The sequence below is a fragment of the Gemmatimonadales bacterium genome, from assembly GCA_036265815.1.
In the GTDB taxonomy this organism is placed as follows: Bacteria; Gemmatimonadota; Gemmatimonadetes; order Gemmatimonadales; family GWC2-71-9; genus CAVVWJ01.
This window is the reverse complement of the sequence record DATAOI010000011.1, coordinates 1-98864: the sequence shown is the minus strand read 5'-3', so window position 1 is coordinate 98864 and position 98864 is coordinate 1. Positions and strand designations below refer to the sequence as shown.

Annotated in this window: 139 protein-coding genes and 1 tRNA gene; 13 read left to right on the top strand and 127 right to left on the bottom strand. The window is 69.2% G+C overall.

The features are described from left to right. Positions 1-408 precede the first annotated feature (408 nt). Genes cmk through VHR41_02080 form a run of 3 tightly spaced genes read right to left on the bottom strand, consistent with a single transcriptional unit; the run spans position 409 to position 3232 of the window. Positions 409-1119, bottom strand: a complete 711-nt coding sequence (gene cmk / locus VHR41_02090; GenBank protein ID HEX3232958.1) for a (d)CMP kinase — start codon at positions 1117-1119, stop codon at positions 409-411. Continuing rightward, positions 1116-2363, bottom strand: a complete 1248-nt coding sequence (aroA, locus tag VHR41_02085; protein HEX3232957.1) for a 3-phosphoshikimate 1-carboxyvinyltransferase — start codon at positions 2361-2363, stop codon at positions 1116-1118. Before aroA ends, cmk begins: the two co-directional genes overlap by 4 nt. Before the next feature lie 20 nt (positions 2364-2383). After that, a complete protein-coding gene (locus VHR41_02080; GenBank protein HEX3232956.1) occupies positions 2384-3232 on the bottom strand; it encodes a prephenate dehydrogenase/arogenate dehydrogenase family protein in 849 nt (282 codons plus the stop codon). A gap of 99 nt (positions 3233-3331) precedes the next feature. Here VHR41_02080 and VHR41_02075 point away from each other — a divergent pair, with 99 nt between their 5' ends. From VHR41_02075 to VHR41_02060, 4 genes are all read left to right on the top strand, one after another. Beyond that, a complete protein-coding gene (locus VHR41_02075) occupies positions 3332-3505 on the top strand; it encodes a hypothetical protein (protein ID HEX3232955.1) in 174 nt (57 codons plus the stop codon). A 98-nt stretch (positions 3506-3603) separates the two neighbouring features. Further along, complete coding sequence (locus VHR41_02070; GenBank protein ID HEX3232954.1) at positions 3604-3981, top strand: response regulator; 378 nt, start codon at positions 3604-3606, stop codon at positions 3979-3981. A gap of 22 nt (positions 3982-4003) precedes the next feature. Continuing rightward, positions 4004-4531 carry a hypothetical protein gene (locus tag VHR41_02065; protein ID HEX3232953.1) on the top strand — a complete coding sequence of 176 codons (528 nt, stop codon included), beginning with the start codon at positions 4004-4006 and terminating at the stop codon, positions 4529-4531. Next, on the top strand, positions 4528-4995 hold the full coding sequence (locus tag VHR41_02060) for a prepilin-type N-terminal cleavage/methylation domain-containing protein (protein HEX3232952.1): 468 nt from the start codon (positions 4528-4530) through the stop codon (positions 4993-4995). The genes VHR41_02065 and VHR41_02060 overlap by 4 nt, the downstream gene beginning before the upstream one ends. A gap of 2 nt (positions 4996-4997) precedes the next feature. On the opposite strand, the gene VHR41_02055 is transcribed toward VHR41_02060, so the two are convergent. From VHR41_02055 to VHR41_02010, 10 genes are all read right to left on the bottom strand, one after another. Beyond that, the gene (locus tag VHR41_02055; GenBank protein ID HEX3232951.1) at positions 4998-5819 is read right to left on the bottom strand and encodes a PPK2 family polyphosphate kinase; all 822 of its coding nucleotides are present in this window, start codon (positions 5817-5819) and stop codon (positions 4998-5000) included. After that, the gene (gene glgX / locus VHR41_02050) at positions 5816-7915 is read right to left on the bottom strand and encodes a glycogen debranching protein GlgX (GenBank protein ID HEX3232950.1); all 2100 of its coding nucleotides are present in this window, start codon (positions 7913-7915) and stop codon (positions 5816-5818) included. The genes VHR41_02055 and glgX overlap by 4 nt, the downstream gene beginning before the upstream one ends. Before the next feature lie 341 nt (positions 7916-8256). Further along, the gene (locus VHR41_02045) at positions 8257-9360 is read right to left on the bottom strand and encodes an ABC transporter permease (protein ID HEX3232949.1); all 1104 of its coding nucleotides are present in this window, start codon (positions 9358-9360) and stop codon (positions 8257-8259) included. Beyond that, entirely contained in the window at positions 9357-10115 is a 759-nt protein-coding gene (locus tag VHR41_02040) for an ABC transporter ATP-binding protein (GenBank protein HEX3232948.1), read from the bottom strand. The genes VHR41_02045 and VHR41_02040 overlap by 4 nt, the downstream gene beginning before the upstream one ends. Then, the gene (locus VHR41_02035; GenBank protein ID HEX3232947.1) at positions 10112-11074 is read right to left on the bottom strand and encodes an efflux RND transporter periplasmic adaptor subunit; all 963 of its coding nucleotides are present in this window, start codon (positions 11072-11074) and stop codon (positions 10112-10114) included. Before VHR41_02035 ends, VHR41_02040 begins: the two co-directional genes overlap by 4 nt. After that, positions 11071-11733: a CerR family C-terminal domain-containing protein gene (locus VHR41_02030; GenBank protein HEX3232946.1), complete on the bottom strand. Its 663-nt coding sequence runs from the start codon at positions 11731-11733 to the stop codon at positions 11071-11073. The genes VHR41_02035 and VHR41_02030 overlap by 4 nt, the downstream gene beginning before the upstream one ends. A gap of 92 nt (positions 11734-11825) precedes the next feature. Next, complete coding sequence (locus tag VHR41_02025; GenBank protein ID HEX3232945.1) at positions 11826-12026, bottom strand: hypothetical protein; 201 nt, start codon at positions 12024-12026, stop codon at positions 11826-11828. 8 nt (positions 12027-12034) lie between these two features. Next, the gene (locus VHR41_02020) at positions 12035-12433 is read right to left on the bottom strand and encodes a hypothetical protein (GenBank protein ID HEX3232944.1); all 399 of its coding nucleotides are present in this window, start codon (positions 12431-12433) and stop codon (positions 12035-12037) included. A gap of 8 nt (positions 12434-12441) precedes the next feature. Then, positions 12442-12648: a hypothetical protein gene (locus VHR41_02015; protein ID HEX3232943.1), complete on the bottom strand. Its 207-nt coding sequence runs from the start codon at positions 12646-12648 to the stop codon at positions 12442-12444. 29 nt (positions 12649-12677) lie between these two features. Next, on the bottom strand, positions 12678-12953 hold the full coding sequence (locus VHR41_02010) for a hypothetical protein (GenBank protein ID HEX3232942.1): 276 nt from the start codon (positions 12951-12953) through the stop codon (positions 12678-12680). A gap of 159 nt (positions 12954-13112) precedes the next feature. Here VHR41_02010 and VHR41_02005 point away from each other — a divergent pair, with 159 nt between their 5' ends. Then, positions 13113-14120, top strand: a complete 1008-nt coding sequence (locus VHR41_02005) for a hypothetical protein (protein ID HEX3232941.1) — start codon at positions 13113-13115, stop codon at positions 14118-14120. Between the two features lie 4 nt (positions 14121-14124). On the opposite strand, the gene VHR41_02000 is transcribed toward VHR41_02005, so the two are convergent. The 4 genes from VHR41_02000 to VHR41_01985 all read right to left on the bottom strand — a co-directional run bounded on the left by VHR41_02000 (position 14125) and on the right by VHR41_01985 (position 16155). Continuing rightward, positions 14125-14634, bottom strand: a complete 510-nt coding sequence (locus VHR41_02000; protein HEX3232940.1) for a DinB family protein — start codon at positions 14632-14634, stop codon at positions 14125-14127. A gap of 24 nt (positions 14635-14658) precedes the next feature. Then, positions 14659-14979, bottom strand: a complete 321-nt coding sequence (locus VHR41_01995; GenBank protein ID HEX3232939.1) for a 3-keto-5-aminohexanoate cleavage protein — start codon at positions 14977-14979, stop codon at positions 14659-14661. Positions 14980-15420: 441 nt separating this feature from the next. After that, complete coding sequence (locus tag VHR41_01990) at positions 15421-15705, bottom strand: hypothetical protein (GenBank protein ID HEX3232938.1); 285 nt, start codon at positions 15703-15705, stop codon at positions 15421-15423. Positions 15706-15708: 3 nt separating this feature from the next. Further along, on the bottom strand, positions 15709-16155 hold the full coding sequence (locus VHR41_01985) for a GNAT family N-acetyltransferase (protein ID HEX3232937.1): 447 nt from the start codon (positions 16153-16155) through the stop codon (positions 15709-15711). Between the two features lie 54 nt (positions 16156-16209). Between VHR41_01985 and VHR41_01980 the strand changes: the two genes are divergently transcribed. Further along, complete coding sequence (locus VHR41_01980; protein HEX3232936.1) at positions 16210-16746, top strand: OsmC family protein; 537 nt, start codon at positions 16210-16212, stop codon at positions 16744-16746. On the opposite strand, the gene VHR41_01975 is transcribed toward VHR41_01980, so the two are convergent. The 3 genes from VHR41_01975 to VHR41_01965 form a co-directional block, all read right to left on the bottom strand. After that, positions 16700-17209: a DinB family protein gene (locus VHR41_01975; GenBank protein HEX3232935.1), complete on the bottom strand. Its 510-nt coding sequence runs from the start codon at positions 17207-17209 to the stop codon at positions 16700-16702. The two genes, VHR41_01980 and VHR41_01975, sit on opposite strands and share 47 nt — an antisense overlap. 11 nt (positions 17210-17220) lie before the next feature. Beyond that, positions 17221-17757, bottom strand: coding sequence for a GNAT family N-acetyltransferase (locus VHR41_01970; GenBank protein ID HEX3232934.1), 537 nt, complete (start codon positions 17755-17757; stop codon positions 17221-17223). Positions 17758-17832: 75 nt separating this feature from the next. Next, positions 17833-18792, bottom strand: a complete 960-nt coding sequence (locus VHR41_01965; protein HEX3232933.1) for an MBL fold metallo-hydrolase — start codon at positions 18790-18792, stop codon at positions 17833-17835. 51 nt (positions 18793-18843) lie between these two features. Here VHR41_01965 and VHR41_01960 point away from each other — a divergent pair, with 51 nt between their 5' ends. Then, complete coding sequence (locus VHR41_01960) at positions 18844-19062, top strand: hypothetical protein (protein ID HEX3232932.1); 219 nt, start codon at positions 18844-18846, stop codon at positions 19060-19062. 7 nt (positions 19063-19069) lie between these two features. Here the strand turns inward: VHR41_01960 and VHR41_01955 are convergent, their stop codons facing one another. Then, a complete protein-coding gene (locus VHR41_01955; protein HEX3232931.1) occupies positions 19070-19600 on the bottom strand; it encodes a DinB family protein in 531 nt (176 codons plus the stop codon). A gap of 322 nt (positions 19601-19922) precedes the next feature. Here VHR41_01955 and VHR41_01950 point away from each other — a divergent pair, with 322 nt between their 5' ends. Continuing rightward, entirely contained in the window at positions 19923-20138 is a 216-nt protein-coding gene (locus tag VHR41_01950) for a cold shock domain-containing protein (protein HEX3232930.1), read from the top strand. 83 nt (positions 20139-20221) lie between these two features. Here VHR41_01950 and VHR41_01945 read toward each other — a convergent pair whose 3' ends face one another. The 32 genes from VHR41_01945 to VHR41_01790 form a co-directional block, all read right to left on the bottom strand. Then, complete coding sequence (locus VHR41_01945; GenBank protein HEX3232929.1) at positions 20222-20383, bottom strand: hypothetical protein; 162 nt, start codon at positions 20381-20383, stop codon at positions 20222-20224. A gap of 46 nt (positions 20384-20429) precedes the next feature. Next, entirely contained in the window at positions 20430-20945 is a 516-nt protein-coding gene (locus tag VHR41_01940) for a GNAT family N-acetyltransferase (GenBank protein ID HEX3232928.1), read from the bottom strand. Positions 20946-20971: 26 nt separating this feature from the next. Continuing rightward, positions 20972-21268 (bottom strand): hypothetical protein, encoded by a 297-nt coding sequence (locus VHR41_01935; GenBank protein HEX3232927.1) that lies wholly within the window; start codon positions 21266-21268, stop codon positions 20972-20974. Continuing rightward, a complete protein-coding gene (locus tag VHR41_01930) occupies positions 21258-21527 on the bottom strand; it encodes a hypothetical protein (protein HEX3232926.1) in 270 nt (89 codons plus the stop codon). The genes VHR41_01935 and VHR41_01930 overlap by 11 nt, the downstream gene beginning before the upstream one ends. 263 nt (positions 21528-21790) lie before the next feature. After that, a complete protein-coding gene (locus VHR41_01925) occupies positions 21791-22132 on the bottom strand; it encodes a YbjQ family protein (GenBank protein ID HEX3232925.1) in 342 nt (113 codons plus the stop codon). Between the two features lie 104 nt (positions 22133-22236). Continuing rightward, positions 22237-22671 carry a hypothetical protein gene (locus VHR41_01920; protein HEX3232924.1) on the bottom strand — a complete coding sequence of 145 codons (435 nt, stop codon included), beginning with the start codon at positions 22669-22671 and terminating at the stop codon, positions 22237-22239. Positions 22672-22720: 49 nt separating this feature from the next. Further along, positions 22721-23173 (bottom strand): hypothetical protein, encoded by a 453-nt coding sequence (locus VHR41_01915; protein ID HEX3232923.1) that lies wholly within the window; start codon positions 23171-23173, stop codon positions 22721-22723. Between the two features lie 6 nt (positions 23174-23179). After that, positions 23180-23476 (bottom strand): antibiotic biosynthesis monooxygenase, encoded by a 297-nt coding sequence (locus VHR41_01910; protein ID HEX3232922.1) that lies wholly within the window; start codon positions 23474-23476, stop codon positions 23180-23182. A gap of 35 nt (positions 23477-23511) precedes the next feature. Further along, positions 23512-23769 (bottom strand): hypothetical protein, encoded by a 258-nt coding sequence (locus VHR41_01905; protein ID HEX3232921.1) that lies wholly within the window; start codon positions 23767-23769, stop codon positions 23512-23514. Positions 23770-23778: 9 nt separating this feature from the next. Further along, on the bottom strand, positions 23779-24213 hold the full coding sequence (locus VHR41_01900; protein ID HEX3232920.1) for a CBS domain-containing protein: 435 nt from the start codon (positions 24211-24213) through the stop codon (positions 23779-23781). 62 nt (positions 24214-24275) lie between these two features. Next, positions 24276-24728 (bottom strand): RidA family protein, encoded by a 453-nt coding sequence (locus VHR41_01895; GenBank protein ID HEX3232919.1) that lies wholly within the window; start codon positions 24726-24728, stop codon positions 24276-24278. A 26-nt stretch (positions 24729-24754) separates the two neighbouring features. After that, positions 24755-25384: a LysE family translocator gene (locus VHR41_01890; GenBank protein HEX3232918.1), complete on the bottom strand. Its 630-nt coding sequence runs from the start codon at positions 25382-25384 to the stop codon at positions 24755-24757. Between the two features lie 5 nt (positions 25385-25389). Continuing rightward, on the bottom strand, positions 25390-25734 hold the full coding sequence (locus VHR41_01885) for a hypothetical protein (GenBank protein ID HEX3232917.1): 345 nt from the start codon (positions 25732-25734) through the stop codon (positions 25390-25392). Between the two features lie 42 nt (positions 25735-25776). After that, a complete protein-coding gene (locus VHR41_01880; GenBank protein HEX3232916.1) occupies positions 25777-26214 on the bottom strand; it encodes a DMT family transporter in 438 nt (145 codons plus the stop codon). 20 nt (positions 26215-26234) lie between these two features. Continuing rightward, positions 26235-26507 (bottom strand): DUF4404 family protein, encoded by a 273-nt coding sequence (locus tag VHR41_01875; protein HEX3232915.1) that lies wholly within the window; start codon positions 26505-26507, stop codon positions 26235-26237. A gap of 60 nt (positions 26508-26567) precedes the next feature. Then, the gene (locus VHR41_01870; GenBank protein ID HEX3232914.1) at positions 26568-27155 is read right to left on the bottom strand and encodes a hypothetical protein; all 588 of its coding nucleotides are present in this window, start codon (positions 27153-27155) and stop codon (positions 26568-26570) included. A gap of 3 nt (positions 27156-27158) precedes the next feature. Continuing rightward, positions 27159-27644, bottom strand: a complete 486-nt coding sequence (locus tag VHR41_01865; GenBank protein HEX3232913.1) for a hypothetical protein — start codon at positions 27642-27644, stop codon at positions 27159-27161. After that, positions 27641-28123, bottom strand: coding sequence for a DinB family protein (locus VHR41_01860; protein ID HEX3232912.1), 483 nt, complete (start codon positions 28121-28123; stop codon positions 27641-27643). Before VHR41_01860 ends, VHR41_01865 begins: the two co-directional genes overlap by 4 nt. Positions 28124-28136: 13 nt before the next feature. After that, complete coding sequence (locus tag VHR41_01855) at positions 28137-28625, bottom strand: hypothetical protein (protein ID HEX3232911.1); 489 nt, start codon at positions 28623-28625, stop codon at positions 28137-28139. A gap of 68 nt (positions 28626-28693) precedes the next feature. Then, a complete protein-coding gene (locus VHR41_01850) occupies positions 28694-29242 on the bottom strand; it encodes a GNAT family N-acetyltransferase (protein HEX3232910.1) in 549 nt (182 codons plus the stop codon). A gap of 297 nt (positions 29243-29539) precedes the next feature. Continuing rightward, complete coding sequence (gene mug, locus VHR41_01845) at positions 29540-30106, bottom strand: G/U mismatch-specific DNA glycosylase (protein ID HEX3232909.1); 567 nt, start codon at positions 30104-30106, stop codon at positions 29540-29542. A 24-nt stretch (positions 30107-30130) separates the two neighbouring features. Continuing rightward, positions 30131-30517 carry a hypothetical protein gene (locus VHR41_01840; GenBank protein HEX3232908.1) on the bottom strand — a complete coding sequence of 129 codons (387 nt, stop codon included), beginning with the start codon at positions 30515-30517 and terminating at the stop codon, positions 30131-30133. After that, positions 30517-31014, bottom strand: coding sequence for a flavin reductase family protein (locus VHR41_01835; GenBank protein HEX3232907.1), 498 nt, complete (start codon positions 31012-31014; stop codon positions 30517-30519). Before VHR41_01835 ends, VHR41_01840 begins: the two co-directional genes overlap by 1 nt. Before the next feature lie 42 nt (positions 31015-31056). Continuing rightward, positions 31057-31362 carry a hypothetical protein gene (locus VHR41_01830; protein ID HEX3232906.1) on the bottom strand — a complete coding sequence of 102 codons (306 nt, stop codon included), beginning with the start codon at positions 31360-31362 and terminating at the stop codon, positions 31057-31059. A 227-nt stretch (positions 31363-31589) separates the two neighbouring features. Then, a complete protein-coding gene (locus VHR41_01825; protein ID HEX3232905.1) occupies positions 31590-32030 on the bottom strand; it encodes an SMI1/KNR4 family protein in 441 nt (146 codons plus the stop codon). A gap of 186 nt (positions 32031-32216) precedes the next feature. Then, positions 32217-32678 carry a hypothetical protein gene (locus VHR41_01820; protein HEX3232904.1) on the bottom strand — a complete coding sequence of 154 codons (462 nt, stop codon included), beginning with the start codon at positions 32676-32678 and terminating at the stop codon, positions 32217-32219. Between the two features lie 44 nt (positions 32679-32722). After that, on the bottom strand, positions 32723-33142 hold the full coding sequence (locus VHR41_01815) for a hypothetical protein (GenBank protein HEX3232903.1): 420 nt from the start codon (positions 33140-33142) through the stop codon (positions 32723-32725). A gap of 22 nt (positions 33143-33164) precedes the next feature. Further along, positions 33165-33617 (bottom strand): DUF3574 domain-containing protein, encoded by a 453-nt coding sequence (locus VHR41_01810; GenBank protein HEX3232902.1) that lies wholly within the window; start codon positions 33615-33617, stop codon positions 33165-33167. Then, a complete protein-coding gene (locus VHR41_01805) occupies positions 33602-34099 on the bottom strand; it encodes a DUF3291 domain-containing protein (protein ID HEX3232901.1) in 498 nt (165 codons plus the stop codon). Before VHR41_01805 ends, VHR41_01810 begins: the two co-directional genes overlap by 16 nt. Positions 34100-34137: 38 nt before the next feature. Further along, entirely contained in the window at positions 34138-34458 is a 321-nt protein-coding gene (locus VHR41_01800; GenBank protein HEX3232900.1) for a hypothetical protein, read from the bottom strand. Further along, complete coding sequence (locus tag VHR41_01795) at positions 34455-34796, bottom strand: antibiotic biosynthesis monooxygenase (GenBank protein HEX3232899.1); 342 nt, start codon at positions 34794-34796, stop codon at positions 34455-34457. Before VHR41_01795 ends, VHR41_01800 begins: the two co-directional genes overlap by 4 nt. Before the next feature lie 124 nt (positions 34797-34920). Further along, positions 34921-35844, bottom strand: coding sequence for an arginase family protein (locus tag VHR41_01790; GenBank protein ID HEX3232898.1), 924 nt, complete (start codon positions 35842-35844; stop codon positions 34921-34923). Between the two features lie 151 nt (positions 35845-35995). Here VHR41_01790 and VHR41_01785 point away from each other — a divergent pair, with 151 nt between their 5' ends. Further along, positions 35996-36241: a hypothetical protein gene (locus VHR41_01785; protein HEX3232897.1), complete on the top strand. Its 246-nt coding sequence runs from the start codon at positions 35996-35998 to the stop codon at positions 36239-36241. A 23-nt stretch (positions 36242-36264) separates the two neighbouring features. On the opposite strand, the gene VHR41_01780 is transcribed toward VHR41_01785, so the two are convergent. From VHR41_01780 to VHR41_01735, 10 genes are all read right to left on the bottom strand, one after another. Next, complete coding sequence (locus VHR41_01780) at positions 36265-37038, bottom strand: MBL fold metallo-hydrolase (GenBank protein HEX3232896.1); 774 nt, start codon at positions 37036-37038, stop codon at positions 36265-36267. Positions 37039-37051: 13 nt separating this feature from the next. After that, positions 37052-37678, bottom strand: coding sequence for a class I SAM-dependent methyltransferase (locus VHR41_01775; protein ID HEX3232895.1), 627 nt, complete (start codon positions 37676-37678; stop codon positions 37052-37054). A 29-nt stretch (positions 37679-37707) separates the two neighbouring features. Then, on the bottom strand, positions 37708-38697 hold the full coding sequence (locus tag VHR41_01770) for a proline iminopeptidase-family hydrolase (protein ID HEX3232894.1): 990 nt from the start codon (positions 38695-38697) through the stop codon (positions 37708-37710). 4 nt (positions 38698-38701) lie between these two features. Beyond that, positions 38702-39082: a cupin domain-containing protein gene (locus tag VHR41_01765; protein HEX3232893.1), complete on the bottom strand. Its 381-nt coding sequence runs from the start codon at positions 39080-39082 to the stop codon at positions 38702-38704. Positions 39083-39201: 119 nt separating this feature from the next. Beyond that, on the bottom strand, positions 39202-39429 hold the full coding sequence (locus tag VHR41_01760; protein HEX3232892.1) for a hypothetical protein: 228 nt from the start codon (positions 39427-39429) through the stop codon (positions 39202-39204). 93 nt (positions 39430-39522) lie between these two features. Further along, complete coding sequence (locus tag VHR41_01755; protein ID HEX3232891.1) at positions 39523-39960, bottom strand: nucleoside deaminase; 438 nt, start codon at positions 39958-39960, stop codon at positions 39523-39525. Between the two features lie 8 nt (positions 39961-39968). Further along, a complete protein-coding gene (locus VHR41_01750) occupies positions 39969-40391 on the bottom strand; it encodes a low affinity iron permease family protein (GenBank protein ID HEX3232890.1) in 423 nt (140 codons plus the stop codon). Positions 40392-40404: 13 nt separating this feature from the next. Continuing rightward, entirely contained in the window at positions 40405-40566 is a 162-nt protein-coding gene (locus VHR41_01745; GenBank protein ID HEX3232889.1) for a hypothetical protein, read from the bottom strand. Positions 40567-40645: 79 nt separating this feature from the next. Then, entirely contained in the window at positions 40646-41143 is a 498-nt protein-coding gene (locus tag VHR41_01740; protein ID HEX3232888.1) for a DinB family protein, read from the bottom strand. A gap of 38 nt (positions 41144-41181) precedes the next feature. Then, positions 41182-41601, bottom strand: coding sequence for a hypothetical protein (locus tag VHR41_01735; GenBank protein ID HEX3232887.1), 420 nt, complete (start codon positions 41599-41601; stop codon positions 41182-41184). Between the two features lie 104 nt (positions 41602-41705). Here VHR41_01735 and VHR41_01730 point away from each other — a divergent pair, with 104 nt between their 5' ends. Further along, entirely contained in the window at positions 41706-42098 is a 393-nt protein-coding gene (locus VHR41_01730) for a nuclear transport factor 2 family protein (GenBank protein ID HEX3232886.1), read from the top strand. Positions 42099-42118: 20 nt separating this feature from the next. Here VHR41_01730 and VHR41_01725 read toward each other — a convergent pair whose 3' ends face one another. The 4 genes from VHR41_01725 to VHR41_01710 all read right to left on the bottom strand — a co-directional run bounded on the left by VHR41_01725 (position 42119) and on the right by VHR41_01710 (position 43731). Beyond that, positions 42119-42373, bottom strand: a complete 255-nt coding sequence (locus tag VHR41_01725) for a hypothetical protein (GenBank protein ID HEX3232885.1) — start codon at positions 42371-42373, stop codon at positions 42119-42121. Continuing rightward, a complete protein-coding gene (locus tag VHR41_01720) occupies positions 42370-42678 on the bottom strand; it encodes a UBP-type zinc finger domain-containing protein (GenBank protein ID HEX3232884.1) in 309 nt (102 codons plus the stop codon). The genes VHR41_01725 and VHR41_01720 overlap by 4 nt, the downstream gene beginning before the upstream one ends. Before the next feature lie 54 nt (positions 42679-42732). Then, positions 42733-42987 carry a DUF6496 domain-containing protein gene (locus VHR41_01715; protein ID HEX3232883.1) on the bottom strand — a complete coding sequence of 85 codons (255 nt, stop codon included), beginning with the start codon at positions 42985-42987 and terminating at the stop codon, positions 42733-42735. Positions 42988-43152: 165 nt separating this feature from the next. Continuing rightward, positions 43153-43731 (bottom strand): hypothetical protein, encoded by a 579-nt coding sequence (locus tag VHR41_01710; protein HEX3232882.1) that lies wholly within the window; start codon positions 43729-43731, stop codon positions 43153-43155. Between the two features lie 121 nt (positions 43732-43852). On the opposite strand from VHR41_01710, the gene VHR41_01705 reads away from it, so the two are divergent. Then, positions 43853-44146: a GNAT family N-acetyltransferase gene (locus tag VHR41_01705; GenBank protein HEX3232881.1), complete on the top strand. Its 294-nt coding sequence runs from the start codon at positions 43853-43855 to the stop codon at positions 44144-44146. Between the two features lie 10 nt (positions 44147-44156). Here the strand turns inward: VHR41_01705 and VHR41_01700 are convergent, their stop codons facing one another. From VHR41_01700 to VHR41_01660, 9 genes are all read right to left on the bottom strand, one after another. Next, positions 44157-44375, bottom strand: coding sequence for a hypothetical protein (locus VHR41_01700; GenBank protein ID HEX3232880.1), 219 nt, complete (start codon positions 44373-44375; stop codon positions 44157-44159). Between the two features lie 81 nt (positions 44376-44456). After that, entirely contained in the window at positions 44457-44849 is a 393-nt protein-coding gene (locus VHR41_01695; protein ID HEX3232879.1) for a hypothetical protein, read from the bottom strand. Continuing rightward, positions 44846-45664 (bottom strand): ACT domain-containing protein, encoded by an 819-nt coding sequence (locus VHR41_01690; protein ID HEX3232878.1) that lies wholly within the window; start codon positions 45662-45664, stop codon positions 44846-44848. The genes VHR41_01695 and VHR41_01690 overlap by 4 nt, the downstream gene beginning before the upstream one ends. Before the next feature lie 9 nt (positions 45665-45673). Then, positions 45674-45853 (bottom strand): hypothetical protein, encoded by a 180-nt coding sequence (locus VHR41_01685; protein HEX3232877.1) that lies wholly within the window; start codon positions 45851-45853, stop codon positions 45674-45676. Positions 45854-45968: 115 nt separating this feature from the next. After that, the gene (locus VHR41_01680) at positions 45969-46346 is read right to left on the bottom strand and encodes a TfoX/Sxy family protein (GenBank protein HEX3232876.1); all 378 of its coding nucleotides are present in this window, start codon (positions 46344-46346) and stop codon (positions 45969-45971) included. A gap of 22 nt (positions 46347-46368) precedes the next feature. Beyond that, a complete protein-coding gene (locus VHR41_01675; GenBank protein ID HEX3232875.1) occupies positions 46369-46863 on the bottom strand; it encodes an MOSC domain-containing protein in 495 nt (164 codons plus the stop codon). A gap of 81 nt (positions 46864-46944) precedes the next feature. Continuing rightward, a complete protein-coding gene (locus VHR41_01670; protein HEX3232874.1) occupies positions 46945-47226 on the bottom strand; it encodes a hypothetical protein in 282 nt (93 codons plus the stop codon). A 36-nt stretch (positions 47227-47262) separates the two neighbouring features. Beyond that, on the bottom strand, positions 47263-47712 hold the full coding sequence (locus tag VHR41_01665) for a GNAT family N-acetyltransferase (GenBank protein HEX3232873.1): 450 nt from the start codon (positions 47710-47712) through the stop codon (positions 47263-47265). 4 nt (positions 47713-47716) lie between these two features. Continuing rightward, entirely contained in the window at positions 47717-48364 is a 648-nt protein-coding gene (locus tag VHR41_01660) for a class I SAM-dependent methyltransferase (GenBank protein HEX3232872.1), read from the bottom strand. A gap of 67 nt (positions 48365-48431) precedes the next feature. On the opposite strand from VHR41_01660, the gene VHR41_01655 reads away from it, so the two are divergent. Continuing rightward, the gene (locus VHR41_01655; GenBank protein ID HEX3232871.1) at positions 48432-48731 is read left to right on the top strand and encodes a GNAT family N-acetyltransferase; all 300 of its coding nucleotides are present in this window, start codon (positions 48432-48434) and stop codon (positions 48729-48731) included. Positions 48732-48741: 10 nt separating this feature from the next. Here VHR41_01655 and VHR41_01650 read toward each other — a convergent pair whose 3' ends face one another. From VHR41_01650 to VHR41_01585, 14 genes are all read right to left on the bottom strand, one after another. Continuing rightward, the gene (locus tag VHR41_01650; GenBank protein ID HEX3232870.1) at positions 48742-49131 is read right to left on the bottom strand and encodes a YciI family protein; all 390 of its coding nucleotides are present in this window, start codon (positions 49129-49131) and stop codon (positions 48742-48744) included. Between the two features lie 82 nt (positions 49132-49213). Beyond that, positions 49214-50800 (bottom strand): FAD-dependent oxidoreductase, encoded by a 1587-nt coding sequence (locus tag VHR41_01645; protein ID HEX3232869.1) that lies wholly within the window; start codon positions 50798-50800, stop codon positions 49214-49216. 13 nt (positions 50801-50813) lie between these two features. Next, a complete protein-coding gene (locus VHR41_01640) occupies positions 50814-52700 on the bottom strand; it encodes a hypothetical protein (protein ID HEX3232868.1) in 1887 nt (628 codons plus the stop codon). Next, a complete protein-coding gene (locus VHR41_01635) occupies positions 52697-53080 on the bottom strand; it encodes a hypothetical protein (GenBank protein ID HEX3232867.1) in 384 nt (127 codons plus the stop codon). Before VHR41_01635 ends, VHR41_01640 begins: the two co-directional genes overlap by 4 nt. Positions 53081-53095: 15 nt before the next feature. Then, entirely contained in the window at positions 53096-54646 is a 1551-nt protein-coding gene (locus VHR41_01630) for a patatin-like phospholipase family protein (GenBank protein ID HEX3232866.1), read from the bottom strand. Beyond that, positions 54643-55023 (bottom strand): hypothetical protein, encoded by a 381-nt coding sequence (locus tag VHR41_01625; protein ID HEX3232865.1) that lies wholly within the window; start codon positions 55021-55023, stop codon positions 54643-54645. Before VHR41_01625 ends, VHR41_01630 begins: the two co-directional genes overlap by 4 nt. Continuing rightward, positions 55020-55523: a hypothetical protein gene (locus VHR41_01620; protein HEX3232864.1), complete on the bottom strand. Its 504-nt coding sequence runs from the start codon at positions 55521-55523 to the stop codon at positions 55020-55022. The genes VHR41_01625 and VHR41_01620 overlap by 4 nt, the downstream gene beginning before the upstream one ends. Further along, positions 55520-56386 (bottom strand): acetoacetate decarboxylase family protein, encoded by an 867-nt coding sequence (locus VHR41_01615; protein ID HEX3232863.1) that lies wholly within the window; start codon positions 56384-56386, stop codon positions 55520-55522. The genes VHR41_01620 and VHR41_01615 overlap by 4 nt, the downstream gene beginning before the upstream one ends. 11 nt (positions 56387-56397) lie before the next feature. Next, entirely contained in the window at positions 56398-57450 is a 1053-nt protein-coding gene (locus tag VHR41_01610; GenBank protein HEX3232862.1) for a hypothetical protein, read from the bottom strand. A 74-nt stretch (positions 57451-57524) separates the two neighbouring features. After that, positions 57525-58163, bottom strand: a complete 639-nt coding sequence (locus VHR41_01605) for a hypothetical protein (protein ID HEX3232861.1) — start codon at positions 58161-58163, stop codon at positions 57525-57527. Positions 58164-58222: 59 nt separating this feature from the next. Next, positions 58223-59185: a hypothetical protein gene (locus VHR41_01600; GenBank protein ID HEX3232860.1), complete on the bottom strand. Its 963-nt coding sequence runs from the start codon at positions 59183-59185 to the stop codon at positions 58223-58225. A 484-nt stretch (positions 59186-59669) separates the two neighbouring features. After that, the gene (locus VHR41_01595; protein ID HEX3232859.1) at positions 59670-60263 is read right to left on the bottom strand and encodes a cupin domain-containing protein; all 594 of its coding nucleotides are present in this window, start codon (positions 60261-60263) and stop codon (positions 59670-59672) included. A gap of 31 nt (positions 60264-60294) precedes the next feature. Further along, a tRNA-Leu gene (locus VHR41_01590) sits at positions 60295-60378 on the bottom strand. A gap of 15 nt (positions 60379-60393) precedes the next feature. Further along, positions 60394-61539, bottom strand: a complete 1146-nt coding sequence (locus tag VHR41_01585; GenBank protein HEX3232858.1) for a galactokinase family protein — start codon at positions 61537-61539, stop codon at positions 60394-60396. Positions 61540-61596: 57 nt separating this feature from the next. On the opposite strand from VHR41_01585, the gene VHR41_01580 reads away from it, so the two are divergent. Next, on the top strand, positions 61597-63117 hold the full coding sequence (locus VHR41_01580) for a hypothetical protein (GenBank protein HEX3232857.1): 1521 nt from the start codon (positions 61597-61599) through the stop codon (positions 63115-63117). A gap of 4 nt (positions 63118-63121) precedes the next feature. Here VHR41_01580 and recN read toward each other — a convergent pair whose 3' ends face one another. The 37 genes from recN to VHR41_01395 all read right to left on the bottom strand — a co-directional run. Then, the gene (recN, locus tag VHR41_01575) at positions 63122-64792 is read right to left on the bottom strand and encodes a DNA repair protein RecN (protein HEX3232856.1); all 1671 of its coding nucleotides are present in this window, start codon (positions 64790-64792) and stop codon (positions 63122-63124) included. A gap of 63 nt (positions 64793-64855) precedes the next feature. Beyond that, positions 64856-65725 carry an NAD(+)/NADH kinase gene (locus tag VHR41_01570; protein HEX3232855.1) on the bottom strand — a complete coding sequence of 290 codons (870 nt, stop codon included), beginning with the start codon at positions 65723-65725 and terminating at the stop codon, positions 64856-64858. Beyond that, positions 65722-67620 carry a 1-deoxy-D-xylulose-5-phosphate synthase gene (dxs, locus tag VHR41_01565; GenBank protein HEX3232854.1) on the bottom strand — a complete coding sequence of 633 codons (1899 nt, stop codon included), beginning with the start codon at positions 67618-67620 and terminating at the stop codon, positions 65722-65724. Before dxs ends, VHR41_01570 begins: the two co-directional genes overlap by 4 nt. Positions 67621-67693: 73 nt before the next feature. After that, a complete protein-coding gene (locus VHR41_01560; GenBank protein HEX3232853.1) occupies positions 67694-68605 on the bottom strand; it encodes a farnesyl diphosphate synthase in 912 nt (303 codons plus the stop codon). Further along, on the bottom strand, positions 68598-68813 hold the full coding sequence (xseB, locus tag VHR41_01555; GenBank protein HEX3232852.1) for an exodeoxyribonuclease VII small subunit: 216 nt from the start codon (positions 68811-68813) through the stop codon (positions 68598-68600). The genes VHR41_01560 and xseB overlap by 8 nt, the downstream gene beginning before the upstream one ends. Continuing rightward, positions 68810-69910 (bottom strand): exodeoxyribonuclease VII large subunit, encoded by a 1101-nt coding sequence (xseA, locus tag VHR41_01550; GenBank protein HEX3232851.1) that lies wholly within the window; start codon positions 69908-69910, stop codon positions 68810-68812. Before xseA ends, xseB begins: the two co-directional genes overlap by 4 nt. Positions 69911-69974: 64 nt before the next feature. Then, on the bottom strand, positions 69975-70862 hold the full coding sequence (folD, locus tag VHR41_01545) for a bifunctional methylenetetrahydrofolate dehydrogenase/methenyltetrahydrofolate cyclohydrolase FolD (protein ID HEX3232850.1): 888 nt from the start codon (positions 70860-70862) through the stop codon (positions 69975-69977). Then, positions 70859-72439 (bottom strand): ribonuclease Y, encoded by a 1581-nt coding sequence (gene rny / locus VHR41_01540; GenBank protein ID HEX3232849.1) that lies wholly within the window; start codon positions 72437-72439, stop codon positions 70859-70861. The genes folD and rny overlap by 4 nt, the downstream gene beginning before the upstream one ends. A 12-nt stretch (positions 72440-72451) precedes the next feature. Further along, entirely contained in the window at positions 72452-72763 is a 312-nt protein-coding gene (locus VHR41_01535; GenBank protein ID HEX3232848.1) for a cell division protein ZapA, read from the bottom strand. Further along, a complete protein-coding gene (locus tag VHR41_01530; GenBank protein HEX3232847.1) occupies positions 72760-73071 on the bottom strand; it encodes a hypothetical protein in 312 nt (103 codons plus the stop codon). Before VHR41_01530 ends, VHR41_01535 begins: the two co-directional genes overlap by 4 nt. A gap of 2 nt (positions 73072-73073) precedes the next feature. Beyond that, positions 73074-75485 carry a phenylalanine--tRNA ligase subunit beta gene (gene pheT / locus VHR41_01525; GenBank protein ID HEX3232846.1) on the bottom strand — a complete coding sequence of 804 codons (2412 nt, stop codon included), beginning with the start codon at positions 75483-75485 and terminating at the stop codon, positions 73074-73076. After that, on the bottom strand, positions 75482-76549 hold the full coding sequence (pheS, locus tag VHR41_01520; protein ID HEX3232845.1) for a phenylalanine--tRNA ligase subunit alpha: 1068 nt from the start codon (positions 76547-76549) through the stop codon (positions 75482-75484). Before pheS ends, pheT begins: the two co-directional genes overlap by 4 nt. Before the next feature lie 119 nt (positions 76550-76668). Further along, positions 76669-77022, bottom strand: coding sequence for a 50S ribosomal protein L20 (gene rplT / locus VHR41_01515; protein ID HEX3232844.1), 354 nt, complete (start codon positions 77020-77022; stop codon positions 76669-76671). A gap of 10 nt (positions 77023-77032) precedes the next feature. Further along, on the bottom strand, positions 77033-77227 hold the full coding sequence (gene rpmI / locus VHR41_01510; GenBank protein ID HEX3232843.1) for a 50S ribosomal protein L35: 195 nt from the start codon (positions 77225-77227) through the stop codon (positions 77033-77035). A gap of 141 nt (positions 77228-77368) precedes the next feature. Continuing rightward, positions 77369-78103 carry a translation initiation factor IF-3 gene (gene infC / locus VHR41_01505; protein HEX3232842.1) on the bottom strand — a complete coding sequence of 245 codons (735 nt, stop codon included), beginning with the start codon at positions 78101-78103 and terminating at the stop codon, positions 77369-77371. 1 nt (position 78104) lies between these two features. Further along, positions 78105-79043, bottom strand: coding sequence for an MBL fold metallo-hydrolase (locus VHR41_01500; protein ID HEX3232841.1), 939 nt, complete (start codon positions 79041-79043; stop codon positions 78105-78107). 11 nt (positions 79044-79054) lie between these two features. Further along, positions 79055-79891, bottom strand: a complete 837-nt coding sequence (locus VHR41_01495; GenBank protein HEX3232840.1) for a hypothetical protein — start codon at positions 79889-79891, stop codon at positions 79055-79057. 29 nt (positions 79892-79920) lie between these two features. After that, a complete protein-coding gene (locus tag VHR41_01490; protein ID HEX3232839.1) occupies positions 79921-80772 on the bottom strand; it encodes a 3'-5' exonuclease in 852 nt (283 codons plus the stop codon). Further along, the gene (locus tag VHR41_01485; protein HEX3232838.1) at positions 80769-81998 is read right to left on the bottom strand and encodes an arginine deiminase family protein; all 1230 of its coding nucleotides are present in this window, start codon (positions 81996-81998) and stop codon (positions 80769-80771) included. The genes VHR41_01490 and VHR41_01485 overlap by 4 nt, the downstream gene beginning before the upstream one ends. A 78-nt stretch (positions 81999-82076) precedes the next feature. Then, positions 82077-83756, bottom strand: a complete 1680-nt coding sequence (locus VHR41_01480; GenBank protein ID HEX3232837.1) for a D-aminoacylase — start codon at positions 83754-83756, stop codon at positions 82077-82079. 127 nt (positions 83757-83883) lie between these two features. After that, entirely contained in the window at positions 83884-84504 is a 621-nt protein-coding gene (locus tag VHR41_01475) for a redox-sensing transcriptional repressor Rex (GenBank protein HEX3232836.1), read from the bottom strand. A 31-nt stretch (positions 84505-84535) separates the two neighbouring features. Continuing rightward, positions 84536-85330, bottom strand: coding sequence for a 16S rRNA (adenine(1518)-N(6)/adenine(1519)-N(6))-dimethyltransferase RsmA (gene rsmA / locus VHR41_01470; protein HEX3232835.1), 795 nt, complete (start codon positions 85328-85330; stop codon positions 84536-84538). Between the two features lie 2 nt (positions 85331-85332). After that, complete coding sequence (locus tag VHR41_01465) at positions 85333-86787, bottom strand: GAF domain-containing SpoIIE family protein phosphatase (GenBank protein HEX3232834.1); 1455 nt, start codon at positions 86785-86787, stop codon at positions 85333-85335. A 122-nt stretch (positions 86788-86909) separates the two neighbouring features. Further along, positions 86910-87374: an ATP-binding protein gene (locus VHR41_01460; GenBank protein ID HEX3232833.1), complete on the bottom strand. Its 465-nt coding sequence runs from the start codon at positions 87372-87374 to the stop codon at positions 86910-86912. Positions 87375-87385: 11 nt separating this feature from the next. Next, complete coding sequence (locus VHR41_01455) at positions 87386-87721, bottom strand: STAS domain-containing protein (protein ID HEX3232832.1); 336 nt, start codon at positions 87719-87721, stop codon at positions 87386-87388. An 11-nt stretch (positions 87722-87732) separates the two neighbouring features. Then, entirely contained in the window at positions 87733-88665 is a 933-nt protein-coding gene (locus VHR41_01450; protein ID HEX3232831.1) for a phosphate acyltransferase, read from the bottom strand. Continuing rightward, positions 88662-89144, bottom strand: a complete 483-nt coding sequence (gene coaD / locus VHR41_01445; GenBank protein HEX3232830.1) for a pantetheine-phosphate adenylyltransferase — start codon at positions 89142-89144, stop codon at positions 88662-88664. The genes VHR41_01450 and coaD overlap by 4 nt, the downstream gene beginning before the upstream one ends. Next, positions 89141-89656: an RsmD family RNA methyltransferase gene (locus VHR41_01440; protein HEX3232829.1), complete on the bottom strand. Its 516-nt coding sequence runs from the start codon at positions 89654-89656 to the stop codon at positions 89141-89143. Before VHR41_01440 ends, coaD begins: the two co-directional genes overlap by 4 nt. 16 nt (positions 89657-89672) lie before the next feature. Next, positions 89673-91394 (bottom strand): single-stranded-DNA-specific exonuclease RecJ, encoded by a 1722-nt coding sequence (gene recJ, locus VHR41_01435; GenBank protein ID HEX3232828.1) that lies wholly within the window; start codon positions 91392-91394, stop codon positions 89673-89675. 25 nt (positions 91395-91419) lie between these two features. Next, on the bottom strand, positions 91420-92139 hold the full coding sequence (locus VHR41_01430) for a hypothetical protein (GenBank protein HEX3232827.1): 720 nt from the start codon (positions 92137-92139) through the stop codon (positions 91420-91422). Further along, positions 92129-93949 carry a DNA primase gene (dnaG, locus tag VHR41_01425; protein ID HEX3232826.1) on the bottom strand — a complete coding sequence of 607 codons (1821 nt, stop codon included), beginning with the start codon at positions 93947-93949 and terminating at the stop codon, positions 92129-92131. Before dnaG ends, VHR41_01430 begins: the two co-directional genes overlap by 11 nt. Before the next feature lie 2 nt (positions 93950-93951). Then, positions 93952-96408 carry a Smr/MutS family protein gene (locus tag VHR41_01420; protein ID HEX3232825.1) on the bottom strand — a complete coding sequence of 819 codons (2457 nt, stop codon included), beginning with the start codon at positions 96406-96408 and terminating at the stop codon, positions 93952-93954. Further along, positions 96408-96857 (bottom strand): GatB/YqeY domain-containing protein, encoded by a 450-nt coding sequence (locus tag VHR41_01415; protein HEX3232824.1) that lies wholly within the window; start codon positions 96855-96857, stop codon positions 96408-96410. Before VHR41_01415 ends, VHR41_01420 begins: the two co-directional genes overlap by 1 nt. After that, a complete protein-coding gene (gene rpsU, locus VHR41_01410; GenBank protein ID HEX3232823.1) occupies positions 96841-97038 on the bottom strand; it encodes a 30S ribosomal protein S21 in 198 nt (65 codons plus the stop codon). The genes VHR41_01415 and rpsU overlap by 17 nt, the downstream gene beginning before the upstream one ends. Before the next feature lie 101 nt (positions 97039-97139). Then, positions 97140-98066: a hypothetical protein gene (locus VHR41_01405; protein HEX3232822.1), complete on the bottom strand. Its 927-nt coding sequence runs from the start codon at positions 98064-98066 to the stop codon at positions 97140-97142. 37 nt (positions 98067-98103) lie between these two features. Continuing rightward, positions 98104-98451, bottom strand: coding sequence for a histidine triad nucleotide-binding protein (locus tag VHR41_01400; protein ID HEX3232821.1), 348 nt, complete (start codon positions 98449-98451; stop codon positions 98104-98106). Continuing rightward, positions 98444-98864: RsmE family RNA methyltransferase (locus VHR41_01395; protein HEX3232820.1), on the bottom strand; the 421-nt coding region annotated here is incomplete at its 5' end. The genes VHR41_01395 and VHR41_01400, both read right to left, overlap by 8 nt.

Here is a 98864-nt window from a genome sequence, read left to right as displayed (position 1 = left end):
TTGATCGACAGATGGTTGAAGTTGATCGAGCATGCTTGGGTGGGATCCTTTGTCCACCGCGCCCGGGGGGCCGCGGGTGAAAATGTGGAGTGCCTGGCTGGCGGAGTGCCAGCGCAGGTAGCCGTGGAGATTAATACGGAGCTGATGGTAATGCAAGGCGGGACAACCGCTTGGTGGTCTCACTTGGAATTTTCTTGGTCCTAATCGGCCTCTGTCCTGAATCGGTCTGAACGCGCGGCGCAACTACCGTATCAGCGACGTAAACAGTTCCGGCCTGATCGCAATGAACAACGCTATCAGAAGCCCGACTACCACTCCCACGAGTGTGTCGGCAGCTACTCCGCGCCAAAGCACCTTCTGTTCGCTGGGCGTCATTTCACCCCCCAAAGGGCATGGGAAACGCTTGGATCAATCACCCCCGAAGATCGGCCGAGCCAGCGCGACGATCGCCTCGACCTGCTCGGTGAACCGCATCGTCGTGGTGTCGAGCAGGACGGCGTCCTCAGCCGGCCGGAGTGGCGCCACCTGCCGGGTCGAGTCCGCCTGGTCCCGCACAGCCAGCGCCTCCACCTCGGCCTCCAGGCGGGCGGGATCCTCGTTCAGACCTCGCTGCGTCACTCGCCGTCCGGCCCGGGTCTCAGCCGTAGCGGTGAGGAAGATCTTGAGCTCCGCGTCGGGGAACACCACGGTGCCGATGTCCCGCCCGTCCACCACCACCTGCCGGCCCGCCCGCACCATCGCGCGAAGCCGGGTATTCACCCATTCGCGAATCACCGGCACGGCGGAGACGGCGGAGACCCTCGCGGTCACGTCGGGCGCGCGGATCGCGGCGTCGACCGGCTCGCCTTGCAGGTAGGCGGCGAACCCCGCCCCGTCCGGCTGCAGCATGAGTCCGCGATCCTCGGCCGTGCGGAGGATGGTCTCCGGGTTCAGCAGGGACAGCGGATCCTCTCCCGGCCGCCCGCGCCGCGCGGCCTCCCGGAGCGCCACCAGCGTCACCCCGCGATAGAGCGCCCCCGAGTCCAGATGAGCGAAGCCCAGCGCTTCCGCCACCGCCCGCGCCGTGCTCGACTTTCCCGACGCGCTGGGCCCGTCGATGGCGATAACGCCCGCCTTCACCGCTTCCCTCGCCGGCGGATGCTGCGAAGCGTCTGGGGGAAATCGGGAAAGCTGACCGCCGCACAGGCGAGATCGTCGATCGTGACCCGGGCGCCCGGCACGGTGCCGAGTACCGCGAACGCCATCGCGAGCCGATGGTCGGCGGCGGTCCGGACCCGGCCACGCGGCGCGGCCTGGCTTCCCTCCACGTAGAGATCGTCGCCGGAGACCTCCGCCTGCGATCCCACCGAGCGCAGGTTCTCCGCGATGAGGCTTAGCCGGTCGCTTTCCTTGACCCGCAGCTCGCCTACCTGGCGAAAGATCGTGGTGCCCGCCGCGCGCGCGGCCAGCACGGCGAGCAGCGGAATCTCGTCGATGAGACCCGGGATCTCCCGCGCAGTCACCTCCGTGGCCCGAAGCTCCGCCGGCCGGATCAGCAGATCGGCCACCGGTTCACCGAAGTGCTCGGTGGCTTCCGCCAGATCGACCGCGGCACCCATCCGCGCGAGCACGCCGAGAAAGCCGGTCCGAGTGGGATTGACTCCGACGCCCACCACCCGGAGCTCACCGGCCTCCGCGAGCGCGGCGGCACCGACCAGGAACGCGGCCGACGATGGGTCCCCGGGGACCTGGATATCGAACGGCTCCAGCCGGCCGGTGGGCCGGAAGTGGATCCAGCCCTCTCGCTCCACCACGTCGTACCCGAACGCGCGGAGCAGGCGCTCGCTGTGGTCGCGCGAGCGGCCGTGCCGCTCCAGCAGCTCGATCTCGACCCCGCCGGTGAGTCCGGCCAGGAGGAGGGCGCTCTTGATCTGCGCGCTCGAGACCGGCAGCTCGTAGCGGAGCGGCGTGAGCGGCCCGCCCCGCACGGTGAGCGGCAGTCCGTCACCGCGGTGCTCGACGAATCGCGCGCCCATCTTTGCCAGCGGCAGGGTGACCCGGCGCATCGGCCGGCGGCGAAGGGAGCCGTCGCCGGTGAGCGTGGCGCTGAACCGGTGGCCGGCGAGGACCCCGAGGAGGAGGCGCGTGGTCGTTCCGGAGTTTCCGCAGTCGAGCGGCGTCAGCGGCCGGGTGAGGCGCCGGCGGCCCCGGATGGCAACCACCCGCCCCAGTCGGAGCGGCGAGATCTCCGCGCCAAGCTGCCGAAGCACCCGCGCGCTGGACCGTGCGTCCAGCGAGGTGAGCGCGCCGCCCACGTGACTCGTCCCCCCGGCCAGCGCGCCCAGCAGCAGCGTCCGGTGGGTGATGCTCTTGTCGCCGGGCACCCGTACGCTCCCGCCCACCCTCACCGCTCCAACCCCTCCCGGAAGCGCTGGGCGGTCGTGAGGTACTGGCGGAGGCCGGCGGCGTCGCCCGTGGCGATCAGCCGCCGGAGATCCGCCAGGCCGGTCTCGGCGGCGGCGAGGGCATCGGCCACCGCTTCACGGTTGTGCAGCAGGATATCGATCCACATGTCGGGCTGACTGGCCGCCAGCCGGGTCGTATCCCGGGCACCGGGCCCGAAGGACACGCCCGAGAGGCCCCGATCGGCCAGGATCTTGGCGAGCGCGGACGCGACAGCCTGAGGCAGGTGACTGGTCCAGGCGAGCTGGCGATCGTGGGCGGTGGCGTCGATCAGCACCGGCGACGCTTCGAGCACCCGGCGCCAGAAGCTCATCACGTTGCGCGCGGCCTGGTCGCCACCCGGCGCGCCGGTCTCGCAGACGTACACGACGCATCCCCGGAGCCGGTCGGGCCGCGCGGCCGCGAAGCCCGATGCGTGGGTTCCGGCGAGTGGGTGGCCGCCGGCGAAGCGATCGCCCAGGCCCTCGGCCGCGGCCCGTGCCACGATCGGCGCCTTCACGCTGCAGACGTCGGTCATGAGTGCCGCGGCCTCAAGTTCCGAGGCCAGGCGACCGATAAGATCGAGCGTCGCGTTGGGCGGCACCGCCAGCACCACCAGCTCCGCGCCCCGAGTGGCCCGAACCGCCGAGTCGGCCAGGTCGGTGATGGCGGAGGCCCGGAGCGCCTCGATGCCGTCGCTTCGCGAGGGGGAGAATCCCACCACTTTCGGAATGCCGGCCATCCGCGCCTGCCAGGCGAGCGATCCACCGATCGCTCCCAGGCCGATGACCGCCATCGACGACGGACGCACCGATCAATATCCGTTGAAAGACGTCACGGAGCCCATCCACCGCCCGGGGGAGGCGGCAGCGGCCGCCGTGAGTGCCTGAGGAGCCAGCATTGTAAGGATATGGCGATCGAATCTCAACGCGACCTCCCGGTGCTCGCGTGGACCGCACACCACGATGCTACCGAGGAAAAAGCCCTGCACCTCGGCGCGCACGACTACCGCACGACGCTGGTGCCGACCCGCCCGCTCATCGCCAGGGTCCGGCCCGTCCTCAAGCGCGCAAGCATGTACTGAGCAAGCGATTGCCGACGCATCGCTGGCAGATGCGTCGGCCGGCGGCACGGGTTCTGACCCCTCCAATGGCGTAGATTTTGCCTTCCGGCGAGGTGCTCATGGCCAAGATTCTCATCGTCGAAGACAGCTCGGACAACATGAAGCTCTTCCGGACCCTCCTGGTGCTCAAAGGCCATGATGTGACGGGGCTCGCCGGGGGCGACGGATTGCTGGAAACCATCGGCCGGACCGGCCCCGATCTGGTCCTCATGGACATTCAGCTCCCGGGCAAGGATGGCTACGCGCTGCTGGAGGAGATCCGCCATTCCCCGCACCAGGGCCTCCGGGTCCTGGCACTGACCGCGCACGCCATGAGCGGCGATCAAGAACGGGCCCTGAGCGCGGGCTTCGACGGATACATCACCAAGCCGATCGACATCCGACGCTTCCCCGAGCTGGTGGCCGACGCACTGGCCGGTGAGCGTCTGGAGACCTGAATCCGCCGGAGGACATGCCCCGATGAGCCAGGAAGCCGTCCGTCCCAAGCCTCCGACTACGCCCATCTCGGCGAAGAAGGCGCTGCTCGATGCTTACGATACCGTGCTCAAGACCCAGGCGGATGAGCGCGAGGCCGAGCTGCGTGCCATCGAGGCCCGGCGCCAGGCCCGCAGGTGGTCACGTCCGCTGGTGTTGATCTGCGCGGCGATCGTGCTCTTCACCGGCGCCTACCTGTGGATCGAGCGCCCCGACTGGGTCTTTCCCAGGCCGCCCGCCCCGGAGTCGGCGGCCGTGGCGGAGGCCGGCTTGCGGATCACCATCGCGAACGCGGCCCAGCACGTGGAGCGATTCCGCCAGCGGACCGGACGTCTGCCCGAATCACTGGAGGCGGCGGGCGCGCACCCGTTGGGTCTGCGGTACAGCGTGAGCGGGGCGGGCTACCGGCTGGAGGGCGAGCGGGACGGCCGGGTGGTGACCTTCGCCTCCGATGAGCCCTTGCTGGCATTCCTCGGCAACAGCTTCCAGGTGATCTCCCGGAGAGATCAATGAGCCGGGTCCGCCGCGGCTTCACCATGATCGAGCTGCTCACGGTCTTGATCGTATTGGCGCTGCTGAGCGGACTCGCCATTCTCCGCTACATCGATCTGCGAAACCGGGCGCTCGCCGTCCAGGCGAGCGCGGATCTGGAGACTGTGCGGCTCGCCGCCTACAGCGCCTGGTACGAGACCGGGAACTGGCCGGCCGACGCCGGACCCGGCGTCATGCCGCCGGAGCTGGCCAGCTACCTCCCCGGTGGCTTCAGCTTTCAGCGCAACGAGTACTCCCTCGACTGGGAGAACTTCGCTCCGCCCGGCGGTGGCCCGTCCGGCGGGATGCAGATCGGCGTGGTCCTGAGCGCCTCCACCACCCGGATGAGCAACACCCTGGTGCAGGTCCTGGGAAACAAGACGCCGTTCGTGGTCAATGGCGACGAGATCACCTACGTGATCGTGGGCCCCGACGGAAGGAGCTGATTTCAGCCGAGCGCCCGGCGCAGGGCCGCGAGGTCGGCCGGGGGCCCGGGATACTGCGGATTCATCCGTTCCAACGTTTGCAGCACCGTCGCGGCCACCAGGACATCGCGCACATGCTGCTTGTCCGCGGGCACCAGAAACCACGGCGCCTCCGCGGTGCTGGTCCGCTGCAGCATCTCCTCGAACGCTTCGTTGAACTGGTCCCACCGATTCCGGTCGTCCAGGTCACCAGCCGAGAACTTCCAGTGCTTCGCGGGATCATCCAGCCGGGCGAGCAGCCGATCGCGCTGCTCCTCCCGCGAGATGTGGAGCAAGAACTTGAGGATGGTGACCCCGTTCTGGGTCAGGATCCGCTCGAACTGATTGATCTGCTCGTATCGCGGACGCCAGACTGATTCGGGCACCAGCTGCCGGACCCGCACCACGAGCACGTCCTCGTAGTGCGAGCGGTTGAAGACCCCGATGGCGCCCTTGGCCGGTACGGCGAGGTGGGCTCGCCAGAGAAAGTCGTGTGCCAGCTCGAGTGGTGTGGGGGCCTTGAAGGAGCTGATCGAGAAGCCCTGCGGATTCAACACCCCGAACACCCGCCGGATGGTGCCGTCCTTCCCCGATGCGTCCCTGCCCTGCAGAACCACCAGCAGCGCGCGACTCGCCTCGGCGTAGAGCGCGGTCTGCAGCGCGTCGAGCCGCTGGCCGGCATCGGCCAGGTAGCGGTCCAGCTCCCCGCGTCCGGGCATACCCTTGGGCGGCGACGCGGCCGCGTCGGTGAGCGCGATCGGGGTGCCGGATCCGATCGGGGCGAGTGGCTCGGGCTTCCAGCTCACCGCGCCTCCCAGAGGAGCAGCACCAGGGCGTGCGGCGCGACCCGGACGCCGTCTCCGCAGGCCTGAGGGCGGTTGACCGCATCCTGCTCGGTGTCGATGACGCAGCTCCAGGTTCCCGAGTGCGTGGGGGCCGGCACGGTGCACCGGGCGGTCCGGCCTCCCCCGTTGAGCCACAGCAGCAGGACCGGATCCCGCGCCTGGTTCCGGATCAGCATGCCGAGCACGTGTCTCGCCGCGTCGTGCCAGTCATCCGCCGTCATCTCGGTGCCGTCGGTCCGGAGCCAGGAGAGCTGCCGGGTTTCCCAGGAGCCGGCCTGCTCGTGAGGAAAGAACTCACGCCGGTTGAGCTCCGGCATGCGGCGCCGCAGCGCGAAGACGCTCTGGGTGAACTCGAGGAGGTGCCGCTGGGCGGGGGTGAGCCGCCAGTCGACCCAGCTGAGCGGGCTGTCGTGGCAGTAGGCGTTGTTGTTCCCGGCCTGGGTGCGGCCGATCTCGTCGCCGTGGGAGATCATCGGTACTCCGAGTGATAACGCCAGGGTGGCGAGAAAGTCCCGCTTGACCCGCTCTCGCCGCCGCACGGTCTGGGTCGCGTCGGCGGGACCTTCCACTCCCCAGTTCCGGCTCAGGTTGTGATCGGAGCCGTCGCGGTTGTTCTCCCCGTTGGCCTCGTTGTGCTTGTGCTCGTAGCTGACCAGATCGTGCAGGGTGAAGCCGTCGTGGCAGGTGACGAAGTTGACGCTGGCCAGCGGACCTCGGGCCGCTGCCTCGTACAGGTCGCTGCTCCCGGTGAGCCGGGAGGCCATCTCGCCCGCCGCGCCGGTGTCGCCCCGCCAGAACCGGCGGGCCGCGTCCCGGTACTTCCCGTTCCACTCGGCCCAGCCCGCCGGGAAGCGGCCGACCTGATATCCATCGGGACCGAGGTCCCAGGGCTCCGCGATCAGCTTGACCCCCGACAGGATCGGGTCCCGCCGCACCAGCTCGAAGAAGGGAGCGGTTGGGTCCATCGCGCTGTCCACCCGGCCCAGCACCGGTGCGATATCGAAGCGGAACCCGTCCACGTGCATCTCCGCCACCCAGTAGCGGAGGCTCTCCAGTACCAGCTCGAGGGTGCGACGTCGTCGGATGTCGAGCGTGTTCCCGCAGCCGCTATAGTCGACGTACCGGCTGGGATCGAGCGATTCCAACCGATAGTACGCCGCGTTGTCGATCCCGCGGAAGCAGAGAGTCTCGCCCCGATGATTGCCTTCGGCCGTATGGTTGTAGACCACGTCGAGGATGACTTCGAGCCCCGCCCGGTGCAGCCGCGCCACCATGGTCTTGAACTCGGCGACCTGGATCCCGCGGTCGCCGCTGGCGAACCGGGAGTCCGGCGCGAAGTAGCCGATGGGGTTGTAGCCCCAGTAGTTCACCAGTCCCAGCGCCGCGAGGCGCGCCTCGGTCACCGCGTGGTGCACCGGGAGCAGCTCGACCGCGGTGACGCCGAGCCGCTGCAGGTGATCGATGATCGGCCCGCTGGCGAGTCCGAGATAGGTGCCACGCAGCGCCTCCGGCACCTCCGGGTGCAGCATCGTCATCCCTTTGACGTGGCACTCGTAGACGACGGTACGTTCCCATGGGGTCCGTGGTGCCCGGTCCCCGGCCCAATCGAAGCCGGAATCGACCACCACCGACTTGGGCATCGTGCCGGCGGTATCCGCGGGGTCCGGCGCGGGCACGCCCGACGGCACGCCCGATGGCTCGGTGGCGGACGCGAGCCCACCGGCGCGCTCCCGGCGGACCTGGCCGGCCACGGCCCGGGCATAGGGGTCCAGCAGCAGCTTGGCGGGGTTGAACCGGTGGCCCTGCTCCGGTGCGTAGGGGCCGTGCACCCGGAAGCCGTAGAGCTGCCCTGGTCCGGCGCCCGGCAGGTACGCCTGCCACACGCCTCCTTCGCCGCGGGTCATCTCCACCCGATCCGACGTCATGGCGTCGGCGGTCGCCGCGAAGAGACAGAGCTCGACGGCGGTGGCATGGTCGGAAGCGAGCGCGAAGCTGGTGCCCTTCCCGTCCCAGGCAGCGCCCAGCGAAGACGTCGACCCAGCAGCGACGTGCGTCATGGGGCAGAAGTATAGGGGAGGGTGGGGCAGGGTGAGGCAAGGTGAGGCAGGGTGGGGCAAGGTGAGGCAAGGTGAGGCAGGGTGAGGCAAGGGGTGGGCGATGCGGGAGCGCGGGGGCCTGTGATCTCGAGCGCCGCGCTGTCGAGCCGAGCCGGAAGCTGTCATGTGGCATCCCGAGTCCAATCGCTGCGTTCAGGGCGAGGGAGCTGCTCCTCGGGATGACAGCGCGGGCCCGCTACTCGGTTCCTCACGCGGCGCTCGGACCGCAGTCCCCTGCATGCTCCCCGTTTTTCACGCGTGGCCTGCCCCACCTTGCCCCACCCTGCCCCACCCTGCCGTCCCTACTCAATTGTCTTCTGGAACCGCGCCACGCTGAGCGCCACCAGCGCGACCGCAAATCCGACCAGGATGAGACCCTCGCGCCAGAGATGCTCCAGCCCCACGTCCTTCAACAACACACCGCGCAGAATTTTGAGGAAGTAGGTGAGCGGCAGCGCCGCGCCGATCCACTGGGCGGGCGCTGGCATGGCCTCACGGGGGAACATGAAGCCTGAGAGCAGGATGTTGGGCAGCAGGAAGAGGAAGCTCAGCTGCATCGCCTGGACCTGGCTCCGCACCAGGGTGGACATGAGCAGCCCCAGCGCGAGGCTGGCCACGATGAAGGCGAAGCTCAGCAGGTAGAGCAGCGGAAGGCTACCCAGCATGGGCACCTGGAAGAGCAGCCGGCCCAGGAGCAGGATGACGGTGATCTGGATGTAGCCAATCAGCAGGAACGGCAGGATCTTGCCCAGCATGAGACTGGTCTTGTCGATCGGCGTCACGATGAGCTGCTCCAGAGTGCCGCGCTCTCGCTCCCGTACGATGGCCATGCTGGTGATGAGGACCAGGGTGAGCGAGAGCAGGACACCAATGATGCCGGGCACGATGAAGACCGCGCTCCGAAGGCCCGGGTTGTACAGCGGCCGGACCCGCACCTCGAGTCGGGCCGGCCGGGCCACACCGCCTCCCGCGAGCTCGGCGGCCCGGGCAGACCCGGCCTGCACGGCGCCGGAGAGGGCGGCCGTCGAGGCCAGCGGGTCGGCCGCGTCGACGATGATCTGGGCCCGCCCCGTGGCACCGCGCTCGATGTCCCGCATAAAGCGCGGCGGGATGACCAGGCCGGCGCTGGCCTGGCCGTCTTCGATCCGATTCGCCAGTTCGCCCCGGCTCTGGACCTGCTCCACCACATCGAAGTCGCCGGTGTTCCGCAGCACCTCGATCAGCCGGCGGCTCTCCGGAGTCCGCGACTCGTCCAGCACCACGGTGGGGAGGTGGCGCACCTCGGTCTGGATGGCGTAGCCAAAGAGGACCAGCTGGATCGCCGGGATGCCGAGCATCATGGCGAGGGTGAAGCGGTCGCGCCGGAGCTGCACCATCTCCTTCCACAGCATCGGCCAGAGTCTCATACCACCGCCCCCTCGTCCCGCCGCTGCAGCTCGATGAACACATCCTCGATCGAGGGCTGGCCGAACTGCGCCAGCACCTCGGCGACGGTGCCCACGGCGATGAGGCGCCCGCGGGAGAGAAACGCCAGCCGCTGGCAGCGCTCCGCTTCGTCCATGTAGTGGGTGGTCACCAGAATAGTCGTGCCCTGCCGGGCCAGCGCGTAGATCCACTCCCAGAAGAGCCGGCGCGACGCCGGATCGACGCCGGCCGTGGGCTCGTCGAGAAAGAGCATCGCCGGCCGGTGCGCAGTGGCGCACGCCAGGGCCAGCCGCTGCTTCCAGCCGCCGCTCAGCTCGCCGGCGAGCTGGCCCGCTCGGGGCTCGAGGCCGAGCTCGGCGAGGAGCTCGGCGGTGCGCTTCCGGCGTTCGGCGCCACTCAGGCCGTAGATGGAGGCGTAGAACCGGATGTTCTCGGCGACGGTCAGATCGTCGTACAGCCCGAAGCGCTGGGACATGTAGCCGATCTTGCGCCGGATCTGCTCCGGTTCCCGATTGACGTCGTGGCCGACCACGGTGGCGGTGCCGGAGGTCGGGGTCATCAGGCCGCAGAGCATGCGGATGGTGGTGGTCTTGCCGGAGCCGTTGGGACCCAGCAGGCCGAACACTTCACCGCGATGGATGGAAAGCTCCAGCCCTTCCACGGCGACGCGGGTGCCGAAGACCTTCCGCAAGCCGTGAATCACCACCGCCTCTTCTGCCGGCGCCGTGGCCGTCATGGCGTCTCCGGAGCGTGAATCTCCACCGTGGCGGGAAGCCCCGGCTTGAGAAAACCGGTGGAATCCTGGAGCGCTACCTTGACGCCGAAGACCAGATCGGCGCGCTCCCGCTCGGTCAGCGCCACGCGGGGAGTGAATTCCGCCTGGGGATTGATGGCGACCACGCGCCCGGCCACCGGTCGTCGGGGAAAGCCATCCAGCACGGCGGTGGCGGTCTGGCCCTGGCGCACCCGCGGTAACTGGCGGGTCGGGATGTATACCCGGACGAACGGATCGGCCGACTCGCCCAGGGTGACGGCTGACTGTCCCACGGCGAGCATCTCGCCCGGCTCAGCGTTGCGGGAGAGGACCACGCCGGAGACCGGCGCCTGAAGCACCAGGTCATGCGCGACCGCGGTGGTGGCCTGGAGGGCCGCCCGGGCGCGCGCGGCCTCCGCCCTGGCTGCCTGGATCCGCTCCGGCCGGGTGCCTTCACGCAGCAGATCGAGCGCATGGCGGGCCGCATCCCGGCGCGCGGCGGTGGATGCGGCGGCGGCCTCCGCCTCGTCGAGCGACTGGCGGCTCACCGTGCCATTGGAGGCGAGCGGGCGGACTCGAACGAGGTCCCGCGCGGCGCGGTCGGCCTCCGCCTCCGCCATCCGCAGCTCGGCTTCGGCGCGCCGGAGCTCCTCGGGCCGGGTGCCCGCCAGTGCTTCGCGCAACGCCGCATCGGCCGCGCGAACCCGCGCCGCGGCCTCCGCCAGATCGGCCCGGGTGGTCGACTGGGTGAGCGCGATCAGGGTGTCCCCCGCGCGCACCGCCTCTCCCTCGTCATGCCAGACGCGCACCACCCGGGCGGGCACCTGGGGCGCCACGTTCACCTCCCGCACCTCGATGGTACCGGTGCCGACGATCGCCTCGGGCCCGGAGCGACGGCAGCCGAGGGCGAGCAGCAGGAGGCACCACCTTCCCCGTCTCATCCCACCCTCCGGGCGCGTCGCGGGCGAGCCGCGGCGGGTGCCGCAGGCGCAGTGGTGAGCGCGGCGAGCGCGAACTCCGCCGCGTGCCGCGCGAAGCGGCGGAGCGTCTCGCGCGATGGGCCGGTCGGGCCGGTCGCCAGCAGGATGCGGATCGCCGGTCGGGCGATGGCGAAGTAGGCGACCTGAGACACGATCGAGATGGCGGCGAAGCGGGGATCCAGGCCCCGCCGGAACACGCCGGCCGCCTGGCCCTCGCGCACCAGATCGCAGAGCCGGCGGAAGGTGGTGGCGGCGATGACGTGGAGCTGGCCCACGGCGTGGGCCGCGTCCGACTCCGCCAGCTCCCGCACCAGCAGGCGGGGGAACCGGGGGTTGGAGGCGATCGTCTCCGCCTGGGCCTCGACCATCGCGCGTAGCTGGACCGCCGGAGGCCCCGGCCGGTCGAGGCCGCCGCTGGTCCGGCGGACGAGCTCCCCGATCAGGCGCCGCAGCACCTGCTGGTACAGCTCTTCCTTGTCGGCGAAGTAGTAGTACAACAGTGCGCTGTTCACGCCGGCCGCCCGGCCGATCTGTTTGACGGTGGTGCGGGCGTAGCCCTGCTCGGCGAAGAGCCGCTCGGCGGCATCGAGGATCTGGTCGCGGCTGGGCGTGTCGGCCATGTTGTTTAATTAATCGCTCAGTTAAATCGGGGTCAAGTGCGGCGGGCCACGCGTGACGGAGGCTTGGCGGCCGTCTGGCTGTCCCTGCCCCGCTACCCCCTCCGCCCTGTCCCCTGCTGCCGGATCGCCCGGATCCGGCTCAGCCCCCGGATCACGGCGAAGAGCGTCACGCCGGTCCAGAGCGCGGTGTAGGCCAACTTGATGGCAGGCGTGGCGGAGCGGAGCGGGGTGAGGAGGGCGAGCGCGATGAACCCGGCGTCGATCAGAAGCACCACACCGACCAGGCGGAGCACCTCCCGTTTCACACGGACGGTGCCGGAGACTTCTCGAGCAGGGTGGCGCACCAGGCCACCTCGATCGCCAGCCGGTCGATCTCCTCGCGGGTCTCCGCGAGGCACTCCTGAAGATCGCGGCCGCCCGCGCTGGAATCGAGAACGGTCACCACCTCGCGCAGCCCCTGCAGCTCGTAGGTGAGCAGCTCGTGGTAGCGCTGGGCGGCCGCGGCGTGGGTCGGGGCCAGGCGGCGCAGCTCGGCTTTCCGATCCAGGGTGTGCTCGATCGAATGCCGGGCCGCATAATCCTCGGCGGCGATGCGGGGGCGGCGGCGCTCCAGCGGCAAGGTGACGAACGGCAGGCGGCGCCGGTGGTGCGAGCGCAAGTCGCCCAGCGCGTCCAGCAGACTGCGCAGGATCGGCATCATCGGTGTGGCTAGTCCTTGCCCCGCCATACCGACCGCAGATACAGACTGCCGGCAATCAACATCAGCCCGGCCAGGATCGGTCCGGGGCCGCCGGCGGTCTCGAAGCGAAACGGCAACGGCCCCGCCTGGCCGGGCACGTTGTGGGCGATGAGCGCGATGCCGAACGCCACCCCTGCGACGCCGAGCAGCGCGAGTAACGCGAACAGATGGCGCATGCGGATCCCCGGGGCTGAAAGGAAGCGATCTACTTGGCGGTGGCGTCGGCGGCCAGCTCGCCCAGGAACTGGACCGCAGCGCCCACTCCGCCCTGGGGTGATGCCGCGATCTGGAAGGCGCGCAGCAGCACCGGCGAGAGCGCCTCGGCCTGGAGCTCCCCCAGTTGCAGCGGCGAGGACAAGCCGCGGGCCAGCGGCGGCAGCACGCCGGTGAGCTTGTGCATCAACGCCTCCTCGGTGACCGCATTCCACATGGCCACGAACTCCTGGGTGTTCTCCGGGCGCCTCGGCCCCTCGTTGCCCATAGCGTTTCTCCGTGATCGGGTGTCCAAGAACTTAGGGCCGGACGGGATCGGTGCCAACCTCTCTACCGGCGCCCACAGCATGGAACTTGCTCATTCCCGACATGCCACCGAGACCATTCTTGCACCCCGCAGGTACCCCGTTCTGGGGCGGAGACTTCCATGCGGCTCCGTCGGCTCCTTCTCTGTCTGCTCCTTGCAGGGTGCGGTGCCTCGGCGGGTCCTGCCGACCCGGGTCCGGCCGGCGGCGACCCGCCGATCGGCGGCGGCGACCCGCCTGGAGAGAGTGGAGCCCTCGCGAGCATCGGCGGGTGCCAGGTCTTTCCGGCCAGCAACGCCTGGAATCGCGAGGTGAGCGGCGATCCGGTCGCGACCAACTCGGCTGCGCTCCTCGCGGTCATGTCGCCCGCCAGCGCCCTACATCTCGATCTCGGGACCAGCGAGACGTACTACGGCATCCCTTACACCGTCGTGCCGGCGGACCAGCCGTTGGTCCCGATTACCTTCGGAACCGACGGCGCCGACTACTCCGATGAGAGCGATCTGGGGCCGATGCCGATTCCGCTGAACGCGCCGATCGAAGGCGGCAGCACCAGCGATCCGGATCCGGGCTCGGGCGATCGGCACGTCCTGGTGGTTCGGCAGGGCGAGTGCGTGCTGTATGAGCTCTACAACGCGGTCCGTACGGGCAGCGGGTTCCAGGTGAGCTCCTCCGCCAGGTGGGATCTCACCACCAATGCCACTCGTCCCGCCGGCTGGACCTCGGCGGACGCGGCGGGCCTGCCGATTCTCCCCGGGCTGCTCAAGCACGCGGAAGTGGCCGAGGACCGATTGACCCACGCGATCCGCTTCACCGTCCCGCACGTGCGGCGGGCGTATGTGGCGCCGGCCGGCCACTGCGGGCAGTACAGCGACACCAGTCTCCCGCCCTATGGCACCCGGGTACGGCTCAAGTCGGATTTCCCGCTCGACGCGTACACCGGCGACGCCCTCATCCTGCTCACCGCCCTCAAGCGGTACGGCCTCATGCTGGCCGATCAAGGAAGTCCCTGGTATCTCACCGGCACCTCCGACCCGGCCTGGTCGGACGCACTGGACCAGCTCCGTGCCCATCCGGTGCACGGGAGCGACTTCGAGGTGCTGCAGAGCGGACCGATGACGAGCTGCTGATGCGCTAGCCAGCCGGCGGTCGAGCCGTTCCCAGCTCGGCAGGGCGAACCGCGCCGACCCCCGCGACGTTCCCCGTCACGACGCGACGGTGCGAATCGAGCTGCCCCAGGTGGTAGGCGAGGTGGACCAGCAGGTGCACGAGATACTCCTCGGTATCCACCCGCATCTCAGCGATGATCTCGGGAAATTCGGCCGGAAGATCCTCATCCGTCAGCCGTGCCAGCACGGACGTCACTACGGAGCGCGCCGTCTCCAGCTCGGCAACGAGCTCCGCGCGGGGAACGTCGCGTCGGGCGAACTCGGCCGACCGGTCTCGCAGGTAACTCGTGCCGCCCAGCCGCGCACCGATGTAGTGCTGGAGATTGCCCGCCAGATGCAGCGCGAGCGTTCCGCCGGTGTTCGCCATGCCGGGTGCCGCTTGCCAGATCTGTCGCTCGTCGGGATAGGCGTCGAGCTCCCGCTGGGCCGCCTTGAGGTCACGGTCGACGATCGCCGCCACGGTGGACACCAACATCGCGTATCTCCGGTCGAGAGTGGTTCACACCATCCGAGCGAGGCGGCGCCGCGCCGCCGCGACGAGCGTGCCGTTTCCCGCGGCGAGGCTACCATCGGGTAAGGTGAGCGTGTCTTCCAGTCCGATCCGGGCATCGTAGCCGCGTCGGGCGGCTTCGTCGAGGAGGGGCCAGGCGGTAGCATCGGTGCCGTGGAGCAGCCGGGGACAACTGACAGCCCAACGCTCCAGCACCGCCTCGATGCGTTCGACCTGACGAAGGGCGGCACTGACCTCCTGCTGGGCCGGCTCGAAGCACTCGCACACACTCGGCCGCCAGTCCACTCTCCGCGAAGCAGTGGGCGGCATGCTCGTCCTGGAGTCCGGCCTCCACACCGACGCCTCGTTGCCGGAGCAGCCTGGCCAGCCATGTGGCGCCCGCCTCGTCGAAGTTCACCGAGGCAAAATCGGGGAGCTCAGTCCAGCGCGCTACCGCGCGCTCGCGCTCGGTGCCGCTTCCCACGATCCAGGCGCCGGTGCTCACACCGAGCGGAGCTGCCGGGAGCGCCAGACGTATCGATCGCACCAGGCGTCCGACATCGGCGGCGGCGAGACTCTCCTTGCCCCGAGCATCACGGGCGTGAGCGTGGATCGCGCCGGCCCCGGCCGCCACCGACTCGGCGGCCTGGGCCACCTGATCCGCCGGCGTGCGCGCCAGCGAACGATGGGCGCCGGGAGCCCGAGCGCCGTCGATGGCCGCTTGCAGCAGCATGGCAGGCTAGCGCTCGGTGGCGGAGCCGACGATCTCGATCACGCCTGCTTCCCCGCGCGGGCAATGCTGCCCAGCCGGGCCAGCAGGGGCAGCTCGCCCTCGGGAATCCACTCGGCGACCCAGCGCACCACCCGTCCCGCCCATTCCGGATCCAGTGCCTGGCCACCGGCCACCGCGGCTCGTTGGGTGGTCAGCTCGGCCAGCAGCTCGGCGAGCTGCGCCTGGGCAGACGCGCCATCGACGGTGCGAAGGCCGACGGCCTCCATTCGCCGCACCACGGCGATGGTCTGGTCCAACGCCGTCAGGAGCCTGCCCGTCGCCATGGGTTAGAGCTCGAGCGAATAGTGGAGGAACTGCTCATCCCGACGATAGCCCAGCGACTCATACAGCGCCTGCGCCGTCGCGTTGGTGCGGGCCGTCGCGAGCTCGATGGCCGCCGCGCTGGTCTCCTTCGCGAGTTGGCGCGCGCGATCCATCAGGCGCCGACCCACCCCGCGGCCTCGCGCCGCCGGAGCGACATACAGATCGTTCAGCAGCCAGATCCGGCCCGGACGCGGCGCGGTGGAGGAGAAGAGCGGATAAAGCTGGACGAACCCCAGCGCCGTCTCCGCGTCCTCCGCCAGGTAGACGAGCGATTCGCCCGCGGACAGTCGCGCGTACAGGAATGCGCGCGCCAGCGGAAGATCGGGCGGCTGCAGGTAAAATTGCCGGTAGGCATCGAACAGGGGAGCGACCGATTCCAGGTCGTCCAGCGTGGCTTGGCGGATTTGCATGGTAGTATCCATGATGGCTGCCGATGACCTTCACCCTCGACCACGCCGAATCCGATGAACACCGACGAACTTCGCGCCCTGCAGTCACCCCTCAAAGAGCGCTACCGGGAGGAGCCGGCCAGCGCGCTCATCACCCTCACCGCCAGCGGCGCACTCGACCCTGAGGGGGTCGCCTGCCGGATCGAGACCGGACGCGCGCTGGTGGAAGCCGGGCTGCACCCCGCCACCGGCGGCACCGGGCTGCAGGCCTGCTCCGGGGACATGCTGCTCGAGGCGCTGGTAGCGTGCGCCGGGGTCACCCTCAGGGCGGTGGCCACGGCGCTCGGCATCGAAGTCCGGGCCGGCACGGTCCGGGCCGAAGGCGATCTCGACTTTCGCGGCACGCTCGGCGTCTCCAAGGAAGCCCCGGTCGGATTTCAGGAGATCCGCCTGGGCTTCGAGCTCGACAGCGATGCCTCGACCGAACAGCTGGCGACGCTGTTCCGGCTGACCGAGCGCTATTGCGTGGTGCTGCAGACCCTGCGCCGGCCGCCCGAGGTGCGGCTCACCTCTGCCGGCCCAGGCGAGCACGCTCCTGCCACAAGCGCTTGAGCAACTGGATCTGACCGGTGTGATACGCATCGTGCGCCGCGATGCCAAGGAGCAGCTCGCCGTAGGTCCACCGCCGCCCCTCCGGCGGCGTGCGGTCGAGCGGCCAGTGGCGCACCCGTCGAAGCGCGTCGAGGAGCTGCTGGTGCTCCGCCTTGAGCAGCGCCACGTCCGCCGCCCAGGCCGCGGCGTCGGCCCCCGGCGCCACGGCCGGCCAGTTGGCTGGCTTCCGCGGGAAGCGCGGGACCCGTCCGTCGTCGAGGTGGCGCCGCACCGCGTACTTCCAGTAGGCGATGTGCAGCGTGAGCTGCCAGATGGTCTTTCGCTTTGGCGTGGGCGACCAGCGTGCCTGTTCGGCGCTCACCCCACGCAGCGCTCGGACCGGTGTCGGGCCCCCATGCCAGCTCCGCCGGCCGATCTGGGGCTGCAGGTTCCACTCCAGCAGGTCGCGGTCCATGCGTGCCATCGGCGGCTCCTTCAGACCAGGGCCAGTGCCATCACCCGATCGTCCTGCCGGTCGGTGCCGAGCAGGAACGTCTGGGCGCCGACGTCCGCGAACCCGCACTTGCGATAGAAGGCGATGCCGCGCGGATTCCGCTCCCATACACCCAGCCAGAGCGTCCGCGCACCTCGCCGCGCCGCCTCGGCCACGGTGGCGCGTATGAGTGCCTGCGCCACGCCGCGTCCATGCCACGGCCGGTCGACATAGAATCGCGAGACCTCGAGCCGGTCGGTGCCGGGCACACACGCCGGCGGGTTCCCCGCGCGAAGCTGCGCGTAGCCGATGAGCCGGCTTCCCTCTTCCGCCACGACGGTCGCCATCGCCGGATCGGCGAGCTCCTCGCCCTGGTGCTCTGGGCTGAAATGCTCCGCCAGGTAGCGAACCATGTTCTCGGGCCGATTCTGCTCGGCGTAGGTGTCGCGGAACGTCCGAACGGCCAGCTCGGAGAGCTGCCCGGCATCTGCCGGCCCGGCGAGACGGACGGTGAACTCCTGCGCGACGCTTTGACTCACGAGCCGCCCCTCCCCGGGCTTAGACCCTCGAGGACTCGGTGCCACCCCAATACTGGGAACATATCGTCGTCGGCCTCAGTTCGGCCGCGATGCCGGCGGGACCGGTTGGCTCAGGTCGACCGTCGTGCCGAGTCCGGCATAGATGTACCGCTCCCCGAAGACCCGCCGCAGCACATCGAACGCCGGCTCCCCGGTGCAGTGCCCCGGAGCGAGCAGGTCGATCTTCCACCGGTCGTGCAGCGCCGCGGCGATGCGCTCGATCTCCGGATCAGCCGTGGCGACCAGGTGCAGTCCGCCGAGCACCAGGTGCACGTGGTTGCCGAACGGCTGAGCGGCCGCCACGATCGTCTCGATGCCCGGATGCGAACAGCCCACGACGAGCACCAAGCCGTCCGGGGTACGGACGGCCAGCGACAGCTCCCGCAACTCCAGCGTCCCCGGGGTCTGCGACACGGTGGAGACGATCGCCACGTCGGGGGCCACTTCCGTCAGGCTGTCGATCCAGACGAAATGCGCCCCGGGCCACGGCGAGCCGGACGTAATCGCCTTGGGCGACGCACCGCGATAATATCGCATGCGGGGCGGCAGCGTACTGTCCCGCCGGAGGAAGCTGGCTGGCAGGGACGCTCCGAAAACTCCGAACGCCTCCCGGGGCGCATAAATCGTCACGCCTGGGTTCTGCCGGAGCAGATAGGCGAGCCCGCCAGTATGGTCCCCATGGCGGTGGGAAATGACCACGAAGTCCAGATGCCTGAGGTCGACCCCGAGCGCCCGCACGTTGTGCTCGAACACGCGTCCGTCATTCCCGGTGTCGAAGAGGATGCGTTTTCCGCCGTACTCGACCAGGGCGGCGAATCCCCAATCGGCCAGCAGCTCCGGACGGTCGCCGAAGGCGTCGTGCAGGATGGTGATCCGGGCAGCAGGATGGATCGGACTCGCCTGGCCAGTGGAGGGCGTTCCGATCAGGAGAACGACGACGACCCCGAGCCACGTGGTGCCGGACACTCGGCTGCACCGACGAAAGGGATTCGACATGTTGCACCTCCATGCCTACTTTTTGGGGGAACTCACCTGGGTCGTTCGAGTATGAGCAGTGCCCGCGAAGCCCGGCTCAAGTCTGAGTACGCCCACCTGTATCCCGGCCTGGAGCCGGGCGTCTGGTATCGCGCCGCGTGGCTTTCCGCCCGGCAGTTCGCCCGGGTGCCATGCGACGGGGAAGCGGAGTCGATTGCCCGCATGCTCGACGAGCACCACTTCGACTTCCGCGGAGGACGGCCCCGGCAGCCGCGGCGCGACCCCGCCTGAGCCGAGCTCAGTCCCAGAGCCGGTAGCGGGTCTGCAGCACCTCCAGATGATGGTGCGCGTGGCCGGCTACGACGTAGATGAGGGCGCGGACGGTGATGGGGTTGCCGTCCACCGTGCCGCGCCGGCTCCAGCTCGCGGGAGGCAAACTCCGGACGAACGCCAGCGTGGCCTGCCGGACCGCCACCCACTCGTCGATCATGTCTCCCAGCGCTCGGGCGTCCGCCCCAGCCTCCGGCACATAGGTGTTTTGATCGAATCCCGCGAGTGGGGTGGTATCACCGCGGGCCAGGCGGAGCGCGCGATACACCATGATGCGCTCGGTGTCGCTCACGTGTCCCACCACGTCCTTGACGCTCCATTTGCCCGGGGAATACCGAAACCCGCCACGGCTCTCCGGAAGCTCGGCCAGCCGGCTCGAGGTGTCACTCAGCTGTCCGGCCAGCAGCTCGGTGACGTCGGCGTGGGAGGGTATTCGTCCCACGTAATCGGCAAAGGCGGCGGGGTACTCGTCCTGCGCGGGTGATTGGATCAATGACACGTCGTCTTCTCCGGATTAGCGAGTGACCACTCTGCCATGCTCGCGAGGACTGGCAGCACCGGCCTGCCACTTGCGTCTGGGGGGTGGAAGTGTTAGTGTTGCACCGCGATTGCTGCGCGCCATTGCGCGGCCAGGGTCCAAGGGTATCACAGGGGGCTGGCGGAAGTCGCGCCGGCTCCCTTTTTCGTGGTTGCTCTTCGAGGCTGCGTCCGTCTGGACGCACCGGAGCAGCCGCCCCGCGTGAGGGTCAAATCACGCGCTTCCGTGATCGGCAGGTGCGGCATCGCCGAACTCCGATTACAACACACGCAAGGAGTAGGAAATGGCACGCACCACCGGCACGGTCAAGTGGTTCAACGATGCGAAGGGCTTCGGCTTCATCACCCCGGAAGACGGTCAGAAGGACTGCTTCGTCCATCATTCGGCGATTCAGGGTCAGGGCTTCAAGAGCCTGGCCGAGGGTGAGCGGGTCGAGTTCGACGTCGTGCAGGGCCAGAAGGGCCCCGCGGCGGAGAACGTGGTGAAGCTCGGGCGCTAAGCTCAGAGCTTGCAGTCGCCCCGAAAGGGGAGTGGCGGCCGATACGGAAGCTTCATATCGGCCGCCACTCGCATTATGCCGCTTCATTCCACCAGCGCGTCCGCCAGCCGGCGACCCAGGTACAATCCGGCCCCGGTGCCAACCACGCTGAGGACGAACGCGGAGAAGAGGCTCACCCGGTCGCCCACCCACCACCCGGCGGCGCCCCCGAGTGTCGCGCCCATCCACCCCAGCAGCTTGATCACCTGCCCTCCGGCTCCCGGCTGATCCCGCACGCGACCGCGGTATCACTCACTCCTGCCGTCCCGCCAGTGGCTTCACGTATCGAAGCGTCTCCGGCACGTAGCCCTGCCGCTCGTAGATCCCGCGGGCCCGGACGTTCTGCTCGAAGACGTTGAGGGTGATGAAGCGGGATCCGCGCTCCCGGGCCCAGCGTTCGGCCTCCTCCAGCAGCACCCGTCCGACACCACGGCCTTCGGCTTCCGCACTGACGGCCAGAACGGACACGTGGGCGTGCGATGCCTGCTCGAAGTAGTCGGTGAGGGATTGGAGATAGACGAACCCCGCGGCCCGGCCTTCGCCGTCCTCGGCCACCAGCAGAGCCGATCCGTCCGGAGGCGCCACCAGGGCGGCCGCCAGTGTCAGCTGCTCGGCGCGAGTGACTTCGGCGGTGGTCCGCCAGGACGGCAGGGGGAAGCCCGATGAGAGTCGAGGCGCGAGCGCGAGAATGAACTGGCGATCCGCCGGCCGCGCCGGCCGGATCCGCCAGCGCTCAGCGAGTGTCTCGGGCTCAACCGGTGCACCCATTTCTCGCCTCCCGAACAGGGATGCTCCTAGCGGAGCATATCGTACTTGCGATAGGCCGCGCAGGCGGGATCGGCGGGCCGCCGTTCTCGCCGGAGGTCGGGATACCAGAGGTCGGCCCGCGCGGTGTCTGCCGCGCTCCGGGCTCCCGCGTAGCGAGCCCGGCACTGGACCAGCACGCTCCGCAGCTCGGCGCGCATGGTCTGGACCCGTTGGGTGCGGCCGACCACGGCGGGTGCGAAGGCTACGACCGCGGAGCCCAGTAGGACGGCCGCGATCACACCGCGCGAGCGAGCGCTGCCGGCAGCGGCATCGTCACTGCCCACGAAGCTTCCCGTTGCCGGCCGGCGATCCGAACACTTCCTTCTCTACCCAGCGGAGGAGCGCCCGATCGGTCTCGGAGGATTCCTGTCCTGTCACGTGGGCCATGACTGGACGCCGCTTCCCCTCGTTCATGAGGAACCACATCGGGGGTAGGGCTGATTCGCCGCGACGCTCGCTCGCAGCGCGCGCCTCGTACGATACGAAGTGAAATTCGCGGCCGCGACAGAGGAGGCGGCGCTGCTCCGGCTTATAGCTCGACACGCAAAGCTCTCAGGGGCGGGATGGGCGCGCTACTCGCGGTGGAGCGCGCGCGACGGAGATCCACCGGGCGCGGTCTTGGTCCGCGCCCCAGTAATCTAATCGGACCGCCCGTCCAACGCACCGATGGTGTGATCCAAATCACCTTGCACCAGCGTGTTACCGCCGACGCCTCGGGTGAAATCTAGCCGATTCGGTTTTCGTTCGGATAGACACTGCGGGAAAAGGCGGGACGAGATCAGGCCGGTGGCCGCGGCGCCACGTGATCACTCCCCCTCGCCCCAGGGCTCGACCACGACGGCGGTGCCGTAGCAGATGACCTCGGTGACGCCGGACATGATCTCGGTGGCGTCGTAACGGATTCCGACGACGCCATTGGCGCCTCGCCGCTGCGCCTGCGCCAGCAGAATCTCGAAGGCGTCCTGCCGGGTGCGCTCGCAGAGCGAGCTCAGCATGCTGATGTGACCGCCGAGCAGGGTCTCCAGCCGGGCGCCGATATTGCCGAAGAGCGATCGTGAGCGCACGGTCACGCCGCGGACGACGCCGAGGGACTGGAGCACCCGGAACCCTTCGAGGGTGAAGGTCGTCGAGGTCATCGCTTCGTCCATTGCAGCGCTCCTTGCCTATGCGCCGGGATCAGCCCTGAAGTGTCTGCGCCCTCTCGACCGCGATCTCCTGGCTGGCCCGCTTATCACCACGGTCCCGCAGGTGGTCAGACATGGGGCGGCCGGACGGCAACTCGCGCGGAGGGCGAGAGCAGCAGCACGATCGCCGCGCCGAGGCACCCGAGCGCGGCGAAGAGAAACATCTGAAACCCGCTCGGCGCGAGCCATTCCAGGTCGTGCCGCTCGAAGACGATCACCGTCAGGAGATCGCCCACCAGCCAGAACGAGCCGAGGATGAGCCCGAGCACCCAGGCCCAGCGTGCGCCACGGAACAGGCCCCAGGCGACCGCCCCTGCCCCGACCACGCGGAAGGCCTCCCGGGCGATCTGACGGGTCATCCACCAGCGGTGATGAAACACGAGCCAGCCGGCGCCGAACTGGGTGACGCTGTTGAACACCACCGCGAGGGCGAAGAGCGCGAAGCAGAGCGCCGCGAGCTTGAGGCTCAGCGGAATTCTGCGGGGTTCGGGGGCGGCGGTCACCGGGGATCACCTCCGGCAGGCATGAAGTTGGCGCGCTGCCCGAGATGACTCAGGGGCACTCGCGCTCGAAGCGCGCCAGAATGTCGAGCCGATTTTCCATTGCGCCGGATTGCGCCGCCAGCCGCCAGGCATACTCCCGGCGGGTGTCCGCCGGATCGGCGCCCTGCTCGACGGCCACGTGCCACTGGGCACAATAGGCGGGCAACTCGACCTCGATGATCTGGCGTGCCGAGCGTAGCGTGGCCAGGAACGCCTGGCAGCCGGGATACGCGTCGGCCTGCATCCGATGCACCCGCTCGTGGGCCTCGACCTGGGCGATCACGGCGGAGTCGGTGAGGTCGGCGCGGAGCCGGCTCACCGCGGTATCGCCGTCGCACTGGGTCACGCCGAGGAAGTCTCCGGCCACCGCCGGACGCTGGGCGAGGAGCACCCGGGGGAGGGCCGCTCCGAGCGTCAGCAGCACCACCACTCTCAGTGCGGACGCCGCGGCGCGCCAGCTCACGCCGGATCACTCACCGAAGGCTCCGAGAAAGTCCTCCTGCACCGTGAGCGCCTCGCAGGCCGCATCGAGCCGGGCGTAGTCCGTCGCGCGCTCGCGCCGGAACTGCTCGTAGGCGAGCCGCGACTCCCAGCGATCGACCGTGAGAAAGCGGGACGGGTCGGCCGCGCTCCGAAACAGCTCCGTGTCACGGTAGCCCGGGCCCTCCCGAAAGAGTCCCACCCAGCCGCCCTCGGGGCCGTAGGCGGTCGCGAAGTCCAGCGAGCGCTCCGGCGCCGCCCGAAAGGCCCACACGATGTGGAACATGGAAAGCTCCGCGTCGACCTGCGCAAGCCGGGCGGCTACCGCTTCGGCGCCTGCTCCGGATGATCCGCCCAGTAGAGTACGTCGCGATAATCGTGTTGCGCGATCGCCAGGTAGTGCCCCAAGAGGTCCAGCCGGCCCCGGCTCAGCGAGAGCAGGGCCGCGCGGACCCGATCCACCTCGCGCTCCTGCGGGCCCACTCCGTACCTGCCGGCGAGCTCGCGCGCAGTCGGCTGCGCTTCCGGCGCGAACTCCCGCGCGAGCGCCTGCTCCGCCGCGGCCGACAGCCGGTCCATCGGGGCGGCCTAGCGGAGATCGAACAGATAGTTGTTCATCTGCTCGATGGTGGTCTGCTGCTCACTCACCTGAAACGCGAGAACATCCCCGATCGTCACCAGGCCGACCAGCGCCCCGCCCTGCCGCACCGGAAGGTGACGGATATGGCGCGCAGTCATCAGCGCCGCGCAGTCGTCGATGCTGTTCTCGGGCCCGCAGGTGACCACCGACGAGGTGTGGACTTCACCGACGGCCGTGCGCGCGGGATCCCGGCCGGCCGCGACCACGCGCCGGAGCACGTCGCGCTCGGTGAAGATCCCGGCGAGGTCGTTGCCATCCATTACCAGCACGCCGCCGATGCCTTCGTCGTTCATGAGGGTGGCGGCGCGGAGAACGGTGTCGGTGGGGCGGACCGAGATGAGCGTGGAACCCTTTCTGGCGAGAATATCTCGGACGGTACTCATGGAGACCTCCTTGGAGGAACCTCCAGTTTATGGCCGCGGACCGCCGAGCGCCACGATTCCGCTCAGGTGCCGCCGCCGATCGTGGCGGTGTACTCGAGCTCGATGCGGGCACCGAACACCAGCCCGCTGGTGGCGAAGGCACTGCGCGCAGGCAGGTGATGGGGAAAGTAGGAGACGTAGGCCTGGTTCATCGCGGCCCAGTCGTGGATATCGGCCAGCATGGCGGTGCACCGCACGACCCGATCGAGCGACGATCCGTTCTGCTGCAGTAACCGTCGAATGTTCTCCAGCGCCTGACGGGTTTCCGGCGAGATGCCGCCGGGAACCAGGTGGCCCGTGCTGTCCGCTCCGATCTGTCCCGAGAGATAGAGCATCGGCCCGACCCGCACGGCCGCCGAGAACGGCAGCGGTCCGGCGCCGGCCATCGGGATGTATCGGACCTCCTCCTCTCGAGCCGCGGGACGGCAGCTCAGGGCCACGCCCAGCAACAGGAGGACGGCAAAGCGGAGCGGCATGGCGATCCTCCTTGGGAGAGCGGTGATCAGCGGCGCTCGAGCAGGGCCAGGCGCACTCCGAGCGCGATGAACACGCCGCCGGTGATGCGCTGGAGCGCTCGGCCCGGCCCCGGGCGCACCCGCAGCCACTCGGTCGCCCGGCTGGCCAGCCATCCGACCGTGGCGTTCACCAGGAGCCCGGTCGTGTTGAAGAGCATACCGAGCACGACGATCTGCGCCGCGGGCGGGCCCCGCCGGGGATCCACGAACTGGGGCACGAAGGCCAGAAAGAAGAGAGCGACCTTGGGATTCAGGATGTTGGTCCCGGCCCCTTGGAGCACGGCATGCCACGGGGTGCGGGCCGGCGCAGATGTAGCCGCCTCCAGCGGCGACCGGCTGAGCAGCGCGCGAGCTCCGAGGAAGACGAGGTAGGCGGCGCCGACCCAGCGCACCGCGTCATAGGCCGCCGGGACGTGCGCGAGGAGCGTGGCGAGTCCGAGGGCCACGGCGCCGATGTGCACCATGCAGCCCAGGAAGATCCCCGCCGCCGCGGCCAGGCCGGTGCGGCGCCCTCCGGCGGTGCCCTGCGCCGCGACGAACAGCATGTCGGGGCCGGGTGTGAGATTGAGGGCCAGCCCAGCGGTCATGAACAAGAGGATGGTGTGTGCGGACGGCACGGCGATCACCGGGCGAGCGAGGCCACCGCCCGCGCCAGGTCCCGTGCCGCCTGCCCCACGAGCGCGAGCTCCTCGTGCCGCAGGCTGATCGATCCGCTGCGCAGGTCGTTCTCCAGGCCGTGACAGATCTCCTTGGCGCGCCGCAGACGGAATCGCTCCTGAAAGCCGCGGTAGTCATTCGCGCTGCCCGCACTCACCAGGCCCCAGAGGCGAAGCCGGAGATCGTCGACCGAGCTCTTGAAATCGGTCAGCGCCTCGACCGGGATCTCGCCGCTGCTGACGCGCTCCTCGATGGCCACGAGCGTGGCGTTGAGGGAAGCGACCTGCTCGCCGAAGCCTGGCTGAGGCATGACCCCTCCTCGGGGTTGGTGCCGCGGCTGGTCACCGCGGAGTTAGCGCTGAATCAATATCACCCCGCCGATGACGAGCGCCATTCCGAGCAGGCGCGCCGCCGTCAGGGGGTGGGGAGCGTAGCCGACCCATCCGTACTGATCGAGCAGCACCGAGGTGAGCATCTGGCCGGCGACGACGGCCGCCACCAGTGTGGCCGCGCCCAGCCGTGGGGCCAGGACCGTAGCGATCGCCACGTACGCTGCGCCGAGCAGCCCGCCGATCCAATGCCAGCCCGGGCTCCGTCCCCAGGCAGAGCCGAGAGGCAGCGGGATCTGGAGCGCGGCCACCAAGGCAACCAGCCCCACGGTCCCTACCACGAACGAGACCAGCGCCGCAGCCAGCGGGTGGCCCAGGGTGCCGCGCAGTTGCGCGTTGACGCCGGCCTGCACCGGCAGGATGACGCCGGCCAGCAGCGCGAATAGGAGAAAGAGGAGCAGTCGACTCTCCGTCCGGATGGCTAGAGACCGAAGAAGGCCAGGGTCTCGATCAGGTTGCCCAGCGTGGTGGAAAGCGCCGGATGGGATGCCTCGAGCTCACGCACCCAATCGTCGAGCCGCCCCCGCATCGACTCCGGTGCCGGCCCGCGGGCGTCGGCGGGACGGGCGAGCAGCGCCCGCAACTCGTCCGCCAGGCGGCGCAAGGAGAGGCGCTGCTCCTCGGGCAGGTCTTGAGCCCGGGCGAGCTCCGCCCGGAGCTGCTCGAGCAACGTCCGAAGTTGCTGGTCAGACATCCGCTCCACCTCCGCTCTTCTGTTGAATGGGTCCGCGCCGCTCATCGCGCGATCAACCCGTCATGGTGGCCAGATCGGCGATCGAGCCACGACCTGCGCCACCAACGGCGCCGGGAGGGCGACCGGCTCCGGCGTGTGAAGACAGAATTCCGGCGCGGGACCGAGCACCATCTGCCGCAACCAGAGCGCGCCATCGGTGCGATCGATCAGCGGCTCCAGCGCGGCGTACAGCTCGGCGTAGCTCATGCCGTCCGGCTTGGCGAACCAGGCGGCGGTCCGCTGGACATCGGCTTCGCTGCCTGCCCTGAGCCGGTACAGGCCCGCGGTCCCACCCTGGGCCGCGGCCGCCGCGGCATCGTGCGGGAGCTGGCGGGAACCGGTCACCGCCGCCTGGTTCAGCGGATCCAGCGCCGCCATGTCCTCGACCAGGTACCAATCTTCGTACGCCTCCTCTCCCGCCGCGGCCCAGGACACGCCGCGAATGGCCACCGACCGGGAGTCGATGAACCCTGGAGGCGGCGCCGCGGCGAGCGCCGCATGGAAGCGGCGCTGCAACTCCACATACGACGGCCCCGCCACGCCCTGGCGCCGCCAGTGCCAGAACACATACGCGAGCGGGCTGGCCTCTTGCCGCGACGAAGCGTGCATGCATCAGGCTCCGCCCAGCGCAGCGCGTGCGGCGGACAGGCGGGCCTGCTCGACCTGATCGTATTGGGTCCGCGCGCGGGCCTCCAGGGAGGAGAACTGAAAGCTCGCGAGCTGCGGATTCTCGGGGGCCACCACCCCGAGCGCGCGCCAGAGCCCTGCCTTGCCCTGGATGCCCAACGCCAGACTCTCGAGCCCCTCCAGGACGTCAAGGTCGGGGTGGCGGTGCCCGGTAACGGCGAGCTTCGCTTCGCCGAGCTTTTCGCTGAGCCAGGCGGCGGCCTGCTTGAGACGACTCTCGTCGCCACCTACCTTGTCCAGCACCGCCCGCAGCACCTCCTGGTCCGCCGCCACCTCCACTCGCACCGTCCGAAGCCGCTGTTCCGTGGGCGTCCCCTGCACCCGTCCGACCAGCGCGTCGATGAGCTCCAGCGCGGCCACCGAGCCGGCGAGGTGATCGTTGAGGTACACGGCGAGGCTGTCGGTGCTCATTGGCTTCCCCAGATGCCGAGACAGCGGCGAACCACGACCAGCTCGCCCAAGTGATAGGCGTTGTGGTCGGCCAGGAGGAGCAGCTCTCGCAGGATGGTCTGACCGGAGCCGTGCGCGATCGGGCCGAAGAGATCCACGCTCGCATCCAGCGCCAGACGCTTCATCGCGTCCCGATCGGCCAGGAAATCTCGTATGCTCTCCCGCCACGCCTTCTCCGTCGGAGGCGCAGCGCTTGCCGGCCAGTAGTCGCGGGGCCATTCCGGCTCGGTGTACCCTGGGTTCCGGCAGAACTCGAGAATGTCGCGTTGGGTGAGCCGCAAATGCTCCAGCAATTGCCACGGGGTGTAGGGCAAGCGATCCGGAGCCATCCCGCGCAGCTTGGCCGGAATCCCCTCGAGCGCCTTCTCGAAGCCGGCATGGGCATCCTCCCAGTCGAGCAGACTGCTCAGCTGCCGGCGAAGCGGATCGGTTTGGCTCACGCGCTGCACCTCTCTATTCCTCGTCCGGACGGGCCGGGCGGTCGGCCCGATCCATCAGATCGGCCACGTCCCCGGGCGTGAGTCCGACCTCCTCCAGAAGCGCCTCGGTGGTCGGCCCGGAGAAATCGTCGCGCCGTGCCTCGAAGATCAGCTCGAACGCGGACTCGGCGTCCAGCTTCTGCTGCTGCCGGAGCAGCCAGCCGCTCTCCTCGAGAAAGAGATGCAGCGCATGCTCCAGTGACTCGAACGCGTTTTCGCTCCACCGCTGGTCTCTCGGATGCCAGAACCTGGTGATCAGCCGGGCGCCGCTGGGCACTCGGTCATCCGGCTGTACCCCTCGCGTTATTACGACCACCAGGTGGGGCCGCCCCGGGCGGCGGGGCCGAGCCGAGGCCGGCCCGGTGGCCGTCTCCGGAGAACCGGACTCGGCCGCTTCATCGTCGAGCTCATACGAGTCCGACTCGCGCTCGGGATATGGGGTCCACTCCTGGCTGCGGCGCACTCAGGTGTCTCCCGGATGGGGGCTCGCCGAAGCGTAACCCGGGGCGGAGCCCCGAGGCCACCCGCTCGTCACCAGTCCGCCGGGCGAGTGGCGCCTCCCTCCGCAACGGCCAGACCGAGATCATCCGGCAGCCGCATCTCGTTGGTGGGCACGAATCCCAGCCGATCGTAGAGGGACCGACCCTCGCTCGACGCATGGAGCACCAGTCGGTCGAGCCGCTCCCTCCGGGCCCATTCGACGATGTGCCGCATCAGCAGCTCGGCCACTCCCTGGCGGCGCCAGGGCGGCTCGGTGAAGACATTGAGGACGATCGCGTGACGCCCGCTCGCCACGACGACCCTGCCGTCGGCGCGCCTGCGCGGATGGGGAAGCACCAGCCGCAGCTGGACGCCGGCGCCTGCGATCACCGCGTCGGGTGACTCCCGGGGGCAGGCCAGCCAGCCGACGTATTCTCCGCTTCCGATGGCCACGGTCAGCCGCTCCCGCGCGCTGGACCGGAGCGGCTCGAAGAGCTCGGGAGGGAGCTGGCCCATGTCGCGGAACATCCGAGCGCGATGTCCCGCGACCACGTCGGCATCGTCAGGCGTGGCGAGACGCACCCGGACGCGGTCCGTCATGGAGCCGAGTCGACCGACGCTTCCCGGGTTCGTCTTGCGGCGCCCGAGTCGGAGGCTTCCAGCGCACGCCGCACGCCCACGGCGCCAGGGATTCGGGAGGCCCCGAGAACGCTGTCTCGTTGCCGTTCGGACCGCTCGGTTCGCGCGTCCGGGCGGGCGGAAGGCGACGCGCAGGCGACGGGAGCGGAGAGCAGGAGAGTTCCCGCGAGAAGCATGCGATGCATCGGATTGTCTCCTTGGGTTCACTCGACCAGGTTCAGAATCTTGCGGCAGCCGCCCTCACGCCGCGTCGTATCCTCACGGCGTCTCCGGCGCAACCCGCAACGCGGCGAAGGCCTCCGCCAACTCGGGCAGCTGGTGGTTGGCATTCAAGCCGCTCGGATTGGGCAGCAGCCACAGGCCGGCCCCAGCCAGGCGCTCCTCCTGTCGACCGACTCGCGGCCGGACCACGCGAAACGCCGAGGCGTAAGCTCCAATCCCCAGAATGGCGACCCACCGAGGAGCGAGCCGCCCCACCTTCCGCTCCAACCTGATGCGCCCCGCGCGGAGCTCGGCTGAGGCGAGCTCGGCTGCGCTGGCGCTCGCGCGTGACACCAGGTTGGTGATCCCGTAGCCCGATGCCAGCAGGCGATCGCCCTCCCACGGTGCCAGCAACCGCTCGGTGAAGCCCGCGGCGTGCAGCGTGCGCCAGAACCGGTTGCCCGGCCGGGCGAAGTGGTATCCGACGGCGCTGGAATACAAACTTGGATTGATGCCGCAGAACAGCACCCCGAGCCCCGGCCCCACGAGATCCGGTACAGTGCCACCGGCGGCGGCGAGCACCTCCGATCGGGTCGGCCGGCGAAAGCTCTCGGCGCGGGGCACGGAGAGATCGATCGGTCTATCGGCTCAGGAGAGCGCCTGCTGTGTGGCGCGCCGGAACACGAAGCCCAGCAGCAAGAGCACCGCGACCAGAAACAGCAGGTGCTGCGCCAGCGCCAGGATGCGGAGCTCCCGACCCGATTTCCCGAGGGCCGGCTCGCCCGCGGATTGCGAACGCAGCAGCCCCGGCATGATCCAGGGCAGCCGGCCGAGCAGCACGGTGGCGCAGAGCGTCGACAGCGCGAACGCCGCCCAGGCCCACAGCAGCCCGCGGCCGAACGGGAAATGCACGGCGGATTGCTGCTTGAGCGGCTCCCAGAGGAGGGCGCACACGGCCGACTCGAGCGCCACCATCCAGCGACTCCACTCAGCCAGCAGCTCCAGCTGCTTCGCTCTCGAGTCCCCGTCCTCCATCAGAGCTCCGTCGGAAAAAGCGCGCTGCTGCCGTCCAGGTTTCCGGTCTCGGCATACCTCAGCGGCACTGCCTTGGGATCCAGCAACCGGGCGTCGAGCACCCGGCCGAGGACCACGTCGTGATCGCCGGCCGCCATGGATCCTTCGAGCCGGCAGTCGAAGTACCCCAGGGCGTCCTCCAGAATCGGCGCGCCACCCCGGCTCGGGCGCCAACGCACGCCGGCCAGCTTGTCGCGGTCGCGGCCCGACTGGGTTCCGAACCTGCTCGCGAGGTCGAGCTGCTCGTGCTTGAGCAGGTTGACGACGAAGCTGCCGCCGGCCTGGAGCAATGGGTAGGAGGCGTGCCCCCGGTTGATGCTGAGGGCGAGCAGCAGGGGATCGAACGAAGCCTGCATGACCCAGGCGGCGGTGAAGCCGTCGGCTTGTCCCTGGGCGGCGACACCGACCACGTAGACGCCGAGGGTGAGCCGCCGGAAGACCGCTTCGACCGGGTTCATGCGCGCGTGTGGGGAAGATTGGGCCCGAGCATGGCCGGCATACTAGTCCGGCGGCGATGTCTGCGGTTGCTCGGACGCCCGGCGCATCTGGCGGATGATCTCCGCCTGCTCCCGCTCGGCCTCATGCGCCAGAGTAGCGGATTTTCTCGCGTCCTCGGCTGCCTGCCGCGCGGTCTCGTGGAACTCCCGAATCTCCTCCTGCTTCCGACGAGCGTCCTCGGCCGAGGCCCGGATCTCCTCCCCCACACGCCGTGCTTCCTCTCGCCCCTGTCGAAGCTCTTCCGCGACCGCCCGCGCGTCTTCGGCGCTCTCCCGGCCGGCCTCCTGAATCTGACGCTGGTCCTCCAAGACAGACTGGACTCGAGACTCGTCGACACGTTGGCGCTCCGCACGGGATCGCTGCCGCTCTGCCGATCGGCGTCCGGCCTCATAATTCCCGCGGGCTTTCTTGCTGCCTTTCTTGACGCTCTTCCGGGCTGACCGGACAGAGTTCGCCCGCTTCTTCTTCATGCTTGGCCTTTTCTTCTTCATGCTTGTCCTTAACCGCCCGCCCGGCGCCCGGCCGGCCGAGCCGACTAATGAGTGTAATGCCGGTGCCAGCGCAGAAACTCCGCCAACGATGCGGCAACCGGCTGGATCTCTTCTCGCCCTTCCCGCAGGCCCAGGAGATATACCGGGCCATCTCCGAACACGCTGGGGTCGGGGACGAAAAAGTAGGGGTCGCCATGCTCGTCGTCCGCGAACGCGACCGCGCCTGAGGGAAGCGGCTTACCGTAAGGATGCAGCGCTTCCTGGTCCAGCGGGAGGAACAGGTCCAACCACACCCGGCGCGCTCCGTCGGGCTGATCGAGATAGAAATGCCCGTGCAGCAGCGCCTCGGGCGCGCCGTAGAGCTCCCGCAGAATGCCGGGTACGGGCCGGCCGAGCGCCCGCTCGATGGTGGCCCATTGCGGGTGCAGGAGCCGGTCGCGGAATGGCGAGGTGGATGTCGGAGGTGGCTCGTAGAATCCGCTCATGGTCTGGCTCGTGGCGGCCTGAGGGGGTGCGGTCGCCGGTGGAGATGCATGGGTCGAATGTAGCGCCTGAGCACGCGTCAGTCGCCTGGCGATCAGTGAAAGCTGCGGAGCGCTGACAAATCACCTCTGACGTTGGTCACCAATGATCGTAATTACAACATCTTATCACCCGCACCTCAAGTAGTTTCACTGCCCATGGCCCGCAGCATGATGCTCCCGCCGCTGGAACGCGAGGAACTGGTGCACCGCGCTCACGGCCGCTGGGTCGGTGGTGGTGATCCGGACCTGACCGCCGCGCGGTACGGTATCGACCGTGTAGGTGATCGCCCCCCGATGCCCGGCCATCACGGCGGTGCCGGGGATCCCTTGCGCGTGCACGAATCCCGGAATGGCAAAGTCGCCGCGCCGGAACCGCCCCGCGATCGTGGACATGTGCGCACGGATCGTGGCGGTGCCCGCCGAGTCATCGGCCTGCCGCTGCAGGACGATCCGTCCGCCGTCAGGAAGAGCTTCGAACACATGGGACGAGGTGTACTGGTCCACGCCCATTGCGGCCGCGCCGCGGCGCTGGAGTGCCGCAAAGTCGTCCCGAGAGCCACAGCCCAGCAGAGACCCGGGGAGCAGCATGACCAAGAGGACGCGAAGCATCGAACCTCCCGAGCGTGAGGAGCCTGGTAGAAGAGAATGCTGCCTCAGTGGCGCCCGATGGTCCAGTCGGTATAGAGTCCCATCCAGACCATCACCCCCGAGACTGCAAGGTACAGGAACGCCGTCGGCCCGTCCCCGATGGCGCTGCGCAGCCATCGCGCCTTGTAATTCTCCCAGAACCACCAGGGCCGAATCAGCGTCATGAGCGCGAGGGAGTTGCCTAAGCCGATCCAGAGCACCCGATCCCGGTTCCAGCCGAGCTCGTGGGCCAGCAACAGAAGACCGCCAATGAGCAGCACCCAGATCCCGAACAGGATGAGATTGCCGCGCCAGTGGCCCCGAGCGGGGGGTCGATCGTCTGGCACGGGCCGGTCCGAGGACCACTGACCCGCGGCGACGGAGAGCAGGGTAAGGCTCAGCAGGCCGAGCCCGATGGCCGAGGCCTTCATCTGTGGAGGCGTCACGCCGTGGCCATCGCGCGAGGCGCTAGAAGAAGCGAGTGCAGACGGCGAGCCGCTCGCGCAACACCGCCTCCTGACCGAAGTGCCGCTTGTACTCCATCGCGATCTCCTCGACGGCGCGCTGAGACACCGAATCCGCGGGATGCAGCACCGTGACGAGCTCGGTGCGCTCGTGCTCCACGATCCCGCTACGGCCCCGCCACCGGCCGTGTGCCTCGACGATGGTCAAGCCATCGGGAAATTTGGGCGTGACGACCTCGTCGAGAAACCCTTCCCATTCGGCGTCGGCCACCTCGCCCCCATTGGGGCGGTTCCGGCCGAAGTAGAGCAGATCCCGCACGAATGAAGCGTCGCGCGCCTCACAGGCCGCGCTGGGCGCCGCGGCGACGGTGGCCTCTGGCCGAGCACAGCCCACGGCGACACCCGCGGCGGCAAGTGCCCAGAGCCATCTTGAGCCCTGGGTCAGAGAGCGGGACACGCATCGTCCCGTGTGGCCCGGACCGGTGCACCCAGCCGGTCGAACGGCTGAGTGAAGCTGAAGGCGTAGGCCGTCGGCCCATGCGTCTCCAGATGCGCCAGGCGCTCGACCGCCTCGACCAGGGAGGGACGGTGCCCCGCGGGAACCCACCAGAGCGCGACATAGACCCCTTCGAAACGCTCGAACCACTCGCGCCGTTGCCGCATGACCCCGGCGTGACCGCTCCGATAGACGTAGTCGCGCAGGGACTCGAGATCGGTCCAGACCGACATGTTGATGAGCACCCGTTCGTCCGCATAGGGCCGCAGTGCCGTGGCGTCACCGTCCTCGGTCTGCAGCCGCCAGACGAACCCCGGACTGCGATCGGCCAGCGCGTTGATCTCGGCCAATCGCGCCACGAACCCACTCATGATCGGCTGGTCCATGGAGCCACGCACCCGGCCGATGTTCACCTGGGCCAACTGCTGGTCGCGCTCCTGCATAGGGAGGCTCCCTCCTTGATCGTGTTCGCTGGGGGCGGTCAGGGCATGGTCCTGGGCTGGCGCACTTCATAGTGGGCCGAGCGCTGGTCGAATCGCTGCAGCAGCGCGCGCGCCTCGGTGGGGACGACGGCGAGCTCGTACTCCGGGCCGGCGAACGCGCGCACGTCCTCCAGCGACTCGAACCACATGAGGGTCACAAACTCGACCGACTCGCGCTCCTCGCGGCGCAGCAGCTCGATCCCCCGGTAGCCGGGAATGCCGCGCTCGGCGATACCCTCGAAGATCTCGGTGCGCAGCAGCCGCTCGTAGGGATCCCCGTTCTCGCGTGTGGTCCAGCCGTGCCAGATGCGGCAGATCATGATGCTGCCTCGCCCGCGCCGAGCCGGTCGCCGGCCGGAGTGCTCAACACCTCGAAGTGGGTGACCGTCGGCTCCAGCTCGAGCAGGTAGCCGGTGTCTTCCGGGTAGTAGCGTGCCCGCTCGACGTCGGCACCGGCGAACGCCTGAATGCTCTCCAGCGAGTCCCAAAGGGTGGTGAGCAGAAAGTGGGTGACATCGCCTTCCTGCCGGCGGAACACGTAGACCCCGCGATTCCCCGGCGTCCGACGGTAGTCCGGTAACCCGGTCCGAAGCAGGTACTCGTAGTAGTCGTCGGCCCGCGTCGCCGGGACGCGTCCGTGCCATTGGCGTGCGATCATGCTTCGCTTCCCTCCACTCGGTGTCACGTACTTTAGCGGGAGACGACTCGTGAGGACACCCGGTCCAGCGCTCGGACATCGCCGCCACAGATGGGCCAGCGGGCCTCCGGCGACGGTCCGTAGGTCACGCGCCCTGCTCCGGTGAGCTCAGGCCGGCTCCGAGACATTCGACCAGTACCGCCGCCCCCGCGCCGCCGGGATCGAGGACCGGGTTATAGATCGACACACTCAGCCCGGCCATCCGCCCGCTGCGTGAGGCGGCGCGCAGCAGCATCACCAGCTCGGCAGGCGCCAGCCCTCCCGGCTGCCGGTAATCGACGGCCGGCATCACGGCGTCGTCGAGCACGTCGGCATCGAGATGGAGCCAGAAACCAGCGTCGAGCTCGGGACCCGCGACCACCGCCAGCGCCTCGCCGGCCACGACGGCCATTCCATCTCGGCGCACGCGCTCCAGCTCGAAGAGGTGAATGCCGGTGGCCCGGACATCCTGACTTCCCGCAGCGTCACGCTCCTCGGCGTCGCGCGCGCCCACCGCCACCACGTCCTCATCGCGGACCAAAGGGCCCGCGGGGTCCAGCTTGGCCAGCAGGTCGGGTCCCCGGCCAGTGGCCAGGGCGAGATCCATGTCGGCCACTTCTCCGGTGGGTGACGCGGCCGGCTGATAGAAGTCCACGTGGCCGTCCACGAACAGCAGGCCCGGGCGGCTTCCCCGGCCCTGGTGCCGCGCCGCGCGGCGGAGACCGAGCAGACCGCCCAGCACGACGCTGCAGTCCCCCGCCAGCACCACCGGGATCTCACCCCGACCGACCACATCGGCTACGGCGTCGGCCAGGGCGTTGGCCGCTTCTCGTAGCCCAGGACCGTTGAGCAGCGTCGTTTCCGGGTCCCGGATGGCGTGGTATGCTGCGGCGGGTTCCAGACGACGGACGACCCGGGCCCCGAGCCGGCGGGGAAGTCCCGCACGCCGCAGCGCCTCCGGCAGCTGCTCCACGCCCGAGGGGCGGAGGCCCAGATTGGACGGGACATCGATGATGACCAGCGTGGACACCTCCGGAACGCGCGCTAGAAGATGTGAAGCGACGCCGGCGCGTAACAGTTTGGTGACGAACGCCTCGCGCCATTGCGAGCCGGCGAGGCGCCCTGCACCTTCGGCGTCTACCGACTATAAACGTCAGTCCCGCGTTCCACCGGAGGCAGTCATGGAGGACCCCGTCCAGCCGATTCAGATCCCCCTCACCGACGAGCAACAGGCGCTGATCAAGCGGCTTTCGGGACAATTCGCCCAGGTGCTCGAGCTGGTGCCCGACCCGGCCGATAGCGCCGCGGGCGCCGGCCGCGGCCTGCAGTTCCGCTGGCGTCTCTCCACGACCAGCGGGATCCCCCGCCAGAACTGGGGGTTCGGCGATCAGCCGAAGCCCGCACCCGACGCCGACCCATCCAGCTGACCGCTGGCCGCCCGCTGTTAAGATCAGCCGAACGTCAGCTCCGTCGGCCGGCCCGGCTCCAGCCACACGAGCCGGTGCTCGAGGCCGGCCGCCCTGAACACCTGCGTGATCCCCTCTCGCGATTCGCTGAAGTGGGCCCACCCTTCGAAGTGCAACGGGACGATCGGTGCGGGGGCAAAGACCCGGGCCGCGTCGATGGCTTCGGTCGCGGTGAAGGTGAGGTGCGCCGGGCCGACCTGGAGCACCCGCGCCGCGCCCATGAATAGAAACGCGACCTGCACGGACATGCGCGTGGCAATCGCGGCCACCTGGTCGAACCACACCGTGTCCCCGGACAGATAGATCGCCCGCGCGGGATCGTCCGCATACGCCAGGGCAAACCCGATCACGGGGCCACGATCGCCCCCCGCGGGTCCATGACGCGCCGGCAACGCGGTAACTCGAATGGGCCGGCCATCCCGAGCAGGCAGGTCGACCGATTCCCATGGGGCCAGCCCCGTGGCGGTGGGTCCCAATCTCCCTGCACCCTCCGGGGTCGTCAGGATCCGCTCGGCCTGACGGAGCACCAGGCGTCCGGCGTGGTCCAGATTGTCGAAGTGATGGTCGTGACTCAGCAACACCGCGTCCAGGGCGCCGAGCGCCGTGGCTGAGATGGCCGGAGCGGTGGTCTTCCGGAGCACGTACGTGGCGGTGCGGTACTCGGTCCCCGCCGGATCGAACGTCGGGTCGGTCAGGAAGCGCACGCCTCCCAGCTCGATCAGCGCTGTCGGCCCGTCGATGTAGGTCACACGGAGCATCAGGGATTCGGCCCTATCCGGCGGGCGCGCGGGCGGCGGCCGTCATGAGCCCCCAGAGCCAACTGATGCGGTACCGCTCCAGGCTGGTCACCTGAAAGCGGGCGCGGGAGAGAAGGGCGCCACATTCGCGCCCGCCGTAGATGGGAGCATGGGACGGATTCACCAGGCGCAGGACCCGATCGCAGAGCCGGCAGGCCAGGTAGTCGTCGCACCAGTCCGTGATGACCAGGTGCCCGCCCGGACGAAGCACGCGGCGGAGCTCGTCCAGCCCGCGTGTCGGCGCAGTCCAGTAGTGGAAGGAGCTCGCGGACACGACGACATCGAAGCTGGCCGCAGCGAAAGGCAACGCCTCCGCATCCCCCACCAGCAGCCGAACGCTGGCCGGCAACCGCCGCCGGGCCTGCGCCACCATGCCGGGCGAGAGATCGACGCCGGTCACCTCCCGGAAGGGTGACCGCCCGACCAGGCGGCCCAGAAGCACGCCGGTGCCACAGCCGACGTCGAGCACGCGCGTCCCGGCGTCCAGCGGAAGCCGGCGCAGGGTGGCGGCCGTGCTCGCCTCGATATACCGGCTCCAGCGCTGTTCGTACACGCCGGCGAGCGCGTCGTACTCGGCGCGGACGCGTTCCTTCAGGGTCATGGTAAGCAAGAGCCGCTCGGTCGCCACTCCTACGGCCCGGTCGAATCCGCCGCGCGCAAGAAGGCCCGCTCGATCCGAACGCTCTCCTCCCGGGCGTCCCAAGGCGTGAGGTGCGCGGCGCCCGGCAGCACGACCACTCGTGCTCCCGGCGTCATCCGCGCGAAGCGCCGGATGGTGGCGGGGTCTGCCTCGTCGAACTGGCCGACCGTGAAGAGGGTCGGCACCCGTACCGTCCGGAGCAGCGCCGTGGCGTTGTAGTGCCTGAGCGTGCCGGTGATGGTGAACTCGCTGGGTCCCTGCATGTAGTTGTAGATATGCTCGTTCACCGTCTTCATGAGACTGTCGAGATCCGCCTCTACGGGGTGGCGCCACACGTATCTGCCGTAGAACTCCCCCAGCGCGGCCTGGTAGTCGGGAGCATCGAACCTCCCCTCGGCCTCGCGGACGCGGATGGCCCGCTGGGCGGAATCGGGAAGCGTGGCCACCAGCCGCCTGGCGTTCCGCTCCCAGGCCGGGATATCGAGTGCCGCGCTCGCCAGGGTGAGGCTGGCCACGTGGTCGGGATGGGCCCGATAGTACTCGATGGCGAGAATGGTGCCCCAGGAGTGGCCCAGCAGGTGGACCTTGGCATAGCCGAGGTGGGCCCGCAGGGAGTCGAGCTCGCGCACGAAGTGGGCGATGGTGAAACGGGTGGTGTCGGTGATCGGATCGGACTTGCCGCCGCCCAGCTGGTCGTAGCGCACTACGGGCCGGTCATCGCCCAGCTCCTCGAACGGCTTGAGGTAGAAGCTCGCGTACCCCGGGCCGCCATGGAGCAGGATCACCGGCGTGCCGGGTCCGGCGCCCGAGACCTTGTACCAGATCCGGCCATCGGGCACCGCGAGGTACGCTTCGCCGGCCGGAAGCGACTTGGGCGCCGGGGCCTTGGACGACGAAGGGACGTCGTGGGCAGGTGTTCCCTGCTCGCCGCAGGCGAGCAAGCCGAGGGAAAGGCTGAGGACCAGGACAGGATGTGACACGCAGTCAGTCCCCGGTCGGAACGATCCCGGCGCCCTCCACCATGAGCACCACGGTGCGCTCCGGCGCCCGCGGTCGATGGAGGACCCCTTTGGGAACCACGAACCCCTGACGGGGACCGAGGTCGACCGTGCGCCCTTCGAGATCGATGAGAAAGCGTCCCTCGACGACGTAGAAGAACTCGTCCTCGTCGTCATGCTTGTGCCAGTGATACTCGCCTTGCACGATGCCCAGCCGGACCACGGACTGGTTCACCTGACAGAGCGTCTGGTTGTACCATCGATCGCTGCACTCGTCCACCAGGGTCTGCACATCGATCCGCTCGAGCGGACCGTGGAGGACATTCAGGTGAGTCACGTAGGGGAATGCGGCAGGTGCATCGGACATGGAGATCGCTCCGCTGTGAGCGGTTCGTCTGCAGGATCAGAAGTAGAGCGGCACGCACACCGGATGAAGGAGCCAGGCCACCAGAGCCGCAGCGAGCGGGATGACGGCGATAGCCCGAGTCATGGTAGACGCGCGCCGACCCGGAGAAGCAGCAACACGAGCGTCCCGACGGCCAGGACGAGGACAAAGGCGGCGAAGCCCAGGATCACCCGCACTCGCCGAAGCCCCGCCTGCTGCAGCCGGATGGACTCCTGCTGGTTGCGCAGTGCCTCGCCGTAGCGCTCGCCGTGCTGCCGCTGCAGGTCGCGGATCTCTTCCAGGAGGCGGATGATGCGATCGTCGTTCATGAGACCTCATACGCGACAAGCTCCGCCACCGCCCGACGAAGGTGCCTTCCGGTGATGGTCTACCGGGTCCGGACAGCCGGTTCAGCCCACGAGTCAGCGCCCGATATCCTCGTTCCAGAGCTCCGGATGGGCGCGGATGAAGCTCGCGAGCAGATCGGTGCAGGTCGGGTCGTCGACCACGTCCAGGGTCACCCCGCGGGAGCGCAGCAGCTCCTCTTCACCGCGAAAGGTGCGATTCTCCCCGATGACGACCCGGGGAATGCCATACAGGACGATGGCGCCACTACACATGGCACAGGGCGAGAGCGTGGTGTAGAGCACCGAGCTCCGATACACCGAAGCGGGTTGTCTTCCTGCCCGCTCCAACGCATCCATCTCGGCGTGGAGGACGGCACTTCCTTTCTGCACCCGCCGATTATGGCCGCGGCCGAGCACGCGTCCGCCCGCGACGAGGACGGAGCCGATCGGGATGCCACCTTCGGTTTGTCCCTGCCGTGCCTCGTCCAACGCCACCTGGAGGAACTGATCCATCCGCGGACTCAATCGACGTCCGGGCTGCCGGTGTCCGGCATCCCCTTGCGCAGGTCGGCGCGCGCCAGCTCGGCGAGCTTGGCATAGCCGGCGCGGACCCGCTGGAGTTCCGCGTCCTCCAGCTCCTCCATGTCGAGCAGGGCGTTGTGCGCCCCCGTGGTGACCCGGAGCAGCTCATCCAGCTTGACCTGGAGGGCTTCGGTGTCGCGATTCTGGGTGTTCTGAATCAGGAACACCATGATGAACGTGACGATGGTGGTCCCGGTATTGATGACCAACTGCCAGGTGTCGCTGAAGTGGAAGAACGGGCCGGTGACCAGCCAGATCACCACCACAGTGGCCGCGAGAATGAAGGCCGCTGGCCTCCCGGCGAGATAGGAGGTGGTCTTGCAGAATCGGGTAAACCAGGAGCGTGACTTGGTCGGCCGCATGGCTCGATTCCTCTTACTCCGTCGACTGCCCCTCGTCGGTGGCGGGTTGCTCCGCAGGGTTCTCCTCAGCCGTGCCCTTGGCGCGCTCCAGCTTGCGCTGGGCCTTCTCCTCCCGCTTGCGCTCCTTGTGCAGCTCCTTCTGGCGCTTCTCGAATCCGTAATTTCGCTTGGGCAACTGAGACTCCACAGTAGAGGGCACCAGCCGGTTTGTGCCGGAAGGTAGTCCGTCCGAGCCCGGGACGCAGGCCGAGCGGTCAGACCGACCGCGCCCTCACCTCCTCCGAAGTCAAGCCGAACAGCGGAGGCGTGGCCACATCCAGCATGCCCAGCATGAGATACAGCTGCCCCCGATGGTGGGCCTCGTGCTCCACCATGGCGCGCATCCACTTCCAGGTCGTGATCGGGGTCCCCGCCGGAGTGCGGCACTTCCGGTCCAGGGCGGCATCGGGCAGCGCAGCGAAGATCGCCCGCGACTCGCCCGCCAGCCGATCGAAGTACCCGACCACGGCTTCGTAGCCGTCCGCCAGCTCCCGGCCGCACCCAGGGTAGGCGCTGGGCCGTCCGGAGACCGTTTCGGCGTACATGTAGCGCTCGATGGTCGCAAGGTGGCGCACCAGATCGCCGAAGGTGAACTTGCCCGGCTGATGGGTCCATTCGATCCGGGCCGGCGGAATGCACGCGATGACCCGGCGGGTGCGGCCACGGAAGCCGTCCCAATACTCGAGAAACCGAGCGACGGAACGAATCTCCACCGGCCCTCCCCGGTCGTCGCGGCTAGCCCACCCGTGAGCTATCTGGGACCGAAACAGGCTGAGCTGGCCCGAACCACTCTCGCCTGTTCCCCGGAACCCACGAAGCGGAGCCAGATCGGATGCCGGCTGCACACGGCGGTGGCCGTGGACAGGAGCACGTCCGCGGTATCGCCCCGACGCTTGCCCGTCCAGGCCTCCGCGTCACGGGCCCAGACCTTCAAGGACTCCGGTTGCGTGCGCGCCGCAGCCAGGGCCCAGACCACCGGCGTGACCGAGCCGGACTGACGGGTCAGTGCGAGCGAGTCTCTCCGTATGGCGGCGCGGAGGAACTGCTGCGCGGGCCTGGTGTAGGCATCCCAGGGCGACCTCACGGTATAGGGCTGAAGGACCCACAGCGCGGCCGCACAGAGTACCGCCGCGAGCAGGGTCAGATACAAGGGCATCCGGCCATTCACCATACGCCCTCCTGGACGAGGTCACCGCCCCGACTCGCGAGCCGCCATGGCGGCCTGGGCGGCATCCTCTAATATTGTCCTCCGGACATCAACTGAGGAGGTACCCCATGACTGCCGCCGCCCCCACCTCGACCGCATCCGTGGCCCAGGAGCTGGTGACCCTGTGCCGGGCCGGACGCAACATCGAGGCGATCAACAAGCTCTACTCGCCGAAGATCGTCAGCATCGAGCCGGTCGGTGACGAGAAGATGCCGGCCGAGATGACCGGCATCGAGGCGGTCCGCGGGAAGAACGAAGGGTGGTACGCCAACAACGAGGTGCACGGCATCGAGGTGAACGGGCCGTTCGTCGGCGAAGGTCAGTTCGCGGTCAGGTACGCCTGGGACGTGACTTCGAAGGGAACCGGGCAGCGTATCCGGATGGAGGAGATGGCTCTCTATACGGTCAAGGATGGGAAGATCGTGCGGGAGCAGTTCTTCTACCACATGCCCGGGGCGTAGGCGGGCGGAAGGCGGCGTGGTCAGCGGCCCAGCTCGCGCGCGCGGGCCTCGACCTTGTCTTTGGCGGCCTTGAGGTCCACCCCGTGCAGGAGCCGGTACATCTTGATCGCCTCGATCTTCCGGCCGGCACGCAGCAACCCGTCGATCTCGGCCGGTGACGGGAGCACCCGGTCGTGCCGGCGGCTCGCAGCGCCGCCGGCGGGCCGCTCCCCGAGCCGGCTCAGGATTCCCAGGAGCGCCACCGCGCCCAGGCCCGCGACCCAGTACCAGGTCACCCGCGCCTTCCAGCGGCTCGCAGTGGGGTGAACGGCCCCAGCTCGCGGTCCTCGAGGTAGCACCAGCCCCAGTTCTCACCCGGCTCGAACGACTGCATCACGGGATGGTGCGAGCTCTGGAAATGCTTGGTGGCGTGCCGGCCCGGTGAGTTGTCGCAGCAGCCGACATGGCCGCAGCTCAGACAGAGCCGCAGATGAACCCAGTGCCCACCGATGGCGAGGCACTCCTCGCACCCCGCCGGGGTGCGTGGCGGGGGAGGTGGTCCCGCCGGGGTGTGCGGGCACGTCACCGGCGACTGGCTCATCGGCTTCTCCGCGGCCAGGCCGCCGACATGGTCATCTGTCTCACCGGTCGGCCCTCAGGACTTGGACTTCGACCGCCTCCTCTTGGCGGAGCTCTTCTTCTTTGGCACCTTCGCGCCCTTCTTGCGAGCCTCCGAGAGGCCGATCGCGATCGCCTGCTTGCGGCTCTTTACCTTACCGCCGTGACCCGATTTTCCCCGCTTGAGCGTGCCGCTTTTGCGACGGCGCATCGCGCTCTTGACGCTCTTGCTCGCGCTCTTGCTGTACTTCCGGCCGCTCGACTTCCGCGAGGACGCTTTCTTCGCCACCATAGGGCCTCCGCCGAGAACAGGGTGGACCTGGGAACCGACGCCAGCTCGATCGCACCGTTCCCGCGAAGATAGAATGTCTTCGACGAGGGGACCATCCCCTCTTCGCCATCTCGGCCCTCCCGGAGTGATGGTAAGGGGACCGGCCGGTATCGCGCCGTGCTTCGCTCATTCGCTGGCATTGCTCAGCAACCGACCGCGCCAGCTGTCGCGCGGGCGGGTGACCCGCACCCGCGGCCAGCTCAGACCCTTCGCCGGCGTCGCGATGAGAAGCGCGAACGTCATCGCATCCGGCCGAGCGGTCTCGAGCCCTGCGATGCCGAGCGCCACGCAGGCGCGTCGCGAGGTCGACCACTGGGGAGCGTCCCGGCGGGCACTGCACTCCGCCCACGGGCCGATGATCGTCTGCCGGCCGGGGACATGGGTGAGCGAGAGCGAGTACGCGCTCAGGGTCGCGGCCACCTCCCGCCGGTCCGGCACGAAGAACGCCGGCGGCTGAGACGGAAGCGCCACGATGCGGGGGTCGAGTACGAGCGTATCGCAGGGAGCCTGGGGTGTACAGAGGATCCCCCACCCACTGGGGTCGGTATCCCAGGGTGCCGCTACCACGGCGGCCATGGCGGCCTCTCCGATGGCTGCCGCGGTGGGTGGCGCCCAGGACTGGGATGCGGGAGCTCGCGCCGGTGCCGGAGCGCGGCACGCGACGGCGAGCAGGCCGAGCCAGAGGTGAGGGTACCTCAGTGTCATCGCGCGGTGTCCTGGGAGAGGGGAGCCGGTCGGATCAATCTATCTTTCCTGACCAATGCTTGCTGGCGAACACCGCCGAACCGCGCGCGGTGGCCCCAGGGACTACTCAGGTCGAGGGCTCATGAACGTTCAACACGATCCTCAGCGCTCCCGCTTCGTGCTTCCGCTGGATGATGGGGAGGCGGAGCTCATTTATGCCATGTCCATGTTCAGCGAGGACGTGATGGATCTCCAGCATACGGAGATCTCGCCCTCGGCACAGGGTCACGGTGTCGGCGACGCCCTGGTGAGGGCAGCCCTGGCGTATGCACGTGAGCACGGCTTCCACGTCATGGCCACCTGTCCCTATGTACAGGCCTGGTTGCAGCGGCACCCGGACGAGCGGCCGAGGCCGGAGGCCAGGCGCTCAGGCTGACTCCTGAATATCACCTGGGATCGGGCAGCACCTCGACGTCGGCGGGGCTCAGGCCTACCTCACCGTGTCCCGGGACGTCGACCGTGACCCGCTCCCGCATCGGCCCGGTAGGTGGACGGCGAACCCGCGAGACCTCCACAATCGTTCCGGTCTTTCCGGCGACCCGTGGCACACCGGTCTGCAGCACCCGGACCCGGCGGCCGGGCACACAGTCATTGATGTCGGTCATGACACTCTCCTTGGCGCATGTGCCGGTAAGTTAGCGCCGCACACTATGAAACCCACCTGCTTAATCGCGCGGGGCCCACCCTCAGGGAGGAGGCATAGCGATGCCGGCGGCACAGGAGTCACAGATCCCGTGCGTGGTCTGGGCGTGATGCTGTCGCTCCAGGAACAGCTCGATCGTCACCCAGTCCCCACCCTCACGTACCCTCCGGCACCAGGCGCACATGACGATCAACGACTCGAGGTACTCGATCCTGCGGAAGGCCCGCCAGGTGACGAGCACGACCCCGATCCCGACGGTCAGTGTGAGCATCGACTCGAGAAAACCTTCCCCCAGCCGCAAGGGCGTCGGGGTCGTTCCGAACAGCAGGTGCGGCAGGTCCAGCAGCTCGTCCAGCCAGATGATGGCGACGATCAGCAGAAACGCGGCGGACTCCAAGAAAAGAATTCGCCGCAGCACGATCCGCCGAGGGGTCACGGCGACCCGACTGCCTGCCGGCTGACCTGGTGTCCGGCGCGCTCGAGGGCCGCGAGCGCCGGCTCCAGATCGCGAGCCTTTACCAGGACATAGTCCGTGTCGAAGGTCGAAATGGCGAAGATGCTCAGTCCTGCCGCAGCCAAGGGATCGGCGATGGCAGCCAACACCCCAATCAGGTCCAGTGGCAGCGGGCTCTTCACCCGCAGGGCTCGGTAGTCACGCTCGCACCGGACACCCGCAGGGACGATCGACTGGATAGCGGTGATCGACAGCTCCTCCCCGGTGCGGCTGACGGTCAGAAATCGACTGGCTCCGTCCGCCCAGTCGGGCAGCGCCGCGTCGACTGGCAGACGGCAGACCGCAAGGGTCTCCTCGAGCAGCTCCAGCGGCAGACGAGACGCGGGAGCGCGGTCAGCAGGCCCCGGCCGCACCTCGCTCATCAGCGCGAGGAGATTCTCCTCCGAGTCCCGGCAAAATGCCATCCACAGCTCATGGTCCGGCAGCCGGGCCACGCAGTGCGGCGCATCCAGGAACCGCACGCCCTTGTCACTCAGCGCTTCGTACGCTGCCACCAGATCGGTCACCAGGTAGTAGATGATCCCGGCGGCGGCCGGAGACCCGTCCCCGGTTACGCCGGTGAGCATCAGCCGCACACCGCCGCAGTCGAAGAACGCCAGGCCCGGGGGCGCGCGGAACATCAGGCGAAGACCGAGCGTGTCGCCATAGAAGCGCACGGCCCGCTCGAGGTCGGTGACCGGGATAGCAATCTGCCCTACCCTGGCGGGAGGAACGAACGCGGGAGGTGCGTCGGCCATCGTCAGCCGTTAGACCGCTGGCGTGGCCAGCTGGTCGAGGAGCCGTTCCGCCAGCTCCAGCCGCTGGACCAGCAGATGCCGAAGCTCGTGCTGCTCGGTGCGCGCCACCTCTCGTCGCAGCCCCGGAAGGTAGGCGCTCAAGAGATCCCGCAGGATGATCGTCTCGTCAGGAGAAAGAATGAGCTGCATTGGGGAGTCTCCCACTGCCAGGGATGCCGGCCCACCACCCAGCCGCGGTTTCGATCGGCCAGCCGACCGGCATCAGAATCCTAGGGACCGACTGTCCCCGGGGGAAGCGCCACCCTCACACATCTCGCCGCCGCGGGCGCCGGCGCTTTGCCCGCCGGGCCACATCGATCGCTGCCGCGACCCAAGGCCGCAACTGCTCCGCGTCCTCCAGGACCTCGGCGGGCACCTGGTAGTATTGCATGAGTTCGCCCTGCTCGCCGAGGGGGCGAAACGGCCCCATCCCGCGGGCCTCGAACTCGCCGCGGGTGGTCTCATCCACCTTGAAGTAGAGGGTGTCGTCGTCCAGCAGCGCGAAGAAGAGATCCGCCGCGTAGATGCCCACGCCGCCGAACATGCTCCGGGCTCGAATGCCGGCCGCGGTGCGCTGGAGCTGGTCGATCACGAAGCTTCGGAAGCTGGGGCTCACGCTCATCGTCACATCCAGAGCTGCCACCAGCGATCGAGGCCCTCAGAGGTCACCGGCTCGGTCCGGTCACCGTAACCGGCCTGCCCGCTCGAATGGTCCCGCCTTGCACGACCCGGGCAAACCACCCTCTCCGACCGGCGAGCGTCCGGAGGAACGCGTGACCCCGCTCGAGCCCGACGTAGGGAAGCGTGTAGAGGACGGTGCAGGGATCGCAGGCCTTGCTCACCTCGAGCACGACGTCATCCACCTGCACCCGGACTCCCGGATGCAGCGCGTCCGGCGGGAGATCGGCCAGCGTGAGGTTTTCGCCCAGCTCCCCGGGCTGAACCGGCCAGCCCTCCGCCCGCAGGTCGGCCAGGATCTCCTCCCGGAGCAGGAGCACGGCCTGGTCGGGATCACCGCTCGCCTTGTCGGTCCGCCACCGGTTGAAGTCGCCCTGGACCCCGGCGGAGGTGATGGTGAGGGTGGGCACCGCGCGCTTGGGAATTCCGCGGGCCCGGCCTTCCTGAGGCTTGAGGCTGAGCTGAACGACACGGCCACGCACACCACCCTCCGCTGTCGGAGTCAGGCGCTCTGTCACGTCCCTCGGTGCCGCATCGGCATCGATCCCGAGTCTCAAACTGGATTATCTCCGGCTCTGGTCTCGCTCGCTGGCATCGCTCTCATCGGGAATGACGTAGGGATCTGATCCGGTTCGCGCGCCACGCAGCACGATCCACCCGAGGGCGAGATTGCCCAGCCCGAGCCAGAGGCCGGGATGAATCCGGCGCGACCAGGGCGGCCATCCGGCGGCAAACACGCCACGCAGGTCGAGCAGCACGAGGAGCGCCCCTGCAGCGAGAAGCAGCGGCCCGACGACCCAGCCGAGGAGCCGGAAGAAAGGGCGGACAGGACCCGGCTTGAGCATCGGTCTAGGCGGCGCCTCGAGAGTGGTCAGAGTGAGTCACAGTGGCTTCCGATACTGCACCGCACGCTCTACTTCGATGAAGCCCAACGCCTGGTGAGCCCGCTGAGACGCTTCGTTCCCCAGCGTCGTATCGGACGCGAGCTCTCGGTAGCCTGCCCGTCGGGCCCAGGCCTCTATCGCCTGCAGCAGGCCGGCACCAACCTGCTGGCCCCGCAGGTCGGGGTCGACATACCATCCCTCGAGATAGGCCACCGGACTGGTGCTGCAGCCCTGCGCGATGCTGCGCTCGCCCACCTCCGCGAATCCACCGAGCCCGCCGCCCGGCCTCTCCGCCACCAGCACCGCCGCGTCCGGCCGCGCGAGCCACTCATCCATATCCGCCGAGGTCTGATCGGGCCACAGCGCCTGGCGCATCCGCTGCCACTCGGCACGATCGCTGGACCGGTACGGCCGAATGTTCATAGACGGTAGGTGGTCCGGACGCATGGCCTCACATCGCGTCGCGGGTGCAGATCACGACTTCCCAGTTGAGATTCCAGCGCGCGCGCCGCACCTGGAAGCCGGCGGCCCGAATGAGCGATCGGATCCGGTGCACCGGGTGCACGAAGAATCGGAATGGATCCCCGGTCCACCGGCGCCGGGCGTTCTGCAGCCGGACGCGTCCGCGGACGTACCAGTAGTCGTGCGGGTAGCTCAGCGCAAAATATCGTTTCGCCTTCCGGGCCGAGACTTCGATCAGGGCCTCGAGGTCCGGGGAGCAGCACAGCACCCGGTCCAAGGTCACCAGGTCGGCGGACGCGAGCTCGGGGGCCAGGCTCGTGATGTCACCCCGGTGAAAGTGCACGCGGTGCTGGTGACCCCTGCGCGCGGTCTCCTCCTGTGCCGCCTCGAGATATGCGCTGGCTACCTCGAGGTGCACCGCTCGCTGCACGCCGCGCTCGAGCAGCTCGTGGTGCAGCACCCCGATCCCGGCGCCGACGTCGAGCACGGTGTCGGCGGCCAGGCTCACGTCCCTCAAGCCCTGCAGGATCAGCCGGGCGGTGCCGGTCGGGCCGCGGCGCTGGTAGGTGACCAGATCCTGCCGAGCCCGCGCGGGAGTGAAGTGGCGGTTCGTGGCCTCACAGTGGCAACGGGGCATCGCGCATCCCTCCTGGCCCTGGGGCGCCTATGCGGCTAGGCTCCGCCCAGAGAGGAGCGGCGCGGCCATGCACGTCGAACACAACCTCGCACACCATCGCTTCGTGACGCGACTGCCCCAGGGCGACGCGGTCCTGACCTATCGGATCACGGCAACGGGCGCGCTGGACATTCGAAGCACGTACGTGCCGCCAGCGGCCCGGGGGCGGGGCATCGGCGGCGCCCTGGTCGAGGCCGCCCTCACCCATGCGCGAACGGAAGGCCGGATGGTGATACCGACCTGCTGGTACGTGGGCACCTGGATCGCGCGGCATCCCGAGTTTCGCGGCCTGCTCACGCCGGACGCCGCAGGTCAGGCCGGAGGGTGACCCGCGACCCCTAGGCCGCGGGGCTGGACGCGCCCACCCGTCTCCGGACCCCGCTGATGTCGCGCACCGGACGAATCTCCACACACCCGGTGCGCGCCCAAGGGAACTCTGCGGCGATCCGGACCGCATCATCCATGTTTTCCGCCTCGATCAGATTGAAGCCGCCCAGCACTTCCTTGGCCTCGCTGAACGGCCCGTCGGTCACGCTGGGACGCCCATGGCGGATGCGGAGTGACTTCGCCCTGTCGGTGTCCTCGAGCATCTGGGAGTCGATCAGACGCCCGTGCTGGCGGAGGTCATCGGCGTGCCCCAGGCACTCGCGCATCATCGCGTCGGCCTGGCCGGCAGGCAGAGAATCGAGCATCGTGGGATCGTTGTAGATCAGGAGCATGAATTTCATGCCGGTCCCCTCTGGTGTCGGTGTGCTGCGCGCAGCAATCTATCTCCCATCTGGCGGAGAGGCGACGCCCGAGGTTCGGGCCTCAGCTCATGAGCGCCGCAATCCGCTCCGCCAGGGCGGCGATGGTGCGGGAGGGATTCAATCCGACCGCCTCGGGGATGATAGCGCCATCCGCGACGTACAGACCAGGATAGCCGAAGACGGCGCCCCGGTGATCGACCACACCGTCAGACTGGGTGATGCCGACGTTGCAGCCGCCCAGCGGATGGGGCGTCACCAGGTTCTTGAGCACGGTCCAGGTCGGCGGCACCCAGGGATGGCCGCCGGTCGCCTGGCTCAGACGGAGGTGCATGGCCACGATCGCCTGGATCATGGTGGCGGAGCGGTCGACGTCCCAGTTGAGCTTGAGGGCCCGCCGCCACGGCGCGTACCACTTGCGACCGAGGTAGAGGCGTCCGTCGGCCGCGTCGACCCCCTGGGCAAACCAGGGCATCATCCGGGCGAGGGCATCGCGCTCGAGCGCCGCCTCACGCAGCCCGTGCAGGAAGGTGCGGGCCTGCAGGCTCCCGCCACGGCCGTTGAGCCGGCCATCGAGGTAGGCCTTGAGCAGGTCCGGAATTCCGCCGTCCTCGATGAGGAACGCCGCGCCCGGTGGGCCGTCGAGAAAATCGATGCCGGCCGTGATGGTCGGCCCGTGGCTGGGCGAGACCGGCGGCTCGCGCTTCGAATAGAACGCCGGCGTCAGGAAGTCGCCGTTCGAGCTCCAGTTCTTCCCCAGGAACGGGCTCAGTCGCGGCAGGGTCCGGTACTGGTCCCGGCAGCGGAGGAGCAGTTCGGTGGAACCCAGCGAGCCGGCGGCGAGAATGACGCGGTCGGCCGTATGCATACCCGGAGTCCGGGTGTGCCGGTCCGGATCGATGACGTCGAACCGTACCCGGTATCCCTGCTCGATCGGCTCGATCGCGCGCGCCAAGTGGAGCGCGCGAATCTCGGCGCCGAGCCGCGCGGCCCGAGCGAGATAGTTGAGGTCCAGCGTGTTCTTCGCCTGCACCGGGCAGCCGATGTCGCAGTACCCCCGGTGCACGCAGGTTCCCTGGGTCTTGCCGTGCTCGTTGGCCCAGGTGACGGAGTGCCGCTCGTCGAACCGGTCCTCCAGACCGTAATTCCAGGTGTCGCTGAAGGTGACCGCCAGGGAGAGCTTCCGGAACCGCTCCCCCGCACCGATCTTCTGCGCCGCCTCACGCATGAGCTTGAAGCGCTCGGTGAGCTGATTGTCCGGCAGCTCCGCCACCTTCAGCATGGCCCCCGCCGCCCGGTAGTAGGGCGCGAGCTCCTGGTAGGTGATCTCGGGCGGCCACCCCCGATTGAACAGGTCCGGCTTGGCCTCGATGGAGACGTTGGCGTAGATCAGCGACCCTCCGCCCACGCCGGCTCCCTGGGCCACCACCATATCGTCCAGGATTCGGAGGTCGAGCCACCCGCTCTCGTGTTCTGGGCAGTCGGGATTGTACGTCCAGTGGCCTGACTTCCACGGGTAGTTGTCGGGATTCCACTCCCGCCCGCGCTCCAGCACCAGGATCCGCTTGAACCCACGCTCCGCCAGGCGGCACGCCGTCACCGCCCCTCCGAAGCCGCTGCCGATGATGATCACGTCGAACTGATTGGCCATCCAGGCATCCTCCTCAACGACAAAGGATCGGACCGTCGATGCGGCGCACGGCGATGGTGTTCTCGGGCGGCGCGAACTGCGACTCGCCGGGGTCCGGTGACACCCGCTCGACCCAGGCGTCTCCGGTCGGAACCTGGGGCACGCCGATCGCGTGGATCGTCAAGAGCCCGTCCGGGCTGATCCGCAGGCGAAGAAAGTTCTTGTACCCGGCGAGGTGCTGCGAGGAGAAGACTTCATTCATGTGGCACGCGTGGTCCTTACTCGCGGCCCAGAGGTACCCGGCGAAGAGCCACGCGCCGGCGATGCCGCCGCCGAGCAGCATCAGCCCTCCGAAGCAGAGGGCCTGCCACAGGCTGTCGACCTCCATATGTCGGACCCGCAGGTCGAGGATCGAGATCCCCCAGATCAGGAGCGCGCAGAGCCCGAGATGCGCGACGCCGTGCAGGGCCCCGAACCAGCGGGTCCACGAGTGATCCTCCGAGGCACGAAACAAATACAGCCCAACGATCACGAACGCGCCGAACACCACGTTCGAGGGGCTGTGCTGCAGGACCTTCCCGAAGGCCAGGAGTACCTCGCCGAGACTGCGGACCCCGAGACTCTGAATGCACTCCATCAGCGAGTCGGTGCCAGGGCCGGCATGGGGGCAGATCGGATGGGCCTTGCTGGCGCTCTGCAGCGTCCAGGCATAGATCAGGTACACCATGCCCAGGAAGAAGGTGAACCAGCGGTTCCGGAACGGCAGCCACCCGACGCCGTGGGCCAGCCGGCGGGACTCGGCTTCATCGGGGAACATCACCTGCCGCTGGTAGCGTACCTTGGAGATGCCCTCGGGCAGCTCGATCACTTTGGGCATATGGTGCGTGGGGTAGAGATAGGCGCCCCCGCCCCCGGATGTGATCCGCTGCGTGGCCTGCTCCGGCGCCGCGGCTCCCGTCGGCTCCTGCGCCTCGGTGTAGCGCATGTAGTGATGCAGGTCCCCCGAGAGCGTCACCGCCAGCCTGATGCCGTTGCGCCGGATGATGCGGTCCTCGAAGAACGCCTCGTTGTCGAACAGGTCCGGCTCAGGGTGGCGGATGCCACGGCCGTCGGGAGGTTCCGGGCCGCACTCCGTCCAGCTCGGCTGGCCGGTACAAAGGATCAGGCGCGGGGCCTCGCCCGCGGGACTCTCCACCAGCATCTGCTTGGCGACCGCGTCGAAGAACTGCATCTGCGGCCGGTCGATGTCCGACTCGAGTTGGATGTCGACGCCCCAGAGCCACCACCGGCTCGGCAGCTTGAGCGCGAAGTAGCTCATGGTCTGATGCGTGGCCCAGCGGCCGATCCCGCGCTCCTGGCAGAAGAGCCGGATGAAGCTGGTCAGGCCGTCGTACCAGTCGTGATTGCCAGGCAGCGCGAAGAGACTCGGGTCCGTGTGGGGATCCGGCTCACCCGGGAACGCCGACTCGTAGGGACCGCGAAATCGGTTCTGGTACTCCAGGCGGCTCGCGGTGGGGTACACCTGGTCGCCGCCGAGGACCAGGAACCTGCCCTGTGGAAGGGGGTGCCTCTCCTCACCGGGCAGGATGACCTCGCTCCGGGCCAGCAGCCACGCGATGGAGTAGGTCGAGTCGAACCCATCTCCCACGTCGGCCACAAAGTCGAACCAGAAATCCTTCCCCGTGTAACTGCTGTAATCGGCGTCGTAGCGGATCTGGCTGCCGGTCCACGGATGCAGGGCTGCCTGCAGCTCGCGCTTGTCGGTGTAGGCGCCGAAGACGCCCGAGAGTGCCGCTTTGACGGCGGTGATCGCCAGCTGCGTCGGATGCAGCCAGTCCACCATTTTCTTCCGGGTGAACGGAAGGCCCGAGCTGGTGACCGCGTCGCTGCCTTCGCGGGCACCCTGGAGTGGAGGGGTCATTGCGCCGGCAGCCGGCGCCGGCGGGTGAGGACGGTGGCCCCGAACAGCAGTGCGGAAAAGGGAGGGAAGTAGAGCCAGGTCAGGGTCACGGCCTCACGCAGCGTGGGCGGCCAGGGCAGCTTGAGGAACAACGCGGCGACGGAGAGATCGATCAGCAGCCACCCCAGGCCGCCGGCCACCAGAATCGACCGCTCCATCCGGGTGAGCCCGGGTCGGAGCCAGCGCCAGGTGGCCAGGTACAGCGGAAGCCCCACGACAGTCCAGTAAAGAATCGAGATGGGAGGCAGGAACACCGACATGGCGGCGAACGGCATCCAGCCCACGCCCGCCACCAGCCAGCCGGCGATGATCAGCGATCCCCACCAGCGTTCCCGGGTCACGGTCGCGCTCCCGCCCTAACGCGGTGGGGCAAGGCTACCGTACCGCTCCCACAGCTGTCCCAGGAAGAACTTGCCGAAGCGGGCCAGCGCGGCGGCGGATTGGGTCAGCGACTCCGCCCCGGTCGCGTGCATCGTCGGGACCAGCCGCATCAGGTCCGGTATGCTCAGCCTGAGGATGCCCGCACCGACGACGGGTCCCTGGTCGTCCCGGCCGCGATGCAGCAGGGTGAACAGGGTGGTGGTATCGGCCCAGAGATCCGGCCCCGGATCGTCCTTGACCCGCTTCTTTCCGGCCAGATAGTAGTCGGTGCCCTGGTGGGTGAAGCCCATCTCGTAGACCATGTATCGCATCCGCGGGTCTTCCGCGGGAGAGAACAGACGAAACACCCCGGTCCGCGCCGGAATCCGATCGCCCATCGGCGGGAAGCTCACCGATCCGGTGAGCCGTCCTCCGTGCCGGGAATCGGCGATGAATGCGTCCAGGTCCTCGATCGTGATCGTGGCGTGCAGCGTGAGCATGGTCTTGGGCTTGACCGCCTCTCCCTGGCGCGCTCCCTCCTCCGCGGTCCCGGCGCCCAGCGCGAAGGGACCCTCCATGGTCTCACGGAAGGTGATGCCGACGGCCGACGGCTTCATGGCAGTGACTCCCGGCTCGAAGGCGACCCCTGTCGGGGCGCGGGTAGCGAGATAGCGGCAGGCATCCTGGTATCCCATCTCGATCAGGGTGGCCGCGTCGATCCGTCCGAGGTAGAAGTCGGGATCGAGCGGCAGCGGGAACTCCGGCCGGATCACGTGCAGCATGATGGGACGGGTCCGTCCGTCGACGTGCTCGCCCGCCGCGATCCGCCGGTTGATCTCGCGGATGCGGTCGAACTCCTCGAACAGCGCCCCGTTGGCGGAGATCTCGATCATGTGCACGTACTGGTAGAACGGCCCGTCGCGATAGTGCGGCGTGTTCCCGATGCACCAGACCAGCCAGAGCTCGTCCGCCCCGCGCCGCACCGCCTCCATGAGGTTGGCGTCCTTGATCCAGACGCTGTCGACGTAGAGGCTGCCCCTCCGGGCCACCGCCGGCATGAAGATCGGCAGCGAGATCCCGGCGACCAGCAGGTCGAGGTCCACCTGGTCGTGGGGAATGGCCTCGTTGGTCTTCCTGGTGTAGTTGCAGACGTTGAAGGTGCCGGCCATCCCGTTGGCGGCGTTGATCCGCCCCGGGTCGATGCCGAGGTGGGGAAAGACCTTTCGGATGATCCCGTCGGCATCTCCCATCGCCTGGACGTCGAATCCCTTGAGGTACTCCCGAAGGGGCAGGAAGGAGACGAAATCCTTCACCTGGAGCGTCCGCCAGCGATCGCACATCTCCTCCGGCGACAGGCCGGAGAAGAGCATGGCGAGGTTGATCGTCCCGCCGGAGGTTCCGTCGGCGTGATGAAAGCAGAGACCCTCTTCCAACAACGCGCGGAGCACGCCGGCCTGGTAGGCCACCCGCATCCCGCCTCCCGCCAGGATCAGCGACCGCTTGGGGCCGCTGTACTCGGCCGGGGGGCTGCCGGCGAGCCGGGTCACTCCGCCACCATCCACCAGTACATCAGCGCCAGAATGCCCGAGAGGAGGTCGAAGCCGGCCACGCCGAGGGCCACTGGGGAGAACACGCCGTGCATCACGCCGAGTCCCACGGCGGCCGAGGCACCGAACTTCTGCAGGGCGGCCCACAACACGGGGATCGGTTGCGCCGAGCCGCTGGTGAGTGCGTGCCAGAGCAGGCCCCCGAACAGGACCATGAACATGCCCACGATCCCGAAGAAGTGACGGCTGGTGGCGGTGGATTCGGCGGAGAGCAGGCTCAGCAGACGGCCCGGCGCAACCGCCTGCACCAGCCCGCTGATCACGGTCAGCACCGCGATGAGCAGCAGCACGCGCCGGAGAGTGGTGCGCTCGATCATGTGGCGCTCTCCGCCTGATAGGCCTTGCGCCCGAACCAGAGCATCATCAGCAGCCATTCGAAGCTCCAGATGGCGACCCGGAGTTCGGTCAGGAGCTTCCAGCGGGCGATCACCTGGTTGAGCATCTCCTGGTCGGTGATCCCGGCCCGGAGCACGGCGTTGACCGGGAAGATCACGAAGTAGGTGAGACAGGTGGCCCCGATGATGGCGGCCAGCAGCATGACCGGGAGCCAGCGCCCCGGCCGCTTCCACTCGACCACGATCATGATCACGCAGGTGGTGACCATGAGCGAGACGAGAAAGGTGAAGAAATTGGTGGCCGCGGCGATCTGAGGGAGGAAGTGCAGCCGGTAATTCTCCGGCGTCATCGAGGGCATCACCGGGAACTGGAAGATCGCGGTGGACCAGCCGGTCCCGAAGTAGATCGAGACGCCCATGAACAGCAGCGCGTTGTTGAGCACGTAGAGTCGGTGCCGCATGCCCCCCCCGCCCCGGCTCATCGCGCCGCCACCGGCGGCGGGAGCCACTCTTCGCCCAGGCCCAGATCCACCACGCTCTCCATTCCCTCGGGCGGCCCGGTGGGCGGCTGGGGGAAGGACAGGAACCAGCTCTCGAAGTGATCGTCCAGCACGCCGATGGCGTCGGGGATGAACGCGGTGAACAGCGGCTTGGGTGCGATCTCCAGCTGCCTGAGCGGCGCCAGCCGCGGGTGATCGCCCAGGGTGAGCCGGGCGCGGGCCTTCCCCAGCAACCCCATCCCCAGATGGCCCCGGAAGTAGATGTAGGACTTCATCAGGAGCCCGCGGAAGGCGCAGTAGTTGGCGGTGCCGACGTTGACCGGCAGCCAGGTCCGGGCGGGGCGGTCGATCTCGATCCGCATCGCCAGCTCGCCGTCGAGATCGTACTGGCTGCTCACCACCCGGTCGCCCACGGTGAAATCCAGGTTGGCCCGGTGCTTCGGCATTCCCCAGATGCCCTTGCCACCCTTGACCGAAATCTCGGTGCTGACCGGCAGATCGATCACGCACTGCCCGGTGCCGTAATGCCTCATCAGCAGCGCCGGCAGCAGGCGAGGCGCGGGCCGCCGGCCGTGGGTGCACGCGATCGCGATGCTGAACTCGATGTAGGTGCCGATGTTGGTGGAGAGGTAGTCGATGACCGTGATCACCAGCAGGCCGCGATTCCACAGGCGGAACGGGTGTACCTCGTTGCCGGCGAGGAGGGCGGCGGCGCGCTCCGGGTTGATGGGGAAGGCGGCCATCAGCGCCGGCGATGGGGTACAGGTGACCGGCAGAGTGAACGGAATTCCATCCACCAACGCGTGACGCCCGGCCTGCTGACGCAACCGTGCGGGACCAGCCATACCGGCTCCTCTCAGTGGGGGCGCTGCAGCTCCGCCAGCATGATGGGGAAGACGTCGCTGGCGGCGTTCTGTCCCATGAACACATCCAGGTGTCCGTAGCCCGCCAGCACGTGGAACGCGTGATAGTCGGGACGATGCCGGTTGAAATGATCGAAGGTGCGGCGCTGGCTCTCGGGCAGAAAACAGCGGTTGCGCTCGCCGGCGAAGAAGGCGACCCGGGCCTCGGTGTGCGGCGGCCGGCTCACCACGTCGTCCGGCAGCTCCCGCCGCCCTTCCACCGGTGAGAGCCGGCCCTGCGCCACGCTGCGCTGGATCTGCCGGAAGAAGCTGAGCGGCACGTGGGCGAATTCCTGCTTTACCCACTCATGGGTTTCGCGGTTGAGGTTCTCGTGCCGCCAGAGCGTGGGAAAGCCGGTGCCATACGTGAAGCTGGCGTAGCGGCACACCAGGTTATCGCACTCGTGGTGGGTCAGCTTCACGAACGCGGTGATCATCTTGGGCAGAAGCCCCGGCGAGTGCAGGTCCCATTGGCAATCGAGAAACGGGGTGAGTCGCGCCACCACCGGGATGGCCAGCTTGAGCTTGAGGGCCGACACCGCCGGCACCACCGGGTGAAGCGACACCGCGTTCGAGACGATGGTGGTGACCTCGGGCATCAGTCCGGCCACCGCGCCCAGCATGAAGCTGGTGGAGCCCTGACAATGCACCACCGCCGAGAGTGTCTTGGCCCCGGTCAGCTCCAGCACCTTCCGCACGGCGACCGGGTGGTCGAAGACCGCCGCCTGGTCCAGGGTCCAGCGGTTCGGCTCGAGATCGATGCTCGCGCGCCAGTTCTCCAGCCAGACGTCGTAGCCGTGCTCGACCAAGTAATCGACCAGCGAGACGCGGACGGGAGCCCGGAAGATGTTGGCCCGCACTCCGGCACCGTGCACCAGGAGCACCGGCCCACGGGTCGGAGGCAGGACGCCGCGCACGTGGATCAGATTGCAGGCGAACCCGTCGCCCGCGGTAAACGGAACGACCTGGTCGCGGTTCGATGAGCGCGCGATCTGGGGTTGAACCATCCGACGCGAACTCCTGCCGGCTCTCGATGAAGGTGGAGGGGTGGGACCAACTTTACGAACGAGCCATTAGGCCGTCAAGCCAGGGCCGCCTTTGCCCGCGCCCAGTAGGCCCGTCGCGCGGGCAATCCGGCCCGTCCCCCATTGATGACGACGCTGATCGCCACGAAGTCCTCGTCGTCGTTGTCGTCGTTGCGGTCGTCCGCCAGCTGATTGAGTCCGCGCGACTGCCAGAACTGCGCTGCCGCGAGCGCCGCCGGCTCGGCGGACTCGAGCAGCTCCGGCTGGGTCTCGAGCGGAAGATTGAGGGCCTGACCACAGCTCCGGTAATTACCGCGACCGGTGATCTGCAGCAGGCCGCGGCCCCGGAAGCGCCACCCGTCTCCGCTGGCCGCGTCCCCGTTCCCCAGGCGATTGGCGTACACGAAGCTGGCCAGCCGCTCCGGCTGCCGCTCGAAGGGCCGGGCCGCGTCGAGGGTGGGAAAGCGCCTGGGCCAGACCGCCATGAGCCGGGTGGCCCGGTAGCTCAGGTTCTCGTGCAGATGCTGGAATTCGGCGGACTCGTGCGCCACCTGCGCGAGGAAGGCCGCGGCGCGCTCGCGGGAGTTGATCTCGAAGCGCGACATGGCGGCGTTGAGGGCCGTGGTCCACATCGGGCCGGTCTTGAGACTGGGCAGAAACCTCTGCAGCTGGACCTCGGTGATGATCTCCGCCATTGCCCCCTCCGTTGCGCACCGCTGCCGATGATCCCCGTGAAAGGAGCGCTCCGGCGCTCCTACTTGCGCGGCAACCTGGCCGTCTTTCCCTTGCCGCCACCGTTTGCCGGCTTGCCACCCGTCCGCACGGGCTGGATTCGAACCTCCAGTCCCTTCTCGGCCAGCGCCAGCAACGGCTTCTGATCCCTGATCGAGGCCATCGCAGGCTTCGGCGCGGGGCGGAACGGCTTGCCGGTGGCACTGACTTCGGCGCGGCGGCGGAGCTCCTCGCGCTCGGCGACCTTCCGGTAGCGGACGGAGCGCCGGGCCTCCTTACCGCGGGCCTTGATCTCGAGGCGTCTGTGGGCCTCGATGTCGCCCTTGAGACTGAAGGTGTCGTGATCCCCCAGCAGGGGGTCGAAGAATCCGATGTAACCGCCGGGATTGATCCCGAAGGAGGTGAGCGTCTGTCCGCCGTGGCCGCGGCCCAGGAAGTCGTTGCGGGCGCCCGGCTCGTCGGTCTCGCGGGTCCCGGTGAAGTACAATGGCAGCACGAAATTGGAGAGCGCCACACCGTCGATCTCGTAGTTCTCGGCCTGAACGGCGTCGCACATCTCGAACCAGTGGAACACGTCGCGCTTCTCGGTCGGGTGCGGCCCGATCACCAGCAGGTTGGTCTCCGGATCGCCCAGCAGCTCCAGGGCTTCGTGGGACAAGGTGACGGACCACGGCTCCCCGATGCTCTCGGAGATCTCGGTGAAGACGAAGCCGAAGGGCACGCCAGAGTTGTTCTTGAAGTGGTAGCCCAAGGCGTTGTCGACATCGGCCTCATTCCAGAGGTAGATCACCGCATCGCCTCGCATGTCCGCGAGCTGCGCCGTCTCCGGCTTGGCTGCGCTTCGGCCTTCCAGCCGGAGCGTCGCGCGCATGCCCCAATACGGCTCGAAGTCCTCATGGATCTGCCGGTTGATGGCGCGGATCGTCTGCTGCAGCTCCTCGTCACTGATGTGACCTTCGGTGTGGTTGATGATGGAGATGTTCATGGCGCGCTCAGGATGATGAGTGGACGTGAGGGACGTGCGGTCTGGCTCGCTGGGGCGTGCGGCGGCGGGTGGCCCGGTGCTCGACCGGGTCAACCAGGCTGAAGACGATCGAGGGCACCGGGCAGACTGGCCTGACTCCGCCGCTTGGGAGAGCGGGAGCCATGGATCTCCTCTGGTGCTGAGACGAGCGGGGTGAGAGGGGAGGGGTTCTACATGTTGGGGCCGCGGCCGGGATTGGGCTAGGCCCCGTTTGCGACATTTGAGGACGATTTTGCGACAGCCGAGCTGGTCGAGCTCGCCCGGGAGCGGAGGCCTGGATCAGCGACCTGGTGCTTGCGCCGCTACGCCGACTCTCCCGAGCGCGCCGACAAACGCTTCCGAATCCGACACCCAGCCGAACACCTGCCCGATGGGCTCGGCCGTACAGTTGACCAGGAGCACACAGGAATAACCCCGGATCCGAGGTCGGCCATCATTGTACCTGTTATTGTATCGGTGCCTTCCGCGGGTCGTCGTCCGCATTCACGTAGGTGATCTCGAACGGCCCCGTGCTCCGGATCTCGACCATGGTCTGACCGTTGGCTTCCACGTAATGCGGGTGACGTGCCGCCAACGAGGCCACCTGACCAGGCTGCAAGGGCCGCATGCTCTTGTCACTCCATGCCCGCCCATCGCCCATGAGCAAGCTCCCCTCCACGACACTGAGCCGCTCAGCGGTCGGATGCCAGTGTGGCTTGATCTGATAACCATCGGGCAGATCGACTCGGATGGTGAAGGGTCCGGCCTTCGATGGATCGCCCCGAACCACGGCCACTCGGGCTCCCGCCGGAAGGCCAGGCGGCTGCGGACCCCACTCGAGTGCCTTCCCCCCGACGCTGTCCCCGGCGCCCGCGATGTGGTTCGTCTTATGAACGGTGTCGACATCAATCGAGGTGTCCGCATGCACGACCGTGGTATCCTTGACGGTCGAGCTCCGGATGATGGTGTCGGTACCTGAGCGGGTCACTTCCTCACCGTGCCGCCGGTTGCATCCCCCCAACACCGCGAGCACGCCGAGTGCTCCGAGCCACGCTTTCATGCCGCACCTCCCATCGCGTGAGTGTGGTCAATGCCCGGGCCGGGATTCGAACCCGGACGGGGTTTCCCCCAAGAGATTTTAAGTCTCGAGCGTCTACCAGTTTCGCCACCCGGGCGGAGGCCAGAGGAATCTATCCCACCATCGCCGGCAACGCCTCCCGCCGCACCCCGGCCGCCGCACGGCTGCTCCACATGTCCGGCACCCGCCCGAACCGGTCCGCGTAGTCCCGGCCCACCTCAGCCATGATCCGCGCGGCCCGCTCCTCGGGGGCCAGGACTGTAACCGCCCCGCCCCACCCTGCCCCGCTGAGCCGAGCGCCGCAGGCCCCGTGCGCCACGGCCGACTGGACGATCAGGTCGGCTTCCGGCACGCTGTACTGGTAGTCCACCCGCAGCGACTCGTGGCCTTGGACCATCAGCCGCCCGATGCCCGGCAGATCGCCCGCCGCGAGTGCCGAGGCCGCCGCCCGGGTCCGTGCGGTCTCGGTCACGACATACCGCACCCGCGGGATCAGCGGCGGCGGCAGCCTGCGTTCCACCTCCTCCAGGTCCCCCGGCGCGAGCTGCGCCAGGTGAGGCAGCCCCAGCCGCCACTCACGGCAGAACGCCAGCGCCTCCTCGCATTCACGGCGCCGCTGGTTGATGAGCTCGTCCCCGGGCGGCGGGTGGGAGACGCCGGTCTCTACGACCCAGAGCCGCCCCGGGAACGGCAATCTGACGACGGTGCCGACGCCGAGCTCGACCAGCAGCGCCGTTCCCCGCATGCCCAGCGCGGCGATGGTCTGGTCCATCCGTCCACGGCGAACCCCCAGCTGGTCGTGCTCCGCCCGGTAAGCGATCTCGAGCAGCTGCGCGGGCGCGAGTCGGCGCCCCGCCAACTGGCTCAGCGCCCGCGCCGCTGCCACGGTGAGCGCGGCCGACGAAGAGAGGCCCGCGCCGACCGGCAACGTGCTGGCTACCGCCACCCGCGCGCCCAGCGGCGCCGCGCCGATCGCCTCCAGCTCCCGCACGACGCCGACCAGGTAGTCGGTCCAGTCGCCCCGCAGCGCCTGGGGGACATCGATCTCGAGGGGGATGCGATCGAGCTGAGATACTACCGCCCAGTCGCGCGCCGGCGCCACCGCCACCGCCGTCCGCCGCTCCAGCGCGATCGGCAGGACCACTCCGCCGTTGTACTCAGTATGCTCCCCCAGCAGATTCAGCCGCCCCGGCGCAGACGCGGCGGCCCCGGGACGGCTTCCAAAGCTCGCGGCATAGAGCGAAGTTGCGAGTCTCACGGACGATAGAGCTGGCACGACGAGCCGCTTCTCCTGGGAGGGACTGTGGGGCATTGTGTGCGGCGGCTGGGGACGATCGCCTGTCTGCTCGTACCGGGAGCCGTTCGCGCTCAACTCGCGCCGGTGGGCGTGCCGGTCGGGGTGGTCCGGGTGGAGCTCGACGGAACCATCGACATCTGGGACTCCCGCTATCGGGACGGCATCCGCGAGCCCCTCGGCACCGATCTCTCGAGCGCCGCGCTCGGCAGCAACCTCCTCGCTCCGCTGAGCGACGCGGACGCGCGGATCGGCCGGATCACCGGTAACACCGACTATCACCTCAATCTAGGGACGCTCACCACCGACGCGCAGGCCGACGAGAGCCGCGGGTTCTTCGGCCTGGGACTCGGGGTGACGCGCTGGCTCACCGTGTTCGGCCGGATCCCGCTGGTCCGGACCCGGGTGCAGAGCGCGATCACCCTCGATGGCAGCAGCGGCGACGCAGGCGTCAATCCCGGCGAGACGTCTGAGGCCGGATTCTTCCAGGAGCTCGACGGCGCGCTCGCCACGCTGAGCAGCCGGATCGCGGCCGGGGATTATGACGCCGATCCCACCACCAAGGCCCTCGCCCAGTCCACCCTCACCTCCGGTACCGCGTTGCGGGAGGATCTCTTCGGCCTGCTCTCCGATCCCGCGACGGCTTCAGCGTTCGTGCCAACCGCCACGAGCACCGCTGGCACCGCCGTCGTCGGCAGAGTGACCGATCTGCAGTCGGTCCTCAGCGGCACCCTCGGCGTGAGCGGGTTCACGGCCGCGCCCGCGCTGCCCACTGCCGCGGTGACGACCACCGACCTGCTCGACTACGTCCACGACCCGATCGGCCTCCGCACAGGCGAGTCGAAGGTCACCTTCCGGGGCGACGCGGAAGGCGGAGCTGCGGTCACCTTGCTGGATCATTGGGACCGAGGCACCCACCGGGGCGGCGCGCGCGTGGCGGTGCAGGGTCTGGTGCGGTTCCCCACCGGCAGGGTCGCCCGCAGTGACCGGCTACTCACGTTGGGTACCGGCGAAGGGCAGACCGACCTGGAAGTACGCATGACGGCGGACCTGGGCACGGGGGGCTGGGGGATGCGGCTCGAGGGCGACTACAATCGACAGCTGGCCGCGGACTATCTCCTGCGAGTGGCGCCTCCATCGCAGCCGTTCCCGTCGAGCGACCTGCTGCGCATCGTGCACCGTGATCCGGGCGATGTAGTGGAGGTCGCCGCCCGGCCTTTCGTCCGGCTGGCACAGACCTTCGCGATCCAGGGAAGCGTGCGCCACTGGTCGCGCGGCGGTGACGCGGTGACCTACGCGACCACCCAGGACTCGATCCCGGGCGTCGCCGCCGCCGTGCTGGCGGAGGAAACCAAGGCGAGCGCGACGGTGCTGGGGATCGGGCTCACCTACTCCAACCTCGGAAGACTGCGGCCGGGAGGGGAGGGGTTGCCGGTGGATGCGGGATGGTCCTACGAGCGGGTGGTGCGGGCGAGCGGCGGCCGAGTGCCCAACCGGCATACCATGCGGGCGTTGTTCCGGGTGTACTTCGGGTTGTTCTGATCTCCTAGCGGCGCACCTTCCCCTCCTTCCGCAGCAGTGCCTGGGCGTGGCGCCGAGCCGCCTCGCCTTCCGTATCACCCAGCATGCGCGCGATCTCGGCGACGCGGTCCTCACCATGGGTCGCCTGCACGTCACTGGTGGCGATGCCACCGCGGGCCTCTTTCGAGACCACCAGGTGCTGGTCCCCCCGCGCGGCGATCTGTGGCAAGTGGGTGATGACCAGCACCTGGTGTCGTTCTGCCACCTCCGCCAGTGCTGCCCCTACCTGAGCCCCGACCTCGCCCCCGATACCCTGGTCGACCTCGTCGAACACCAGCGTCGCGATGGCGTCGTGCCGCACCAGCACCACCTTGAGCGCCAGCATGAGCCGGGAGAGCTCGCCACCCGACGCGACCCGCGCGAGCGGCTTGGCCTCGAGCCCCAGGTTGAGCCGCACGTCGAACACCACGCTCTCCTGGCCAAGCGCGGTCGGCTCGGAAAGCGCGCCAAGCGTCACCGAGAGCTTGCCTCCTGCGAGCCCGAGCTGTGGCAGCAGCCGATTCACCGCGCGCGCGAGCCGGTCGGCTGCATCCCTGCGGCGGGCGCTCAACGATGCGGCCGCCGCGGCGAGTGCGCTCTCCGCCGCGCCGCGTCTGGCGGCGAGCGCCTTGAGATCGACGTCCGCCGTGTCCAGCAGGTCGAGCTCCGCGGCCGATTGCTCGCGGGTGGCCAGCACCGCCTCAACCGTTGCGCCGTACTTCTGACTCAGCCGGAAGATCAGATCGCGCCGCTGTTCCACCTCCGCCAGCCGCCCCGGATCTTCCGCCACCTCCTCGGCGTACGTCGCCGCGAGCCGGGCGAGCTCCGAGAGGTTGGCGTACGCGGCGTCGAGCATCTCGCGCCAGGCGGCGCAGGCGGGATCGACCTTCTCGAGCCCGCCCAGCGCGCGGTCCGCCGCCGCCAGGGCGGCGAGTGCGTTCCCGCCGTCGCCCTCGAGCGCATCAGCGATCCGCTGCGCCTGTTCCGCCAGCGCACCTGCCTGGCTCAGCCGGCGGGCCTCCACCTGCAGCGCCGCGTCCTCGTTCGGCCTGAGCTTCGCCCGATCGATCTCACCGACGACGTGGCGGAGATAGTCGGCCCGGCGGCGCACCTCGTCCCGTCTCGAGGCGAGCGCCGCTTCCTCGGTCCGGAGCGCGGCAACGGCGCGATGCGCCTCGGCCACCGCCGCGCGCTCCGCTTCCGCGTGGGCGAAGCTGTCGAGAATGTCCCGCTGCGCATCGGCGTGGAGTAAGGATTGGGTCTCGTGCTGTCCGTGGAGGTCCACCAGCAGCGCGCCCAGCTGCGCCAGGACGGCGGCGGTTGTGGGGCTGCCGTTCACCCAGGCCCGCGAGCGCCCCTCGGCGGAGACCTCGCGGCGCACGACCACCCGCCCATCCTCCACGTCCAGCCCCAGGGCTTCGATGGCGCGCCGGGTAGGTCCGTCGATCCCCTCGAAGGCGCCCTCGATGATCGCCTTACCTGCCCCTGGGCGGACGCTGCCGCTGGCGGCGCGCTCACCGAGCAGTAAGGCGAGCGCGTCCACCAGCATCGACTTCCCCGCCCCGGTCTCGCCGGTGAGGACGTTGAGGCCGGGACCGAGGTGCAGGGTAACGTCGGCGATGGTCGCGAGGTCGCGGACGCGGAGCTCGGTGAGCATGGGTGTGCAGCGTGGTTCAGGTCGACTGAGATGTCATGCGGAGAAGAGCACCCCGCCGCCGGCTCACGGCCCCTCGCCCCTCCCCGAGAGATCGCCCCAGTGGAGCTTCTGGCGCATCCGCCCGAAAAAGCCGTCCCCACCCAGACGGATGAGACAGACCCGATGATCGGCGCGCCGCACGTCCACGCTCTCGCCCGGCGCGAGCGTGGTTCCGGTCTGCCCGTCGAAGGAGACCAGCAGGTCCTCGGACCAGCCGGCCATCGGTTCGATCACAATGCGATAGGAGGACGGTACCACCAGCGGGCGCACCGCCAGGGTGTGGGCCGCGATGGGAGTCACCACCATCGCCTCCACCCCGGGCACCACGATCGGGCCGCCGGCGCTCAGACTGTACGCGGTCGACCCCGTTGGCGTGGCGACGATGAGGCCATCGGCGCTATAGGGTCCGACGTTTTCGCCCTGGATGAAGACGTTGACCCGGATCACCCTGGCCACGCCGCCCTTGTGCACGGCCACGTCGTTCATGGCCATCTGGAGCGCGCGCCCGTTGCCGGCGCCGTCCTTGATCTCCGCCTGAAGCGCCTGACGCCGCTCGATCACGTAGCGCCCGCCCACCAGCGCATCGAGCGCGGGATCGAGCGTCGGCCGGGTGGCCGTGGTGAGAAAACCGACCCGCCCGAGATTGATGCCGAGGATCGGGGTCTCGCGGGCGCCGAGCAGACGGGCTCCGCGGAGCAGCGTGCCATCCCCGCCGAAGGTGATCAGGGCATCGAGGTCTACTCCCTCGAAGACCGGAACCTCTCGGTTCCAGAATTCGCAGAGCCGCTCCTCGGTGTACAGCATGATCCCGCGCGCGGGCGCCTGGTCGGCGACCTGCTCCAGGACGGCCTTGAGATCGCGGTACCGCGGATTCCCGACGACGCCGACCTTCATCGAGCCTCGAGGCTCTCCTCGTGCTGGAGCGCCGTGATCCGCCGGGCAATGCCCGCCGCGGTGAGGCCGAAGAGCTCGAGCTGCTCCGGCCGGGGAGCCTGCTCGACCAGACGGTCTGGCACGCCGAGGGCGACCACCCGCACCTCCGGATAGGTGGTCTGGAGCGTCTCGGCGAGACAGGCGCCGAAGCCGTTGACGATCGTGCCCTCCTCGACCGTGACGATGGTCCGGTGCTCCTGCAGCAGCGCCTCCAGCATCGCCTGGTCGAGCGGCTTCAGGAAACGGCAGTTGATCACCGCGCAGTCGATCCCGTCGGCCGCGAGCAGCTCCGCCGCGCCCTGCGCAGGCTGCACCATGGTCCCGACCGCGAGGATGGCGACATCCTTGCCGCTCCGGAGCTGCTCCCAGGTGCCGTAGGGCACCGGCCGGATCTCGCCCGCGGCGCGCGGCTCGGCGGGCGCCTTGTCCCGCGGATATCGGGTGCAGAACGGACCGTCGCTGTGCGCCAGTGCCGTGCGCAGCAGTCCGATCAGCTCCTCGCCATCCTTGGGCGCGGTGACCGTCATTCCCGGCACCGCCAGCATGTAGGCGATGTCGTACAGGCCCATGTGGGTCTGGCCGTCTTCGCCCACCAGCCCCGCCCGATCCATGCAGAAAATCACCGGCAGGTGTTGCACGGCGATGTCGTGGATGACGTTGTCGTAGGCCCGTTGGAGAAAGGTGCTGTAGATCGCCACCACCGGTCTGATGCCCTGGGTAGCGAGGCCGCCGGCGAAGGTCACCGCGTGTCCTTCCGCGATCCCCACGTCGAAAAACCGCTCGGGATACTTCTTCTGGAACACATTGGTGCCGGTGCCGGACGGCATCGCCGCCGTGATGGCCACGATCTCGGGATGCTCGCTCGCCAGCGCGGTGAGCCCGTCGCCGAACACCTGCGTCCAGGTGGGAGGGCCGCTCGCCTTCTTGCGGGCCTCGCCGGTGACGGGATCGTACGCCGCGAGCCCGTGCCACTTTTCCTGGTTGGACTCCGCGAAGGCGAACCCTTTGCCCTTCTGGGTCATGACGTGGATCACCCGGGGGCCTTTCATGCCGCGGACGAAGCGCAAGGTGTCGCACAGTTTGCCCAGGTCGTGCCCGTCGATCGGGCCGAAGTAGCGGAAGCCCAGCTCCTCGAACAGCATCCCCGGCGAAAAGAGGTTCTTGACGCTTTCCTCGACGTTCTTGGCGAAGTCCACCACACCCTCGCCGAACACGCCGCCGAGCGCGAAGGTCAGGCCCTTGATCTTCTCCCGCAGCCGATTGATCCGCGGGTCGGCCACGATCCGCCCCAGGGTCTTGCTGATGGCGCCGACGTTGGGCGAGATCGACATCCCGTTGTCGTTCACGATCAGGATGATGTCGCGCTCGGAATGGCCGGCATTGTTCATCCCCTCGTAGGAGAGTCCGCAGGTGAGCGCGCCGTCACCCACCACGGCCACCACCTTGTGGTCCTCGCTCTTGAGGTCCCGGGCCGTAGCCATGCCCAGCGCCGCGGACATCGCGGTACCGGCGTGACCGGCGCCGAACTGGTCGTGCTCGCTCTCGCTCCGTTTGAGGAAGCCGGAGATCCCGTCGCGCTGACGCAGGGTGGGAAACGGGTCGTTGCGTCCGGTGAGCAGCTTCCAGGCGTACGCCTGGTGGCCGACGTCCCACACGATCTTGTCTCGCGGCGAGTCGAACTCGTAGAGCAGCGCCACGCACAGCTCCACCACGCCCAGGCTGGCGCCGATGTGGCCGCCGGTGAGCGAGACGCACTCGATCAGCCGCTCGCGGATCTCCTGGGCGAGCTGGGGAAGCTGCTCGCGCTTGAGGCGCTTGAGGTCGGCAGGGGAGTTGATGGCGGAGAGAAGGGTCATCGGGGGTCTGGGGTCGGTAGTCGGCATCCGGAGCGGGTGGCGATGGTGTGATCGTGAGGCCATTCCGCCAGCACTACGAGCTCCTGCTCACAATATACTCCGCCAAAGCCCCCAGTGCCCCCGAGGTGATGCCCGCCGTACGCAGGTGCTCGACCGCCCGCCCGGCCAGCCGCTCCGCCTCCTGGCGGGCCCCGTCCACCCCGAGGAGCCCAACGTAGGTGGATTTGGCGAGCTCGGCGTCCCGGCCAGCCGTCTTGCCCAGCTCTTCGCTGGTCCCGGTGGCGTCGAGCACGTCGTCGGCCACCTGGAAGGCGAGGCCGATATCGCCGCCGAAGGCGGCGAGCGCGCCGAGCTGCGGGAGGTCCGCCTCCGCCGCCATGCCGCCGAGGATGCAGGAGGCGCGGATCAGCGCCCCCGTCTTCCCCCGATGCACCGTGATGAGCTGACCCAGATCGAGCGACCGCCGCTCGGCCTCCAGGTCCAGCCACTGTCCCCCGACCATCCCCTCGATGCCGCCGGCCTGAAAGAGCTCGGCGGCCATCCGGCCCAGCGCGGTGGCCGGCAGGCGGAGATCCTGTGCCGCAGCGGCGAGTACCTGGGCCGCGACCGGCACCAGCAGGAAACCCACCAGGGTGGCCGTGGCCACGTCGAAGCGACGATGGGTGGTGGCCCGGCCGCGGCGGAGGTCGTCATCATCCATGCAGGGGAGATCGTCATGCACCAGCGAATAGGTGTGCACCGTCTCCACCGCCGCGGCCACCCCTGCGATGTCGGGTGACCGTCCGCCCACCGAGCGGTAGGCCGCCAGCACCAGCGCCGCGCGGACCCGCTTCCCCGGCGTGCGAAGGGCATACGCCAGCGCCTCGCCGCGGCGGCCCCCCAGCGTCTCCTGCAGGCGATCGGCCCACTCCCCCAGCAGTCGGTCGGTACACTCGCGCGCCTCCGCAAGCAGCTCGGCCGACATCAGCGCGGGGGCCTCAGTCATCCAGCTCGGCGGTTCGAAGATCGCCGCCCGCCTCCCCCAGCACGCTCTGCACCTGCAGTTCGGCGGCCACGAGCCGCTCGCGCGCGGCGCGGAGGCGGCGCACCCCTTCCTCGAACAGCGCGAGGGCCGCGTCCAGCTCGACGTCCTCGGATTCGAGCCGGCGCACGATCACCTCCAGCCGCGCGAGCTCTTCGGCGATGGTGGTCATTCGGACTCCACGCGGGAGGGGACGTCGCCGTCCGCCACCCGCAGACGGAAGCGCTCGCCGGGCAGGAACTCGGCCCGGCGCTTGAGCACCCGGCCGTCGGGGCGCAACGCGACGGCATATCCCCGGTCGAGAACCCGGAGCGGACTCAACGCGTCGAGCTGCGCGGCGAGCCGTTCGAGCTGGTGATGGTGCTGCTGAACCAGCGTCGCGATGGCGCCGTGCATCCGGTCACCGGTTCGCTCCAGCCGCTCGGTGGCGAGTCGCGCTCGGCCGCCCAGGCCGGCAGCGAGGCGCGCCGCCAGATCGTCGAGCTGGCGCAGCACCTCGCGCCGGTCGGCGAAGGCGAGCTCGGCCGCGGCGGAGGGCGTGGCCGCGCGGACGTCGGCCACCAGATCGGTGAAGGAGACGTCGACTTCGTGTCCCACGGCGGAGATGGTCGGAACCCGCACCGCGGCCAGGGCACGGCACACCGCCTCGGCGTTGAACGCCGCGAGGTCCTCCTTGTCGCCGCCGCCGCGCCCGATGATGCAGAGGTCGACCTCGAGACGATTCACCAGCCGCAGCGCGCGCACCAGCTCCTCGACCGCCCCCTCGCCCTGCACTCGCGCGCCGAGCACCAGGATACGGGCACAGGGCCAGCGTTTCCGACTCACGGTGATGATGTCCCGCAGCGCCGCGCCCGCCGTGCTGGTCACCACCGCGACGGCGGAGGCATACTCGGGGAGCGGTCGCTTCCGGGCGAGGTCGAAGAGGCCTTCCTTCTGCAACGCCGCCTTCACCCGCTCCAGCTCCTGCTGCTGCCGGCCGATCGCTGCCGTCGGAAGGATGCGTTGGACGTTGAGCTGGAACTCGCCCTTGGCCTCGTAGATCCCTGGGCGGCCGAGCACGAAGACCTCGGTGCCGTCCGCGGGCGGCTTGCCGGCCCGCTCCGCGTTGAGTCTCCACATGCAGCAGCGCACCTGGCTGGTCGCGTCGCGCAGGGTGAAGTACCAATGGCCGCTGGGCCAGGCCTTGAGCCCTACCACCTCGCCCCGCACCCACATCGGCATGAGCTCGCCCTCGACCACGCGCTTGACCGCCGCGTTGAGCCGGCTCACGGACCAGACCTCGGCCGCCGGGGCCATAGGGGGGAACGGAAGTGAGAGTGCCATCGGGAGGAAGCTAGTGGGACTCTGCCTGCTGGAAGGCCTGGAGCGTGTTCTGCAGCAGCATGGCGATGGTCATGCGGCCCACCCCGCCCGGCACCGGAGTGATGGCGGAGGCCACCTCGGAGACCGGGCCGTAGGCCACGTCGCCCACGATCCGATACCCTTTGGGCTGGGTCGGATCGTCCACCCGGTTGATTCCCACGTCGATGACCACGGCACCCGGCCGGACCATGTCAGCGGTGACGAACTCGGGCTTCCCCATGGCGACGACCAGGAGATCGGCGGCGCGGCAGACGGCCGGCAGGTCCTTGGACTTGGAGTGGCAGACGGTCACCGTGGCATCGCCCCCCTTGCCGGGCTGAATCAGCAGGTTGGCCATCGGCTTGCCCACGATGTTGGAGCGACCCACGATGACAGCGTTGGCGCCCTTGGTGTCGATGCCGGAGCGGAGCAGCATCTGCTGCACCCCGAACGGCGTGGCGGGACGGAGCGCCGTCGGGTCGCCGATCACCAGCTTGCCGACGTTCACCGGATGGAAGCCGTCCACGTCCTTGGCGGGGTTTACCCGGTTGAGCACCCGCTCCCCGTTGATGTGCGCCGGTAACGGGAGCTGCACCAGGAACCCGTGGATCCGCGGGTCGGCGTTGAGCCGGTCCACCACGGCCAGCAGCTCCGCCTCGGAGGTCTCCTGCGGGAGCCGCACGGTCTCCGAGTGCATCCCGGCTTCCTCGCACGCCTTGCCCTTGGCCCGGACGTAGACCTGGCTCGCGGGGTTCTCGCCGACAATCACTACCGCCAGTCCGGGCTGCTGTCCGCGCTCCCGGTGCCGCTTCACCTGCGCCGCCACCTCGGCCCGGATCGCGTCGGCGATCGGCGCGCCGTCGAGCACCCGCGCGGTCATCGGGCGTAGTCCACCGATCGCGTCTCCCGGATCACCACGACCTTGATCTGGCCGGGGTACTGCAGCTCGTTCTCGATCTTGCGGGCGATCGACTCGGAGAGCGCGGCCGCCGCATCGTCGTCGATCCGCTCCGGGGTGACCACGACGCGCACCTCGCGGCCGGCCTGGATGACGTTGCTCTTTTCCACCCCTGGGAAGGTGTTGGCGATCTCCTCCAGCCGGGTGAGCCGCTTCACGTACGTCTCGAACGCCTCCCGGCGGGCACCGGGACGGGCTCCACTGATGGCATCGGCCGCCTGCACCAGGACCGATTCCGCGCTCTCGTGGGGGACGTCGTCATGGTGGGCCTGGATGCAGTTGATCACGGCGGCGGTCTCGCCGTATCGCCGCGCCACTTCCACGCCGAGCTCCACGTGGGTGCCCTCGTTGTCGTGGGTCAGCACCTTGCCGACGTCGTGCAGCAGGCCGCCCCGCTTGGCCAGCAGCACGTCGAGGTGCAGCTCCGCCGCCATCATGCCGGCCAGCCAGGCGACTTCCTTGGAGTGATCGTAGATGTTCTGCCCGTAGGAGGTGCGGTACCGCATCCGGCCGATCAGCTTGACCATCTCCGGGTGGAGTCCGTGGATGCCGGTGTCGTAGGCCGCCTGCTCACCCAGCTCCACCAGCTGCCCTTCCAGCTCCTTCTGCGCCTTGGCCACCAGCTCCTCGATCCGTCCCGGATGGATTCTTCCGTCCTGGATCAGGGCCGCGAGCGAGCGCCGCGCCACTTCCCGGCGGATGGGGTCGAAACAGGAGATGATCACGGTATCGGGGGTGTCGTCGATGATGACGTCGACCCCGGTGACGGTCTCGAATGCGCGGATGTTGCGGCCCTCCCGCCCGATGATCCGGCCTTTCATCTCGTCGTTGGGCAGCGTCACCGCCGCGACGGTCGTCTCCGCGGTGTGCTCCGCCGCCAGACGCTGGATGGCGATCGAGATGATCCGGCGGGCCTCCCGGTCGGCGCCCCGCTTGGCCTGCTCCTTGATGTCGCGGGCGAGGGCGGCCGCCTGGCCCCGGGCTTCGTCTTCGACCCGCTGGAGGATCTCGCGCCGGGCGTCCTCCGCCGTGAGCCCGGCGATCCGCTCCAGCTTCTGCCGCTGCTCCAGCGCCAGCCGGTCGGCCTCGCCCTCGCGGGAGCGGAGCGCCTGATCCCGCTGGGCCAGCGTCTCCTCGCGCTTGGTGAGATTGCGCTCCCGAGTGTCGATCTCTTCGACCTTGCGCTCCTGGGCCCTCCCGCGTTCCTCGGCCCGGCGCTCGTGCCGCTCCAGCTCCTCTCGCCGGCGCTGGATCTCGCGGTCGATCTCGTCGCGCAAGGTCAGGGCCTCGATCCGCGCGTCCACCAGCAGCTGAGACTTTCCGGCCTCCGCCTCCCGGCCGGCCTCGTGCCGGATCCGCTCGGCCTCGGCCCGCGCCATGGCGAGCACCCCGGTGGCGGCGCGCCGCTGGCCACGGGCATAGAGCGCCAGCCCGATGAGCCCAAGCAACAGACCGGCAGCCACCCCCGCGAGACCGGACAGGAGGAGGGACGAGGGCATCGAGGAACTCCGCTAGGAGACGGCGGCGCGGCCGCCGCGTTTGGCGGGCGGGAGCAGACGGGCGAACTCGTCCGCCATGGCGGTCAACCGGGTGGCGACTTCACGATCGCCGCGGCGGGCTTGGAAAAGCTCATCGGTGATCGACAGCGCCGCCAGGATGGCGGCCTTGTGGGTCTCCACCGAGGGGAGCGAGTCCCGCACCCGCTTGAGCGCGGCATCGAGATATGCCGCGACCTCCCGGGTGTACTCCGGGGGCAGCTCGGATCGGACCGTATACTCCTCGCCGCCGATGGTGACCCGGACGGCGTTCTTGGCGCTGCTCATGCCGCGTTTCCTCCTCCGTGCTGCTCCAGAAACGAGAGCCGCGCGGCCAGCACCCGGAGGCGCTCCTTGGCGGCATCGATGCGCTGGCGCAGGGCCTGATTCTCCGTCTCCAGCTCGACCACCCGGTGGCGGGCCTCCTTGAGCTCGGCCCCCGCCACCACGCCCCCGCTGGCCTGCGCCTCCTTGAGCTCGGCCTCCGCGCGGAGGCTCCGGCGGCGCCAGCCGGCCAGCTCCTCCGCGATGTTATGGAGGACCTTTTCCAGCTCCGCCAGTGCCGGTATGTCGGGACGGTCGTAGGAGTACGCCACGCTCACCCTCCGCCGCGGGTGGTCCCCGCATCGCGCCGGACCACGCCCAGCTCGCCCGCGAGCGCGGCGAGCAGCCCGGTCTCGACCTCATCCACCTCGGTGTCACGCAGCGTCCGGTCCGGTGCCCGGAACGTGAGCCGGAAGGCGACGCTGCGGGTGCCGGCGGGCAGCTCCGGACCGCGGTAGTCGCTCTCGATGTCCACCCGCTCGAGCAGCGGCCCGCCCGCCTGCCGCAGCAGATCCTCCACCTGGCGCGCGCTGGTGCCCTCCGGCAGCAGCAGGGCGAGCACGCGCTCCGACGAGGGAGTGGTTGGAAGCGACTGGAACGCCGGCGGCCGGCGGGGAGCGGGGTCGATCACCAACTCGAGGCCGAACAGCGGTGCCGCCCAGGGCGGCGCGTCCGCCTCCAGCGGTCCGGCCTGACCCACCACCCGGCCATCCCGGTCCCTGACTACCCAGGCATGATCCTGAACTTGTACCACGGCCCCCGGAACCGCCAGAGCGGCCGCCGCCTCCACACGGCCCTTGAGATCCCAGAGATCGAAGCGCGCCTCCCCGGTGCCGGTCCAGTGCTGCGGCTCGCGCCGGCCGGTGAGGACGGCAGCGAGGCGCCGCTCCTCCCGCGGCCGGCTGCCGGCCGGTGCCGCCACGAATGCCGTGCCGATCTCGAACAGCCGCACGTCCGACACGTGGTTGGCCCAGTTGCCCTCGACCAGCCGCACCAGCCCCGGCAGCAGCCGGCGCCGGAGGTAGGCGTCGTCCGCCGAGAGCGGGTTCAAGAGCCGCACGCTCTCCTCACCGTCGGCCGGGCCCATGGGGAGGGTCACGACCTCGAACAGCCCCTGCTCCACCATTCCGCGGCGCACCTGGTCGACCACCCGCTCCACCCGCGAGTCGGGCAGTCCACCGAGCCGGAAGGGGCGCAGGTCGGAGGGGAAGTTGTCGTACCCATGCAACCGCGCGATCTCTTCGATCAGATCGATTTCCCGCACCAGGTCCGGACGCCACCCCGGTACCTCCACCGCCATCCGCGCGTCCTCCGGCTTGGAAACTACGGTGGCCCCGATGGCGACGAGGTACCGCTCCAGCACCTGCCAGGGCAACTCCACGCCGAGCACTTGGGCCACGCGGGCCGGACGAAGGAAGATCCGCGGCGGGTTGGAGGGCGACGGCCAGAGGTCCAGCGGCGCCTCTGCCAGCTCGCCGCCCGCCGCGGCGAGGATGATCTCCAGGCAGCGCCGCATCGCCTCGACACCGCCCCAGCGATCGATGCCGCGCTCGAAGCGGTAACTCGCCTCGGTGCTCATGCCGAGTGTTCGGCGGGTGGCCCGGGTCCGGGCCGGATTCCAGTACGCACCCTCCAGCAGCACGTCCCGCGTCTGGAGGCCGACCTCGCTCGAGGCCCCGCCCATGAGGCCGGCGAGCCCGATCACTCCCTCCGCGTCGGCGATCGCCACCATGTCCGGCGTCAGAGCACGCCCCTGATCGTCCAGGGTCACCAGGCGCTCGCCCGCGCGCGCCCGCCGGACGATCAGGCTTCCGCCCCGCAGCAGCGCCGCGTCGTAGGCGTGCATCGGCTGGTTCAGCTCGAACATGACGTAGTTGGTGGCGTCCACCACGTTGTTGATCGAGCGCTCTCCCACCGACTCGAGCCGGCGGCGGAGCCACTCGGGCGACGGGCCGACGGTGACGCCGCGGATCAGCGCGGCGTGAAACCGGGGGCAGGAATCGGGATCCTCGATCGTGACCCGGATCTGCCCCACCGAGCCAGTGGCCCCGGCACGCCGGGACGGCGGCACATCGATCGCCTGCGCCCCGGGAATCGGGGGCAGCCGGAACTGGGCCTCGAAGGAGGTCGCGAGCTCCCGCGCCACGCCCTTGTGGCACAGCAGGTCGGGACGGTTGGGGGTCACGTCGACCACCAGGCGGTGGTCGGCGAGGGGGATCGCGTCGAGCAGCGGAGTCCCCGGAGCCGCGTCGGTGGCGAGCTCCCAGATGCCTTCGGCATCATCGGCCAGCCCCAGCTCCGCCAGCGAGCAGAGCATGCCGACGCTGGTGACGCCGCCGATCGCGCGCGCGCCGATCTCCAGCGGTCCCTTCTTGCCCCCGGGCACCGAGGTGCCCACGCGGGCGAACGGATAGAGCTTCCCCGCGGTCACGTTGGAGGCGCCGCAGGCTACCACCTTGGGCTCACCGGTTCCATCGTCGACCCGGGTCAGCCGGACCTTGGTGAACTTGGGGTTGGGATGCGGCGTCACTTCGAGGACGCGCGCGACCACCAGCGACTCGAGCCCCGGGTGTACCGGTTCCACCGCGTCTACGGGCGCGCCGAGCATGGCCAGCCGCTCGCTTACGTCCGTGGGATCGAGGGCGCGCCGAAGGAACGCCTCCAGCCAGCGAAGCGAGAGGTTCATGACGTTTCTCCCCGCCTCGCCACCTGCTGCAGAAATCGCATGTCGCCTTCCAGGAGCAGCCGAATGTCGGGCAGGCGATACCTCAGCATCGCGATGCGATGCGGGCCCATCCCGAACGCCCAGCCGGTGTAGCGCTCCGAGTCGAGGCTGCAGCTCTCCAGCACGGTCGGGTGGACCATCCCGCAGCCGAGGATCTCCATCCAGCCGGTGCCCTTGCACGCCGGGCAGCCGCTGCCGTGGCAGAGCTGGCACTCCACGTCCATCTCAGCCGACGGCTCGGTGAACGGGAAGAAGGACGGGCGGAAGCGCGTCCTGGTGGTGGCCGAGAAGAAGCTCCTGGCGAAATGGATCAGCGTGGCCTTGAGGTCGACGAACGAGATTCCCTCGTCCACGGCGAGTCCCTCGATCTGGGAGAACGCGGGCGAGTGCGACGCGTCGAATGCGTCGTTGCGGTAGACCATGCCGGGAATGACCACCCGTACCGGCGGTGGCGACGCCAGCAGCGTCCGGATTTGCACCGGCGAAGTGTGCGTGCGGAGCAGCAGGCGGCCATCGGGCTCGCCCTCGACCGGCGGCGCGTCGAGATACAGCGTGTCGTGCATGTCCATCGCCGGATGGTCGGGCGGGAAGTTGAGCGCGAGGAAGTTGTACCACTCGGTCTCGACTTCCGGTCCGATGGCCACGGTGAACCCGATCCCCCGGAAGATCTCCACGATCTCGTCCACCACCTGGGTGACCGGGTGGGAGGCGCCGACCCAGCGGGACCGGCCGGGCATGGTGAGATCGAGTCCCGCGGTTTCGCGCCGGTGACGCTCGGCCTCCACGGTCGCCCGCCGCTGGGCGAAGGCGGTCTCGAACCGGACCTTGAGCTGGTTGACCGCCGCACCGAACCGCTTCCTCTCGTCGATGGGGAGCGTGGCCAGGCGCTTGAGCGCGGCCGTCAGGATGCCGCTCTTCCGGCCCAGGACGGCCACCGCCTCGGCTTCAAGCGCTTCGGGGCCGAGCCTGGGGACGGCCTCGAGGCGCGGCAGGAGCGCGTCGAGATCGGCATACCCGGTGGTCATGGATGCGGGACTCACGGACATGGGGACCTGTGCGTGAATGGGGCCGCCCGCCGAGCGCGAACGGCCCCATCCGGGCGACAACGGCGGCGGGCCGGCGGCCGCCCTATGGTCGATGATGCCTACTGGTTGTTCTTCGCCACGTCGGCCAGCCGGCCGAACGCGTCGATGTCTCGCACCGCGAGGTCGGCGAGCACCTTCCGGTTGATCTCCACGCCACCCTTCTTCAATCCGGCCATCAGCCGGCTGTAGCTCAGGCCATGGAGCCGGGCCGCGGCATTGATCCGGGTGATCCAGAGCGCGCGGAATTCGCCCTTCTTCTTGCGCCGGTCGCGGTAGGCGTACCGCATGGCGCGCTCGGCCGTTTCCTTGGCCGCCTTGTAGAGCTTGCTCCGGCCGCCGCGGGCACCCTTCGCGGCCTCCATGATCTTCTTCTTGCGGGCGTGGTGCGCGACGCCGTTCTTGACGCGAGGCATTGGTCGCTCCTTACGCCTGGAGGAGGCGGCTGACGCGGGGGAAGTCGGCCGAGCTCACCAGATCGCCCTTCTTGAGCCGGTTCTTCCGCTTGCGCGTCTTCTTGGTCAGGATGTGGGTGTGGTTCGCGTGCCAGCGCTTGAGCTTGCCCGTACCGGTCTTCTTGAAGCGCTTCATGGCGGCACGCTTGGTTTTTTGCTTTGGCATTGCTGCTCCGTTTGAGAGGGCGTAGGGCGGTAACGGCGGTAAGGGCGGTCAGGCCCACCGGTCCACCATATGAACCCCCGCCGCCTGCCGCTCCTACCTTCCCGTCCTTACCGCCTTACCGCCTTTACCGCCCTTCCCGTCCTACTTCGGCGCGATGACCATCGTCATGTTACGGCCTTCCAGCTTGGCGTCGGACTCGATCTTGCCGACATCGGCCAGGCTTGCCGCCACCCGGTCCAGCACCGCCCGTCCCAGATCGAGATGGGCGATCTGCCGGCCGCGGAACATCATGGTGACCTTGACCTTGTTGCCATCACCCAGAAACTCCCGCGCGTGGCGGGTCTTGAAGTCGAAATCGTGGTCATCGATTCCGGGCCGGTACTTCACTTCCTTGAGCAGGATGATGTGCTGCTTCTTCTTGGCCGCGCGCGCCGCCTTGGCTTCCTCGAACTTGTACTTCCCGTAGTCCATGATCTTGACGACGGGAGGCCGAGCGGTTGGCGCCACCTCCACGAGATCCAACCCGCGCTCCTGGGCGGCGGCCAACGCCTCCTCGATCGGCAGGACTCCCAGCTGTTCGCCCGTGGCCGTGATGACGCGGACCGGGCTGATACGGATCATGCGGTTGACGCGGGTTCGCTTGTCGCGTTCGTTCGTGGACAGTGGGCGTGCCTCCAACCAGTAAAAGAGAACGGGCACCCTCGAAACCTTCCGGGTGCCCGCGATGCCCAGCGCCGCCAGGGCCGCTGCTCGGCCGATCGGCTGGGATTGCCAGGACCCGGTTGCGCTGCGGCACCGGGGCCGGCAGGCTGAGGGTGGGGGAGCTGGAGTCCCCACTTGTACAGGCCGGGCAAAGTACCCGGGAACCAGGGTCATGTCAACCGCGTAAATCGATCCCCGGCACCACGCCAGATGCCACCGTGCCTCCCGGCATGGTCGCGGAAAGCACGACCCCTTTTCCCTCGGCGACCGGGACTCCCGACGCGATGGTGGGGTCGTGCTCGAAGATCAGCCGCCAGCCGCCGGCCACCGCCTCCTGCAGCAGCCGCCGCTTGCTCTCGAGCGTCCGCAGCGGCTCCAGGTCGTAGCCCATGATCCACGGCAGCGGCAGGTGGGCGACGGTCGGGATCAGGTCGGCCAGGAACACGGCCGTCTCCCCGCCGTCTCGCAGCACCACCGATTGGTGGAAGGGGACGTGCCCCGGCGTGAGCCGGACGGAGATTCCGGGCAGCACCTCGCCTTCCCCTTCCAGCAGCTTCCACCGTCCAGCCGCGGCGATCGGCTCGAAGTTGGCCGGGAGATAGCTCGCCCGGGTGCGCTCGTTGGTGTGGCTGGCGAACTCGAGCTCGCCCCGCTGCACCAGGTAGGTGGCGTTGGGAAAGGTTGGACGGACGTGGCGGCGGGGATCGTCCTCCAGGTCAGGATCCATGGTGGTGTTCCCGCCGGCGTGATCGAAGTGCAGGTGGGTATTGATCACCCAGCGGACGTCGGAGGGGAGGAATCCTACCGAGGCGAGGGCGTCTTCCAGCTGGGTGGCGCCCTCCAGACCTTGATTCTCGACGCCGTAAACGTCCAGGAACTTCGCCGGCTCCTTGTTCCCGAGGCCGGTGTCGATCAGCACCAGACCGTCGGCGTGCTCCACCAGCAGGCAGCGTAGGGCCAGGGGGATCCGGTTCCGCTCGTCCGGCGGGACCCGTGTCATCCAGAGGGTGCGCGGCACCACGCCGAACATCGCCCCACCGTCCAGCCGCTGGAGGCCGCCCTCCAGGGTGTGGCAGCGGAGAGCGCCGATCTGAAAGGTCTGCGCGAGGCTCATGGGCGGAGAATCTAATCCGGCCCGGTCTGCTGGCCATGGCGGAAGGAGTGCTCGACCGAGAAGTAGAGCAGCAGGTCGGTGGTGTGCCCGCCGTCCGCGAACACGATCGGAATCCCCACGCCAGGCACGATCTGGGTCCCGCCGAAGTTGAGGGCGAAGCGGATGCCGGGACTCAGCGTGGAGCTCGCCTCATGGGTGACGCCCCCGGCGGGGGCGATCGTGCCGGACCACGCCTGCACGAACTCAAGCATCAGGTTGACCGGCCGGGTGACCGGGCCGATGACGCTGCCACCGACGCTGTAGCTGGTCACTGTGCGGTCGGTCGGCGCGGCGGCCGCCTCGTCCCGCACCCGGGCGAGAAGCTGCATTCCCGCGTTCAGATGCGCCGCCAGCGAGGGGCCGACCCGCAGGCTCACCGGAAGGTTGAACTGCCCGCCGAGGGTGCCGGCGCCCAATCCCTTGGCTTCGCTTCCGGTGGGCAGAATCAGGGAGAGCCGGGGAGCGACCGCCACCCGTTCGCTGCTCCGAAGCTGGAGCCGGTAGTTCAGCAGGAGATCGCCGAACCCATCCGGCGCGTCACCCTGCTGGATCTGGAAGGGTATGGTGTAGCTCAGCTGATGCCGCTGTCCGCGGAACGGCCATTCCTGGGTGAAGCCCGCCACCACATCCCGCCGCCCGGGGCCGGTGAGGGTCACGCTGCTGATGTGCTGGACGACGCCGGCCTCCTGGTTATACGCCTCCTCGATCAGAAATGAGTTATCCTCGATCGCCGCCTCGGGGAGCTGGCTCTGTGCCCGGAGTGATCCGGAGCCAAGCGCCATCAGCGCGAGAGCCAGGGCCGCCCGCATCAGCGCCCGTTGCCTCTGCTCGGCGACATTCAGAATAGGGGAAGTGACGGGGCCGCTTGCGTCGCCCGGCGGCGGCCCATCCGCCGCGCCTGCACGCCCTCCAGGTCCTGCAGCGTACGCACCCCCTCCTCCCGGGCGAGACGAAGCAGCCGGGCCAACACCTCGGCGGTGACCAGGGCGTCGCCCGCGGCGCGGTGGCGCGCCTCGTTCTCCAGCCCGAAGTAGTGGGTGAGGCTGTCCAGGCCGCAGGAGCGCACCATGCCCCTGAGGAGGCGCCGCGCGAGCCGGACCGTGCAGAGCCGGGGGCCGTCCAGCGCGAGATCGCGGGACCGGCGCACTTCGGCGCTCACGAAGCCCCAGTCGAAGGTGGCGTTGTGGGCCACGAAGATGCGGCCGGCGAGCGCCGCGAGCACCTGGTCGGCCACCTGGGCGAAGTCCGGGGCGTCGCGGACCATCTCGTTGCTGATGTTGGTGATGGCGCAGATGGCCGGAGGAATCGGCCGGCCGGGGTTCACCAGCGAATCGAACACCACCTCCCGCCGGTTCCCCTGGACCACGACCACCGCGATCTCGGTGATCCGGTCGCTCGCGCGGGACCGCATCCCGGTGGTCTCGACGTCCACGACGGCAAAGGCGCAGTCGTCGAGCGTCGGGGAGCCCTGCGCCTCGGGTAGCAGACTCCATCGGCCATCCGCGAGCTGGCGCACCCGTGGATCCGCCCCCAGCAGCGCGACCGCGATGCGGTCGCAGACGGCCTCCTGGGCTCCGGCGAGACCCAGCACCCGATGACAGAGCGTGGCCGCCGCTCTGGGCCCTTCCCGCAGCACCAGCAGCACCCGCTCGACCAGCGTGCTCTCCGGGTGAACCGAGAGGCCCGTCACACCGCCCCGCGCGCGAGTGGGAGGGACATGCAGCGGGGCCCACCACCACCCCGGGCCAGCTCGGTGCCCTCGATGGTGATGGCGGTGCGGTGCTTGGCGTCGGTCCAGTCGTCAAAGGCGAGGAAATTGACCGCGGGCACCACTCGGAAGCCGGCCTTCTGCAGCTCGCAGAGGGTGGCGTCGTTTCGGCGGTAGCTCACGACGGTGCCGGGACGTACTGCCAGGAAGTTGCAGGCGGAGCTCCACTGCTCCCGCTCCTGGCTGATCCGGTGCTCTCCGCCCGCGAACACCGGCTCGAGCGGCAGCGCCACCTCGCGCAGAGCGGTGAAGAAGTCGGGCATCTCCCGCACCCCTTCCTGTCCCTTCCTCCGGTGCAGCACCGCCCGCCGCTCCGGGCCGACGAAGAAGGGCGGCGACACTACGCAGAGCTCCCGGTCGACGTGGGTGAAGACCATGTCCAGGTGGATCGCGGTCGGGGCCCGGGGCATGACCACGACGACGATGTCGGTGACTTCACCCTGGCCGAACACGGCCTCGCACAGTTCGTCGAGCGCCGCCGGGGAGGTGCGCTCACTGAAGCCGAGTACCAGGAGGTCGGGACGCAGGTAGTGGACGTCTCCGCCCTCCAAGGTGTAGTTGCTGCGACGCTCCTCGGACCCGTCGTACAGCAGACCGGCGTTGGCCAGCTCGGGGTGGAAGCGGAAGAGGGCCTTGATCAGCAGCTCTTCGGTCCAGCGCACCCCGTGACGCATCGAGCCGACCACGGCGTGCCGGCCGAGCACCATGCCGATGTCGCGGGGGAAGAAGAGGTTGGGCAGTGGAGGAAAGGCGAACCCCTCCTCGTTGAGCGCTCGGGCGAAGGGACCGACTTCCTCCCGGGTGCCTTCGATCAGCATCTCGACGATTTGCGCCGGCGGCAGGATGCCCAGCCGCTGGGCCAGCTCGTCCGAGGGAAACACATCCATCGTCTTGCTGATCAGGAAATCCCGCGCCTCGGGCTCCGCCAGGATCTCGGCCAGCAGGTCCCGCACCTGGAACACCCGCGCGAAGCGGCGCAGCACCGAGACGAACTGGCGGTGCTCCCGCTGGGCGATCTCCAGGTCGATGATGTCGTCGTACAGGTAATCTTCGCGGTTCCCCGGCGTCACCGCCTCCAGCTCCCGGCCGGGCGTGTGCACCAGGACCGTCTGGAGCTGACCGATTTCAGAGGTGACGTTGACGGGCATAGGAGAAAGTATCGGGTCCGCCGCGCGCGGGGCTAGGGGGTTACCCTGTCGGCGACCCCATATCGTCACACCACCCCCTCACTCCTTCCGGTACCCCGCCCCCCGTATCACCCGTCCGGGCAGCGCATCCGTTGGCTTCGCGTCCGCTATCACCGGCACGCCATTCACCAGGACCCAATCCATGCCCTCAGAGAGCTGGTTGGGCCGCGCAAAAGTGGCGAGATCGCGGACCTTGGCGGGATCGAACACCACCACGTCGGCCCACATGCCGGTCTTGAGCACGCCCCGATCACCCAGGCGCATGCGTTGCGCCGGCAGCGAAGTGAACTTCCGGATCGCGTCCTCCAGCGTCAGCCGGTGCTCTTCCCGGACGTATTTCCGCAGAATCCTGGGGAAGGTCCCATAGGCCCGCGGGTGCGGGTGCTCCTGCCCCAGGATGCCGTCCGGCGCGGTGCCCTGCGAGTCGTTGTTGATCGAGACCCAGGGCTGGCGTAGGGCCAGCACGATGTCCGGCTCCGACATGCCGAAGACTGCGACGCTGGTATATGCCTTGTCCTCGATCAGGAGATCGAAGATCGTCTCGATCGGATCGGTCTTCCTCAGGCTGGCCACCTGCGCCAGGGTCTTCCCCTGATAGGAGACCAGCGCCGGGTTCTGCACCGCGCCGATCAACACCGCCTCCGCACCCGGAATCTCCTGCCATTCGTTGTCCCACCCCTTGCCGGGCGCGAGCATCTCCCGATGGATCCGGCGCCGAAGCGCCGGGTCACGCAGCCGCTCGATCATCCGCGCGTCGCCACCGTCGTGGGCCCAGGGCGGCACGAACGCCGACATGGAGTTGAACCACGCCGGATAGGCGTAGGTGTCGGCGGCGATGTCCACGCCCGCGCGCCGGGCGGAGTCGATCTTGGCCACCGCCTCCGGCATGCGTCCCCAATTCCGCCGGCCGGCCACCTTGAGATGCCAGATCTCGACCGGGATATCGGCTTCCCGCCCGATCCGGATCGCCTCGTCCAGCGCCGGCCCGATCTCGTTCTCCTCCGACCGCATGTGGGTGGCGTACATGCCCCCCAGCTTCGAGGCCTCCGCCGCGAGCGCGATCAGCTCCTCCGTCTTGGCGTACGGCGCGGGCGGATACTGCAACGCGGTGGAGACGCCTACGGCACCGTCCCGCATCCCGTCCCGTACCAGCGCCTTCATCCGCTCCAGCTCCTCGGCGGTGGGCGTACGGTCGCCGTCACCCAGCACCACCCGGCGCACCTGGGTGGCCCCGATGTAGCTCGCCAGGTTGATCCCCATGCCCTGCCGCTCGAGCCGGGCAAAGTACTCGCCCAACGTGCGCCAGTTGGGCGTGAGCTTCAGATGATCGTAGTACGCCTGATCGGCGGCGATGACCGAGTCGCTCAGCGGCCCCGCCGAGCCGCCCTCGCCGGTGATCTCGGTGGTGATGCCCTGAAAGATCTTCGAAGGCAGGTGCGGGTTCACCAGAATGGTGAGCTCCGACTGTCCCAGCATGTCGATGAACCCCGGTGCCACGACCCGACCGGCCGCATCGATGATCTGCTTCGCAGTAGCATCGTGCAGCCGCCCGATGACTGCGATCTTCCCGTCCCGAATCCCCACATCGCCCGCGTACCAGGGCGACCCGGTCCCATCGATGATCCGGCCGTGGCGGATCAGCACGTCGTACGACTGCTGCTGCCCCGTCAGAAGTCCCGGAGCGCACAGCAGAGCCAGGCCGATGGCAAGGGATCGCATCGATGCTCCTGTCGAGAGGGGAGACGGTAAGGGCGGTAAGGGCGGAAAGGGCGGAAAGGGCGGCAACGAGGTGGAGAACTCCAAGCCCTGCACTTACGAACCTTCCCGCCCTTACCGCCCTCCCGCCCTACCGATTCGCCAGCGCGTAGCTCAGCGTCTCCAGCTCGAGCGCGAGATTGACCGTCTTCACCAGCACATCATCCGGCACCACCAACTGCACCGGGGCGAAGTTGAGGATCGACTTGAGACCGAGCGCCACCAGCCGGTCGGTGACGGGCTGCGCCGCCTCGGCCGGCGTCACCAGCACGGCCATGTCGAAGGGATGGCGGGCGAACTCCTTCTCCAGCGTTGCCACGTCGAGCACCGTGAGCCCGTTCCACTGCCGTCCGATCTTGGCGGGATCGCTGTCGAAGATGGCGACGATGTCGAAACCCCGCTGCCGGAAGCCACGGTATTGCACCAGCGCGCTGCCGATCTTCCCTGCCCCGATCATGGCGACCTGATAGCGCCGCTTGAGCCCGAGTATCTCCCGCAGGCGGTCGGCCAGCTCGGGCACCGGATACCCCAGTCCTCGCTTGCCGAAGGAGCCGAAGAATGAGAGGTCCTTCCGCACTTGCGCCGACGTGGTGCCGCCCCGCGACGCCAACGCTCCCGAGCTCACCGTGGCGATCCCCTGGCCCTCGAACTCCTCGAGGAACCGCAGGTAGAGCGAGAGTCGGCGGACCGTCGAGTCGGCGACCTTACGCATGTGTCGTATTTTTGTGAAACATTTCACAAACCTACCGCGCCGTCCATCCCGCGTCAACGAGCGCACGCAGCAGCCCGGCGAATTCGCCGGGCGAGAGCACCTCCGGCCGGACATCGCCGCGCAGCCCCGCCGTCGCCAGCACCCCGCTCACCCGCGCGGCCTCCCAGCCGGTGAGCTCCCGCAGTCCACGGAGCAGCTGTTTTCGGCGGAAGCCGAAGATGCCCACCACCAGACGGCGGAAGAGCGCCTGCTCCCGCGGGACGATTAGTGGATCGGGCAGCGGCGTCAGCCGAAGCACCGCGGAGTCGACCTTGGGACGGGGAGCGAAGGCGCCGGCCGGGACGGTGAACAGCCGCTCCGCTCTCGCGACGGCCTGCACCCCGACGCTCAGCGCGCCGTACGCCCCCGTGCCGGCATCAGCCGTCACCCGCTCCGCCACCTCTTTCTGCACCAGGAAGACGATGCGCCCGGGGGGCGGTGGCTCCAGCGCCTTGTCGATGAGGGGCGAGGTGATGTTGTAGGGGATGTTGCCGGCAACCAGAAACCGTGGGCCCGTCAGCTCGTGCCAGTCGGCCTCGAGCGCATCGGCCTCGATGATCTCCACCCGGGGGAAGCGCGCGCGAAGGGACGGGACGAGGCTGGAATCCTTCTCGATCGCCAGCAACCGGCCGGCCCGCTCGGCCAGCATCGCCGTGAGTCCACCCGGGCCGGGCCCGATCTCGAGCACCGTGTCCTCCGGCCCGGGCTGGAGTGCGTCGACGATCCGGGCGAGCAGTCGCGGGTCGGAGAGAAAGTGCTGCCCCAGGCGGCGCTTGGCCCGGGGCACCGTCAGATCCGGAGGACCAGCAGCGTCCGATCGTCCACCGGCCGCGCGCCGAACGCCTCCGCCTCCGCCAGCACGGCGTGCACGATCTCCTCCACCGGCTCGGCTCGGTGGGCGCACACCGCTGTCAGCAGCCGCTCCGAGCCGAACGGCTCGCCCGCCTCATTCCGCGCATCGACCAGGCCGTCGGTCCACAGTACCAGGAGATCGGTCCCGACGCGCCACGGCACCTGTCGGCGCTTGATGCTCCCTGCCGTGGCCAGACCCAACGGTGGCGCCGTTGCCTCCAGGCGTTCCGGCTCGCCGAACCGCGGGATCCGGAACGCGTACGGGTGTCCCGCGCTGGCGTAGTCGAGGCGGCCGGTGAGCGGATCGAGCACGCCGTAGAACACACTGAAGTACATCTCCGTCGTGGCGAGCTCGGTGTCGAGGCTCTCCAGCAATGCCGTGAGCGTCTCGTCCGGCGTGACCGACGCCGCCGCATGAATCCCCGCAGCCGCCATCACCAGTGCCATGATCAATGCCGCCGAGAAGCCGTGGGAGGCCACGTCTCCCAGCATGACACCCACCCGGCCCCGGCCCAGGCGCGCGAAGGTATAAAAATCGCCGCCCACCGAGTCGGCCGGTAAGCAGCGTGCCGCCACCTGCGCGTCCCCCTGCAGCACCGCGGGAGACGGGAGCAGCTTGAGCTGGAGATCATGCGCCAGCTCCAGCTCGCGGTGAAGCCGCTGCTGCCGGACGTCGCTCTCGACCAGCCGGGCGTTCTCCACGGCGGCGCCGATCTGGTTGGCGACCGCCGTCACCAGCTTCCGGTCGCTCAGGGTGAAGCGGTCGCCGCCGATGCGGTCGGTCAGGTTGATCACGCCCACGCAGCGGAGTGGCGCGCCCGGCGCGCCATAACAGATCGGCACGCTCAGAAACGCCTGGCCCCGATAGCCGCGATCTTCGTCGCACTCCCCGGGAGACGGATACGATCTGCTGGAGTCGGCGGCCACCACCCGGCGCTCCCGGTACACCCGGGCGGCCACCGAGCACTCGTCGTCCACCGGGACCGGCTCGAGTCCCGCCACCCCGAACCCCCGGGCCGCCACCGTGCGGAGCACCTCTGCCGAGGGGTCGTACACCATGATCGAGGCGCGTCTCGCGCCGACCACCGTGCTCACCTCCCGCGCGATGATCTGGGTGGCCTCCTCCAGTCGCACCGTCTGGCCGAGGATCTCGCTGATGGCGTAGAGCAGATCGATCTCTTCGTAGCGGCTGGTGAGCTCCTCGGTGAGAAACGCGCGCTGCCGCTCGTTGTCCAGGAGCGCTCCGACGACGGGGAGGATCCGGCCGCTCACGCCGCTCATCTCCTCCTCGGTGCCGCCGGAGACCTCGAGCCAGTAGCCGTCCACTTCCGCCACCGGATCGAGCCACGCCGCTCCGGCCGGCGTGGACACCAGTCCCGGACCCTTGGGCACCGGTGGCGACCACCCGGGGTCGGCCCCTGCGGCGACGCGCAGCGTGCGCCCGTCGAACCGCCACAGGCGTACCTGTCCCGCCGCGAGCGCGCCGAGGCCGTCGAGGATCAGATCGAGCCGCCCTACGGGCGGCGCAGTATCATGCAGATGGAGTTCCCTTGCTCGTTGAACTGGACCGCGTCGACGAGCTTCCGGATGAGATAGAGGCCCCGACCCCCGGCCTCGTCGATCTGCTCGGGACGGATCGGCTCCGGTACGGCGGACGGATCGAAGCCGGGACCCTCATCGGTGACCACGAGTCGGATGCTGTCGGGCAGGAGCTCGGCCCGCACGTCCACCCACTTCCCGCAATCCTCGCAGTTCCCCCGCATGACGGCGTTGCTGAGCGCCTCGGAGAGCACTACCTGCAGTCGGAACCGGGTGCGCTCCCAGGCGTGCTGGCCGGCCAGACAGTGCCGGGTGACCAGGTCCACCGCTTCCTCGATGCAGGTCACGTCGCTGGGGACCCGCAGCGTCACCAGCGTCGCCACGCCGTCGGTGTCCGGGGTCGGCGAGCGACGGACGGTGAGGCGGAGCGGCGACGGCATATCCCGGCGGGCTAAAAGCTGGCGAGGGCTTGTTGCGGTGTCTCGGCGATGGCGAAGAGGGTGTCGAGCTTGGTCAGCTCGAACAGGGAGCGAAGATCCTCGTTGAGCCCCGAGAGCCGAAGCTCCCCGCCCATCTCGCGGATACGCTTGGAGATCGAGACCAGCGCCCCGAGCCCGGAGGAGTCGATGTAGCCGGTGCGCGAGAAGTCGATCAGGATCCGCCGCTCGCCCTTGTCCAGCGTGCTCTGCACCAGCTCCTTGAGCTCCTGTCGGTTGCCGACGATCAGTTGGCCCTCCACCTGCACCACGGCCACACCGCTCGGGTCCTTCGTCTGGTTGAAGCCCATCAGGCTCTCCATCAGTTCGGGGGGTCGCCCTGGAGCGCGACCATTGCCGCCACCTCGACAATATCGTCGGCGCTGGCCCCGCGCGACAGGTCGGCCATCGGACGTGCGAGCCCCTGCAGCATGGGGCCGATCGCGGTGGCGCCCGCCAGCCGCTGCACCAGCTTGTAGGCGATGTTCCCGGCGTCGAGATCGGGAAAGACCAGGACGTTGGCTCGCCCCGCCAGAGGCGACCCCGGCGCCTTCCGCTCTGCCACCTCCGCCACGAGCGCGGCGTCCGCCTGGATCTCGCCGTCTACCGCGACGTTGGGCGCCAGCTCCCGGAACCGCTGCACGGCGGCGCACACGTGGGCCACCCCCCGTCCTTCCGCACTGCCCCGGGTGCTGTACGAGAGGAACGCGACCCTCGGCGCGTCGCCGACCAGCCGGCCTCGGTCGCGGGCCGCCGCGAGGGCGATCATCGCCAGCTCCTCCGGCGTGGGCTCCGGCACCACCGCGCAGTCGGTGAAGGTCAGCACGGTCTGATCCGGCAGGACCATGTAGAAGGAGGAGCTCACCAGCCGCACTCCCGGCGCCGTTCCGATGGCCCAGAGTGCGGCGCGGATGGTGTCGGCGGTGGGACACACCGCGCCGGCCAGCGCCCCGTCCGCCTCACCGAGCGCCACCAGCGAGGCGCCGAAGTTGAGCGGCATGGCGGCCACGTCCAACGCGTGCACCCCGTCGTGAATGCGGTCCGGCCGGCGCTCCCGCAGATGCTGGGCGATCCGTCCCAGCCGCGGGTCGGTGGCCGGATCGATCCCGTCGCCCCCCAGAACGATCGGCTCCACCACTTTGTCCCGGCTCAGCCGCGCCGCCGCTTCGCGCACGCGCGGATCGGCGCCCTCGCAGAGCACGATCCTGCGCCGTCGGGCGGCGGCCCGCTCCAGCAGCTTTGCGTGGAAGCTCATTCCCGCGACCGTCGGACCAGTGCCGCGGCGACGGCCGGGTGCACCAGGGCGCTCACGTCGCCGCCGAACCGGGAAACCTCCCGGACCAGGCTCGAGCTCAGATACGTGAGGTCGACCGAGGGCACCAGGAAGACCGTCTCGAGCGAGGGATGGAGCTGCCGGTTCATCAGCGCCATCTGGAACTCGTACTCGAAGTCGCTGACCGCGCGGAGGCCCCGGATCACCAGCGTGGCGCCCACCCGTCTGGCATACGCGGCCAGCAGGCCATCGAACGCCTCGAAGCTGACCCGTGGGTCGTCGCCGATGGTGGTCCGCAACAAGGCCAGGCGCTCCTCCACCGAGAACAGCGGCTGTTTCGCCACGTTGATTGCCACGGCCACGATCAGCCGGTCCGCCAGTACCAGGCTCCGGCGGATCAGGTCCTCGTGGCCCTTCGTCGGTGGATCGAAGGAGCCGGGGTAGATGGCGATCCGAGTCATGGCGCGTGGCAGAAGGTGAGGGCGGTGTCTCCGTAGCGCCGGGTGTCGTCGCCGCCGAGCGGCTGGTCGGCCCGATGCTCGACGGAAAGAATGCGCGCGAAGGGAGTTCGGCGGAAGACCGCGACCAGCCGGGCGGCGTCGTCCCGGGTGTACGGCGGATCGGCCAGGGCCAGATCGAATGCCGCCGGCGGCAGCCGCTCGGCGTAGCGCAGGGCGTCGGCCCGGTGGACGGTGGCCCGGCCGTTCACGCCCAGGGCGCGGATGTTGGCCTCCAGCGCCCCCAGGGACATGGGGCTCAGCTCCACGAAATCGGCCGAGGCCGCCCCCCGCGAGAGCGCTTCCAGGCCGAGCGCGCCGCTGCCGGCGTAGAGGTCCAGCACCCGGGCCCCGGGTACGGCGCCGCCGAGAATGCTCATCCACGCCTCGCGCACCCGGTCGGCGGTCGGCCGGACCCGCGGATCCTTCGGCACGGCCAGGCGGCGGCCGCCGAATTCACCCGCGACGATCCTCATGGCCTCCGCGCCGGCCTCACACGCCGTGCGGCGTGAGGGCGCAGAGGCGGGCCTGCAGGGTGGTGGTGCCGTTCCACTCATTGCACTCCAGGCGAAACGCCACGTCGACCAGCCCCTCGCCCAACCAGGGGACCCGGTCGGCCCACTGGAATCCGATGGCCGCCAGCCGCGCCGACCCGTTCTCCAGCACGCCCTTGAGATGGCCGTTGCCCACCCGGGAGCGGCCGGCCAGACGGACACCGCGGACGCCGAACACCGGACTGGAGTTCCCCTGCCCGCAAGGCTCCAGGTGGCGGCACATCCGCTCCAGCTCGCGGGTGGCCTCGTCGAGGCCAATCTCCAGGTCGACCCGCTGCTCGGGACCGAGGTCGTCCGGCCCGAGGCTCTCGCGGGCGATCTCGCCGAACCGCTCGCGAAATGCCTCGAGGTGCTCCCGGCGGATGGTGAGCCCGGCCGCCATCTGGTGCCCACCGTAGCGCTCCAGCAGGTGGCCACAGGAGAGAAGCGCCGCGTGCAGATCGAAGCGTGAGATGCTCCGGCCCGATCCCTTGCCGATGTCGCCATCGAACGCGATCAGGAAGACCGGCCGTCCGTAGCGCTCGACCACGCGGGACGCGACGATCCCGACCACGCCCGGATGCCACCCGTCGCCCGCCAGCACGAAGCTGGCGGCGCGCTCCGGATCGTCCACGCACTCTACCTGCCCCAGCGCCTCGTCCAGCATCCGCTGGTCGAGCGCCTGGCGCTCGAGGTTGAGGCCTTCGAGCTGCTTGGCGAGCTGAAACGACTCGGCCGGGTCGTCCGAGAGCAGCAGGCGCAGACCGTCCACCGCCTCGCCGATCCGGCCGGCGGCGTTGAGCCGGGGACCGAGGATGAATCCTAGGTGTCCCGCCCGGATTTCCTTCCGGCCGAGCCCGCAGGCCTCGATCAGCGCCCGCAATCCCGCCCACCGGGTCTCGGCCAGGAGGCGAAGCCCATGCTTCACCAGCACCCGGTTCTCCCCCACCAGGGGCACGACATCCGCCACGGTGGCGAGGGCCACGAGATCCAGCAGATGGTAGGGATAGTTGGGCGGAAGTCCGATGGCCGGTACCAGCGCCTGGACCAGCTTGAACGCGACACCCGTGCCGCAGAGCGACTGGGCGCCGGAGCGATCGTCCGGCCGCTGGGGATCGACCACCGCCAGCGCCGGCGGCAGATCCTCGCCCGGGAGGTGGTGATCGGTGACGATGACACCGATGCCGGCCGCGCGGGCCGCCCGGACCGTCTCGCCCGCGGTGATGCCGCAATCGCAGGTAATGATCAGCGAGGCGCCCGCCGCCTGCGCCGCCGCCAGCCCGGCCGGGCCGAAGTCATAGCCATCGCGCAGCCGGTGCGGCACGAAAGGATGCGCGTCGGCGCCGGCCGCGCGGAGCGCGCGGGTGAGCACCGCGGTGGCGCACTGGCCGTCGACGTCGTAATCGCCATGGACCAGGATCGTTCCGTGGGCCCGGACCGTGGCCGCGATGGCGTCCACCGCCTCCGCCATGCCGGCCAGGGCCGACGGGTCGGAGAGATCGGTGATCGGGGGCCGGAGATAGCTCCGCGCCGCCTCTTCGCTGCCGTATCCCCGCTGCAGCAGCAGCGCCGCCAGTGCGGGCGGCAGGTTCAGTCGCTGGGCCAGCGACGCCACGGCCGCGGCCTCGGGCCGGGGCGCCACCACCCACCGCAGCAGCGGCGCCGGAAAGACGCTCACCATGACAATCTGGCGCCGGCGGGCGGCATCACGCGGTCCCCACGCCTTCCTGAGGATACAGAATCGCGCCGCAGCCTTCGCAGCCGTCGACGATCGCGCCGCTCTTGATCTGACTCCGCCGATTGAGTGGGATCGCGGTATGGCACGCACCGCAGGTCCCGCCGACCAGCGGCACCACCACGTCGGCGGCGCGGGAGCGGCGAAGCCGGTCGTAGCGAGTCCGGAGCGGCTTGTCGAGTTGGGAGGCGCTCGCCTCACGCTCCCGGAGCGCCGCCTCCCGCTCGCGACCCAGCGCGGCCCGGCGGTCCTCCAGGCGGTCCCGCTCGGGCTGCTGTTCGGCGATCACCGCCTCGACCTTCCGTTCCTCTTCGGCGACCTTGCTCTGAAGCATGCCCACCGCCTCGGCGCTCCGCACCCACTCGTTCTCCTCTTTGTGCATGACGGTGCGCGCCAGCTCGAGCTCGGCCATCAGGGTGGAGGCCTCCTTGGGATTGCGCACGTGCTCCAGCCGCTGCTGCCGGCGCTCCTGCAGCACGCGGAAGCTCTCGACCCGGGCCTCCAGCTCGTCCCGGCGGCGCGCGCCCTCGGCGGCGGCGCGGTGCGCGGCATCCAGCAGGTCGCGGGCACGTTGGAGTGTCTGATCCAGTCCGCTGCCCTCGGCCTCGAGCATCCGCATTCGTGCCTCCACCTCCTCCACCGCCCCGTCTTTGGTTTGCAGGTCGAGCAGCTTGACCAGGTCAGCGTGCATCGATATCGCCTCTCCGAATCGGCCGTTTCAACATCTCCTCCGGGAATCGGGAAGTGAGCTCCTGGGTGAGACGGCTCCGCTCCTGGATCAGCGCATCGAAGTCGGACGCCGCCAGGCCCGCGGCCTGCTCCCGCAGTTTCCGAGTCAGCGCGTTGAGCTTCCGCACCAGCGGGCGTGCCTCCAGGGTCCGGCAGGCGTCCACGTACGTCCGGTCGGGATCGGGGGCACCGTACTTGGGCTCGATGCTGTCGAGCCACGCCCAGGCCTGACGCGCCGGCGGCGAAAGTTGCTCCAAGAATAGGCCCGACCCGACGTTTTCGGGACTGCGCTGGAGCGACTCGTAGACTTCCCGCAACTCCGGCGTCTCGAACCATTCGGGTGGCACTTCCGCGGCCGCCCGCGTCAGCCACTCCCGGTCCTTGATCAGCACCCGGAGCAGGTCGCGCTCGGCCGAGCTGACGCGCCGCCGCGCCGGGGAGCGCCCGGTGCGCTCTACCCGGTCACCGGGCCGGGTGCCCGCCGCCGGCGGATTGACGGCCGGTCGTGCCGCGACCTGCTGGAGCAGCACCTCCCGGCTCACGCCGGTCCGCTCGGAAACCATCTTGAGGTAGAGATCGCGGCTGATCGGATCCGCGGTGGCCCGGATGGTGGGCAGCAGGCGGTCGAGCGCATCTCGCTGATGATCGACGCCTTCGAACCAGCCTTTCCGCTCGAGCAGCTGGATCTTCCGTTCCAGCAGATCGACGGCGTCGGTCAGGATCGGCTCCAGCGCCGCGGTGCCGCCCGTTCGCACCAGCGTGTCGGGATCTTCGCCCGGCGGCAGCGTGGCCACCCGCACCCGCATACCGTGTCGCAAAAGCTCGTCGCCGGCCCGAAAGGTGGCCCGGAGCCCGGCCTGATCGCTGTCGTAGAGCAGAATCGCGGCGGGGGCGAACCGCTTGAGCAGCGCCCCCTGATCGGGCGTGAGCGCGGTGCCCAGCGGAGCCACCACGTGCTCGATCCCCGCAAGCAGAAGCCGGAGGACATCGAAATAACCCTCGACCAGGATGACGGTCTCCTCCTTCCGGATCGCTCCCTTGGCCTGGTGCAGATTGTAGAGCTGCTTCCCCTTGTGAAAGACCGCGTTCTCGGGCGAGTTGAGGTACTTGGGCTCGCCCGGGCCAAGCAGGCGCCCGCCGAATCCGGCGACCCGTCCGCGAAGATCGTGAATCGGGAAGAGCAGCCGGCCGCGGAACCGCGCCACGATCGAGCCGTCGTCCCGCCGGGCCGCGAGCCCGGCCTCCAGCAGCACCGGCTCCTCCAAGCCGAGCTCGGTCATGGCGTCGAGAAACGGCTTGCCGGCGGAGGCAAAGCCCAGACCGTAGAGCGCGGCGGTCTCCAGGGGGATCTCCCGGCTGACCAGGTACTCGCGCGCGATCTTGGCATCGCTGGACTCGAGCAGGCGGCGCATGTACCAGTCCTGCGCCACGGCCACGGCGCTGAAGAGCGGCTCCAGCGGGTCGGGACCCGCCCGGGCCGTGCGCTCGGGAACGACGATGCCGCTGCGCCGCGCCACTTCGCGCACCGCGCTCGGGTAATCCATGCCGAACCGCTTCATCAGCCAGGAGAAGACGTCGCCCGACTCGTGGCAGACGAAGCAGTAGTAGCGGCCCTTCTTGGGAATGACGGAGAAGTTCCGGTGAGTGCCCCCGTGGAAGGGACAGGGTCCGCGGTAGTCCGCGCCGGTGCGCTTGAGCTCCACGCTTTCCCCGATCATGCCGACCAGGTCCGCGCTGTCACGCACCTGCTCCACGATCTCGTCGGGAATCATGCTCACGCGGAGAACTCCACGATGGTGACCCCGGTGCCGCCCTGATTGCGCGGCGCGAAAGCGTAGTGCGCCACCCGCCGGTCGCCGGAGACCACCCGCCGCACCCGCTCGCGTACCACCCCGGTGCCCATGCCGTGAATGATCCGGAGGTACGGCTGCTCGGCCAGCACCGCGGCATCGACCGCGGCCACGGTCGCCATCTCGGCTTCGTCGCCAGTCATGCCGCGGAGATCGATCTCCAGATTTGTCGGGTCGGCGGCGGGAGGCTCGGGCGCGTGGACGGTCCCGACGCGCTTCCCCTCCGGCGGCAGCAGGACGAGTGTCTTCCGGTCCACCACCATGCGCATCGCACCGACCGCGACGACCACGCGTCCGTCCCCGCGGAGCTCGAGGACCTCGCCCACGGAGCCGGCCGGAATACGGACCCGGGCACCGACCTCGAGCCGGTCCTCGGCGCCGCCGGCCACCTGCTCCGCCGGCTGCTCCAGCGCGGAGAGCTGCTCGCCTTCGGCCTTGATCCCCTCCTCGACCTGGCGTCGCGCCTCCCGCGCGGCGGCCTCGTCGGCGGCGGCTCGCGCGGTGCCCAGCGCCTGCTCGACCCGCTGCCGAGCCTCGAGGAGGAAGCTCCGGGCCTGCTGCCGACCCACCCGCTCGGCCTCCTTCTCCCGGCGCTTGAGCTCGGCGTCCCGGGCTTCCTGGGAGTCGGCCTGGAGCGAGAGCCGGGCCTCGAGCGCGTCCAGGTCCACCGTGCGTTCCGCCAGCTCCGTTTGCGCCGTGCGGAGCTCCCGCTCGCGCTCCTCCACGGCGGCGAGCAGTGCGTCCAGGCTCCGTTCGGCGTCGGGCACCCGCGCCTCAGCGTCGGCCAGGATCTCGGGCGGGACGCCGAGCCGGCGGGCGATGGCCAGTCCATAGGAGCGGCCCGGCACACCCTTCAGAAAGCGATAGGTCGGAGTGAGCGTGGCGGCGTCGAACTGGAGGGACGAGTTCACCACACCAGGCATGCGGCTGGCGAGGTCCTTGAGCGAGCCGAGGTGGGTGGTGGCCAGGGTGAGCGCGCCACGGCCGGTGAGCGAGACCAGCGCGGCCGCAGCCAGCGCGGAGCCCTCCGCGGGATCGGTGCCGCTCCCGATCTCGTCCAGCAGCACCAGTGTCGCCCCATCCGACTCCTCCAGGATCCGCCGCAGCATCCGTACGTGGGCGCTGAAGGTCGAGAGGCTGGCGGCGATCGACTGCCGGTCGCCGATATCGGCGAAGAAGCGCCGGAAGATGGGGAGCCGGCTGCCGGGCCCGACGGGGGGAACGATCCCGCTCTGCGCTAGCGCGGCCGCCAGCCCTACCGCCTTGAGCAGCACGGTCTTTCCGCCGGTGTTCGGGCCGCTGATGAGCAGCGTCCGTTCCTCCGCGGCCATCTCCAGATCGAACGGCACTACCGGCTCGCCGCCGGCCAGCAGCAATGGATGCCGGCCCCGCACCACGAGGAGCGGTGCCGGCGCGGGCGCCACCTCCGGCACCTCGCCTTCGACGGCGACGGCGTACCGGGCCCGTGCCACCAGATCGTCCACCGCGACGCACATCTCGACCAGGTCGCGCAGCACGGGCACCTCCGGCCGCACCAGATCGGTGAGCTCCCGCAGCACCCGGAGCGTCTCCCGCTCCTCCTCCACCTGCGCGGCCCGGAAGGCGTTGCCCAGCTCGATTGACTCGGACGGCTCGATGAAGAGCGTTCCGGCGCTCCCCGACTCGTCATGCACGATGCCGGCGGGCCGGCTCCGGGAATCCCGGCGCACCGGGATGACGTAGCGGCCGCCGCGGAGGGTGACCGAGCCTTCGCTCGGAGCGGCGTTGGCGTCGATGCCTCGAAGCAGCGATTCGAGCTTGCGCAACAGCCGTTGCCGGGCGGCGTGGACCTCCCGGCGCGCCGCCGCGAGCCGCGGACTCGCCGAGTCCAGCAGGTTGCCGTCGGGATCGAGCGATTGCTCCAGCCGGCGCTCGATTCCCTTGCCGGGGAGTGGCCGGGCCAGCCCGGCTGCCAGCGGCGCGGCCTCGGCCACCCGGCGGAGGTCGGCTTCCACCAGGCGGGCGGCCACGAGCACCCGGTGGAGCGCGGCCAGCTCGACGCCGTCCAGCACGCTGCCCTCGATCCTGAGCCGCGCGACCGCGCGCCCCACGTCCGGGATCGGCTCGGCCAGCAGCGCATCGCCGCGCCGGAGGAGCCCGGCCACCTCGCCCACGCGTGCCAGCTCCCCAGCGATCCAGGCGGCGTCAGCGTTGGGCCGGCGCTCGCGGAGCCGAGCCGCGCCCAGGGGCCCGACGGCGTGGCCGGCTACGAGGTCGACGACCTGGGCGAACTCGATGGTTTCGAGCGCATCGGCGCTGTCGGCTGGGGGCCAAGACGACGGGGTGCCGCCCCGCGACTGGGCCGACACCCCGGAGGGAGAAACCGACTCTGCCTGCGCCATCAGCCTGCCTGCAGCTCCTCGCGGACGATCTGGTTGATCAGCTTGCCTTCGGCCCGGCCCTTGAATCTGGGAAGCACCTGGCCCATCACCTTGCCGACATCGCGGGCACCGGCAGAGATCACCTCGCGCACGGCGGCGCGGATCTCCTCGGGATCGACCGCCGGGGGAAGGAACTCCTCCAGGATCCGGATCTGCCCCTGCTCCGCCTCGACCAGGTCCTGGCGGCCGCCGGCGGTGTATTGCTCGATGGCCTCGCGGCGGATCTTGATCCCTTTCCGCACCACCTCCACCACTTCGTCGTCGCTGGCCGGACGGCGCAGATCGATCTCCCGGTTCTTCAGGTTGGAGATGATGGTCCCCAACACCAGGGTGCGCGGCTTGTCCTGCGCCTTGCGGGCCGCGTTCATCGCGGCCCGCAAGCTTTCGCCGAGACTAGACCCGGACGACACGGGGACCCCGCCGCGTCTTGCGCACCGCGGCGTTCATCTTCCGCTTGCGCTTCTCACTCGGCTTCTCGAAATGGCGGTGTTTGCGCAGGTCCGACAGGATCCCCGCCTTTTCGCACTTTTTCTTGAACCGCTTGAGCGCCCGATCGAAGCTCTCGTCATCGTGAATGATGACTTCTGGCATTCGCTGATTCACCCCTCTCATGCCCCGGTAAGGGCATTAGTCGGAACAAGTTGGGAAATTAGGGACTGCCCCGATGGGAGGCAAGACGCGCTCCGCCTGGATCAGGGCTTGATGTCACCTTTGGGACTCGGTGCCGGGTTCGGGCCGGCCGCGCGAATGTTGACGGCCTTGCTCAGGATGTCGAACCAGAACGGGGCCCCCAGAGAGATCGCCGCGGCCGTGATGAGGAGTCCGAACACCTTACTGATAAACCAGACCGTGCGGGGCTCGGTCATCTCATCGCCCGACCAGCCCAGTGGCACCCCGGTGGTGGAGAGCTGCAGAAGCCGCGCTTCCACCTCGGCGGCGTTCGTTCTGAGCTCGTCGGCGGTGACCCTGTGCTGGGAATCGGCCGGCTGAGGCGTGGCCGAAGGCAACCCAGAATTGGCAAACTCCGCCGCCCGCTGCACCACCGTCGAGAGCTTTTCCGGGTCGTTGGCGAGCGCCGTCCCGATCCGGATCGTGTCGGCATTGGCCGCCACCGCCAGCACCACGGCCACTCCCACGGTCAGGTAGTGCACCCGGCGCCTGTACCATCCCGAGACCCGTTCCATGACATCGTTGAACCAGGTCTCGACGTTCTGCTGCAGCGTGGACAGCTCGGTGCCGCCCTGGGCGGCGAGGGTGAGGAGCGCCTGCTTGACGTTTCCAGCCGGGAGCTTCGCCAGCGCCTCGGTGACGCTCGCCAGCGTTCGGGACCCGTCCGCGGGGGGCGCGACGACATCGAGGAGGGCCACCGCGAAGGCGCGCGACGGGATATAGGACGGGTCTTTGCCTGCACGATGCAGCGAGCGAATCAGAGGGTGATGGTAGAATGCCTTGCGGACGGTGTCGTCGTCCAGCATCCGCATCAAACCCTCTTTCAGAGTGGCGCTCCGACCGCTGGTGAGGTTGGCGATGAACTCGTTGAACCCGGTACAGGCGAGACTGAGGATCAGATAGACCAGGATGAGACCGATGCCGACGTCGAGCGAGTGCAGGCCGAACATGGGAGCCCTCTCCGATGAGCGTCGCTGGACCGGCGGCTCAGCCCGGCGGCCAGGTGAGCCGGCGGCCGCCGAGGATGTGGAAGTGCAGGTGATCGACGCTCTGCCCCGCGTCGGGACCGGTGTTGGTGACGATGCGATACCCCTTCGCGTCCAGTCCGAGCTCGCTAGCCACCTCGGCGCTGAAGCCGAGCAGGCGGCCCAGCAGTCGGTCGGATCCGGCACCCCTGGCGTCCCGCACGTTCGGGATGTGCTGGGTGGGAATCACCAGCACGTGCGTCGGCGCCTTGGGATCGACGTCGCGGAAGGCCATCGCCTCCTCGGTGCGCTTGACCACCTTCGCCGGGATCTCTCCCGCCACGATCTTGCAGAACAGACAGTCAGCCACGGATACCTCGGAGTCTCGCCGTCGTCACCATCACCGCAGCGGCCAGGGCGGCCGTCTCGAATCTCAAGGTGTGCACCCCCAGCGCCCTGGGCTGGAACCCGCCCGCGAGGAGAGCCGTCCGCTCGGAATCGGACAGTCCGCCCTCGGGACCCACGACCACGGTGACGGGCGTGGCATCCATCGCGGAAGCGGGCGTCGCACCGGTTGGATCGGCCAGCCACTGAACGCCGGCGCGCCGGCGGCCGAGAAATGCCGGCAGCTCGACGGGCGGTTCCACCATCGGCGCCCACGCGGCGCCGCATTGTTTGAGCGTCTCGAGGGCGTGGCGCCGGAGCTTCGGCAGATGCTGCTCGCGCACCCGGGTGGCGACTCCAGCGGTCCGTTCGGTCAGGAGCGGCACGACGGTGGTGACC

Bases quoted from the DNA above. Each gene is read 5' to 3' on its own strand.
- VHR41_02075 (HEX3232955.1), top strand. From the start codon at position 3,332: ATGGCGATCGAATCTCAACGCGACCTCCCGGTGCTCGCGTGGACCGCA.
- VHR41_02070 (HEX3232954.1), top strand. From the start codon at position 3,604: ATGGCCAAGATTCTCATCGTCGAAGACAGCTCGGACAACATGAAGCTC.
- VHR41_02065 (HEX3232953.1), top strand. From the start codon at position 4,004: ATGAGCCAGGAAGCCGTCCGTCCCAAGCCTCCGACTACGCCCATCTCG.
- VHR41_02060 (HEX3232952.1), top strand. From the start codon at position 4,528: ATGAGCCGGGTCCGCCGCGGCTTCACCATGATCGAGCTGCTCACGGTC.
- glgX (HEX3232950.1), bottom strand. From the start codon at position 7,915: ATGACGCACGTCGCTGCTGGGTCGACGTCTTCGCTGGGCGCTGCCTGG.
- VHR41_02045 (HEX3232949.1), bottom strand. From the start codon at position 9,360: ATGAGACTCTGGCCGATGCTGTGGAAGGAGATGGTGCAGCTCCGGCGC.
- VHR41_02040 (HEX3232948.1), bottom strand. From the start codon at position 10,115: ATGACGGCCACGGCGCCGGCAGAAGAGGCGGTGGTGATTCACGGCTTG.
- VHR41_02035 (HEX3232947.1), bottom strand. From the start codon at position 11,074: ATGAGACGGGGAAGGTGGTGCCTCCTGCTGCTCGCCCTCGGCTGCCGT.
- VHR41_02030 (HEX3232946.1), bottom strand. From the start codon at position 11,733: ATGGCCGACACGCCCAGCCGCGACCAGATCCTCGATGCCGCCGAGCGG.
- VHR41_02020 (HEX3232944.1), bottom strand. From the start codon at position 12,433: ATGATGCCGATCCTGCGCAGTCTGCTGGACGCGCTGGGCGACTTGCGC.
- VHR41_02015 (HEX3232943.1), bottom strand. From the start codon at position 12,648: ATGCGCCATCTGTTCGCGTTACTCGCGCTGCTCGGCGTCGCAGGGGTG.
- VHR41_02010 (HEX3232942.1), bottom strand. From the start codon at position 12,953: ATGGGCAACGAGGGGCCGAGGCGCCCGGAGAACACCCAGGAGTTCGTG.
- VHR41_02005 (HEX3232941.1), top strand. From the start codon at position 13,113: ATGCGGCTCCGTCGGCTCCTTCTCTGTCTGCTCCTTGCAGGGTGCGGT.
- VHR41_02000 (HEX3232940.1), bottom strand. From the start codon at position 14,634: ATGTTGGTGTCCACCGTGGCGGCGATCGTCGACCGTGACCTCAAGGCG.
- VHR41_01995 (HEX3232939.1), bottom strand. From the start codon at position 14,979: ATGCCGCCCACTGCTTCGCGGAGAGTGGACTGGCGGCCGAGTGTGTGC.
- VHR41_01990 (HEX3232938.1), bottom strand. From the start codon at position 15,705: ATGGCGACGGGCAGGCTCCTGACGGCGTTGGACCAGACCATCGCCGTG.
- VHR41_01985 (HEX3232937.1), bottom strand. From the start codon at position 16,155: ATGCAAATCCGCCAAGCCACGCTGGACGACCTGGAATCGGTCGCTCCC.
- VHR41_01980 (HEX3232936.1), top strand. From the start codon at position 16,210: ATGAACACCGACGAACTTCGCGCCCTGCAGTCACCCCTCAAAGAGCGC.
- VHR41_01975 (HEX3232935.1), bottom strand. From the start codon at position 17,209: ATGGCACGCATGGACCGCGACCTGCTGGAGTGGAACCTGCAGCCCCAG.
- VHR41_01965 (HEX3232933.1), bottom strand. From the start codon at position 18,792: ATGTCGAATCCCTTTCGTCGGTGCAGCCGAGTGTCCGGCACCACGTGG.
- VHR41_01960 (HEX3232932.1), top strand. From the start codon at position 18,844: ATGAGCAGTGCCCGCGAAGCCCGGCTCAAGTCTGAGTACGCCCACCTG.
- VHR41_01950 (HEX3232930.1), top strand. From the start codon at position 19,923: ATGGCACGCACCACCGGCACGGTCAAGTGGTTCAACGATGCGAAGGGC.
- VHR41_01940 (HEX3232928.1), bottom strand. From the start codon at position 20,945: ATGGGTGCACCGGTTGAGCCCGAGACACTCGCTGAGCGCTGGCGGATC.
- VHR41_01925 (HEX3232925.1), bottom strand. From the start codon at position 22,132: ATGGACGAAGCGATGACCTCGACGACCTTCACCCTCGAAGGGTTCCGG.
- VHR41_01910 (HEX3232922.1), bottom strand. From the start codon at position 23,476: ATGTTCCACATCGTGTGGGCCTTTCGGGCGGCGCCGGAGCGCTCGCTG.
- VHR41_01905 (HEX3232921.1), bottom strand. From the start codon at position 23,769: ATGGACCGGCTGTCGGCCGCGGCGGAGCAGGCGCTCGCGCGGGAGTTC.
- VHR41_01900 (HEX3232920.1), bottom strand. From the start codon at position 24,213: ATGAGTACCGTCCGAGATATTCTCGCCAGAAAGGGTTCCACGCTCATC.
- VHR41_01895 (HEX3232919.1), bottom strand. From the start codon at position 24,728: ATGCCGCTCCGCTTTGCCGTCCTCCTGTTGCTGGGCGTGGCCCTGAGC.
- VHR41_01885 (HEX3232917.1), bottom strand. From the start codon at position 25,734: ATGCCTCAGCCAGGCTTCGGCGAGCAGGTCGCTTCCCTCAACGCCACG.
- VHR41_01875 (HEX3232915.1), bottom strand. From the start codon at position 26,507: ATGTCTGACCAGCAACTTCGGACGTTGCTCGAGCAGCTCCGGGCGGAG.
- VHR41_01870 (HEX3232914.1), bottom strand. From the start codon at position 27,155: ATGCACGCTTCGTCGCGGCAAGAGGCCAGCCCGCTCGCGTATGTGTTC.
- VHR41_01865 (HEX3232913.1), bottom strand. From the start codon at position 27,644: ATGAGCACCGACAGCCTCGCCGTGTACCTCAACGATCACCTCGCCGGC.
- VHR41_01850 (HEX3232910.1), bottom strand. From the start codon at position 29,242: ATGACGGACCGCGTCCGGGTGCGTCTCGCCACGCCTGACGATGCCGAC.
- VHR41_01840 (HEX3232908.1), bottom strand. From the start codon at position 30,517: ATGGAGGACGGGGACTCGAGAGCGAAGCAGCTGGAGCTGCTGGCTGAG.
- VHR41_01835 (HEX3232907.1), bottom strand. From the start codon at position 31,014: ATGAACCCGGTCGAAGCGGTCTTCCGGCGGCTCACCCTCGGCGTCTAC.
- VHR41_01825 (HEX3232905.1), bottom strand. From the start codon at position 32,030: ATGAGCGGATTCTACGAGCCACCTCCGACATCCACCTCGCCATTCCGC.
- VHR41_01820 (HEX3232904.1), bottom strand. From the start codon at position 32,678: ATGCTTCGCGTCCTCTTGGTCATGCTGCTCCCCGGGTCTCTGCTGGGC.
- VHR41_01805 (HEX3232901.1), bottom strand. From the start codon at position 34,099: ATGCAGGAGCGCGACCAGCAGTTGGCCCAGGTGAACATCGGCCGGGTG.
- VHR41_01800 (HEX3232900.1), bottom strand. From the start codon at position 34,458: ATGATCTGCCGCATCTGGCACGGCTGGACCACACGCGAGAACGGGGAT.
- VHR41_01795 (HEX3232899.1), bottom strand. From the start codon at position 34,796: ATGATCGCACGCCAATGGCACGGACGCGTCCCGGCGACGCGGGCCGAC.
- VHR41_01785 (HEX3232897.1), top strand. From the start codon at position 35,996: ATGGAGGACCCCGTCCAGCCGATTCAGATCCCCCTCACCGACGAGCAA.
- VHR41_01780 (HEX3232896.1), bottom strand. From the start codon at position 37,038: ATGCTCCGTGTGACCTACATCGACGGGCCGACAGCGCTGATCGAGCTG.
- VHR41_01775 (HEX3232895.1), bottom strand. From the start codon at position 37,678: ATGACCCTGAAGGAACGCGTCCGCGCCGAGTACGACGCGCTCGCCGGC.
- VHR41_01765 (HEX3232893.1), bottom strand. From the start codon at position 39,082: ATGTCCGATGCACCTGCCGCATTCCCCTACGTGACTCACCTGAATGTC.
- VHR41_01760 (HEX3232892.1), bottom strand. From the start codon at position 39,429: ATGAACGACGATCGCATCATCCGCCTCCTGGAAGAGATCCGCGACCTG.
- VHR41_01755 (HEX3232891.1), bottom strand. From the start codon at position 39,960: ATGGATCAGTTCCTCCAGGTGGCGTTGGACGAGGCACGGCAGGGACAA.
- VHR41_01750 (HEX3232890.1), bottom strand. From the start codon at position 40,391: ATGCGGCCGACCAAGTCACGCTCCTGGTTTACCCGATTCTGCAAGACC.
- VHR41_01735 (HEX3232887.1), bottom strand. From the start codon at position 41,601: ATGGTGAATGGCCGGATGCCCTTGTATCTGACCCTGCTCGCGGCGGTA.
- VHR41_01730 (HEX3232886.1), top strand. From the start codon at position 41,706: ATGACTGCCGCCGCCCCCACCTCGACCGCATCCGTGGCCCAGGAGCTG.
- VHR41_01720 (HEX3232884.1), bottom strand. From the start codon at position 42,678: ATGAGCCAGTCGCCGGTGACGTGCCCGCACACCCCGGCGGGACCACCT.
- VHR41_01715 (HEX3232883.1), bottom strand. From the start codon at position 42,987: ATGGTGGCGAAGAAAGCGTCCTCGCGGAAGTCGAGCGGCCGGAAGTAC.
- VHR41_01710 (HEX3232882.1), bottom strand. From the start codon at position 43,731: ATGACACTGAGGTACCCTCACCTCTGGCTCGGCCTGCTCGCCGTCGCG.
- VHR41_01705 (HEX3232881.1), top strand. From the start codon at position 43,853: ATGAACGTTCAACACGATCCTCAGCGCTCCCGCTTCGTGCTTCCGCTG.
- VHR41_01700 (HEX3232880.1), bottom strand. From the start codon at position 44,375: ATGACCGACATCAATGACTGTGTGCCCGGCCGCCGGGTCCGGGTGCTG.
- VHR41_01690 (HEX3232878.1), bottom strand. From the start codon at position 45,664: ATGGCCGACGCACCTCCCGCGTTCGTTCCTCCCGCCAGGGTAGGGCAG.
- VHR41_01685 (HEX3232877.1), bottom strand. From the start codon at position 45,853: ATGCAGCTCATTCTTTCTCCTGACGAGACGATCATCCTGCGGGATCTC.
- VHR41_01670 (HEX3232874.1), bottom strand. From the start codon at position 47,226: ATGCTCAAGCCGGGTCCTGTCCGCCCTTTCTTCCGGCTCCTCGGCTGG.
- VHR41_01665 (HEX3232873.1), bottom strand. From the start codon at position 47,712: ATGCGTCCGGACCACCTACCGTCTATGAACATTCGGCCGTACCGGTCC.
- VHR41_01660 (HEX3232872.1), bottom strand. From the start codon at position 48,364: ATGCCCCGTTGCCACTGTGAGGCCACGAACCGCCACTTCACTCCCGCG.
- VHR41_01655 (HEX3232871.1), top strand. From the start codon at position 48,432: ATGCACGTCGAACACAACCTCGCACACCATCGCTTCGTGACGCGACTG.
- VHR41_01650 (HEX3232870.1), bottom strand. From the start codon at position 49,131: ATGAAATTCATGCTCCTGATCTACAACGATCCCACGATGCTCGATTCT.
- VHR41_01645 (HEX3232869.1), bottom strand. From the start codon at position 50,800: ATGGCCAATCAGTTCGACGTGATCATCATCGGCAGCGGCTTCGGAGGG.
- VHR41_01640 (HEX3232868.1), bottom strand. From the start codon at position 52,700: ATGACCCCTCCACTCCAGGGTGCCCGCGAAGGCAGCGACGCGGTCACC.
- VHR41_01625 (HEX3232865.1), bottom strand. From the start codon at position 55,023: ATGATCGAGCGCACCACTCTCCGGCGCGTGCTGCTGCTCATCGCGGTG.
- VHR41_01620 (HEX3232864.1), bottom strand. From the start codon at position 55,523: ATGAGCCGGGGCGGGGGGGGCATGCGGCACCGACTCTACGTGCTCAAC.
- VHR41_01615 (HEX3232863.1), bottom strand. From the start codon at position 56,386: ATGGCTGGTCCCGCACGGTTGCGTCAGCAGGCCGGGCGTCACGCGTTG.
- VHR41_01610 (HEX3232862.1), bottom strand. From the start codon at position 57,450: ATGGTTCAACCCCAGATCGCGCGCTCATCGAACCGCGACCAGGTCGTT.
- VHR41_01605 (HEX3232861.1), bottom strand. From the start codon at position 58,163: ATGGCGGAGATCATCACCGAGGTCCAGCTGCAGAGGTTTCTGCCCAGT.
- VHR41_01600 (HEX3232860.1), bottom strand. From the start codon at position 59,185: ATGAACATCTCCATCATCAACCACACCGAAGGTCACATCAGTGACGAG.
- VHR41_01595 (HEX3232859.1), bottom strand. From the start codon at position 60,263: ATGAAAGCGTGGCTCGGAGCACTCGGCGTGCTCGCGGTGTTGGGGGGA.
- recN (HEX3232856.1), bottom strand. From the start codon at position 64,792: ATGCTCACCGAGCTCCGCGTCCGCGACCTCGCGACCATCGCCGACGTT.
- VHR41_01570 (HEX3232855.1), bottom strand. From the start codon at position 65,725: ATGAAGGTCGGCGTCGTCGGGAATCCGCGGTACCGCGATCTCAAGGCC.
- dxs (HEX3232854.1), bottom strand. From the start codon at position 67,620: ATGACCCTTCTCTCCGCCATCAACTCCCCTGCCGACCTCAAGCGCCTC.
- VHR41_01560 (HEX3232853.1), bottom strand. From the start codon at position 68,605: ATGACTGAGGCCCCCGCGCTGATGTCGGCCGAGCTGCTTGCGGAGGCG.
- xseB (HEX3232852.1), bottom strand. From the start codon at position 68,813: ATGACCACCATCGCCGAAGAGCTCGCGCGGCTGGAGGTGATCGTGCGC.
- folD (HEX3232850.1), bottom strand. From the start codon at position 70,862: ATGACCGCGCGGGTGCTCGACGGCGCGCCGATCGCCGACGCGATCCGG.
- rny (HEX3232849.1), bottom strand. From the start codon at position 72,439: ATGCCCTCGTCCCTCCTCCTGTCCGGTCTCGCGGGGGTGGCTGCCGGT.
- VHR41_01535 (HEX3232848.1), bottom strand. From the start codon at position 72,763: ATGAGCAGCGCCAAGAACGCCGTCCGGGTCACCATCGGCGGCGAGGAG.
- pheT (HEX3232846.1), bottom strand. From the start codon at position 75,485: ATGAACCTCTCGCTTCGCTGGCTGGAGGCGTTCCTTCGGCGCGCCCTC.
- pheS (HEX3232845.1), bottom strand. From the start codon at position 76,549: ATGACCACCGGGTATGCCGATCTCGACGCGCTCCTGCCGCGCCTCGAG.
- rplT (HEX3232844.1), bottom strand. From the start codon at position 77,022: ATGCCTCGCGTCAAGAACGGCGTCGCGCACCACGCCCGCAAGAAGAAG.
- rpmI (HEX3232843.1), bottom strand. From the start codon at position 77,227: ATGCCAAAGCAAAAAACCAAGCGTGCCGCCATGAAGCGCTTCAAGAAG.
- infC (HEX3232842.1), bottom strand. From the start codon at position 78,103: ATGACCCTGGTTCCCGGGTACTTTGCCCGGCCTGTACAAGTGGGGACT.
- VHR41_01500 (HEX3232841.1), bottom strand. From the start codon at position 79,043: ATGAGCCTCGCGCAGACCTTTCAGATCGGCGCTCTCCGCTGCCACACC.
- VHR41_01495 (HEX3232840.1), bottom strand. From the start codon at position 79,891: ATGCGGGCGGCCCTGGCTCTCGCGCTGATGGCGCTTGGCTCCGGATCA.
- VHR41_01485 (HEX3232838.1), bottom strand. From the start codon at position 81,998: ATGCCCGTCAACGTCACCTCTGAAATCGGTCAGCTCCAGACGGTCCTG.
- VHR41_01480 (HEX3232837.1), bottom strand. From the start codon at position 83,756: ATGCGATCCCTTGCCATCGGCCTGGCTCTGCTGTGCGCTCCGGGACTT.
- VHR41_01475 (HEX3232836.1), bottom strand. From the start codon at position 84,504: ATGCGTAAGGTCGCCGACTCGACGGTCCGCCGACTCTCGCTCTACCTG.
- VHR41_01460 (HEX3232833.1), bottom strand. From the start codon at position 87,374: ATGCCGTCGCCGCTCCGCCTCACCGTCCGTCGCTCGCCGACCCCGGAC.
- VHR41_01455 (HEX3232832.1), bottom strand. From the start codon at position 87,721: ATGGGCTTCAACCAGACGAAGGACCCGAGCGGTGTGGCCGTGGTGCAG.
- VHR41_01450 (HEX3232831.1), bottom strand. From the start codon at position 88,665: ATGAGCTTCCACGCAAAGCTGCTGGAGCGGGCCGCCGCCCGACGGCGC.
- coaD (HEX3232830.1), bottom strand. From the start codon at position 89,144: ATGACTCGGATCGCCATCTACCCCGGCTCCTTCGATCCACCGACGAAG.
- VHR41_01440 (HEX3232829.1), bottom strand. From the start codon at position 89,656: ATGAGGATCGTCGCGGGTGAATTCGGCGGCCGCCGCCTGGCCGTGCCG.
- recJ (HEX3232828.1), bottom strand. From the start codon at position 91,394: ATGGTGAGCGTCTTTCCGGCGCCGCTGCTGCGGTGGGTGGTGGCGCCC.
- VHR41_01430 (HEX3232827.1), bottom strand. From the start codon at position 92,139: ATGCACGCTGACCTGGTCAAGCTGCTCGACCTGCAAACCAAAGACGGG.
- dnaG (HEX3232826.1), bottom strand. From the start codon at position 93,949: ATGATTCCCGACGAGATCGTGGAGCAGGTGCGTGACAGCGCGGACCTG.
- VHR41_01420 (HEX3232825.1), bottom strand. From the start codon at position 96,408: ATGGCGCAGGCAGAGTCGGTTTCTCCCTCCGGGGTGTCGGCCCAGTCG.
- rpsU (HEX3232823.1), bottom strand. From the start codon at position 97,038: ATGCCAGAAGTCATCATTCACGATGACGAGAGCTTCGATCGGGCGCTC.
- VHR41_01405 (HEX3232822.1), bottom strand. From the start codon at position 98,066: ATGTTCGGCCTGCACTCGCTCGACGTCGGCATCGGTCTCATCCTGGTC.